Raw genomic sequence first — 115,343 nt, 5'->3', positions numbered from 1 at the left:
CAACGAACACTAGAAGCTTGACCTTGCCATACAGAGCCATTGGCCCCCTGAATGTCTAGTCCTCTCACGGTTGGTGCTTGCTGTAACACCCAAGAAACGGGTAACCCCATTAAAAGACTGACTGAAAAAAAGACGATAAAGATAACAACGTAAAGTACTGCTCGCTTCACCTTAACCTCGCTTAAACTGAAGGCGGTTCACATCAATCATGCCCGCTTGATCCGTTCGGTCGATATCTAAAAATTCGACTTCAATACCCTGTTGCTCTTTCAAGTAACGTAACCAATCCACCAGCTGATTAAACGCGAGTGGTTTGATCCACACCTGAACACTCTCATTGCGAGGTTGTACTCGAATCAACTCAACTTTATAACGACGGGCTGAAGAAGAAACCAGTTGATTCAACGGTTGGCTAGAGTAGCTCACACCGCTGCTTTTGCGCAGTGCAGTAATGCCATCCGCTTTATCTTGTACCCAAGCCAGCAACTGTTTTTCACTTTGAATACGTGATTGAGCTAGATCCGCACGTTGGCTCATTGGCTGTAGCAACCCCCAATAAATAATGCCGACAACGGCGATAGCGCCACATCCCATGACCAAACGCTGCTCACGCTGTGAGATGCTGCTCCACCAAACCTGAGCTTGAGAAATTAAGTTTTTCATCATCACCTCACAAACGCTTCAAAACAAAGCTGCCAACCACAACGTTATCGCTACGGTTCAGCTGTCCTTGCTCAACATTAAACTTCTCTGCCAATTTCACGCGAGCCTGCTCAAAAGGTTGGAAGTCTGAACTGCGAGCTTGAATTCGCACTTCGCCACGTTGACCATCATATTTAAAGCTGGTGATTTCCAAATCGCTGACCTGACCCAGTGTCGCGGGCAGTGCCGCCAACCAAGACAACATCGCCTGCTGACCGCCACCACCAGATAAGCGGCGCTCTTCATCATCCATTTGTCGTTTGAGATAACTAACGGTAGGAATTCGTCGTTTATTCGGGAACACCTGGCGGAAAATACGCTCACTCTCCTCACGATACGCTTGTGCTTGTGCTTCGTACTTGTGGACGACGAGCAACTGCTGCGCAACCATAACAACGATAAGCACGCCCGCAGCAATGGTGGCTTTTTGCCAGAGCTTCCAGTATTTACCCCAAGAAGATTTAGGCTTGAAGATCCCGGTCAGCAAATTGACTTTGCTTTCTGTAACCCCCTTCGCCAGTAACCCCATGGTCATTTCTTCTGGCTGCGGCTCCCATACTTCAGGTAACGCAGATTCAGGGACTGAGCTATAGCAATCGAGCTTCCAACCTTCATGATTTTGTAGATAAGAAGAGAGGTAAAGGTCTAACCAAGAAGCATCGACAACCGCACCCTCTGTCGCTGAGTGACGAATCAACCATTGATCACCAAGCATCGCGGCACTGCTATGCTCTCCCTGAACAGGTAACGCAAGCACATCTGGCATGATGCGTTTGATGGTGATGCCTTGGCTTGAAAAACGCTGCAATACGGTCTGAATCCAAGCGCGTTCAACAGCGCACACTTGCGCTTTATCCGCTTGTTTACCTAACACGGTAAAGTGAAGGCCATCAACGTCCTGCGCGACTTCATCTTCCACGAGGTATGGTAACATCGCGTCGAACTGACGTGTTGCGCCTGGCGGTATATCCACTTGCGTCAAGACCACATCATTACTCGCCAATAGCGCCACAACTTGGCGCTGACCTGCATAAGAGATCAACTCATCTAAGTGTTCCCATCCGGCGATTTCACCGCTGGCAATCACTTCCTGTTGATCTGTCGACCACACCACCCAAGGAATGGTACTTTGTTGTTCGCTACTCAGCCGAACGGTCAGAAACTCGCTCACTGATCCCTCCAAAACGACGGCGAACTACGGTCACCGTCTCTCTATTTGTACTTTGCAAAAGGCTTCGGATACGTACACGTGATTCATCCACCAACACTTGTGCATCCAATTCAAAAAAGGCGCTATCCACACCCAAATAGCCTTTGGCGTTTTTCTTTACATCTTCACTTAAGCCAGCCATTTCTGACTCTGCTAAAAATTCATCAATGCTATCCCACCCATCAAATGGGCGTTTTTCAATTAGCTGAATCGCATCACTACTGCTTAAGTTTGGTGAGAACATTGCCACCAAAATCGGAGCTTGCTCGACTTCAATCGTATTTACGTTTAAACGCCAATCATCACTAGGCAATGCGCAGATTAGCGGTTCCAATTTTTGGAAAATCTCACCACTCACCTGATAGACAGCCCGTAACTCGGAAGCATCTGCCATCCAGCCATTTGACGCTAAATACGCGGGTTTCATCGCTTCATATGTGCTGTCTTCGACCCCGGTTGTGGAGCGAACGGTGTCATCAGCATCAATGTATTCCCAGGTAGAGTCTGCAATGATTTCTGCCTGATACGATTCAACATCCGATTCTTCCAATAAACGCTGCAGCACATTGACTAAATAAGGTCTTGCGATTTGCTGTCCCGTCGGTTGCACACGGCTCAATACATTGAGGTTAAAGCACGCTTGTTTGTCTCTAATTCGTCCCGCCGCTTGACCATAATCTAGCGGATAGACTTGTTCTTTTATTGCCCACGGCTGACTCATATTGATCGTATCGGTGTCTTTGTAGCTTTGCTCGATACCGACTTTTGCCAACGCCTCTACCCCAAGGCTATACCAATACGCTTGCTGGTAGTTAACTTGATTGGCGCCCCGCTGAAACTGCAAAAACAAACGCTCCGACATACTGGCGGCAACTGTCGCCATAATCGCCAGTAACATCAGCACAATAATCAAAGCGACACCGCGCTGACGATTAACCATTATTGCTGCCTCCTGAACTTCCTTCTTTCTGACTCAATGTGCCATCAGGAGTCAGATAGGTGCGGGCAATCTCTCCATAATCTTTGAGAGTAAGGATCACAGAAACCGCTTTCGGTAGCGATTTTTCGTCATCCCACTCTTTTTTCCATTGTTTACCATCGTAAAAACGCATATCAAACGATTCGACCTGCGTTAGTAATGGGGTAACGATGCCTTGTTGACCCACTGGCGTGTCAGGGTAGCGCCACCATACTCGTTGTAATGTTTCTTCTTTTAAACGATAGCCAACCTTGGTGACCTCCCCTCGGGGAAACTGCTGTTGAGGGTTGTGCCATCCTAAACGAGCAAACATTAGCCCTTTAGTGTCGGAGTCGAGCAAGTAATCTGACCAAAAAATCAGTTGGCTCGCGGGCTCTTCACCATTTGTCCGCGTTTGGCGCATCGCCATTTGACGAAAGTCATTATCCATCATCACCATGGCGCGCTGAATTTCATTTAAGCGCTGAGTTCGCTCTTGTGATAGTGCATTGCTGCGCTGCACTTGCGATACCACTTGATACGCGGCGACACTTAAACTGGCAAAAATGGCAATCGAGACCAACACTTCAATAAGTGTAAAACCTTTTACCAGTTGGCGCTTACTTGCGCGTGGATTCTTATTGCGCCACATAACTTCGTACCGTCACGACTGGGCTCGCGTTTTTCTCGAGCGCGACGCTCACATCAAATGCTTTCAGCAATGGCTGCGTGGTGGCAACAGGCGTGATTTTCCAGTACCAAGTGCGCCCAGCCAGCTCTTCTGTGCCGTTCTTTACTTTAAGTTCACTGGTACTCAACATCACGTTGGCCATCTGATTATCCACAACCATGGCTGCAAACATTTTTTCTTCTAAATAACTGATCGTATTAATATGCTGGCTCACCGAGCGAATGACGCTGATGGCAGCGGTGGCGAAAATAGCCAGTGCGACCAATACTTCCAGTAGTGTCATGCCTCTCGTCCGGCGATGACTCCAATGTGGGCGAGCTTGCTTAGAATTTCGCATTCTCATCCTCTTTCACTTCTTCGCCCGGCGCTAGTAACAAGATTTGTCCACTTTCTTTGCCGATGACTCGCCAGCCGTCATTAAAGGCGTCACCATTTTGCGGAAAAAAAGACAGAGTAAATGGCGTAACTTCTGCACTGGAAAAGATAAACACTTGCGGTGGCTTAACTTTCTTTTCGTCGTCTTCTTCTTCAGCAAACATGTCTTCATCAAAAAGAGAGCCCGGTTTGAATAGGCGATCATCATTATCCCAAGCACCGCCACCTAGCTCGAGCAGTAGCGTAATGTCATCTTCCAACTTGGTTTTGCTCGGAATCTGCTTTAACTCAAGAGGCTGCCAACCTTCCGCGGTCAAACTCAGTAGAGCGTACGTCGATTTAGCGTCATCCACTCGAACGCCAAAATCTTTACCGCTTAGTACGGCTTCTTCGTTAAGCAGCTGTAAACGCTGAAAAAAGCTTTGAGCATACTGTTTGGAAAGATCTTTTTGGCTGGTCGGTAATGTCGAGATCACGGCCACTGCCGTGAGAGATAGCAAAACCAGCACCAATAGAATTTCTATCAATGTAAAACCGTTGTGTTTTCGCATTTGCTTCATTAGTGCTGGCTTAGGCTCTATTTATTGGAAATCTTGCATGTTCCAGTTGCCAATATCTGCAGCTGGACCTTCTCCACCCTCTTGGCCATCTGCGCCTAGAGTGAAGATGTCAATCGTACCGTTATCACCTGGGCTTAGGTACTGGTACTGGTTACCCCAAGGGTCATTAGGAAGACGTTTGATGTAACCGCCATCACGGTAGTTGCGAGGCTCTGGGTTAGAAGGCTTGCTAACTAATGCTTCCAGGCCTTGGTCTGTCGTTGGGTAAACGCTGTTATCCAACTTGTACATATCTAGGGCATTTTCCAGCGCTACGATGTCCGTAATCGCTTTTTGTTGGTCAGCCTTCTCTTTGTTACCCAATAGGTTTGGAACAACGAAACTTGCCAAAATACCAAGGATAACGACAACAACCATCACTTCTAAAAGTGTGAAACCGTGTTGTTTACTACGTTTAAATTTCATTTTTTTCTCCGAAAGTTAGATTCAAGCCATGCCGTAAGTAGACACGTCTTAATTCGAATTTATCCGCTCATCAAGTTATTCATTTCTAGCATTGGCATCAAGGTCGCCATCACAATGAACAACACTAATCCAGCCATTAAGGCAATTAATGCCGGAGTGAATACGCCTAACGCAATATTGACTGTAGATTCAAAGTTTTGATCTTGGTTATCGGCAGCACGCGTCAACATGCTCTCCAATTCACCACTTTGCTCACCACTGGCGATCATGTGTAGCATCATTGGTGGAAACAGACGAGTTTGATCTAACGCCTTACGCAGGCTGGCACCTTCTCGAACGTTATCTGCAGCAAGTAACACTTGCTGCTTCACATAGCGATTAGACATAACATCCACCGCGACACGCATGCCTTCTAGAATTGGAATCGCACTGGAAGTACAAATCGAAAGTGTTCGTGCGAATCGTGCGGTATTCAAACCTCGAGAGATTTTGCCCAATAGCGGTAGACTCAAGATTTTTCTATCCCAAGCTAAGCGAAAGTCTGGTTTTTGCAACGCCAGTTTGAGCCCATAGAAAAACACCACCAGCACGACGAAGATGATAAGCCCCCAATCTTGCACAAACTCACTGGCTGCCAGTAAGAACTGTGTTGACTGAGGTAACTCTTGTCCCATCTGAATGATTGGCTCAATGATTTTGGGTACCACTGTCGCTAATAAGAAAGAAACAATAACAACCGCAAACACCACTAAAACCACCGGGTAAATCATGGCTTGAAGCAGTTTGGAACGCATCTTCTGACGGTTTTCGACGTAGTCCGCCAAACGCTCTAATACCGTATCAAGATGGCCTGACTTTTCACCCGCCGCAACCATGGAGCGATAGAGCTCATCAAACACGTGAGGGTAATCAGCAAAACTGTCGGCGAGCGGATAACCCTCGGTTACTTTCGAGCGAACCGCAGCCAGCATAGAACGAATTCTCGGCTTTTCAGCCTGCTCAGAGACCGCGCGCAAACATTCTTCCAGAGGCATACCTGATTGGACTAACGTAGACAATTGACGTGTGATTAGTGCCAGCTCAGATGTTGAGATGCCGCGCTTAAAGCTGACTGAGCCTGAAGACTTAGCCGATTTAGCTTTCGTCTCAACCACTTCAATCGGGATCATCCCTTGCTCTTTGAGTCGCTGGCGCACTTGTCGGGCGTTGTCCCCTTCTATCGTGCCTTTTTTATGCTTGCCTTTTGCATCTAGCGCTTTGTACTCAAATGCCGCCATTAGGTTTCCTTCGTCACTCGCATCACTTCTTCAAGTGACGTAATACCGCGACGTACTTTGCTTAGACCATCACTGCGAATACTTGGCGTATGGGCGCGAACGGCTCTCTCAATTTCTTGCTCACCAGACTCTCGGTGAATCAATTCTTGCACTTGCTCATCGACCATAATGAGCTCGTGGATACCTGTTCGACCTCGGTAGCCTTTTTGGTTACACGCTTCGCAGCCCTTAGCACGGTGTAGCTCTAGTGGTTCATGTGCTTCCATACCAAACAGTTTCTTCTGTTCAGCATCGGCTTCATACGGTTCTTTGCAACTCGGGCAAAGCGTACGAACCAAGCGCTGTGCTAACACACCTAATAACGATGAAGAAATAAGGAATGGCTCAATGCCCATATCGCGTAGACGCGTGATCGCACCAACAGCGGTGTTGGTGTGAAGGGTCGACATTACTAAGTGACCCGTTAAGGACGCTTGCACTGCAATTTGTGCGGTTTCTAAGTCACGGATCTCACCGACCATCACCACGTCAGGGTCCTGACGCAGAATAGCACGCAAGCCACGCGCAAAAGTCATGTCGACCTTCGGGTTCACCTGAGTCTGACCGATGCCATCAATGTCAAATTCGATCGGGTCTTCAACCGTTAAGATATTGCGTTCGTTACTGTTGATCTCTTGCAAGCCAGCGTACAAAGTCGTCGACTTACCAGAACCCGTCGGGCCGGTGACCAAGATAATACCGTGAGGACGCTGAATAAGATGACGGAAATTGTCGTGCACGGAAGGCGTCATACCTAAGCTATGCAAATCGAGACGCGTCGCGTTTTTATCCAACAGACGCATAACGACTCGCTCACCATGTGACGACGGCATTGTAGAAACACGCACATCAACCGCACGACCACCAATACGCAGCGAGATACGACCATCTTGAGGTACACGCTTTTCTGCAATATCCAGCTTCGCCATGACCTTCACTCGCGACACTAACAGTGGTGCAAGCTTACGACTTGGAGTGAGCACTTCACGCAATACGCCATCGACACGGAAACGAATCGAAAGGGTTTTCTCGAAAGTTTCGATATGAATATCCGACGCCCCTTCTTTAATTGCTTCACCCAACATCGCATTGATCAACTTAATGATTGGTGCATCGTCTTCTGACTCTAGCAAGTCTTCATCATGCGGCAGCTCTTCAGCCAATGAGAAAAAGTCGTCGCTATCGGCACCGATGTCTTCCATCAATTGACGCGCTTCAGACGAGTCACGTTGATAGGCTTCGGTCAGCTTTTTATCAAAGGCTTCTTTATCGATAGGCTGCGGTACGAAGCTTTTCTTCAGCACACGACGGACTTCGACCAGAGCCGCTGGGTTGAGCGGCTCGACATAGTAAAGAATGGGCGGACGCTCAGGATGCTCTGTCTCCAGCACCAGTTTAAAGCGATTGGCAAAACTGAATGGCAGACGACGCATACTTGGCGCTGTGTCTAACATATCAACCATTAGTTATTTTCCATCTGATCAATAAACGCTTGGATCTCGGTTGGGTGCTGACGCTCCTGACCAAAGGCCGGCATGACTGGGATCTTCTCGTCAGCCATCAACTTCAATCCTTGATCCGCTTTGTAGAGCTGCTCTGCGCGAATAAAGTTGTATTTGCGCTGTGTAATGCCGTCTGCGGTCATACCATCACGAATAATCGTCGGCTTGATGAACACCATCAAGTTACGCTTTTCTGTTTGCGTGCTGGTTGATTTGAACAAATGACCAAGCACTGGGATGTCACCCAGTAGCGGTACTTTTGACTCACTTTCAAGTGCACGTTCATCAACCAAGCCACCAAGAACCAGCATCTGACCATCTTGGATCATGACTGAGGTATTTAGCTGACGCTTAGCAAAGCGAACATCAACCGCACCGTTTGCACCTAATACATTGGACACTTCTTGCTCGATATTTAACTGAACAGAGTCACCTTCGTTAATTTGTGGCACAACCTTAAGCTTGATACCAACTTCTTTACGATCAACCGTTTGGAATGGATTGTCGTTGTTTGAGCCAGCAGTAGAACCTGTGATAACAGGCACTTCTTCACCAACAATAAATGATGCTTCACCATTATCCATTACAGTGATACTTGGAGAAGATAGAATGTTTGAGTTGGAGTCGGTCGCTACCGCACTGACCAAAGCAGTCCAGTCACCCATCACGATGCTCATCGCAGCACCGTTAACACCGCTCAGTGCCGATGCAAGAGTAGAATAGTCACCAGATTCAGTAACATCATATGGCGTTCGTTCGCCATTCGCATTTGTGTAGTATTCAGTTCGAGTTTGATCTTTTGCTTCTTCTAGACCAACCATTACCTGACCAATCGGTGCACCAGAGTTACCGTACTGAATCACCGCACCGGTTTCCAGTGAGCCCCACTGAACACCTAAGTTAATGCCGTCACCTTCTGACATTTCAACGATCAGCGCCTCAATCAAGACTTGAGCACGACGAATATCAAGCTGAGCAATAACATCTTGTAGCGCATTCATGATATCTGGTGGAGCCGTTAATACTAAGGCGTTGGTCGCTGCGTGCGCAGCAATCACCACTTCACCACGCTGGGCACCTGAGGCTTTCTGGCCGACTTGCTTTTCAGCTTGTAGGTTATCGGAGACACCTTTTAATACATCCACCAAATCTTCAGCTTTCGCGTTCTTCAGGTAAACCACGCGGTTATTACCTTTGGTCGCCATTTCAACGTCAAGTTGACGAATCAATCGCTTCAGACGCGCACGTACTTTAGGATCGCCAGAAATCAAAATCGCGTTGGTGCGTTCATCAGCAACAATTTTAGGCTCAAGGAACTCAGGCGTGCTCTTCTGATTGGTGCTTTTATTCAGTGCTTCAACAATACGCACCATTTCAGCAGCAGAAGCATTGCGCAGTTCCACCAGCTCAATTTCTTTATCACCCGCTTGGTCAACACGCTTAATGATTTCTGCTAAGCGATTTACGACCGCCGCACGACCTGTGATTAAGATGATGTTCGCAGGATCGTAGTGAACTACGTTACCAGCACCAGCATTATCAATCAGTTGACGAAGTAGAGGAGACAACTCACGAACCGACACATTACGCACCGCAACAACTCGAGTGATAACGCTGTCGCCTTGCGCGCTGCCATCACCTAATACAGGGATTGCTGACGTTTTTGAGTCTTTCGCTTTGATAACCTTAAGTACACCGTTGTCCATTTCTACGACGGCGTAGCCGTATACTTCGAGTACGTTAAGGAAAAAGCTGTAGTATTGCTCTTCGTTAAGCACGTCATAGCTGCGGACATCGATTTTACCGCGCACTGAAGGGTCAACAATGATGGTCTTTTCGAGATTACGACCCACTATGTTGATGAATTCTTGAATGTCAGTGCCTTTAAAGCTGGCACTAAATTCGTTTGCTATTGCACCTGGGACGCAGAGTAAACTTCCTGCTAGTAGCCAAGCACTTTTGCTGAACCAATGTTTCACGTATGTCTCCCTGAACTTACGCCGGTTGCCTAAGTCTTACAATTGGATATAGATATCGTACTGTTGGCCGTCGCGCTCAACAGTTAAATTTAATTCTTGCGGATCGCTCATCACTTGCATCAGTTGTACTGAAGAAGACGGGTCGCTTAAATCGATCCCGTTAAGTTGCACCGCAATATCACCAGGTTCTAGACCCACATCATTAAACAGCGCGGCATCACGACCAGGTGACACTCGATAACCAACAATGCCCCCGTCTCTTTTGACGGGTGAAATGGTGATGTATTTGAAAACGCTTTGTGGATCTTTCGCAATTTCCTCTCGGATTTGCTCTAATTTTTCTCCAACGTCAGACGTTGATTCTGCTCGTTGAGATTGGGCTCTGGCTATCTGCGGCGATTCAGATAGCTTCTTATATTCTATACCCTGCATCATTAAGGTCTCGTCTCGACCTTGGTTATCAATGATGACGCGATCCACTAATACGGCTTTTAGTGTCGCACGCGTACCTTCAATTTCTTCACCTAAACCATACGTTGCTTGCTTACCGCGGTTGGCAATGACAGCAAGACTGGTATTCGCATCACTGCTTGCAACCGCGCCAACCAGTGTAAGGTTAAGGCGCGTCTTAGGGGCGTCTTTAACAACAGGTTGTTCTACAACTGCAGGCTTTTGTTCAGTGAATTTACCGAATAGGTTGGCATTCTGAAGGGCATTAAAATCTATCGCGTCGCCTTTATTGCTCGCAACAACGCTGCTCGTCGATGGACGCCATTGCGGCACTTCCGACGATTGAGGTATGGCTAACCATACAATTTTGCCAAGTATCCATCCGGTTATCGCAATAAACAGACAGGTGAGCAACAAGCTAAGTTTGGCTTGAATTGTATAATTATTGGACTTGATCTGAGCCAGTAGCGGTCTGCTTGATAATCCTGCACTTAGCTCTAAACGTTTCACTGAATGGATTCCTTTATTCTAACGTTCGTCATTTAAGCTATAACAATAGCTATCGACTTTAAATTGCTAAATTTGCAATAAAATTATTACTCAACAAAGAGCAGTGAACTATATCACAAGTTGTCTTTCATACCTTTTTCTTATGCAGTTTTTGCCAACTCCCTTGAAAAAAATACGCCTTGACTCCATCTGTAGGTGAATAATCCATCACTCATTGCCATATTCGGGCAATGATTAGATAGCGTAGTGTTCTATGAGTTCCCTAAATGAAGCCGTTAGGCTAGATAAATGGCTATGGGCCGCAAGATTTTATAAAACCCGCTCTATCGCTCGTAACATGGTCGATGGTGGTAAAGTCCACTATAATGGCCAACGAAGCAAACCGAGTAAAATCGTTGAAGTGGGCGCCGAAGTAAGACTTCGTCAAGGCAACGAAGAAAAAACGGTGATCATCGAAAAAATTTCTGATCAACGCCGAGGCGCTCCCATCGCACAGACCTTGTATCGCGAAACTAATGAAAGTATAGCGAAACGTGAGGAACACGCGACTCAACGTAAGCTTAATGCCCACAACCCAAGTCCAGAACGCCGCCCAGATAAAAAGCAGCGCAGAGACATCATTAAGTTCAAACACCAATAAAAGCCGGAATTACCAACGAGGAAAGCACTCCATGGCAAATAATGTTTTAAACCGCTACCTATTCGAAGATCTTTCAGTACGTGGCGAGTTGGTACAATTGGATGAAGCGTACCAACGTGTTATCTCCAGCAAGGAATATCCGGCAGCAATAGAGAAACTGCTGGGTGAGCTACTCGTTTCAACTACTCTTTTAACTGCCACTCTTAAGTTCGAAGGCTCAATCACCATTCAGCTACAAGGCGACGGCCCTGTATCTCTTGCCGTTATCAACGGTGACCACAAGCAACGCGTTCGTGGCGTGGCTCGCTGGGAAGGCGATATTGCCGATGATGCAAGCCTCCACGATCTCATGGGCAAAGGTTACCTCGTTATCACTATCGAACCAAAAAACGGTGAGCGTTACCAAGGTGTCGTTGGATTAGAAGGTGATACTCTAGCCGACGTACTAGAAGGCTACTTCGCAAACTCAGAGCAGCTAAAAACGCGCCTATGGATCCGCACGGGCGAGCATGAAGGTAAAGCCCACGCAGCAGGTATGTTGATTCAAGTAATCCCTGATGGCACTGGTTCACCAGATGATTTCGAGCATCTAGAGCAACTGACTGACACGGTAAAAGATGAAGAGCTATTTGGTCTAGAAGCTAACGAACTACTATACCGCCTATATAACCAAGACAAAGTGCGCCTTTACGAACCGCAACCTGTCGAATTCCATTGTGGCTGTTCTCGTGATCGTAGTGGTGCCGCTATCATCACCGTTGAGAAAGCTGAAATTTATGACATTTTGGCTGAAGTAGGATCCGTTTCTTTACATTGTGATTACTGTGGCACGACCTATACGTTCGACGAAGCGGAAGTCACCGAGCTGTATGCACAAGCTTCTGCGGACAAGAAAACCCTGCATTAATTTACATAGCTTATCAAGCACGTAATTTACCCTACAAAATGCCAGCTTAATGCTGGCATTTTTGTGATCAATCCCTCGTAATGCCTCGCTTCAAGCGTAATAAAACAACTGCTTAATTTTAAACAATTAATAATGATTTTGCCCTAGCGCAAAGGATTGCGTGCACGATAAACTATTCCCACCAATATGTGACGGGTTACCTAAAACCTTATTGAAATCATGGATAAATTTTGAGCTATCTCCCTGTTTTCTCCCCGCCCCGTTGCTAGCATGGTGAGCAGATTAAAATTAAAACATTCTTACAAAATCCCTACAAAAATCCTTATAAGGAGCACCTATGACCGTTATGGAACATACTAAGGCTGCAACACTTGATCTAACCAAGCACGGACTGCATAACGTTAAAGAGGTTATTCGCAACCCTAGCTACGAAATGTTGTTTGAGGAAGAAACGCGTGAAGACCTAACAGGTTATGAGCGTGGCGTGGTTACTGAACTAGGTGCGGTTGCCGTTGACACTGGCATCTTTACTGGTCGCTCACCAAAAGATAAATACATCGTCAAAGACGCTACGACAGAAGAGCATATGTGGTGGACGTCTGATCAAGTAAAAAATGACAACAAACCAATCACTCCAGAAGTGTGGGACGAGCTGAAAGAACTGGTCACAAACCAGCTTTCTAACAAACGCTTGTTTGTTGTTGACGGTTACTGTGGTGCAAACCCAGATACGCGTTTGAGCATTCGTGTTATCACTGAAGTCGCATGGCAAGCGCACTTCGTTAAAAACATGTTTATCCGCCCAACAGAAGAAGAATTGACAACATTTGAACCAGACTTCGTGGTAATGAATGGCGCAAAATGCACTAACCCAAAATGGGAAGAGCAAGGTCTGAACTCAGAAAACTTCACCGTATTTAACCTAACCGAGCGCATGCAACTTATCGGTGGTACTTGGTACGGCGGTGAGATGAAGAAAGGCATGTTCGCAATGATGAACTACTTCCTTCCATTAAAAGACATCGCATCAATGCACTGTAGCGCTAACATGGGCAAAGACGGCGACGTAGCGGTATTCTTTGGTCTCTCTGGTACCGGTAAAACCACACTATCAACTGACCCTAAACGTGCGCTAATTGGTGATGATGAGCACGGTTGGGATGATGACGGCGTCTTCAACTTCGAAGGTGGTTGTTACGCGAAAACCATCAAGCTATCGAAAGAAGCGGAGCCGGACATCTACAACGCGATTCGCCGTGATGCACTGCTAGAAAACGTAACGGTACGTAGCGATGGCTCTATCGACTTTGATGATGGTTCGAAAACAGAAAACACTCGTGTTTCTTACCCTATCTACCATATCGACAACATCGTTAAGCCAGTATCAAAAGGCGGTCACGCGAATAAAGTGATCTTCCTATCGGCGGACGCATTTGGTGTGCTACCTCCAGTGTCTAAATTGACACCTGAGCAAACGAAGTACCACTTCCTATCTGGCTTTACTGCAAAACTGGCAGGAACAGAGCGTGGTATTACTGAGCCAACGCCAACCTTCTCTGCATGTTTTGGCGCAGCGTTCCTAACGCTTCACCCAACTAAATACGCAGAAGTACTGGTTAAACGTATGGAAGCAGCAGGCGCTGAGGCTTACCTAGTGAATACAGGTTGGAACGGCACTGGCAAACGTATCTCGATTCAAGATACGCGCGGAATTATTGATGCGATTCTTGATGGTTCGATTGAAGATGCACCAACTAAGCACATTCCTATCTTCAATCTTGAGGTACCGACTTCACTACCAGGTGTGGATCCAAGCATTCTAGACCCTCGTGACACGTACGTTGATCCACTTCAGTGGGAAAGCAAAGCGAAAGACTTGGCTGAACGCTTTATCAATAACTTTGATAAATACACGGACAATGCGGAAGGTAAATCTCTGGTTGCCGCTGGCCCTCAGATTGATTAAGTCGAGTAACAACGACGTCGCGTAAACCACAGTGATAAGTGGGCAGCCACTTATCACTTTTACGTAGACCAAGTTACAAAAAACCGCTTCAAGCCCCTCTTTTGAGGGGCTTTTTATTGAATACCGCAGAATATTGATACAAGCTAAAGCCTATCTAGTTTTATTTAATTGCAAACGTAGGTTCTAGCAGGGATGAAAACAGCGCGTCGAGTTCTAATTCTGTTACTGGTTATCTTAGTTGCCATTCCGGCCACTATGATTGCGCTGTTAACAACATCTTACGCCGATGCAACTTGGCGTCTGCTATCAAACAGCATTTCCTTGCCCTTTCAAGCAGAAAGCGTGCGTTACGATTTTCCCTACCACCTAACTTTACAGGGTGTGAACACAAACGTAGACGACGCTTCTTATATCGAGCAAGTCGATTTATGGATGAATCCCGATGTTTATCGCGATGGTAAATGGATCGTTGATAGCTTATTGATTGATGGACTTAATTTGCAGTATGGCGCGCCAAAGCTCAAGCCTTTAGATAACGTTTTGTTCCATCAAATCGCGCTCAAAAATATTGATTACGCCGACGAGCAGTTTTCTGGTAATGGCATTGACCTTCAAATTCAATCACCACAGTGGAATGGCCAGTTAATACCATATGGCGAGGTTCAACTTGCAGCCGACCAGATCTATTGGAATGGTGAAGCCTTTAATCAGGTCTTGGTCGACATGGACTACAAACCGCAAGACAGTACGCTCTATGGCACTTCATTTAACTGGCGTAACAGTCAAATTTCAGGGCAAGGCGAGCAGTATCCACAAGGCTGGTCTTTAGTGAATGTGACCATCAATAAGTTGCAACTCAATCATATCCAGCTCCAATCACTACTTGCTAAGCCTTGGCAAGCAATACCATTCAAGATTAATCACATTAATAGCTTAGACTTACTGAACGCCGATATTGAATGGGGCGATTGGCACTGGCAAAACTTAGAGCTCTCCGTAGAAAACGCCACACTGCCACTATCTCTCTGGGAGACAACGGCTCAAGTTTCATTGCAGGCGGATAGCGTCCAATTCCAACAGCAAACCGCAATAGAGCCGCGTTTAAGTGCTGCTATAGAGCCTGGAAAAATCCAGCTCAACGATCTCAGCTTAGATTGGCAGCAAGGTCGTGTGCAGGTCTCTGGGGTGTTCACTCCAACGCAATGGCAACTCGAAGAAGCCTCCATTCAAGGCCTCAAGTGGGCAATACAACCTGAAGATAACCAAGACTGGTGGCACGCAGCCATCAGTAAGTTAGATCATGTCACAATCCAACGACTCGACATCGAGCGCAGCCAGATCATTCAGCTATCTCACGAACCTTATTGGCAGTTCTCCGGTTTAAACATCGAAGGGCAGCAGCTTGATCTTAAACAGGTCAATCAACGTTGGGGCCTTTGGCATGGCGATCTGGACGCTAGCGTTGTAAACGCCAGTTATAACCAAGTGCTCACGTCTCATGCTGCACTTGCCATGCAAAGTGAGAATGGCTTTTGGAAACTGACACGCCTTTTTGCACCACTCGAGCAAGGCTACGTAGAAGGCATCGGACAGATAAACCTAAGTACTCCGAGCCAGCCTTGGGTACTCAACCTCAATGCCGATGGCATTCCCTTATCACTCTTCCACGATTATTTACCCAACACACTGGCCATTGATGGTTTTTCCGATCTCAGCCTCGATTTACAAGGATTATCAGGTGATCGCAACATGCTGGCCTACAGCTTATCTGGTGAAGTGGAAGCCAACCTACGAGATACCCGTTTTAAATCCCAAGCGAATCATTCGCTCAAAGCCATTACCTTAAGTCCGCTGCGTTTAAGCGCGCAACGAGGGAAAGTCGCCATAGAACCAGTCACCATTTCTGGGAAAGCTATGAGTGGTAGGGTTTGGGGCGAGTTTGATATGGCCAACAACCCGCTAAATGGCATTGTTTATCAATGGAAAGAATCGTGCGGGAGCGTTGAAGGCGATCTACTCAGTGGCGAAATCCATCATAATGAATGTTTAAAAGCACCAGCACCAAAAGCACCGGCTGATGTTGAAAGCACTCCACAAACAAGTGAATCAGCCATGGAGCTGCCAACTGCGATTGATAACATCAATGTGGAGATTCAAGAGGAAGAATTTTCCGAAGAAATTGTCGAAGAAGACGAAGCATCTGTCACTGATCCCACCACAGAGGAACAAATCCTCCCACCGACAGAGCGAGAAAACGAAACAGATAAGCGCCCTACAGATCAGTAAGGCGCCCTCTCAATTAACAGCTGAGTAATTGCGAATAGTTCGGTATCAGCATATAGGTACCAACAAAATCTACGGCTGGCGTGTCGCCACTATAAATCACCACGTGAATGACGATGCGTGCTTTACGCCCTGACTCCAATCGATCTAGGTCACCACTGATCCCATCTAACGAAGTACTTGCCACGGGGTTTTGTTCGACTGGTTGACGATAACGAATCGAGCTGTCGGCCAACACAATATCACCATGCAAACCGCGCTCTTTAAGCAGCAGCCACGTCATACCCCACCCCGTCAAGGTAGCTAAAGTAAAAGCCGACCCCGCAAACATGGTGTTATGCGGATTAAGGTTTGGATTAAGTTGCGCGCAGCATTCAAACTGGTAACCCGTGTACTGGTTAATTTTTATCCCCATTTTGTCACTAATTGGGATCTGTTGCTCCCAGCGCTGCTGAAGTTCAGTGCACCATTCTGGGCGACGCAACACATTCGCCATCGGATCCAATGGTTTCACCATTTGCTGGTGACGCACAGGACCGCGCTCGTCGGTCAGTTCACCGCGACGCTCAAAGCCATTTTTCTCGTAAAAGGCGATGGCATCTTCACGGGCATTACACACCAAGCGCTTCGCCCCTTCTTGGCGTGCTAACGACTCTAGCGCGACCAGAACCAGCGAGCCCATACCTTTACTGCGGCGATTATTTTTAACCGCCATATAGCGGATTTGGCCATCATTATCCGGCGTAATGTATAAACGACCGATCGCCATAGGACGACCTCGGCCATCAACAATCATACGGTGATGGCTCATTTCATCGTATTCATCGCGTTCAGAGCCAATTGGCATACGCCATGGCTCACGAAGCAGTTGCCAGCGAAACTGATAATACTTGTTTATCTGATTATCGGTTTTGGGAGTAATGAGTTTGAACATATCAATCCTTTGAAAGCACAACACTAATAAATGTCGGGAAAATCACTCCAAGCCAATTCCATGAGCTTGGAGTTAAAGCTTAGACTATGGCACCGGTGTTACCAGACTAGACCTGCAACCAAAACGTCACCGGACCGTCATTCACTAAGGACACTTTCATATCGGCAGCGAAGCGGCCACGCTGTGTGGGTAAAACTTGTTCACACAAATCAGAAAAGTAATCATACAAGCGCTCAGCATCAGCAGGATGCGCACCGCGAGAAAAGCCAGCACGAGTGCCTTTTTTTGTATCCGCAGGTAACGTAAATTGAGAAACCACCAGCACTTTGCCTGCTACCTGTTTGACGTTTAGGTTCATCTTACCTTCATCATCTTCGAACACGCGGTAGGTCGTAACACGCTCCATCAAGCGTTTTGCTTTGGCCTCATCGTCGTCTTTCTCTACTCCTAATAAGACCAGCAGACCACGATCAATTTCCCCTACGACTTCACCATCCACACGGACGGCAGCTTCACTGACTCGTTGAATTAGCGCTATCACTACTCTCGCTTCCTTCATCTGTTAACTGAGATTCAGCGGTCGAGTGTATCATGTCTAAATCTTCACTCCAGTGCTCTCGCTCACCAAGCGCTGCTGTGACTTCCGCACCCAATAACACGATCATCCAGCATAAATACACCCAAACAAACAAGATAGGAATCGCGGCTAACGCGCCGTAAATGAGCTGATAAGATGGGAACTGCGTGATGTAGAGTGCAAAGCCCTTTTTACTTAATTCGAACAGTATCGCAGCGACTGCTGCCCCCATCGCGCCATGAGCCAGGTGCACTTTTTTATTCGGCACCAGAATATATAAGCCAAGGAAAGCGAAAAAAGACAACAACAGCGGTAACCAACGTAAAAACAGATTGAACGCACCAGATAATGTCTCGTTCTCTAAAATTTGCAGTGAGGTCACGTACGATGTCGCCGCGATACTCGCACCGACCATGATCGGCCCTAACGTGAGTACCATCCAATACATAGAGAATGAAAAGACTAAACGGCGCTTGTCTTTAACTCGCCAAATGTAGTTTAAGTTCTTATCAATGTTCGAAATCAGCATGACTGCAGCAATGAATAAAAACCCACCGCCAACCGCGCTCATTTTGCCCGTATTCGCCACAAATTCCTGCAATGCCGTATGTACAGCTTCCCCAGATGCCGGAACAAAATTCTCAATAATGTAGCCTTGCAACACCTCACCGACGTTCGCAAAAACGGGAAATTTCGACAATATTGATAACAATACCGTCAGCATTGGCACGATGGATAACAAGGTAATGTAGGCAAGATAGCCCGCGTTCACATTGACGCGATCATGCGTTAATCGCTTAAGAAGATACTTAAAAAACGCGACGCAACTTGGCAGTAGATTGATTAATCTTGCCTTGTAACTCTCTGATAACTGGTTCATAGTTCATCCCATAATAAGGGTCTGTTGACCTTTTGAGCTGATTTTTGCAGCAGTTTGTGGGTTCTTTATACAAGGCAGAGGCTTTGAATTGTAGTTAACCTACCAGAGAAGCCGATAACGCAGTAGAAAGAAACCACAAGCGCTGCCCGAAGGGTTCGTCTAGAAGCGTTTTACTCTTTGTTGAGAGGCGTTTTGCTTAGAATGACTATGCTACAACCCTCTCGCCGCGATTAAAACGCTTTTATATCGAACAAAAAACAACCACAAAAGGTCGACAGACCCTATTGTCGAGGACATAAGAATGCCTTATTTATTAGCAATTGTACTATCAATTTTCACTTTAACAGGGTGTCAATCTGCTTATTACTCAGCGATGGAGCAAGTTGGGTACCATAAACGAGATATTATGGTCGACCGCGTTGAAGATGCCAAAGAATCTCAACAAGATGCACAAGAAGAATTCACCAGTGCACTTGAAGCCTTATCTGCGATCACTAATTTTGATGGTGGTGAGCTAGAAAGTGTCTACAACAAAATCAATGACAAGTACGAAGACAGCGAAAAAGCGGCGCAAGACGTTCGTGACCGCATTGCTGCGATTGAAGACGTTTCCGGCGCACTGTTCGATGAATGGCAAGACGAACTAGAGCTGTACTCGAGCGCGAAATTGCGCCGTTCAAGCGAGCAAAAGCTACGTGAAACCAAAGCCTCGTACAAAACCATGCTTAGCGCAATGAAGCGTGCAGAGAAAAAGATGACGCCGGTACTAAATACACTGCGCGACAACACGTTGTACTTGAAACACAACCTTAACGCGAGTGCGATTGGCTCTCTACAAGGTGAATTTTATAGTCTAGAGAAAGACATTCAGTTTGCCATCAAACAGATGAACGAAGCGATTGCAGAGTCTGATAAATTCCTACAAAAGCTCAATCAAAAGTAAATGATTCAAACCTCCTCCTAGCGAGGAGGTTTTAGTCTGTGACCTCACCAACTAAACCGATGACTCTTCGAACAAAGCCTACTCGTTCTAGCACACTGCCCCATGGCACTTCTACCACTTCGTAACCCAACTCAGCATAGATATCCACTAAGGATTGATGAATCTCCAATGCTTCTTCAAAGCTGTGTGGACGCACTTCATCTTGCACGTAAATGGATGCTTCAGGTCGACAAGTAAACACCTGGCTATAGTACCCAGCACTTTCGGTTAAGAAAGCTTGGTCAACCTTACAACCGCCCACTTGTAAGTAAGCAATGATGTCTGGGATCGCGCGATCAACAAACGCAACGTCATGACAACGCGCATCACTCTTTTGCTTGCTCATCAAGTCGAGACACAATTGAGCAAACTCAGGCAGGTTCGTCCACGGCAAGATACCGTCGTTTAACTGGCTTTGCTGTTCAATCAGCGTACGAGAGCTCTCTGCAAACGTCGCATACCCTTGCCGCTCTAATGCATTCAGTAGGGTGGTTTTCCCCGCACCTGGGCCACCAGTAATCACAATTGGCTTCATGCTGATATGTTCATTCTCTAGATACAAAAAACCCTGAGCATAACTCAGGGCTTCTTCTTAATTGAATCGCTTAACGAAAATTATTTCGCGCCACGAGAAGCACGTTTACGATCGCTTTCCGTTAGGAATTTCTTACGGATACGGATGCTTTCAGGTGTTACTTCTACTAGCTCGTCGTCATCGATGAACTCAAGCGCTTGCTCTAGTGTCATGATTATTGGCGGAGTTAGAACCTGTGCGTCATCTGTACCAGATGCACGAACGTTGGTTAGCTGCTTACCTTTCAGTGCGTTTACTGTTAGGTCGTTGTCGCGGCTGTGAATACCGATAACCATGCCTTCGTAAACTTCCACACCGTGACCGATAAATAGACGACCACGCTCTTGAAGGTTGAACAGTGCGTTAGTTAGCGCTTTACCCGCAGCGTTAGCAATCAGAACACCGTTGATACGCTGACCGATGTTACCGCCTTTGTGTGGGCCGTAGTGGTCAAACGTATGGTATAGAAGACCAGAACCAGAAGTCAGTGTCATGAATTCCGTTTGGAAGCCGATCAGACCACGAGATGGCATGATGAAGTCCATACGTACACGGCCTTTACCGTCTGGAGCCATATCTTTCAGCTCACCTTTACGTAGGCCGATATTCTCCATGATACCGCCTTGGTGCTCTTCCATTACGTCGATGGTTACCGTTTCAAACGGTTCCATTAGCTGACCATCTTCTTCTTTGATGATTACTTCTGGACGAGATACGGCAAGCTCGAAGCCTTCACGACGCATGTTTTCGATCAGGATAGACAGGTGAAGCTCACCACGGCCTGATACGCGGAATTTGTCTGGATCGTCTGTTTGCTCAACGCGCAGTGCAACGTTGTGTACCAGTTCCTTCTCTAGACGCTCAAGGATGTTACGTGAAGTGACGAACTTACCTTCTTTACCAGCGAATGGAGACGTGTTTACTTGGAACGTCATGGTTACTGTTGGTTCATCAACAGACAGTGCTGGTAGTGCTTCTACTGCGTTTTGTGCACAGATAGTGTCAGAGATTTTAAGCTCGCCAAGACCAGTGATTGCAATGATATCACCCGCGTTAGCTTGCTCAACTTCGTGACGCTCTAGGCCTAGGTAGCCCATTACTGTGCCCACTTTACCGTTGCGAGTTTTGCCGTCTGCACCAACAACCGTTACTTGCTGGTTTGGCTTAACGCTACCACGAGTTACACGGCCAACGCCGATAACGCCAACGTAAGAGCTGTAATCCAACTGAGAGATTTGCATCTGTAGTGGACCATCTAGGTCAACTTCTGGCGCAGCTACTTCGCCAACGATAGTTTCGAATAGCGGTTCCATGTTCTCGCCAGTTTCGCCTTCTTCTAGAGAAGCCCAACCGTTAAGAGCAGAAGCGTAAACCACTTTAAAGTCTAACTGTTCGTCAGAAGCACCTAGGTTGTCGAATAGGTCGAACACTTGGTCCATAACCCAATCAGGACGTGCGCCCGGGCGGTCAATCTTGTTGATAACAACGATTGGTTTTAGACCATGAGCAAACGCTTTTTGTGTTACGAAACGCGTTTGAGGCATTGGACCATCAACCGCGTCAACGATAAGTAGTACAGAGTCTACCATCGACATGATACGTTCAACTTCGCCACCGAAGTCCGCGTGTCCCGGAGTATCTACGATGTTGATACGGTAATCGTTCCAGTCGATTGCTGTGTTTTTAGCAAGAATGGTAATACCGCGCTCTTTCTCGATGTCGTTCGAGTCCATGACTCGCTCTTCAGCTTCACCGCGAGACTCAAGCGTGCCTGATTGTTGTAGCAGCTTGTCAACCAACGTGGTTTTACCGTGGTCAACGTGCGCGATGATCGCGATATTTCTTAATTTATCAATCTGTGGAGTAGCCATGGATATTGATTCACTTAGATAGATGAAATGCCCCCACGCTGAGAACGGGTGCTCTCTGGCGACATTTGCTGATTAAAAAAACGGCCATAATGTACCAGATTTTAGCAAAAAGCCTAGAAATATGTGATCTACTCCCGAGCATTTCTGCGATTTTTACGCTTAATGCCCATTTTCTTCCTCAGAACGAATTGATTAAACGCAACTTTATTCCAATCGATGCATAATTCAAATTGACTCTTGCTCAAAAACTGGGCTGAATAAGCAATGCGCCTGTCACATTATGGTGCAATAATGATTTTCCGCACCACAATGGTGCGAGTAAAGATCATTTTGGTGCAATCATCTGCACCAAGCTAGCGCCAAAAAACACAATTGCTTGAAATTAATGGAATATTTTTTTTGGCACGGTTTTGGCTTTAGTTAAAACAGCATCGATTAATGAAAAGTCAAATTGATTAATCAATGCCAGGTTTCATGAATAATTCATAAATCGAGCTTTTACCGCTTATTAACACTGGAGGTTATCCAAGATGTCAGTAGAAAACGTTCTATCGCTGATCCAAGAAAACGAAGTTAAGTTTGTTGACCTACGCTTCACTGATACAAAAGGTAAAGAGCAGCACATTTCGATCCCTGCTCACCAAATCGACGCAGACTTCTTCGAAGAAGGTAAAATGTTCGATGGTTCATCAGTTGCTGGCTGGAAAGGTATCAACGAATCAGACATGGTAATGATGCCTGACGCATCTTCTGCTGTGCTTGACCCATTCACGGAAGACGCAACACTCAACATCCGTTGTGACATCTTAGAGCCGGCAACAATGCAAGGCTACGACCGTGACCCACGTTCTATCGCAAAACGCGCTGAAGACTTCATGCGCTCTACTGGCGTTGCAGATACTGTACTTATCGGTCCTGAGCCAGAATTCTTCCTATTTGACGACGTGAAATTCGCGACTGACATGTCAGGCTCTTTCTTCAAGATCGATGACGTAGAAGCAGCATGGAACACGGGTTCTGATTACGAAGAAGGTAACAAAGGTCACCGTCCAGGCGTTAAAGGTGGTTACTTCCCTGTAGCTCCAGTGGATTCATCTCAAGATATCCGTTCTGCTATGTGTCTAGTAATGGAAGAGATGGGTCTTGTTGTTGAAGCACACCACCACGAAGTGGCAACAGCGGGTCAAAACGAAATCGCAACTCGTTTCAACACGCTAACAACCAAAGCTGACGAAATCCAAATCTACAAGTACGTTGTACACAACGTTGCTCACGCGTTTGGTAAAACGGCAACATTCATGCCTAAACCACTTGTTGGTGACAACGGTAGCGGTATGCACGTTCACCAATCTCTAGCGAAAGATGGTGTAAACCTATTTGCTGGTGACAAGTACGGCGGTCTATCTGAAATGGCGCTTTACTACATTGGCGGTATCATCAAACACGCTCGTGCAATCAACGCATTTGCTAACCCATCAACAAACTCGTATAAACGTCTTGTACCAGGCTTCGAAGCGCCAGTTATGCTTGCTTACTCTGCACGTAACCGCTCTGCTTCAATCCGTATCCCAGTGGTACCAAGCCCGAAAGCACGTCGTATCGAAGTTCGCTTTGGTGACCCAGCGGCTAACCCATACCTATGCTTTGCATCAATGCTAATGGCTGGTCTTGACGGTATTAAGAACAAGATCCACCCAGGCGAAGCAATGGATAAAGACCTTTACGATCTACCAGCAGAAGAAGCAGCAGAAATCCCAACGGTTGCATACTCACTGAAAGACGCACTAGCAGAGCTAGATGCTGACCGTGAATTCCTAACAGCAGGTGGTGTATTCTCTGACGACTTCATCGACTCTTACATCGAGCTGAAATCTCAGGACGTAGAGCGCGTGAACATGACAACTCACCCAGTTGAGTTCGAACTTTACTACTCTGTGTAAGGTCGACACTGTGTAAAATGTAAACATAGCAACAAAATATTAGGCTCGCCTCGCAGGCGGGCCTTTTTTGTATTCGTCAGTCAAGATTCGACGTTTAACATGAGGGGATAATAAAAATACGCTTGGACTTTTTACCTTGTAGGTCAAAGAGCTAAGCCATTGAAACGTGAAATCATCGATCAAAAGAAGGTGGGCAATGAAAGTTCAGCTTATTCCATCGCTATGTGCTCTCAGCGGATTGTTAATCGCCTCCATCGCATCAGCGCAGGTTGCTTATACATGGGTAGATAAAAATGGCGTGGTTCATTTTAGTGATACGCCAAACCAAGGTGCAAAAGCCATCGCGCTGCCAAACCTTGAAGCCAGCGCACCCGCTCCTAAGGTAGAAAGCACGGAATCACTCGCCCCTCAGACCAAGCCATCGAAAGAGCCACAAGACAAGCCGGAAAAGAAAACCGATAAACCTCTCCCATTAAAGCTCTCGATGCTGACTCCTCAACATAACGAAACCATCCGCAGCAACCGAGGCATCATCAATATTCAACTGGAAACCAATCGCAAGCTTGGTATCGGCGAACAGTTGCAACTGCTGCTCGACGGAAAACCTTATGGTGCGCCACAAAGCCATATGATGTGGCAGTTAAACAATATTGACCGAGGCACCCACACACTGGCCGTGCACGCGAAAAGAAGCGGCAAGCTTATTGCATCTACTAGCCCTATAACGGTGCATTTACATAGAGCAAGTGTTAAGCCGACCGTAAAAGGGGCAAAATAGAATATCTGGTGAAAAAAATAGCATCACTGCGGTGCTTTTCACTTTTTCTTCTGAGATTTATTCGCCATACTTAACGTTCAATTGCACCATTATTGTGCAACGCACAATCTTAAAGCAAAACAAGGACGTAATGTGGATACCAGTCTTCCTAGTGCCATTCTCAATAACATGGTGACAGCAACGCTGATTCTTGATGATGGATTGGCTATCCGTTATGCCAATCCGGCTGCCGAGTTGCTGTTTTCTCAAAGCGCGAAACGTATTGTTGAACAATCGCTTTCTCAATTGATTCAACATGCGTCGCTGGATCTCGCGCTGCTCACTCAACCATTGCAAAGTGGCCAAAGCATCACCGACAGTGACGTCACTTTCGTAGTTGATGGCCGCCCCTTAATGCTAGAGGTGACAGTTAGCCCAATCACTTGGCAAAAGCAGTTGATGCTTCTGGTTGAGATGCGCAAAATTGATCAACAGCGCCGACTCTCTCAAGAACTGAACCAGCACGCCCAACAACAAGCGGCGAAACTGTTAGTCCGAGGGCTTGCACATGAGATCAAAAACCCGCTAGGTGGATTACGTGGTGCAGCGCAATTGCTAGAAAAAATGCTGCCAGAGCCTTCTCTCACCGAGTATACGCACATCATTATTGAGCAAGCCGACCGTTTAAGAGCGCTTGTTGATCGATTACTCGGGCCACAAAAGCCAGGTAAGAAGACACAAGAAAACTTGCATCAAATTCTGGAAAAGGTCCGCCAGTTGGTTGAATTAGAATCGCAACGTTCAATCGTGATTGAACGCGATTACGACCCGAGCTTGCCAGAAATTTTGATGGATGCGGACCAAATCGAACAGGCGATGCTTAATATCGTCAGTAATGCAGCGCAAATTCTTAGCCATCAAGAACACGGCAAAATCACCATTCGCACCAGAACGGTGCATCAAGCTAATATTCACGGCAAACGCTGTAAACTCGCTGCACGTGTCGAAATCACAGACAACGGCCCAGGCATTCCACCGGAATTACAAGACACGCTGTTCTATCCCATGGTCAGTGGCCGCGAGGGAGGAACTGGCTTAGGGCTGTCTATTTCACAAAATTTGATCGACCAGCACAATGGAAAAATAGACGTAGAAAGCTGGCCTGGTCACACAACATTTACTATTTATTTGCCGATCTGATTGCACTAATGGACTTCAAGTCGCATCAGTTTTTCGGTTTGCTGCAAGGATTACTACATGAGTAAAGGATATGTTTGGGTCGTTGATGACGACAGTTCTATTCGCTGGGTGATGGAGAAAACGCTCTCCTCTGCCAACATAAAATGCGAAACCTATGCCGATGGGGAAAGCGTTTTGATGGCGCTCGAACGCGAAGTACCAGATGTGCTGGTATCAGACATTCGCATGCCGGGCATTGATGGATTAGAGCTGCTAAAACAAGTACAGCGCGATTACCCAGACCTTCCCGTGATTATCATGACCGCCCACTCAGATTTGGATGCGGCAGTGAATGCGTACCAAAAAGGTGCCTTTGAATACTTACCAAAACCTTTTGATATCGATGAAACCTTAACTCTGGTTGAACGAGCGATTGCACACAGTCACGAAAATAAACGTGAGCAACTCTCTCCAGAAGACATTCCTGCGGAAACGCCAGAAATCATCGGTGAAGCGCCAGCCATGCAAGAAGTATTTCGAGCCATTGGTCGTCTTTCTCGCTCCTCAATTTCAGTATTGATTAACGGTGAATCGGGCACGGGTAAAGAGCTTGTTGCTCATGCGTTGCACCGCCATAGTCCTCGCGCCAACAAACCTTTTATTGCACTCAATATGGCGGCGATTCCCAAAGATCTGATTGAGTCAGAGTTGTTTGGTCATGAAAAAGGGGCATTTACCGGGGCGAACAATGTTCGTCAGGGTCGATTCGAACAAGCCAATGGCGGCACCCTATTTTTAGACGAAATCGGTGACATGCCGTTAGATATTCAAACCCGTTTGCTGCGTGTTCTGGCCGACGGACAGTTTTATCGAGTGGGCGGTCACTCCCCAATCAGCGTCGACGTAAGGATTGTCGCGGCAACACACCAGAATTTAGAAAAGCTGGTGCATGAAGGCGATTTCCGTGAAGACTTATTCCATCGCTTGAACGTGATTCGAGTGCAGATTCCGGCATTGCGTGAACGTAAGCAGGACATCGAAAAACTTACGCAGCATTTTCTTATCCGAGCGGCTGATGAGCTGGGGGTCGAAACCAAAACTCTGCATCCGTCGACCGTTGAAATTCTTAACCGCCTTGATTGGCCGGGCAACGTGCGTCAATTAGAGAATATTTGCCGTTGGTTAACCGTCATGGCCAGTGGTAGCGAGGTATTGCCAAACGACTTACCAAGCGAACTGCTCGAAGAGAAAAAATCCATTTCGGACTCTGAACATGGCAGCTGGCAAGAACAATTGGCGGATTGGGCACGTCAATCACTCGCGGCAGGAGATAAAGAACTGCTTTCTTATGCTTTACCAGAATTTGAGCGCATTTTATTAGAGGCAGCTTTGGAGCACACTAAAGGTCACAAGCAAGATGCCGCTAAAGTATTAGGCTGGGGGCGAAACACGCTTACCAGAAAATTAAAAGAATTGTACTGACAATCACTTACGTGGTGCGTTAACAACGAGAGTCGTTTGTCACTCGATATTAACAAAAATATCAGTACAATTGTGGCGCACCACCATCTATGTGATTAGGCAATGTCTACTGCTACGACTCAAATTACACTGCGTACCGCTGTTCTCATTCCATTTGTCATGATCTTCTTACTGGCGATCGGTGTCATTGTCTACGTCCAAAAACAAAGCTACGAAGAAGTGGTCACAGATATCAGCGACAAACAACTTTCCGTGTTAACCGAAAGTGTCCACGACCACCTTAATAGCTATCTGCGCAAGCCGTTTACTGCGGTTATGGCTCTCGCGCATAACGTCAGCTATCACAACCTTTATCACCCTCACGACACCTCAGATATTCAAAGCTACCTGCTGAGTGCATTCAAAAACCTTTACCAATCGATACCGCAGTTGGATGTCATCGCATTTGGTTCAGAAAGCGGTGACTTTGCCGGGTTCCGCCGCGAGCTTTCCGACGATTACACCTTAATGGTTCAAGATCGATATACCGATGGTGATCTGATTATTTATGGCACCAACCATGTGAGTAATAGCATTCGAACGGTTATCTCTCCATACGATCCTCGCACTCGCCCATGGTATACGCCCGTCGCAGAGACTCAAACCTCGATGTGGTCTGAGATTTATACGAATGCCGATGAACGCCAGGATATTACGCTGTCAGCCATGACACCGGTGTATAAACACGACCAATTTGCTGGCGTGTTGGTGACAGACATTCGCATCAACACATTTAACGAATTTCTACGTGAGTTAAAATACAACACCAAAGCTTCGGTCTACATCATGGACCCAGAGCATCGTTTAATCGCTCACTCAGGCCCGGGAAGCGTCATCTCATGGGGTACAAAGTTTTCTGATAAAGGGCAGCGTTTGTTTGCGGCTGAAAACGCAGATCCGATCATCAAAATCAGTGCGAGCCGCGTTCGGTCGTTTGATCTCAACAATACTAAGCAACCTTACACCTTTTCATTTGAGCATGACGGCCAACGTATTTTCAGCCGACTAACCCCATACCGAGATCAAAACGGTTTAACATGGTTTATTGGCACCTCTATATCTGAATCCGAGTTGCTGGGTACATTGCCGAAAAGCCAACAAAAGAGTTGGCTAGTCGGGTTTATCGTCAGCTTATTTGGTATCGCCATCAGTTGGATCATTTTCAACCGAGTCACCAGGCCGATTAACGCGACGGCTGACGCCGCCCAACACCTTGCGAATGGCGATTGGGACAGCAGTATGCCAAAACCTGGTTATGTGTATGAGACAACGGTACTTGTGCATGCCTTTAATGAGATGACGAGTAACCTCAGAGCCTCATTTAAAGCGTTGCGTGAGCAGTTGGTTTATGACTCTCTGACACGCTTATACAGTCGTCAAGGCTTGGTCGAAATCTGTGAGAACCAATCTCACCTGTGCCACGGCAGTTTATTTTTACTTGGTATCAACAAATTTAGAGATATCAACGACAGTGTGGGTCATCATAACGGTGATCAACTGCTGGTCAGCATCGCAGAAAGGCTAAAACAAGAGTTTAGTGATAACGCGTTACTGGCTCGGATTGGTGGTGATGAGTTCGCAGTGTTTCTCTCAAACGCCGATACGGAAGCCAAAGTTAAACAAACCGAGCGTCGATTACAGCAACTCTTTTCCACCCCATTTATGGTGGAAGGTGAGAATGTAGTGATGAAGATTTCACTTGGCATTGTGCAAACCCAACCAAATGAAACCATGCCGCTGTGGCTTCGCAACGCCAGCATCGCATTAAGCTACGCCAAGCAAGACTCACTGACCGGTGTCTGTCATTACAGCCCTGAACTGGCAAGCGCTTCAAAGTTCCGCACCCAAATGCTGACTAAGATTCAAACTGGCATCGAAAACCAAGAGTTTGTCCCTCATTATCAACCTATTGTGGATCTCGCTAGTGGTAATGTGTGTGGCGCAGAAGCGCTGGCGCGCTGGCACAGTGACTCAGGAATGGTGTCACCATTAGATTTTATTCCAATCGCAGAAGAAAGCGGCATGATCAAAGCCATTGGCCAACAAATTCTGTTACAAGCTTGCCGCGATACATACCAAGCCATTCAAAGTAATCAGTGGCCATCAGACTTCCAACTGCATGTGAACATCTCCGTTAATCAACTGTCCTGCCCTGATTTTGTCGATACAGTGACCAACGTATTGGATATCACAAAATTACCCGCCAGTAACCTAACACTGGAGATCACCGAGTCGCGCATTATTGATAGCGCACCAACCACACTGGAAAACATGACCAAACTGCGTGATATGGGGATTGGGATCGCGATCGATGATTTCGGTACCGGTTACTCATCACTGGGTTATCTTCACTCACTGCCATTTACTTGTTTGAAGATTGATCGCACCTTCATCAATCAACTCACGCAAGAAAACTTAGACAGTTCGGTCGTTGCTGCGGTCATCAATATCACCGCAGGCCTCAAAACCAATGTCGTCGCAGAAGGCGTAGAGGATAGCAATCAAGCACAATTACTGCGCTCTTTAGGCTGCAACCAAGTGCAAGGCTTCTATTACAGTCGTCCAATGCCACTAGAAGAGTGGCCAACACATTTGGTTAACATGAAGTAGAAAAGAGCGAGAATCGTTGATTTCCTAGTCATCCTCTACTGACAATCTACCTAACTGTTATTTATACTTAACTGCAAATCTTACCCATGTATTGTCACAGATGATGTTTGGGCCCTGTTCCAGTTCATAACTATCCGGATCGACATAATGATAACGAAGAACCTTCCTCTTACTGATTTGCACCGCCACCTTGACGGTAACATTCGTACTAAAACGATTCTTGAGCTTGGCCAAAAATTTGGTATTGCTCTGCCAGCGTACGATATTGAGTCTCTCACTCCTCACGTTCAAATTGTAGAAGCGGAACCCTCTCTTGTTGCTTTCCTTTCTAAGCTCGACTGGGGTGTTGCGGTACTGGGCGACCTAGATGCATGTCGTCGTGTGGCGTACGAAAACGTAGAAGACGCACTAAACGCTCAAATCGATTACGCTGAACTGCGTTTCTCACCATACTACATGGCAATGAAACACAAGTTACCAGTAGCGGGTGTTGTTGAAGCAGTCGTGGACGGTGTGCAAGCGGGTATGCGCGATTTTGGCGTGAAAGCCAACCTGATCGGCATCATGAGCCGCACATTTGGCACCGACGCGTGCCAACAAGAACTGGACGGCATTCTGAGCCAAAAAGATCACATCGTTGCTGTCGACTTGGCGGGTGACGAACTGGGCCAACCGGGCGATCGCTTTGTGTCTCACTTCAAACAAGTACGCGACGCTGGCCTTGGGGTAACGGTTCACGCTGGTGAAGCAGCAGGTGCAGAGAGCATGTGGCAAGCAATCAATGAGCTGGGCGCAACTCGTATCGGTCACGGCGTAAAAGCGATCCACGATCCAAAACTGATGGATTACCTAGCAGAAAACCGCATTGGTATTGAGTCTTGCCTAACATCAAACTACCAAACAAGCACGGTAGAAACGTTAGAAAACCACCCTCTCAAACAGTTCCTAGAGCATGGAGTTCTTGCGTGTCTGAACACTGACGACCCAGCGGTTGAAGGTATCGAGCTGCCATACGAATACGAAGTAGCGGCACCAGCAGCTGGTCTGAGCCAAGACCAGATTCGCCAAGCACAAATCAATGGTCTTGAGATTGCATTCCTTTCAGAAGCAGAAAAAGCGGAACTGAAAGCAAAAGTAAAAGATCGCGCTTAAATCCAGCGAAAACATAAAAAAATGCCAGCATCTGCTGGCATTTTTTTATATCTTGAATCGGCGTCTATGATTAGATAACACGAGAGAATTGTTGCTGACGCGCCTTCGCTCGCAGGTACTTATCGAAGCTCATACAAATATTACGGATCAGCAAACGACCTCGCAGCGTCACACGAATTTCATTGTCATCCACTTCCACCAGCTCATCATTGATGAAGGTCTGAAGTAGCTGCAAGTCTTCTTTAAAGTACTGATCAAACTTCACTTTAAACTCAGACTCGATCGCTTTCTTGTCTAGTTTAAAATTACAAATCAGCTGCTTGATCACTTCGCGACGTAGCAAATCATCAGAGTCCAGCGAGACCCCTTTCCACAGTGCGTGACGAAGTTCGTTGACTTGAGCGTAGTATTTCTTCAGCTCTTTCTGGTTTTGCGCGTATGCATCGCCGATCATCGAGATTGCAGAGACACCAAAGCCAACCAAATCACATTCACCTTGTGTGGTGTAGCCTTGGAAGTTGCGATGCAAAATACCTTCGCGCTGAGCAACGGCAAGTTCGTCATCAGGCAATGCAAAATGGTCCATACCGATGAACTGGTAGCCAGCACCAGTCAGTGTCGCGATGGTGTCTTGCAGAATCGCCATCTTCTCTTCTGCTTTAGGCAGATCTTCGTCTTTAATCTTACGCTGCGCTGCAAATAGCTGTGGCATGTGCGCGTAGTTAAATACGGACAGACGGCCCGGCTGCATTTCCAGTACTTGTTCTAACGTCTTGGCAAAAGAGACTTTGGTTTGCTTTGGCAAGCCGTAGATCAAATCTAGGTTTGTCGAACGAAAACCCAACTCTTTTGCGCGCGCAACCATCGCAAAGATGAACTCTTCATCTTGCTCACGGTTCACCAGTTTTTGCACTTCTTTGTTGAAGTCCTGAACACCGATGCTCAAGCGGTTAAAGCCTTCGCTACGCAGGTGATCCAACATGGTGATCTGAATTTCACGCGGGTCAACTTCGATACTGATTTCAGCATCACTGCTAAAGGTAAACTCTTGGCGCAACAGGCTCATTACGCGTGTAATTTGCTTTTCAGAAAGGAACGTTGGCGTACCACCACCAAAGTGCAATTGCGTTACCGTTCTGCCCACCAATAAGGCTGCACGTTGACGAATCTCATGCTCAAGCACATCGAGGTATTCGTCCGCTTTGTGCGAGTGGCGCGTGATGACTTTATTACAACCACAGTAGTAACAAAGCTTGTGACAGAACGGAATGTGCACATACAGCGATAATGGGCGGTCTGGGTACTGAGTGCATGCCATATCATAATCAGAAATGGTGAACGCTTCATGGAACTCCAGCGCCGTTGGGTACGACGTGTAGCGAGGACCGGAATAGTTGTACTTATCCAATACCGCTTGATCCCAGACGATTTGCTGCTTCGATTCAGTGTGTTGATTCGACATGGTGGTACTTTCCGTTAAATGCTAGGGCAACGAAAGCCGTCACCCGATATTCAGAGCCGCTATTTTGCCATACGACGATGACAAGCGTGGCAACGCCGACTGGCTTTTTAATTATAAAACTAAAGAAGTGCTAGCGTGATCACGATACCCCCAACAGTCATAAGGAAACCATTGGGGGTAACTATTAAATCATCTGAATATTGATTTGATTATTCAGTGGCTGGACGTTTTTCTGCAACACTTTGAGCTCCTCAATGATCGCATCAGTGAGGCGGCTTTCCGCTTTATGACGCGTCAAGTTCTGTTGCATACGCTCTTTCTTGGCAAGTTGTTGGCGTTCTTCACCACGCGCCATATCTTTCACGATATGGTAAAGCTCAGAAATTGCAGGGTACGTTTTATCGAAATCGACACGGTCTTCACCTTGTACATAATCCATGATGTTATACACACGAATACTGATTTCAGATAAATCGCATTGGCCTTGAATACCCGCCTGACACAAGGTATGCACATTCTCAAAAATGTTGGCGTTACGTTTATCTATCGCCAATTTTTGATGCTTTAGCTGCAATTCCTTTTGCTTTTTCAATTGAAGCAGAAGGTAACCTGCATAAGAAGCAAGTGCGATGATAATCACAACACCAGCAATAGCTAATAAGGTTACATTCATAGCTTAATTATCCTTTGTAGTCGTCGAAGTTAATGTCGTCGAAATCTGCCAGCAAGTCATCATCATTGCGCGTGCTTTTCTCAGCAGGAGCAGTGAAGTCTTCCTCTTCTTCAGGTTCCAACAAACCTAGTTGGTCCATTAGCTTCTCAATGCGGTCGAGCTTCTCATCGACGTATTTCTGTAGACCTGTGCCTAGGTTTTCACCCGCTTCAATACGGTCTAGCAACACGTTCAATTGCGCATCATTTTCTAGCATCTCTAGTTCTTGCTCTGCCGACAAACGACGCTCTTGCTTCGTCATTTTCCTCGCAGGCTCAACAACCAGAGGAATTTTCTTTTTACTGCCTAAACGCGGGTCGCGGTTTTGTGCAGCAGCTTGCTTTTTCTGCTCGTTAACTTCTGAGTTACGGTTACCCGTTTTCAAGCCTTTGCGCTTTTTAGCACGCTTGCGTAGGCGGCCTTCCACATCAGATTCTGTACGGTTACGAGTTACAACAAACTCAGGTGCGCCAGCGGCACCTGGCTTTCTAGATTTTTTACTACGGCTCATTACTGGGGTTTCCTCAGTAAAATTACATCATTACCAATAAATTCGAGTTCGAGCTTATCCCGCTCTGCTAGGAACTGGAACGTGTCACGACTAAAGAACACTACATGAGTGAGATCGTTCTTATAATGCCATGATTTGAAAGCCTCCACGTCGATGACCATTTTCGTCATCAGGCCTATCCAGCCCCCTGGCTTAACTAAATTCAACCATTGCTTCCACACCAAATCTGGGTGGTAGAGGTGCTCTATCACCTCTGTTGCTGTCATGAAGTCATACGTTTTATCTAAAACCGACGTATCAGGGTGGTAGTAGAGATCGTACAACGCCATGTTGTGCCCCGCCTCTTCCAGCATCAAGGAGAGCGTTGGGCCAGGACCACAACCAAAGTCGATACCATTTGATTGTGGAGAAATTCGCTCTGTGAGCGGGTCAGCAATACGCGACAAAAAGCGTCGGTAACCTAAATCTTCAGGGTTGTTCTCATGCAAATCATAGTGAGCTTTTTCGGTTTCCGCATCCAAACGTTGGTCTGGATTCACAAACACCAAACAGCACTGCTCACATTGAAGATATTCACGTCGCTTATCTTCAAAATAGTGGTGAGTACGCTGATTTTGGCATAAAGGACAGGTATGCATGCTGACTTCCTCAAACAGGGATGCGAAACATACCAGAAAGTGAACTCAGATTGGAGTGTTACTGAGTATTTTTTCAGCAATTTTTGTTAAAAAACTTTGTTTACAACCCATCGAAGTAAATAAGTGCAGTAATCGTAATTCAGATTGCGACTTACCAAGGGAAAAGAATATAAAAAAAGCGACAGTCAGACTGTCGCTTTCTAAGTGCCATCAAGTGGCGAAACTGTGTTGCACACATTTGGTGCACCAATGATCCCTTTGTTTTTCGAGCTTTCCCTGCCAAAAAGAGTTGTTTTTCATCTTCCTGATGAGTTTTGGCTATCCGTTTACTTCCTGTCTACTGAGCAACTTCCTGTGCCTGATCCGTTTCACTGTCTTAACCGTCAGACGAGATGACCATCCTTATCAGATAGGCTCCCTACCTATCTAAATCCCTTTCTAAATCACCAAGCATCCGAGCTACATCCTTGGAGACCTAAACCGTGGTCTAAAATCCTTACATTCACCCCCTGTGAACGACTTCTACTTTACGCCATCCCGCGATGCTCACAAGTAATGGGTTGAAAAAATAATCCGCCTATTTTCTAAAAATATCAAAATTATCATTTAATCAAAAACTTAAAAACACTAACAAGAAAAAGCCAACATCAAGTATGGCAAATGTCTCACAAACTGCCGAGCCAACTATCGCTTTCGCATCCAAACTCGACTGTGATATCTGTCACGAACAAAAATGCCCTAGTGAATTCACTAGGGCATTTTTGTACAAGTTGCTCGAACGATGTAGGGACATCTACCCAACCAGCTCAAGATGCAGGATCTTGAGCGATTTAGGTATATTAGTGCAGACCGCCAACGTATTTAGACAGCACTTCGATATCTTCGTCTGTCATTTTCTTCGCGATGTCGCGCATCATGGCATTCATATCATTACCACGGTCGCCATCACGGAATTTTTCTAGCTGAGCTTTGATGTAGTCAGCATGCTGACCAGAAATTTTAGGGAAACCTGAAAGCTCTGTACCATTGCCACGAGGACCATGACATGCAATACATGCGGTTAGGCCACGCTCGGCATCACCAGCGGTATAAAGCGTTTTGCCTTTTGCTACCACATCTTCAGGTGTTGAGTTTTCTGAAACTGGTAGCGAAGCGTAGTAAGCAGATAGGTCTGCGATATCTTCATCGCTCAGTGGCATTGCCATACCACTCATTACAGGATCGTAACGACCTTGTTTACCACCACTTGTCATGCCTAGCTTAAGTTCTTTTAACTGCTTCTCAAGATACTTAGCGTGTTGGCCTGCGAGTTTCGGGTACGTTGTTATTGCACTGTTGCCATCTGCTCCGTGACAGGCGACACAGGTTTGTGATTTTGCTTTACCAGCCTCAATATTACCTTGGGCCCATACTGAGCAACTGGCTAAAAGACTCAAAATTAGCGCTAATTTCTTCATGACATTCCATTATAATTATCAAGCTTCCAGTACCACGGAATGTGAACATACCGCGTACACTCATGGTACAATAGGCGACCTTATGCCGAGCACGGTTATTTTACACATTTTCACAAAAAAGTAATCAATCGACTACACAAAGTCGAGATGGAGTTAACAGTGAGCGTAAAAATTCATTACCAAAATACGCATTTCATCACCAGCGCACCCGATATTCGTCACCTACCGGAAGACGAAGGTGTCGAAATTGCGTTTGCAGGACGCTCAAACGCTGGTAAATCGAGTGCACTTAACCGTCTAACTAATCAAAAAAGCTTAGCCAAGACATCAAAGACACCTGGTCGTACGCAATTAATCAACCTTTTCAAAGTAGAAGAAGGTTGTCACATTGTCGATCTACCTGGATACGGTTTTGCTCAAGTACCGGTAGAGATGAAAAACAAATGGCAGAAATCTTTGGGTGAATACTTACAGAAACGCGAGTGCCTAAAAGGCTTAGTGGTTCTGATGGACATTCGTCATCCAATGAAAGATCTCGACCAGCAAATGATTTTCTGGGCCATCGACAGCCACATTCCTGTGCAAGTTTTGCTAACCAAAGCAGATAAACTAAAAAGTGGCGCACGCAAACAAACCCTGCTGAAAGTTCGTAAGCAAGTAGAAACTTTCGGTGGTGACGTTTCCGTTGATGTGTTCTCTTCCCTTAAAGGATTAGGCGTTGATCAGCTGCGCGCAAAACTGGATACCTGGTTTGCACCAGCGCTCGCACACCTGATAGAAGAAGGCGAACTGGATACCCCAGCAAGCGACGAAGAATAATTAACAATATTTGTTAAATCTTTTCGACACGGCCCTACCATTTGGTGGGGCTTTTGTTTATCTGAGCTAAATAACAGGCAATAAAAATCCCCACCTTCCTGGCAGGGATAACGGGAGAGAAAAATTGGTAATTATTGTTATGTGACGAAGCATTGCTGAACTATCGGATGATTTCAATAGCTTAAAAAGCCGACTAACTTTAGCTTTCGCTTAATTAACTCACAACCATAACCAATAAAGAAAATACAATTCAACAAGTTAGACAGAAACCTACCCACTTTCACGTCAACTTAGTTTCCTTCAAGAAAAAATCATAGTGTGATTGGCATAAATTTACAGACTGAATAGTTTGCGAGTTTTTGAAGAAAATTGGAGTGTAGACAATAGGTTAAAGGTGGGAGAAATATAAAGACAAGTCGTTACCAACCCAACACATTGAACAAAAAGAAAAATTTTCTTTCGCCCAATAAAAAACGCCCCAGTCAAAAGCTGACTGGGGCGGCTGAATCAGCCTAATCCAATAACGTGAAACAAAAGGTCTGAAAGATAGAACATCTTACCTCTGTACCCTACGAGTATTAATGTACAACAATTGGTCAGAATTGCAAAGAATTTTTGTAGTTTTTTTTCATGAAATTTTTATTAAGCAACATCAAAGTTAACTTTGCGCTAGCTTTTTTAATCGCAAAAAAAAGCCAGCGTTTGTGCGCTGGCTCATAATTAATTGGTTATTTTGGTCTAAAAGTGACTAATGAGCTTGATCCCAGTTGTCACCGTGCCCTGCTTCTGCAACCAACGGTACTTTTAGCTCTGCTGCAGATTCCATCAATTTCTGTACTTTACTTTCAATTTCGGACAATGATGACTCTTCAACTTCAAAGACCAATTCATCGTGTACTTGCATTAACAACTTCACACGGCCATTGCCTTCTTCCTGAATCCACTGATCAACCAACAGCATCGCTTTCTTAATGATGTCCGCAGCCGTACCTTGCATCGGTGCGTTGATTGCCGCACGTTCAGCGGCTTTACGACGCATCCCGTTGCGCGATTTGATTTCTGGTAAATGCAAACGTCGACCAAAAATCGTTTCAACATAGCCCTTATCTGCAGCCGTGCTGCGCGTGTCTTCCATGTACTGCATAACGCCAGGGTAACGCTCAAAGTATTTATCCATGTAGGCTTGTGCTTCGCCGCGAGGGATACCAAGCTGCTTCGCCAAACCAAATGCACTCATGCCATAGATAAGCCCGAAGTTAACGGCTTTAGCACGACGACGCTGCTCGCTCGATACTTGTTCAATATCCAGACCCATAATTTCTGCCGCAGTTGCCGCGTGAATGTCTTTACCATCACGGAAGGCATCTAATAACGCTTGGTCGCCAGAAAGGTGAGCCATGATGCGCAGTTCGATTTGCGAGTAGTCGACCGCTAAGATCTTATGCCCAGATGGTGCGACAAACGCTTGGCGAATACGACGGCCGGCTTCGTTACGAATTGGAATGTTTTGTAAGTTCGGATCGGTAGAAGATAGACGACCTGTTGCGGTTACTGCTTGATGGTAAGAAGTATGCACACGCCCTGTTGTTGGGTTGATCATCTTCGGCAGCTTGTCCGTGTACGTCGATTTAAGCTTCGCCAAACCGCGATATTCCAAAATCAATTTTGGCAGTGGGTAATCTAAGGCAAGCTCTTGTAGCACTTCTTCATTCGTCGATGGTGTACCTGATGGCGTTTTCTTCACCACCGGTAACCCCATTTTTTCAAATAGGATGGCTTGTAATTGCTTTGGCGAGTTCATGTTGAACTCTTGCTCTGCAATTTCATACGCTTTCTTTTCAAGCTCATCAAGGCGAGCGGTAATCTCGACCGACTGCGCACTCAGCTTCATTTCGTCAATAAAGACCCCGGTGCGTTCAATGCGCGAAAGAACTGGCACCAACGGCATTTCAATCTCTTCGTACACTGTCTTCAGGCTTTCATCCTGCTCGATATTCGCAAACAAGCGATTGTGCAGACGAAGGGTCACATCCGCATCTTCTGCCGCGTATGGCGATGCTTGTTCCAACTCGATTTGGTTAAACGTAAGCTGATTTTTGCCTTTACCTGCAATTTGCTCAAAAGAAATGCAACTATGCTGTAGGAAGCGCAGCGCCAAGCTGTCCATATCGTGTTTACCGCCGACACTGTTGTAAATGTACGATTCCAACATCGTGTCGTGCTTGATACCTTTTAGCTCAATATCATAACGAGCCAATACAGACGCATCATACTTTAAGTTTTGACCAACTTTTGCTTTCGCTGCATCTTCAAGAATTGGCTTAAGCTGTTCTAGAACCCAATCACGATCAAGCTGTTCAGGTGCATCTAGGTAGTCATGTGCAACAGGCACATAAGCGGCAATACCTTCATCGACAGCGAATGACAAACCAACTAGGTTCGCTAGCATGTAATCTAGGTTGTCGGTTTCCGTATCAAACGCAAACAACTCGGCCGTTTGAAGTTTGTCTAGCCACGCATTGAAGGTTTCTTCATCCAGAATCGTTTCATATTGGCTGCGGTCGATTGTCACTGCGGAAGTTTCCATCTCGGCATGAGAAGCAGAGGCTTGAGCAGAGCCAGCAAGCTCAACAGCTTCTACCGACCCAGAACCACCTTCAAGTAGTTCGTTCAACCAAGATTTAAACGTCAGTTGACCATACAGCTTCACTAGTTCGTCTTTATTTGGTTCCGCTTTCAGCAGTGATTCTGGCGTTTCTTCAAGTTCAACATCCAATTTAATGGTCGCGAGCTCGTACGACAGCATGGCATTTTCTTTGTTATCGATGAGCTTCTTCGCCATGGTTTTAGAACCACGGAAGCCAAGCGCAGCAATGTCATCGAGATTTTCATACAGCTTAGTCAGACCGCCAATACCTTGCAGTAGTGCGGTCGCGGTTTTATCACCCACGCCTGGTACACCAGGGATGTTATCTACTTTATCGCCCATCAGCGCTAGGTAGTCGATGATTAACTCAGGTGGAATGCCAAACTTTTCAACCACACCTTCACGATCCATCACGACGTTCGTCATAGTGTTGATCAAGGTAATATTATCATCCACCAACTGCGCCATGTCTTTATCACCAGTACTGATCAATACAGGCATGCCCTTTTGTGATGCTTGATGCGCCAACGTACCAATGACGTCATCCGCTTCGACACCAGGAACGCAGATCAGTGGTAAACCCATCGCGCGAATAACATTGTGCAATGGTTCAATTTGGCAACGCAGATCATCCGGCATAGGCGGACGATTAGCTTTGTATTCTGCATACATATCATCACGGAAGGTTTTTCCCTTCGCATCGAAAACCACCGCGATGCGCTCAGACGCAAACTGACGCATCATGCTGCGTAACATGTTCACGACACCGTAAACGGCATTAGTTGGAATTTCACCATTGCTCATGGTGCCCGGGTAGGCGTGAAAAGCGCGATATAGGTAAGAAGAGCCGTCGATAAGGATCAACGGATTTTCAGGAATACTTGCCATAATTGTCTGTATCCAATTCAGTACTTGAGAGATCTGCCTAGGATGCCATGACTGCTGATCCGAATCTATCTTGTTCGCTCGATCTAGGTCGCGTAAATTTTTCGATTTTATTCACGAAGATAACCTCACCCTGTGGATAACTCTGTTTATAGAAATTATCCACTGGTTATCCAATGATAGAAAACACAAAAAACACGCACGTTAAGTTATTGTTTTTAAATATTTATTTTATAAAACGGCGAGAAGAACAACGATCCTTAAATGATCATCGTGTGTGGAAAAAATACGAATAGTGACGTCAAATAGAAATCGTAGAAAAGAAAAAAGCGACCCGAATGGGGTCGCCTAGCAGAAGTGGTAAAGCAAATTCTGTAAATAGAGCAGCTTAACCAAGAAGCTATAAATTACACTGGAAGCAATGTGAGCAATGTCGTGTCAAAAAGAATTCGTGCAAGTTCTCGGAAAAATGTTTCATCACTTCTCAACTTTCAGTTAATCAACTTCTGTTAATAAGTCATTCAACGTCCTTGTGAACTCTTCCTCATTCCCTAAGACAGGTTTAATAATAATGATTCTCATTTCGTAGTCAACAGTTAAATGAGAAAAAATCTCATTTATTTTCACATCGCTTTAATGAAATGAACTCGAGATTCACGAAGATTAATTTTTTCTTCAAATTTTTCAATGATATAGCCATTTCTCAATAACAATCGAAGCATAGCAGGAAACTGATTTCGAGATTTCACTTTTAACGTGTTATAGCCTTGCTCAGCCGCCCAATCTTCTTGTGCTTCCAAAAGCAATTGTGCCACGCCTTCATTTCGAGCCTCAGGAACTACACCACCTAACCAGCTATAGAAAACACCATCCTCTAATTCGTAACCTATTTTGAAGCCGACAATCGTGCCATTTTTTTCTGCAACGAGGATTAAACTGTTTTTCTCTTCTAAACGTTGAGTCATGGAGTCTACCGTTTCTCCTTTCGAAAATTCGGTAACACGTGCCACAACTTGAAGTGCTTCTTCCAATGTGCCTTCACGAATCAGCATTGTCATTGTTCTCTTCTCCAAAATAAAAATACCCAAGCACCTTGGATTGTTACTGTTGTAATCCGCCTGAGGTTACTTGGGTATATACAGACGAACAACTCTTGTTGGTCTGGTGTTTCTCACTGAGCGATAATTACTCTTCAGTCGCTTCCGGAGTACGATTTAGGTGTTGAGCAGTTTGTGCATTCTCTTCTGCCAACCACTCAGCCACATCTTTCGCAAAGTACGTTAAGATGCCGTCAGCACCTGCACGTTTGAAGCACAGTAGTGATTCCATCACAATTTCGCGCTCTTTGAGCCAGCCATTCATGATCGCCGCTTTATGCATCGCGTACTCACCAGACACCTGATAAGCAAACGTCGGTACCTGAAGTTCGGTTTTAACTCGGCGAACTACATCTAAGTATGGCATACCAGGTTTAACCATCACCATGTCCGCACCTTCATTGATGTCTAGCGCCACTTCGTGGATCGCTTCGTCAATGTTTGCTGGGTCCATTTGGTAGTTTTTCTTGTTGCCGCCTTTTAGATTTGAAGAAGAGCCAACCGCATCACGGAATGGTCCGTAGTAGTTCGACGCGTACTTAGCCGAGTAAGCCATGATTTGTGTATGAATGTAGCCCGCATTTTCTAATGCTTCGCGGATCTTACCAATACGGCCATCCATCATGTCTGAAGGCGCGACGACGTCAGCACCCGCTTCAGCGTGAGACAAAGCCTGCTTAACCAGTACTTCCGTGGTTTCATCATTCATTACGTAGCCATCTTCATCGATGATGCCGTCTTGGCCGTGCGTCGTGAATGGGTCAAGTGCCACGTCTGTGATCACACCGATTTGAGGAATATGTTCTTTAAGCGCACGTACTGCTCGCTGAACCAAACCTTCTGGGTTGTAGGCTTCAGTAGCACATAAGCTTTTAGCGTCTTGGTTTACGACAGGGAAAAGCGCGATTGCTGGAACGCCTAGATTTGCAAGGTATTGCGCTTCTTCTAGCATTAAATCAATCGACAAACGCTCTACACCCGGCATGGACTCCACGCTCTCACGACGATCTTTACCCATTAGGATGAACATTGGGTAAATCAGATCATTAACAGAAAGTTGGTTCTCAGCCATCAAACGACGACTAAAATCGTGCTTACGTAAACGACGCATACGGCGTGCAGGGAATGGACCTTGAATTGATACAGACACCATTTTCTCCTTGTCTGGACGGTTATGATGATCAAATCATCTGGTGAACAAAATCATATCACTCTTGATGCATGTTGCGAGTGACAATCTGGAAAAAGGTAATGAAAAAAACTGAAAATGACCCAGCACTCACACTCAAGTATACTTCGAATACGAAACCAATCATGAAGCACAGAGAGTAACGATGATCGATACCCACGCGCACATCTATGCCAGCGAATTTGATAACGACCGCGATGAAGTAGTACAACGCGCCTTAGCGCAAGGCATTAATAAGATCCTGTTGCCAAACATCGATCTGGACTCTATTGAGCCCATGCTACAAACCGAAGCGGCATATCCTGACGTGTGCCACTCAATGATGGGACTCCACCCTTGCTATGTGGATAACAACGTTGAGCAAACGTTGAAAATCATCCGCGGCTGGTTTGAGAAACACAAGTTTATTGCGGTGGGCGAAATTGGTATCGACCTGTATTGGGACAAAACCTATCGCGCCGAGCAAGAGATGGCATTCGTGACTCAGCTAAACTGGGCAAAAGAGATGGATTTACCAGTCGTTATCCACACTCGTGATTCGATTGAAGAAACACTCACTTTGCTAAGACACGAGCAAGATGGTCGTCTGCGTGGTGTATTCCACTGTTTTGGAGGCAGCTTAGAAGAAGCGCAAGCAATCAATGAGCTAGGCTTCCACTTAGGCTTGGGTGGCGTATCGACCTTTAAGAATGGCGGGATGGATAAAGTAATTCCACATTTGGATATGCAGTGGGTCATTTTAGAAACCGATTGTCCATACTTAGCGCCTGTACCGCACCGTGGTAAGCGTAATGAACCAGCCTACACTTCTCTCGTTGCACAACGTGTTGCCGACTTGCGTGATGTCGATGTCGCAACTATCGATGCAATAACGACTGAAAATGCCAAAAAGCTGTTTAATATTTAATTCACGAAAATTGAAAAAAGCGACGAAATCAACGTCGCTTTTTTATTCCCTAAACTATTGAATGAATGATTCAACCTATTGAAATAATAGAACAACCCACACAAAGTTATTGATAAACATAATAATTAACTAGCAACTCTACTTACCTCTCATATCGCCACTTTACTTCGTCTGTTTTGCAAAACTGTCGACAATTAGACATATTCTTTTTCTATACTGCTTTATGCCCATTAATTAGCACAAATGTAAAACAGCATGAATATGGAAGTTGAAGTGTGTACACATGGTGCTTACTTACAACGCGTACCGCGCAGTTTTTTTCAAAAGCTGCTGGGCATCAAGGAAGTATACGTATGCACAAAGTGTGGTTACGTCATGAAAGTTAAGTAGTTAGCCCAAGAAACAAACCAACCGCAAAAAAAAGCGGCTCAATTGAGCCGCTTTTTACATCTACAGTAAACTTATTCTTCGGTTTCCGCTTCTGCCTCTTCGCCTCGACGCGTATAAAAACGCGCAAAGAATAAACCGACTTCAAACAGTAAGCACATCGGAATGGCGAGTAAGGTTTGTGAGATCATGTCTGGTGGCGTTAACACCATACCTACGACAAACGCCGCCACAATGATATAAGGCCGTTTCTGTCTTAGATCTTCTGGTGTGGTGGCCCCAGTCCAACACAACAAAATAATCGCAACAGGCACCTCGAATGCGATACCAAACGCCATAAATAGCGCCAGTACAAAATCGAGATAGCTAGAAATGTCGGTCGCAAACTCTACACCACCCAATGAGATAGCAGTAAAGAAGCCAAACACTAGTGGAAACACCACAAAATACGCAAATGCCACACCGCAATAAAACAGCAGTGAGCTGGAAAACAGCAACGGCATAATCAAACGACGCTCATGTTTGTATAAGCCAGGAGCAACAAAGGCCCAAACTTGATACAAAATAAACGGCACCGCAATAAATACCGAAGCGATTAACGTCAACTTCAGTGGCGTGAAAAAGGGTGAAGCCACATCCGTAGCAATCATGGTCGCGCCTTCAGGTAGACGCTCTACTAAAGGTGCGGAAACAAACTCGTAAATGTGGTTAGAGAAATAAATTAGTCCGACAAACACCACCAACACTGCCAAAATTGAGCGCAGTAGTCGGTTGCGAAGCTCCAACAAATGACTAATTAAAGGTTGTGTCTGCTCGACGGTAGACATTGCAAACCTCTTATTAAAAACCAGATCAAAAAGGAGCTACCAATCACTAGTAGCTCCTCCTAATGAGACTATTCGGCTTTCTTATCTGCCGCTGTAACCTTGCTCTCTTCCGCTTTCTCTACCTTTTCTGCTACTGGCTCTGTTTTTACAGGCTCAGCCTCTGAATCGGTGTTCTTTGCGTAAGGACGATTTACAGATTGCGCTGCCTTCTTCAATTCTTCGACTGAAGATTTCAACTCAGGGGACAAATCATCCATCCCCATTTGCTCTGCTTTGCGCAAGTTTTCTTGCAGCTCTTGGACTTTCAGCTCGTGTGACAATTCGTCTTTGACGCTATTTGCCATACTCTTAGCGGCACCGATAAAGCGAGACACGCTGCGAATAGCATGAGGCAAACGCTCCGGCCCAAGAACGACCAGACCAACAACAGATATTAATACCAGTTCCCAAAAACCGATATCAAACACGTTTTACGCCTGCTCTTTGTCTTTTTTCGTTTCAGGAGCAGCTTCTTTTTTCTGCTGCTCTTCTAGACTTTTTGGTTCGAAGTCTGCGTCTTTGTCATTTTTCGCAGGTTCATCTTCGCTCATCGCTTTTTTGAAGCCCTTAACGGCACCACCCAGATCGCCACCGATACCGCGTAGTTTCTTAGTTCCGAATAGCAATACAACAATTACAGCAATGATTAGAAGTTGCCAAACACTGATACCACCCATTCTCTTTACCTCGGGTCTTTAAATAAACAAAAAATATTTCAAGAGTTTAACGTCTATTGACGATAAGCTCGCCAACTAAGCAGCCAAAATGTGACACCTGCGATACCGCTGGCCAACGAAAGCTGCTCAAAAGCATTGTTCACCAATATTGCCGAGCATACGACTAAAGTGGCGCCAACGCCAAATAAAAACTTTCCTGTCGCCTGCTGGCGCTTGCTCTGACGATACCCTTGGTAAAGCTGATCCATGCGTTGGTTCATCGCTTTACCTTGTTTCAGGCTATCGTAAAGCAGCTCTGGCAGTTCCGGTAGCTTCTCCGCCCAAAATGGCGCGCGATCTTTAATCGCATTCACCAAAGCTTGCGGCCCAACTTGATTCATCATCCATTCTTCAAGGAATGGTTTTGCGGTCTCCCACAAATCAAGCTGAGGGTACAGCTGCCTACCAAGCCCTTCCACGTACAGCAGCGTTTTTTGCAGCAATACAAGCTGTGGCTGAACCTCCATGTTGAATCGACGTGCTGTGTTGAACAAATTCAACAGCACATGACCAAAGGAGATTTCGCACAGCGGCTTAGCAAAAATAGGCTCACACACAATACGAATCGCGAACTCAAACTCATCGACATTGGTATCGGCAGGCACCCATCCTGAGTCCACATGTAACTCCGCCACTCGGCGGTAGTCTCGATTGAAAAACGCCAGAAAGTTTTCCGCCAGATAACGCTTGTCTTCACTATTAAGTGTACCAACGATTCCGCAATCTAGCCCGATCCACATTGGGTTCTCTGGGTGTTCTGGTTTGACGAACACGTTCCCCGGATGCATATCGGCATGGAAGAAGCTGTCTCGGAACACCTGAGTGAAGAACACACTCACGCCGCGCTCCGCGAGCAATTTCATATTGGTGCCATTTGCTTTCAAGCCTTCAATATCAGAGACTTGAATGCCATATATTCGCTCAGAAACCATGACAGTTTCATTACTGAAGTCAGGAAAAACTTCAGGAACATACAATTCTTCGCTGCCTTCAAAGTTGCGGCGCAACTGAATGGCATTCGCCGCTTCACGTCGTAAGTCGAGTTCATCAAGCAATGTTTTCTCGTACTCACGTACAACTTCAACTGGTTTCAAACGACGTGCTTCAGGCATCGCTCCGGCGACTATACGCGCCATTCGGTGCATCAGTTTTAGATCTGAATCAATGACCGGGCGAATATCTGGGCGGATAACCTTTAATACCACTTCTTGGTTAGAGTCTTTTAAACGCGCAGTATGCACCTGAGCAATCGATGCTGACGCCAGTGGTTTGATATCAAACTCGGTAAACCAGTTTTCTAACGGACCACCTAATGCTTGCTCCATCTGCTTTTTTGCTAGCTCACCATCAAATGGCGCGACTTGGTCTTGAAGCAAAGCTAGGGGATCAGCAATATGCGGAGGAAATAAGTCACGGCGCGTTGACATCATCTGACCGAACTTAATCCAAACTGGCCCCAGCTCTTGCAACGCTAAACGCAGGCGCTCACCGAGTGGTTTTTCTGGATGCTTGTTCTTAATCCAGAACAGGCTTTTGCGCAGTAATAACGGAGCTTTGGTCAGTTGGTGATCGGGAAGCAGCTCATCTAAGCCGTATTCCAGTTGTACTTTGGCGATGTGGTATAAGCGCTTTAGTTCTGCTGGCGTCATGGTTTCTCCAATGCCGGCTTATTTGCATCCAGCTTATTCAGCAAAGCAGTCAAGCGTGCTTCAACGCGAGAAGCCTGGCTGCGAACCTCATCAACCTGGTCGCAAAAATACGCCACTTCTAGAGGAGCAGGTGCCAACTTCCACTCTTCAGTCACTACTTGCGCAAGATGACGCTGGTGTTTCTCTGCTTGAGATGCGAGGAAGTTGCCTATGTTTTTTGAACCTTGCACAAAGGTATGTGCGGCGACATCGCCAGTTACGCGAGACAACCACTCTTCAACATCTGGCTTGCAATCCACCATCAACTGAGAGAATTTCTGCGCCAATTGAATATCGCCTTCAAGCTCAAGTTTATCTTGTTTAATAAGGCGAGTGATGTTGGCCTGGTCACGCAGCTCTGGCAACACGCTCAAGTTGAGCGATAAGTAGCAGTTTGGCTGTCCTTCGTAATGACCGAGCACATCAATTTGCTGACTAAAAACGAACGTCAGTGTTTTATTGATCTCTTTCAGGTGAACTTGAATAACTTGACCTTTTAGACGCGCTAAACGACGGCCCAATGCAGGGTCGTCTTTGATCAGAGTATTCAGTGGCGTTTCAATCACAGCGGTGATAAGTGGTTCAAATGGCATGCCGTTAACCCTTAGAATTTATAACCGCGATGCAAAGCCACAATACCACCAGTTAAGTTGTAGTATTTGGTGTTTTCAAAACCTGCGTCTTGCATCATGCCTTCCAGCGTTTCTTGGTCTGGATGCATACGGATTGACTCCGCTAGGTAGCGGTAACTCTCTGAGTCATTCGCAACTAGCTCACCGATTCTCGGCAACAAGTGGAATGAATATGCGTCGTATACTTTCGATAACGGCTCTAGCACTGGTTTTGAAAATTCCAACACCAATAGACGGCCGCCTGGCTTCAGTACGCGGAACATTGAACGAAGCGCTTTGTCTTTGTCAGTCACATTACGCAAACAAAAACTGATGGTGATGGCATCAAAATAATCATCTGGGAACGGCAGTTCTTCTGCGTTGGCTTGAACGTAATGCACGTTACCCACAATTCCGTTATCGCGCAGTTTATCGCGACCAACATTAAGCATTGAGTTATTGATATCGGCAAGGATGACATGGCCTTCATCACCAACAATACGCGAGAATTTCGCCGTTAAATCACCCGTACCACCACCTAGGTCAAGAATACGTTGGCCAGGGCGAGCGCCACTACAATCGATAGTGAAGCGCTTCCAAAGGCGGTGAATACCACCAGACATCAGGTCATTCATGATGTCGTATTTTGTTGCCACGGAGTGGAATACTTCGGCAACCTTAGTCACTTTTTCGTCTTTTGCCACTGTAGAGAAACCAAAGTGAGTGGTTTCATTCTCTAACGCTGTATTGGATTGCAAACTTGTGTCCGTCATTCTAATTCCTCTTAGGCAGCGCTTTCTCTCTGCGGGGCGTTTGCTGACAAATAAAATCGCCCACTGCACTGCGGGCGATTAGTTTACTTTATCCTCAGCCGGATGTCTTTCTACTAACGGGTCATTTTCTGAAAATGAATCACTCTGCGCTAACTGTGCGAGGTCAGAAGAAATTGGTCGTTTGATTTCAACCCCAAGGTGCTTAAAGCTTTCGGCTTGACGAATCACATTCCCGCGCCCTGTGGCAAGCTTGTTCATTGCGCCTTGATAGCTTTGATTCGCCTTATCCAGCGCACCGCCGAGCCCTTCCATGTCGTCCACAAACAATCGTAATTTGTCGTAGAGTTTTGTCGCGCGCTGCGCAATCATTTTGGCGTTTTCATTCTGGCGTTCATTGCGCCATAGATTATCAATGGTGCGCAGTGCCACCAGCAACGTTGTTGGGCTCACCAAAATGATGTTTTGCTCCATCGCTTCTTTGATCAAACTTGGATCGGCTTGAATCGCGACTTGGAACGCAGGCTCAACCGGAATAAACATCAGCACATAGTCCAAACTCTGAATACCTTTGAGTTTGTGGTAGTCCTTCATACTTAAACCCTTAATGTGAGTACGCAGTGCGGCTAAGTGCGCACTCAAAGCCTGGTCTCGCTCGGCATCAGTTTCGGCGTTGAAATAGCGTTCATAGGCGACTAGCGCCATTTTGGAATCCACAACCACTTGTTTGTTTTGTGGGAGATGAACAATCACATCAGGTTGGTAGCGCTTGCCTGCTTCATTTTGCAAATTCACCTGAGTCTGATATTCGTGCCCTTCACGCAGTCCCGACTCGGCAAGCACCCTCGCGAGCACCACTTCACCCCAATTACCTTGCTGCTTGTTGTCCCCTTTCAACGCTTGGGTCAAGTTAACCGCTTCGCGCGTCATTTGCTCATTCAAACGTTGCAGGTTTTTGAGCTCATGCACTAAGGTATGGCGCTCTTTAGCTTCTTGGCTAAAGCTGTCATTAACGTGCTTTTTGAATCCTTCTAGCTGCTCTCGGAGCGGTGACAACAAACCTTCCAAACTCTGACGGTTTTGCAAGTCGACCTTCGCGGTTTTTTCTTCAAACAGTTGGTTGGCCAAGTGCTCAAATTGCTGTTTCAGGCGCGCTTCCGCTTGCTCTAGAATTTGCAGTTTTTCGGCATTGGCTTGGTTGATTTGCTCATGACGTGCTTGCTGCTCACGCAGTTGCGTTTCTAGACGTGATTTGTGCTCACGCATCTGACCAAGCTCATCAAAGTATTGCTGGCGCTCTTGCTTTACAGCCTCGAAGTAACGCAGTTTTTCCATTGCGGCCATCAGCTTTCCGTGTGTTTGGCGTACTTCAAACGCGGCTTTATCGCGCTCATCATCTAATTCATCCAACTCTTGCTGGGCATTGGCAAGGCTTTGTTTAACCTGTTCAAGCTGCTGTTGGTGAAGCTGCTTTTCTGAAACAAGTTGTTGTTCGAGAAGCTGAGTTTGGGTGATAAAACGCTGTTTCACCCACCAACCGACGGCGACACCACTAAGCGTGGCAGCGCAAAGAGAAGAGAGAATGAGAGATTGGTACTCAAGAATCCATTGCATAATAGCGAGTTAGCCTGTGTTTTGTATCTATAACAATGGTATTTAGACACTGGATAAATGTCCAGTTTGTTGGATGAAAAATCCTCGCATACACTAGGCCTTCCTATAATATTCTTTCTTCCGCTCAAATGAACCAGACCGAGCGGCACATCATCACGCAGAGGCATCATGAACGAGCGTCGCGCCCTAGGATTTGGGCTCTCAGCAGTATTACTTTGGTCTACCGTTGCAACCGCATTTAAACTCACGTTGGCAGAATTTACGCCAATCCAAATGCTGTGCATTGCCAGTATCGTCTCTGCGATTGCGCTGACGATAATCTGTGGTGTGCAAGGCAAGTTGGGCCAGTTAAGTGCCACCTTCCTCTCAAATCCTTGGTATTACCTACTGCTTGGGTTGATTAACCCCTTGGCGTATTACGTCATTCTCTTTAAAGCGTATGACTTGCTGCCTGCATCCCAAGCCCAAGCGATCAACTACAGCTGGGCCATTACCTTGACGCTAATGGCTGCTGTTTTCTTAGGGCAGAAGATCCGTGCTAAAGATTGGCTCGCTTGCGGTTTTAGCTATGTAGGCGTGATTGTGATTGCCACACAAGGCAATGTTCTCGGCATGCAATTCGAGAGCCCGTTGGGCGTGGGACTGGCGCTGCTATCGACACTGTTGTGGGCTGGTTACTGGATTTTAAACACCAAAAATAAGGCCGACCCTGTGGTTGGTGTATTACTTGGTTTTTTGGTCGCTATTCCATTTGCCATTGGTTTAAGTATTTATGAAGGTGCGAGCTGGCAGGCAATCTCAATTAAAGGCTGGGCAGCGGTGACGTATGTCGGGCTATTTGAAATGGGGATTACTTTCGTCCTATGGCTAAGCGCCCTCAAATCGACGCAAAACACAGCCCGCATCAGTAATCTGATCTTTGCTTCGCCATTCATCTCACTGATGCTATTGGCAACCATCATTGGTGAAGAAATTCATCCATCAACCTTGATTGGTTTAATACTGATCATCAGTGGATTAGTGGTCCAACAAGTATCGTGGGGTAAAAAAAACAAAGCCATGAGCACTTCTCAATGATGAACAAAAAACCTCAATAAACGATGCAATGAGTTGGATAAAAAAGAGATATAGCTAACAGTTTAATGATAGAAAGCGCCTTACGCTGCTGGGAATTACCTAAGCGTTGGATACGATACCAACACGGCCCAATAGCTTAAGCTAGATTCTAATACCACTATCTTTGGGCGCTTCAGGACACGTTATTAATTATGTTTCGCTTCGCTATTCCTTCGCCTTTGATGGCAGACTGGCAACAGGCTCTGCAACAATGCTGTGATGCTACTCAAGCTCAGGGACAACTTTATACTCTGAGCGATACCCAGCAGTGGCTATCAACTGAGGTGTCCACCTCGGTTCAAAATCATTGCGCTATCGTCGAAGTGGTAGTGCAAGTTGCCGCTCAATTTACACCGACAGACTTGACGATAAGCCACATATCCTTTGGACAGCAAACCTTGAGCATAGGTCCGATTTGGCTACCAAATGGCGATCTGTTTGCCGTATTAGCGCTGACTCACCCTGACGATCAAATCACAGTAGTCTCTGCTTGGCTGAGTGCATTAGTGGGACGAATGAGCTTTGATGTCAGCTCACACTACCAGCAAGAACGAACACGCCATCAAACTGCAGCGACCACACCATTACCGACGCTGCAAGAGTTTATCGACTGTCTTGAAGACCATATTTGGATAAAAGGCATGGATGGTCTTTATTCGATGACCAATCGAAGCGTAGAAAATGCGTGGCAAAAGACCAACAGTGAGATCATCGGCAAAGATGATTTCGCACTATTTAGCCACGAGCGAGCAGAGAAGTTCATTGAGGCCGATAACTTGGTCGTGGCGACAGGCACGCTGAACATCGTCGAAGAATGCCGCCAAATTGATGAAAACAATAACCCAACTTGGCTAGAAACCATTAAGTCTCCTGTCCGTGATAATGACGGAAACTTAATTGGCATTCTGGGCATGACGCGCAACATCACACGCCGGAAAATGGTCGAAACACAACTCTCATTGGCGTCCAAAATTTTTAATAACTCACAAGAAGGCATGGTCATTACTGATCGCAATGCCAACATCATTGATGTAAACACAGCCTTTACTCAAATCACCGGCTATCGCTCTGAAGAGGTGATTGGAAAGAACCCCAGAATTCTGCGCTCAGGTCATCATGACCAAGGCTTCTATAAACAGTTGTGGCATCAACTCGAAACCAAAGGTCAATGGAAAGGCGAGTTCATCAACCGAAAGAAAGATGGCAGCATTTACCCGCAGTTAGCGACCATTAGTGCCGTAATGGACGATAAAAATCATCTCATTAACTACATCTGTGTATTTGAAGATATTTCCGTGCGTAAAGCGCACGAAGAAAAACTGCAGCGCATGGCCTTTTATGATCCGTTAACGAATCTGCCTAATCGCACCCATTTACTTAGCTTGCTTGAGCAACACATTGAAACCGGGCACAAGAACCAACAGACGTTTGCCACCCTATTTCTAGATATCGACCATTTCAAACACATCAACGATAGCATGGGTCACTTTTGTGGTGATCAGTTGCTGTCTAAGTTGGCTATCCGTCTGCAAGATATTCTTCACTTAAATGCGCATGTGGCTCGCATTGGCGGCGATGAGTTCGTGATCATTTTGCCGGACGTCCACAGTGATGTGGCTTTGCTGGAAACCGTCGGCGATATTCTCAGCGTTTTCCAACAACCGTTCGACTTGGCAAATCACGACTCACTGCGCGTCTCGACCAGTATTGGCATAGCCTTATACCCAAGAGACGGCCAAGACAGCGAAACCTTACTCAAAAACGCAGATACAGCAATGTACTTAGCGAAGAAAAATGGGCGCAACGGCTACGCATTTTACTCACCAGATTTAACCGATAAATCGGTATCCCATGTGCGCATTCAATCTGCTTTGCATCAAGCGATAGAAAAACAGCAACTTCGATTAGAGTTCCAGCCACAATATAACTTGGAGCAACATGCGATTGTTGGCGTTGAAACCTTATTACGCTGGCAGCACCCCGAATTTGGCCTTGTACCACCAGCCGACTTTATTCCAATTGCAGAAAAAACGGGGCTTATCCAAAGCATTGGCGAGTGGGTCTTGCTACACGCTTGTCAGCAAGGAAATGCTTGGCTGAAACAAGGCATTGAGTTTGGCAGAATTGCGGTTAATGTGTCGGCATTACAGCTTCAGCAGTCGAATTTCATTCAGAGATTGAGCGATATCCTCAATCAAACCGGTTTTCCTGCTCAACGGCTGGATTTGGAGATAACCGAGAGCTTTTTACTGATCGACCCTCAACAAGCCATTGCGTCGTTAAATCAACTAAGAGGGTTAGGCATCGAGATTTCTCTGGATGATTTCGGCACAGGCTATTCGTCTTTGTCTTATTTGAAAGGTTTACCCATCAATAAGCTGAAAATTGATCGTTCGTTTGTCAGTGATGTACCCAGCAATAGCGATAGCAATGCGATTGTGAATGCGATTATCGCCATGGGCAAAACACTGTCATTGAAAGTCGTAGCGGAAGGAATAGAAACTCAGGAGCAAGCCGATTACTTGTTCGAAAAAGGCTGTGTTTACGGTCAAGGGTATCTTTTTAGCCGACCAGTAAGTGCGGAAAAACTTTTTCGTTGAGCCAGCTTGTCGCCCAAGTCATTCTCGTGGAGCCATATCCTCGGGGATGGTTTGGCTTGGTTGACTTTGAGTTGATTGACACAGCTCCAGACGCTCAACCAAAATATTAATGCAGACCAATAGCGGTACACCGATTAAGAGCCCCATACCGCCCCAAAGCCAACCCCAGAACACGAGCCAAACGAAGATCACTAACGGATTTAAGTTGAACCTTTTCCCTAATAACGTTGGCGTGACAAACTGGCTTTCAATCAAGTTGATCAACAAATAGATAGACACCACAGTGAGCATAAAACTGACCGACTCCAACTGCAGATAAGCCACAAAACCGAAACTCACCATGGAGATGACTGGGCCGAGATACGGCGCAAAATTCATCACGCCAGCAAACGCGCCCCACAAGAACGGATCCTCAAGGCCTAAAACAAAAAACACCGCCCCAACACTCAACCCAAGTCCCGCATTCACTAACGTGATAGTGCCAATGTATCGAGATAGGTCTTTCTGTAGTGCTTTGACCAGTTCAATCGCTTGGCGCTGCTTGGCAAACCCATGCAAGTACGACACTGACTTTCGAAATAAGCTGCGTCCATGATTGAGCATAAAATACACCATAAACAGCACGATCATCGCTTGTGTCAAAATGGTCGGCGTCGTGGTCGCGAGTGTCTTCACCAAAGAAAATACGGTGTTGTTCCCGACTTCATCCATACCCATATCGCTGGCAATATTCAGCGGCGTATTAAGGTGATCCGCCGAGGCTTGAGTCACTTCACTCACTTCTTGCGACACATTTTTCACGATACTGGGTAGTTCAGACCACCACTGCTTGGCAGGCTCCGACATGGCAGCAAGGCCAATAATTGAAGCACCAACCAAGAATGACAGAGTCACCACGACGGTAATCGCGCGCGGTAAACCTTTGTCTTCAAGATAGTTAATGAAAGGACTGCATAACAGAGAAATAAAGGTACTAAGCACAATAGGTAACAAGATTGGCTTAGCAAAATACAGCCCAGGAACGAGCAATAAGACAAGAAGGGTTGCACCAATCGCGGTGTTGGCAGGGATGTTCAATTTCGCTGTCATAAAAAGGCTCAAGGTCGGTAGGAATCATTATCGGCGAAAGCCGTTATTGGGGTTGCTCGACTTCTGTTTCTGTCGCGGTCTCTTCTGTCGAAGCAGTAGTGCCTGCTTGTGGTTCAGCATTTCGCTCTTGTTCTACGCCCGACTGGTTAGAAGACGCGGCCCTAACTGGCTTGGCAAGCGAATCCGTCAGTTCGGAGACACTACTCGCCAATAGCCCCATGGAAGAGATAGAGGAAGTCAGTCGAGACAATCGACCCGCTTTGGCAGCGGTAACGGCAACGACAGCACTAATACCTAGCGTCGTCCAAGGATTTTCTTTCACAAACTTCTTAGTGGTAAACGTGAACATTTCCATCGACAAGCAGCATTGCTCTAAAGATGCCTTACCTTCCATCCGCTTGATTCGCATGGCTCGATTGAGCTTTTGTAGCGAGCGCATCCCACCCCTCCTGCAACTGTTCTGTCGTATTTTTGAATCCAAGGAAACCAACTAAACGCTTCTGCCACCAAGCTAAAGACAGTAATGCCAAACCTAAGGACGCAATAAATACGCCCACGGCAACATACACGTTAGCGGTCAGCTGATAAGCCACCACACCAGAGGCAAGGCACAAACTGAACACGAACAATACCGACAATAAGGTAAAAACAATGGTGCACAGCAAAATCTGTCGCGCTGCGGACGCATTAATTTTCACCTCCAAGAGGAACAAATCCAACGTTGAACCCGACCACGCTTTCAGCGATTGAGTCAATTGGTCAAGTTGTGAAAGAATACTGCTCAATCCATTGATGGTTTGTTGGATATCCTGCTCTTGTGCCCCACTTGGGGCTCGACCGCTGTCTGCTGCGGCCGAGCCTGGTTGCTGGTTGGTGACTTGTCCGGAGTTATTCATTGGAACCCTCGCCTTCTGTTATGTGGCTTAATTCGTTGGACCGTGATTATTTGATCAGCTTCGAAACCGCCCAACCCGCAAGGAAGGCACAACCAATGCTCAGCAATGGACGCTCCTTGATAACGTTCTCTGCCGACTTGGTCGCCTGCTGAACGTGTTCCGCGCCCACATCAAATTTCTCTTTAGCTTGGTCTTTCATTGCGCCGACGGCTTCCGTCGTGGCTTGCTCCGCTAAGTGATATGCTTCTTCTAACTGCTCTTGAGGTTTTACTGTGCTTTCTTTTGTTGTAGCCATAACTAGCCTCCGTTGATGAGTTGAGTAGTAAATCAAGTGAAACAACTTTTGAACTCACTTACTCACAACAAAGCCATATCCGTGCCAAAACTATAAGCAGCTGTTTTTATTTGATTTTTATTTTGTTTCACGACAAACCCTTATCTGTACGTGTAATTCTTTCCAGACTTCCCCAACATTCTTGTAATTTTTTCTTAGCACCACGTCTGCAACCCTCCAATTCTTGCGCAATAAACTCATAACCAATTGATTAATAGAAAAATAACATTCATTGGCATACAACCTGCAACTAAAGATGAAACATCTGTGTTTGTTCCCCATACGTACAAACACTCCCATCACCAACCAAATCAGGAGTGAGATATGAAAAATGAAAATATCGCCTCAATCATTGAGCTTATCGAGAGCGGAAATGACATTTACAACAAGGCCATTGAGAACATTGACAACACTTCTTTGAATAATGTGTTGGTAGAACTGCTTAGAGTACGTGAGCGAGCGGTGCTTGAGCTTACTCCCTACACATTGGCAAATAACCAGGAAGACTCTGCCGACGACACTCCGGTTTCCTACACCATTAAAGCGCGTGAGGTATACAGCGATGTGATGAAGGAGGTGTCTTCTGACAAAGAGTCCATGTATTTGGAACAGCTCGAAGGTGTTGAAAGCAAGGTGCTCAAAGAGATCGAAAACCTAATTACTAGCCACCCAGAGCAAGCGGATAATTCGGTTCTACTGAAAGTTCGCAGTGATATCAAAAGCTGTAAAGAAAAGCTCAGCAGCATCAGCCTTATCAGCTGATCCATAGTGGTCGCCTTTGCAATCAAGCGCTGGCAGAGAAAATGGCCAACTCGTTTTGGCCATTTCTGATAAGACCACAGGCACCTCAATACAACCAAAACTAGAAAACACTAAACCGAGTAATCAACACGGTAGTCATAAATAAAGAGGTCAGTATGACATTGGATAATAATCGAGTAAGGGAGCTACTCGTAAAAATGACACACCATCGCCAAACGTGTTTGCCTCTCGTTAATCCGCAATCGCATATGACACTCGCAAGAGCGGCGTATCGATTCGTTAAAATAGAAAAAGTGATGATCAAAAAGATGGCGAAGTTGTTCTTCGACCAAGATGGTGAACAATTCATTGCGGAAAATGCCACCGAATACGGCGTTGCCGAACTAGGTAATTACAAAGAAATGCATTTCATGAACAAGTTGTTGTTAGATGATTTAAAAGCGCTACTCAGAGCCATTGACGACACAAACTTAACGGCGCTTGTTTCTTACTGGTTAGCTGCTTTACAAGTCGAAAACGATGAAATTGAAAAGCACTTACCCCAGGGTGAGTAGTCATACTCACCCCCTTCTTCCTTTCACTTCGAGAACGATAAATAGACGCTCTCTCAGATACAAAAAATGCCGATATAAAAAAGCCGCTGCACCTACGCAGCGACCTTATTGGTTCCTTCAAAACTACGACTAAACCGGTAAACAAAGGCACGCTATAAAGCACTAGGCAAATGGTGCATTATCCACTGCTTATCTGTTTTAAAGCTAAGCCGATTTACTTCTCCCGCTTGGGACAAATACGTTCAACGATTTTGGACGAAGCTTGATCGCTAATTGCTCATCAGAATAAAGCTCACCATCAATCACATACTCAATCGGTTTGTTCGCAGAAATAGTGACATTCTGAGCCGTCGCGTATTGAAAATGAGTCGATTCCTCCTGCGCACCTACGCTGGTTAATGTCAGATCAGACAATGCGATGAGGCGTCCACCTAAAGATTCGGTGTTATCTAAATACGTGATATGCAGCTTGCCATCGTCAGGCTGCGGAGCACCACCACCTTGCGCGAGCAACGTACTAAAAGGAGCGATGTTCGCAACGACAAAGCTATGAACTTCTAGCGTTTGTGATCCATTTTCGCGGTTTCCATCTTCAAATGGCGCATCCATCGCAACAGTCAACGTCTGCGTCTCTTCCGCCACCACCGCGTTAAAAAAGCCCGTTAAGTAGGCCAATTGTCCAAAGGTGTTTTTCTCTTCTCGCTGCGCATGTTCGATCATTTTCTGCTCTAGGCCAATACCTAGGACTAACAATATAAGCCTCTGATTACACTCCGCCGTATCAATACGTTGGCAGTGACCTGCTAGCAATGCTTCACACGCTTTTTCGACTGGTGAGAATTTTGCGCCAACGCCATAGAGCACATGACATAACGCATTGGCGGTTCCGAGCGGAACAATACCGAGTTTGATATCAGTACCTACCAGCTGGCTCGCCACTTCCGTCACTGTGCCATCGCCACCCGCTACGATAATTTGCTTAGCACCACTTTCTTTTGCCTGTTGTGTTAGCTGCTCGGCGCTGAGATTTGTGGTGGTTTGATGAATACTCAAGCGATATTTTTTGGTTAGTTCACGAATCAAGTGCTGTTCGTTTTCCTCCCATTTGCCGCCACCTGCAACAGGGTTAACTACCATCCAAGTGGACTGATCCAGACCCAGTACGCCTTTTTCACTTATCGCTCGTAACGTTTTGATCTGCAATTTATTCAATCTCGCGGTACTGCGCACGTCATTGATTTTTTTCATCACAGATTCAACCGTCAGCGACGGATCTTTGCTCAGTAGATACGCCGCAACAACAAACACCGAGCGACCACGCCCTAACGCACAATGCACAACCACAGCTCGCGAGCACGAGATTTGCGTATCAATCCAGTTAATCGCATGGCGAAGGCGCTCTAGCGTTGGGGCTTTGTGGTCAAGTACCGGAATCGAAAGGTAGTGAAACTGCTTGTCGGTCATCGCACTTTCAAGCCCAGCAAATTCTGCGGTGACATCGACAATACAAGAGATGTCATTGGATTCGAGAAAATCTAAGTCACTCTGAAATAGCCGACGGGAGAGGTATAAATTATCGCTGACTTTTTGTATCGGAGGCACGGTATCGCGCCGTCTTTCCCAGGCATTATACGCTCTAGCACCCAGCAAAAAGGGGATGAATGCCCAGCGGATCCATCTGACAATCTTGCCGTCTTGGTTTTTTCTAAAAATGGAGGGAATGTCGAAAACGTAGGCTACGCTGACTAATGCTAAAGAAAGAGATACCCACAAGAACAACAGGCTAACCATGATTTGGGGAATATAAATAGCGGCCAATAAACTGATCAGAGCGCCAAGAATATAATATTTGATGATAAACATTCGCTCTCCTTGCCTTCAGCGAGTGCGCTTTTTTAGTGAAAGTGAGAATAAGCTGGTTTTAGGTTAGGCTAATTAGCTTGGTAAACGCTTTGATTGGGCCCCTTCCCGTACCGAAATGGCACGAAAAGGACCAATACTCCACCTAACTAGCCATTTCTTCGACGTAGCTATCCGCTAGTTTCATTTTCTGCTGATCGGTCATCACCTTACCAGCCAATTGGAAAAAGCGCTGCTCTTCTTCTTCGAGGTGGTGCAATACTTTGTGACGCAAAGTTTTCATGAGGTTGAGCCATGCTGGCGAGCTCATGTCGGTTGCATCAAGCTGTGGCTGTGCAATCACTTTATCAATCTCGTGGTGCTCTGCGATGCCATGACGAGTAAGATCGATGGTTTTATCGCTCTCGATTAAAGGCGCGTAGAAAAAGCGCTCTTCTGCGGCGGCGTGCTGTTCGAGTTCATCCTTCAGATTGTGGTAAAACTCTTCACGTGCAGGGGAATCTCCAGACGTTTCCATCAGAGCATCGAGTAAAAGGCGTTGCTTTTCATGACTCTCTTTTAGTACATCAAATATGTTTTTCATCTTTGACTCCTTATCTGATTGTAAACAATTGAGATAAAAGGAAGGGCGGTGATTGACCGCCCTTCTCTTACATTGCTGTGAACAAAAAGCTGACCTGACTCGACTAACAATCTTGGTCTTCTGCGTTCAAGTTCTCTTTAATATTTTCACACTCATCTTCAATCGCGTTTTGAGTTTCTTCGGCGGCTTCATCTATCTTCTTGCCTGCCTGTTCCATTGGCCCTTCTTCACTACAAGCAGCCAGTGCGAACACCAAACCAAATACTGCGGCGATACGGTAAATTAATGACGTAAGTCGCATGAAATCTCCTATCTATTTACGTTTTTTCTTCCTAGCAGAACAATCACTATTGATACAATTAATGACAATAGGAATAGGTAAAATATCACTTGCGCGATAGAGGCTGCCGCCCCTGCAATACCAGTAAAACCTAGTAGTGCAGAAACCAGTGCCAAAGCCAGAAAAATAAACATCCAACGAACCATAGTGTTACCTCCTAATAAAATTGGGTTAGGTCACTCGGCTCGTTATTATTGAACCACTTCTAGCTTATCAATCACCTTATTTACATCATTGGTATTATTTGCAATTGAAAGTGCAAGATCATGCTCCGCATCTGAATTAACCTTACCTGCCAACGTTACCGTTTTACGTTCCGTCGTTACATCAATGTCCGTACCACTTACATTGGTATCCATCAGTAGGCGAGTTTTAACTATAGTCGTGATTTTAGAGTCGGTCAGTGTGGCTAATGCCTCTGAATCGGTTTCTTTCTTACCTTCATTCACCACTGACAATTCGTTGTTTACTTTTTTCACACCATCAAGACCTGTTACAAGCTCTTCGGCAAGCGATTTTTCAAGGTCATTGTTTACCGAACCAGAAAGGGTAACTACCTGATTTTCAACATCGGTGTTGATATCAAAAGAGTTAAGGTTACTGTTTAGCAGCAGCGTCGTTTCAGCTTTACCATCTAGCCAAGCGTCCATGGATTCTTTTTCCCATTTATCACTCGCTAAGACTGCTGTAGATGAAGTAGCAAGAACTGACGTAAGTACAATTTTAGCTGCGATGTTATTCATGGTAATTCTCCTTTATTGACGTTGTATTTCCATAGGAGCAAACCATGTGCCAAGTTTGTAACTTGTTATTTTTAAAGGAATAATAAAAACAAGAGATAAAAATAAGACGAACAAGAAAATATAAGCATGAATTATTTACACAGAAGAAATGTAATTTTTAATCGTTAATAATTTCGCAATCAATTACATAATACGCCAATAAAAGATGAGACATTATTTCTTCGACTTCACTTAATCGCAGAATTATTATTTAAAATGTGAGGCACCCGAATAAAGAAGCAATATTTATCAGAATTATTACTGATATATACCAAGAGAGGATCAACAAAATTAAAATAGCCTACAGACCCTTAAATCTCTGCTGACAATATTTTGTCTTGTGTACTTAGAATAATCCACGTACATTGTTTCTGTCATAGTAAAGAGGACATTTCTATGTCGTTGCCAAGCCTGTTTCTACGAATACAAGACCCGACACTTAAAGATGCTATCGCCTCTTGCCAGGAACTGAACAAATTTCGTCTGCATAATACCGATGCCGAAGATGGTTGGATTGAAGATTTCCTACAACTCAAACCGGAAGTTGCGATTGTTGAAGTCGCCCACTTTACTAGCGCAGATTACCAGCGCCTTTCTAATATCGAAGACATCTACGATATGGACTTGATCATCATTAGCTCTGGTGCTCCAAACGAAAATTTGGATAAGCTAATGAACTTAGGTGCAATTTTTCACTACAGAAAACCCGTAGATATTGCCATTTTGACGGACACCCTAAGCGAAGTCAGCCAGTACTATCAGCAAAAACAAGATCAAGGACGTAAAGTGTCCACTAGCGATCTCGACCAATTTGGCCTTTTGGTGGGTTCCTCATCGCCAATGCATCAGCTCTATCGCATGATCCGACGCGTCGCAAAAACAGAAGCCAACGTCCTCATTGTCGGTGAAAGCGGCTCGGGTAAAGAGTTAGTGGCACAGACCATTCATTTAGCCAGTGATCGCAAGCAACAACCCTTTATCGCGATTAACTGTGGTGCGATTAGCCCAGAATTGGTCGATAGTGAACTGTTTGGCCATGAAAAAGGTGCCTTTACCGGAGCGAATAAAACTCACCAAGGTGTATTTAAACAGGCAGAAGGCGGCACGCTGTTTTTAGATGAAATCACCGAGATGCCTATCGAGCATCAAGTGAAGCTATTGCGTGTGTTGGAAACCGGAGAGTATCGCCCAGTGGGCAGTAATACGGTGCATATCGCCAACACTCGCATCATTGCCGCCACCAACCGTGATCCTAAAGTCGCCATTGAAGAGCAGTTCCTGCGTGAAGATCTGTTTTTCCGCTTATCGCACTTTCCATTAACGATACCGCCGCTGCGAGAGCGAGGCGGTGACATCGTCGGTCTGGCTAAGCACTTTATCGCGCACCGCAACGCAAATGAGGCTAAAACCAAAACCATTCTTGATTCTGCCATCCAAAAAATCGCCGTGCACGATTGGCCAGGTAATGTCCGTGAGCTCAAACACACGATCGAGCGCGCGTTTATTTTGGCTGATGACACCATCCGAGATGAACACCTGATCTTCGATACGCCACCATTGGAAACAGGCACCAGCATCGAAGACCTTGTTCCAGCGGGCGTTTCGCTAGAAGAGCTAGAAAAAGCCGCCATTCTCAATACCCTTGAAGAGAATCAAGGCAATAAAACGGAATCAGCGCAGGAATTAGGCATTAGCGTGAAAACGCTCTACAACAAACTCGAAAAGTATCAAGACGAGTAACTCGCTATAGGAATACAAAAAGAGCACGGAATACGATTCAGTGCTCTTTTTTTATCTTATCTTTTATGCGGATGTGTAGCGTTTGATTACACCCACTGACCCGCGACAAAGCCGCTCGACCAGCACCACTGAAAATTGTAGCCCCCTAACCAGCCAGTCACATCCATCACTTCGCCAATGAAGTACAGCCCTTTGATGTCTTTGCATTCCATGGTTTTCGAAGACAAGTGATCGGTATCCACACCGCCTAGTGTCACTTCCGCGGTTCGGTAGCCTTCAGTGCCATTAGGGGCGATATCCCAATGTTCTAAGCGCGCCACAATCGCCGCAAGCTCCTTTTGATTGAACTGCTTTAGCGGTTTATCGACCAGTTCTTTACGTTCAATCAAGACTTCAACCAAGCGCTTTGGTAGCACTTTAGCGAGCGTATTTTTGAGCGACTGATTCGGGTGCTTTTCACGGCTGCGTTCTAATAACTCGGCAACATCATCGTTTGGCACCAGATTAATCGACACCTTTTGCCCCGCTCGCCAGAATGATGAAATCTGTAAAACGGCTGGGCCAGATAAACCACGATGTGTGAACAACAGGGCTTCTTTGAACATGGTGCCATCTTCAGCTGTAATTTCCGCAGGTACCGCGATACCAGATAACTCAGCAAAGTCTTCTTTGTCTTCTTTATGCAACGTAAATGGCACCAGCCCTGCCGTAGTTGGGATAACTCGAAGACCAAATTGTTCCGCGACTTTATAACCAAATGGTGTCGCCCCCAGTTTTGGCATCGACAAGCCACCTGTTGCGATAACTAAAGACTCACACTCAACTGGCTCGGTACCCGCGTGCAAACGAAAACCTTCATCGATTTTCTCAATTGAGTGAACATCGCATTGGTAACGCTGCTCGATATTCGGCATGTCACATTCAGCCAGCAGCATCTTCACGATGTCTTTCGCAGTAAACGCATCGACACAAAACAGCTGACCGTGATCGCGCTCTTCAAATTCAATACCATGCTTACACACCATCGAGATAAAATCCCAGTTAGTGTATTGAGAAAGCGCCGACTTAACGAAATGCGGGTTTTGGCATAGGTAGTTGCTGGCTGAGACGTCGTAGTTAGTGAAATTACAACGGCCACCGCCTGAGATAAGGATTTTACGTCCTGGCTTTTTAGCATGATCGAGCACCAAAACACGGCGGCCTCGCTTGCCGGCTTCTGCAGCACACATCAAACCCGCTGCGCCTGCGCCAATTACAACAACATCAAATTTCTTACTCATCGGTAGCTCTTAGACTGATTGGTATCGAATCGAAATAAAAAAGGATGTGCACATTGCACATCCTTGCTTTCTAGGCGCGACATTCTACCGACAAATCTCGAAGGGGAAAAGCGCTTAAACGGTAAGCGCTATGCATGCCCGTACAATCCTAGGAGATTAACTCGCTAGATTATTGATTCTTTAAAGAATGAAGGCCGCGAGTAGGGTAACACCGAGCAAAGCGGTCGATAAAACAAATAGCTCACGCACCCTTTCGCACTTACCAGTAAAAATCTCATCGTGGTGATGGTGATATTCTTTACTTTTGATGTAGTGGAACAAACGCACCTGTTTGGTGACATTTCCATGGGTGGTAAAAAAGCCATTGCCATCAACTTGCTGATATAACAACGGATGCGCTTCACGCATGATGTAAATTAGAGAACGAAGAGCGGTGAGATACCGGATCATGTTGACTCCAGTTACCACCATTAGCGCAAATAAGATTGTGTCTCCACTGATCATCTTTTCCTCCCTACATCTTCAACAATGCTCAAGAGAAAAAGACGATCAATGCTTCGTCTTTACCCGCTACTTATAGCGTCAAAAAACGCATTTACGCAGCTGGAGCATCCATGATTGAAGATGAACCTTCTTTCGCCATTTGTGCTAGATCTTTGTCGATGAAGAACAATGCTTTACCATCTTCACCTACCAATTCGATCTTATCTAAAATCCCTTTAAACAACTTCTCTTCTTCGTGCTGTTCAGACACGTACCACTGTAGGAAGTTAAACGTTGAGTAGTCTTGGCTAGTAAATGCAACATGCGCCAATTTATTGATTTTTTCCGTGATCATTTGCTCATGTTCGAAGGTCTCGCGGAAAACATCACCTAAGCTAGCAAAATCATGCTTTGGTGCATCAATAGCGCCCAAAATTGGCATTGAGCCAGTTTCACTTACGTAGGTGAATAGGCGTTGCATGTGCTCCATTTCTTCTACGGCGTGAGCACGTAAAAATTCAGCCGCACCTTCAAAACCTTTGTCTTCACACCAAGCACTCATTTGTAAGTATAGATTGGATGAGAAAAATTCTAGGTTAATTTGCTCATTCAATTGTTCGACCATAGTTTGAGACAGCATGTTAACTCCTATTAATGTGCATGCAATATACCCAAGTAACCTCGAGATAAACGACGCCGCGAGATTGACTTACTCTACATCAGAGGCAAGGTTTTACTTGAACTATAGTCAGTAACGGAGCGCTGAACTCCGCATCTCAAAGTCACTTGGGTATAACGCCACTATAACATGATTACTGAGACAAGACTTTGTACCTACGACACTGATATGAGATCACTTCAGCAAATTTTTTTGGGGGTTAGTGCTAATCTAAAACTATGACCTTACAAGGAGATAGCAATATGAGTTACAAACACATACTTGTGGCAGTCGACCTGTCAGACGACAGTAAAGTGTTGATTAAAAAAGCCGTATCACTGGCTAAACCTCTGGATGCGAAAGTCTCTTTTATTCACATCGACGTGAACTACGCAGAGCTCTACACCGGGCTTATCGACATCAATATGGCAGAAGCGCAACATCAAGCAATGGAAGCGTCGCGCACACAATTGGCGAATTTCGCAGAATATGCGCAATACCCAATAGCCCATACGTTGGTCGGTAGTGGCGATTTGAGTAATGAGCTGTGCGATACCATTCAAGATTACAGTATCGACTTGGTGGTTTGTGGTCATCACCAAGATTTCTGGAGCAAGATTCTGTCTTCGACTCGACAACTGATTAACTGCTCTCCAGTCGATATGCTGGTCGTACCGCTAAAAGACTGATTGGCGCGACGTTAAAACTTGGTTAGACTGCGGGCACATTTGTTGTTGATAAAGATTCTCATCCATGGCTTATCTATCCGCAGTTACCCTACTTTGGGCATTCTCATTTAGCCTGATCGGCGTTTACCTCGCTGGTCAGGTTGATTCTTGGTTCTCGGTGTTCATGCGCGTGGCACTGGCGAGTCTGGTTTTCATTCCCTTTTTAAAATTCCGCGGCGTTAGCAAATCCTTAATCGCGAAACTGATGACGGTCGGTGGCTTTCAGCTCGGTCTGATGTACTGCTTCTACTACCAATCTTTTTTGCTCCTTTCCGTGCCAGAAGTATTGCTGTTCACCGTATTCACACCCATTTACGTCACGCTGATCTATGACTTCTTGAAAGGTCGCTTTTCACCTTGGTATTTGGTTACCGCGGCGATTGCTGTATTTGGCGCAGCCTGGATTAAGTTTGCAGGCATTAATGAAGACTTCCTGCTGGGCTTTTTGGTCGTACAAGGAGCAAACCTCTGTTTTGCCATTGGTCAGGTAGGCTACAAATACATCATGGAAAGTGAGCCGGTTGATTTGCCACAACACACCGTGTTTGGTTACTTCTACTTAGGTGCGCTTTGTGTAGCAACCGTGGCTTTCGCTCTGATGGGCAACCTCGACAAACTACCCACCACCGCAACGCAATGGGGCATTCTGACGTACCTTGGTTTAATTGCTTCCGGTTTTGGTTACTTCGCGTGGAACAAAGGCGCAACCATGGTGAACGCAGGAGCACTTGCAGTAATGAACAACGCATTAGTTCCGGCGGGTTTGATTGTGAACATTGTGATTTGGAACCGCGATGTTGACGTCATGCGACTCGCCATTGGCGGTGCGATCATCATGCTATCGCTATGGATTAACGAAACCTGGGTGAAAAAGCGCGTCGAAATGAGCTACGCCAAGAAGTAAAGCGACCGCTCCCAACACACATACCGACAATAAAAAACGCTCTCCAACTGGAGAGCGTTTTTTTGGATTAGATTAATGCACTTTCATTTGCGAACTTGCGCTCATCAACGCCTTGGGCGACGTTGGCAACAACACTTCTAGCTTGGCATTGCGCGCTTCAAGCTTGCGCTGACGCTCAAGTAACTTTTGTTGTTTTTTCGCTACTTTTAACAACTTCTTCTGCTGCTTATAATGCTTTTTCAGTGCTTTTTTCGCTTTCTTAAGCGATTTTTTATCCGCTAAATCAAACCATACTGGTGCGTCGGTTCTTACTGGCTCCAGGGATTTTTCGGCTTGCTTTTTCTCTTTCACGCGCTCAACAACACGCTTCACAATCGCTGCTTTTTCGTTGCTTTGTTTTGTTGTCATAGGAATCGGTTGTACTGGCAGCGCTTCAGCCAATAAGCCACATGATTGTTGCTCGTTCAATGGCTTGTCTTGGCATTTTTGCGGCGGAATAGCGGCTGGCTTACACAGGGTATCTTTGGCCGCTGAAGAGCGTGCGCAAGAGCGACAAACAAACTTTGGTGCGACAACTAAACGATGGATGTCGCCAAGCTCCGCCGCGATCTGTTTACGACTCATTTTACATAAGCGTTTAGCCATTCTACTACTCCAGCTTCCCAATTATCGACCGCATCACAACAAGTGAAATAATAATAATTCTTAGTTAGATATACAGTCAGGGAGGAGAATTAGCAAGAGAAAACTATCAGTAACGGTTCAGAAAGAGAGGCTTGATCACAGCACGATACACCGTACTGTGACAAGAAAAGTTGAGCGGTCAGGAAGTTATGCCATTGAGGCTTTAACATAGACATCAAAGCGATTTTTTTTGGTTTCAATCGCCATAGTCGGCTTTTGCTCGTTCAGCCAGTTTGCATAGTCTGGGCGCTTCACCACCACGCGTTTTGTGGCTAACGCCATGGCAGGATCTAGCAAACCATCGGCGTCCAAATCGGCGCCAACCAACGATTGGAAAACGCGCATCTCTTTTTTTACGAGCGCCGATTTCTTCTTGTTTTCTGGGTGCGGATACATAGGGTCGAGATACACCACATCTGGCTGAACAAAGTCTTCATCTTGTGCCAGCTGTTCCAATGCATCATGACTGGAGGCATGGATCAGCGACATACGCTCTGATACCCAAGTTCCAATTTCAGGGTCTTGTTTCGCACGCGCTAAGCCGTCATCCAGCAACGCTGCGACTACCGGGTGTCGCTCCACCATCTGTACCTTACAGCCGAGCGAAGCCAAAACGAATGCGTCACGTCCCAGCCCCGCCGTGCCGTCTAGAACGGTTGGCGTTGCCCCTTTGTTCAAACCTGCGGCTTTTGCGATGGCTTGGCCCTTACCACCACCAAATTTTCGGCGATGTCCCACTGCGCCACCAATTAAATCGACAAAAATAGCGCCCAACTTTGGCTCATCCACTTTACGCAGCTCTAAACGCTCGGTGGTCAGCACCAAAGCAAAATCGCTCTCGTCAGTGTGAGAAAGCTGCCAGCGCGCAGCCAGTTCATCCAGATGAGGTTGTTGAGACGGGTCTTCACAGATCAATTGCAGTTGCAAAAGGAGGCTCCAATAAAAAATCGCGGTAACTGGCGCTGAGTGTATACCTAAGTTACCTCTCAATGCTAGGTTGAGCTTGATATGACAGACTACTCAGCCGTCAGTCGCTCAACTAACTCAGAAAGCGGTTGAGGATGCCCAATACCGTAGCCTTGGCCATAATCCACACCAAGATCGATCAAATGCTGCATGACTTGTTCGTTTTCGACAAACTCCGCCACCGTCACTTTGCCTAGCTGTTTTGCCAGATCATTGATCGAGCGAACCATCACACGGTCCATTTCATTTACGTTGATATCTCGCACGAAAAGACCATCAATTTTCACGATATCAACGGGAAGTTTCTTTAAGTAACCAAATGAAGACAAGCCCGAACCAAAGTCATCCAATGCAATCATGCAACCCAGCGCTTTGAGCTTGGTGAAGAGCTCAATGGCTTGCTCAAGATTACTCATCGCTGCTGTCTCGGTGATTTCTAGACAGATTTTTTCACACGGCATGGACGAACGTTCCAATCGCTCCAATAAGAAATCGATAAACTCTTGATTCCCCATAGATTGACCTGAAAGGTTTATCGAACAACGACCGAGTTTTTCAACCACCTCTGGGCGTTGCTCAAACCATTCTAGCGTTTGAGTAATGACCTGTTTATCAATCCAATGCGCAATGTTGTAGCGCTCGGAAGCCGGAATAAACAGTGCAGGAGAAACATAATCACCATATCCATTGCGAATGCGCACTAAAATCTCAAAATACATCTGAGCATCGTGCTGTTGTAAGCTTTTGATCGGTTGAGCAAACAGCTCTAAACGCTGATTCGACAATGCCTCATGCACCAAATTGACGCTCTGCATTTCCATCTGGCGACGTTGTAGCTCTTCGTTATCTAAGCTGAACAGATTGTAGCGGTTACGGCCTTGCTCCTTGGCGGCATGACACGCAGAGTCTGCTTGAGCGTGCACCATTTGCGGCGTCTCTGCCGTATGGTCGATGATACGAATACCAATAGAACAACTGATGAACAAGCGTGTATCTTCCCAAATAAAGAGATGTTCACTCAACGTCGAGATGATCAGTTTGGCGATATTAATGGCGCCGTATTCGTCGCAATCTTTGAGTAGTACCGCAAACTCATCGCCTCCCATTCGAGCCAAGATGGAATTGTATGGCAGCACTTCCTCTAACATGCTGGCGCAAAATTGAATCGCCGCGTCACCCGCATCATGCCCAACCGTATCATTGAGGACTTTTAGCTGATCTAAGTCGAGGTACAGCATGGCGTGGACGCGACGATGGCTGTCCACCTCACGCAGTGCGGTCTTGAGCTCTAGTTCAAAGTGGTTTCGGTTATAAGTCCCTGTCAGTAAGTCATAGCGCGCTTGATATTCCAATTTCTCGGAAAGCTGTTTGGTTTCTGTAATATCTTCACCCACAATCAACAGCTGATCAGATTCACTCAGTGGACGAATGTTCTCACGTACCCAAACACGATGACCATTTGCATGGCGATACTCGACTTCACGTCGCCAGACCCCATGCACCTGTTGATTGGGTTGCAATAGCACTTGGCGAGGAAACAGTACCTTGTCATCAAAATAAAACTCCCTCAGGCGGTGTCCGAGCATGTCCATCGGTTTGTAGCCAAGGAGTAGCTGAGCAAATCGATTCACTTCTTGAATGCGGTTATTGCTGTCGAGTGTCACCATCATGACAGGCTGTTGCTCATAATAGTTACGCAGGGTTGATTCGCGTTGATAGAGCTTATCTTCCATCAACTTACGACTAGTGATATCGCGCGCTTCAAACAAGTATTGCTTTTGATTTCCTACTTGCTGAGAAAAAGGCTTGAGTGAAATTTCCAACACCAATGTACCGTGCTCTTTACTCCAAATTTCAGCCTCAAACGTCGACACTTGATGGTGAGGCACGTGGAAATACGCCTCAAGCAACGCTTGTGCTTTCTCACTCCAATTGGGATGAAACCAAAGTGGTCGGTCTAAACGCAGCCCTTGGTGATACAGCAAAGATTGCAGGTGATCGTTGCCCGATTTAAGTACACCGTTGGCATCCAAAATGCCCATATACTGCATGCTCTGATCAAAAATCGATTCTAAGATGGCTTGGCTTTCTCGCGCGGCACTCTCGCTGCGACGCATCCGCTGTAAATAGTAACCCATCAACAAAATGACCACCGACATCACCACAAACAGGCTACCAAACAAGCGAATTTCTTTGGCAAAACGCTCAGAAAACTTCATCGGTTTATTAAAAAATACCGCAGAGACCTCTTGCTCAGCACCCAGCCCCCAGCGCACTACAGCTTGATAATCGAGCTTGATTTCAGAATCACTTTTCTTCACGGCTGGCAAAGCTTGGTCAGGGTTATCCAACACAAACTCAAGTATCTCTGCGCTCTCAATGCCATGCCGATAACCACTTTGGATCACGCCACCAACCGCACCGTGCCCTAAGCCAATGTCGTGCACCATAAACAGCGGCGCATTTGAGGCTCTGTTGACGCCAATCCAGTCACGTTCACTGCCAACCACACCCTGTTTATCTCGGTAATAGGTCCAAAACAGGACGACTTTATCTTTATTCAGCTTCGCTACTTGTTGCTTTAAGTCAATGATACTATCGGGAATAACTTGCACGATTTTGTCGCGATATTGCGGATGTTCATGTACAAAATCGTCGATTTGATAGCGTAATACCTCCCCCGTTACGGAATGGTCACTGACAATAAGAATTTGGGTGTAATCAGGGTGTAGGCGCTCTATGAGAGCTAAATTTGCCTCCAAATCGACATCTTCTGTTACTCCTGTTGCATTCAGAGATTGGTGCAAAGAAGGATGATAATTGTTGATGCCGTTAAATATAACCGGGGTGTCTTTGATGATTGGCGCCAAACGCAGCATCAGTTCAAGCGCGTTGTTGTCGCTCACTAAAATGGCATCGAATCGTTCTGTGCTTAATTTCGTACGATATAAGGATTCAAGCTGAGCGAAAAACTGCTCACTCTGGTTACGTTTCGAGTCTAAATAAAGCACGCGCATATCCAGCGATCGATCACCCAATTGCTGCTCGATACCTCGCTGTATGGAATCCGTCCAGAAAAAACCTTGATGATAGGAGTGCACGACCAAAACTTTCGGATCTGAGGCCGCGGCAAACGCGCTCCAACATAGCGCGACAATAACCAGAAAACGCTGCACATTATCTCCATAGCTCGGAGTTAACCCGCAGTTACTCCTGCCAAACCTTGTGAATCCTATCCGCTATGAGTATAAAAGGGAGGTAAAACTCTATCCCTAACGGAAATAATAGTATGAATGCGAGCCTGCCGAAACTCGACGACCTTGACCGCGCAATATTAAAAACACTGATGGCTGACGCCAGAACGCCCTACGCAGAAATGGCAAAGCAGTTCGATGTCAGCCCTGCCACTATCCATGTGCGTATTGAGAAGATGAAATCGGCTGACATCATCGAAGGAACGGAGGTGATCGTAAATACCAAAAAGCTCGGCTACGATGTGTGCTGCTTCATTGGTATTAACCTAAACGCAGCTCGCGATTACCATTCCGCGCTAGAAAAACTCAACGCGCTCGACGAGGTCGTTGAAGCTTACTACACCACGGGCGCGTATAACATATTCGTCAAATTGATGTGCAAATCGATTGAAGAACTGCAATTTGTGCTGATTGATAAGCTGCAAGCCATTGATGAGGTTCAGTCTACGGAGACATTGATATCGCTGCAGAACCCAATTAACCGCAGTGTGAATCCGTGAATTTTTTATAAAAAATGGACAAAAAAAGGCCAACCGAATGGTTGGCCCTAGTATTTTTTAAAAGACAGCGTGCGCTTACGCTGCAATACCAGAATGGCGCAATAGCGCATCAATTTGTGGTTCACGACCACGGAAGCGCTTAAACAGCTCCATTGGCTCTTCACTGCCACCCATTTCTAAGATGTTGTTCAGGAAGCTTTGACCCGTTTCTTTGTTGAAGATACCTTCTTCTTCAAAGCGAGAATACGCGTCTGACGACAGCACTTCCGCCCACAGATAGCTGTAGTAACCCGCGCTGTAACCTCCAGCGAAGATGTGACCAAAGCTGTGCGAGAAGCGCGCCCACTCAACGGCTGGAACCACCGCGACTTTCTCTTTCACTTTCGCCAGCGTTTCTAAAACGCGTGCACCCACTTCTGGGTCGTATTCGGTGTGCAGAGTAAAGTCGAACAAACCGAATTCTAGCTGACGCAAAATGCCCATCGCCGACTGGAAGTTCTTCGCCGCGAGCATCTTATCTAGCATCGCTTTCGGTAGCGGCTCACCTGTCTCATAATGACCAGAAATGAACGCCAGAGCATCCTCTTCCCAACACCAGTTTTCCAGGAACTGACTTGGCAATTCAACCGCATCCCAAGGTACGCCATTAATGCCTGATACCGCGCCAGTTTCTACTTGCGTCAGCATGTGGTGGATGCCGTGACCAAATTCATGGAAAAGTGTCACAACTTCATCGTGCGTAAACAGTGCTGGCTTGTCGCCCACTGGACGGTTGAAGTTACACGTTAGGTAAGCCACCGGCGTTTGCAGTTCGCCAGAGAGCGTAATACGACGACCACGACAGTCATCCATCCACGCGCCGCCACGTTTGTGCTCACGTGCGTAGAGATCTAAGTAGAAACTGCCACGCAGTGCGCCTTCAGCGTCAAAGATATCGAAGAAACGCACAGATTCGTGCCAAGTGTCCACGCCTTCGCGCTCAGTAACTGTCATGCCAAACACGCGGTTTAGCACTTCAAACAGACCACTGACAACCTTAGACTCAGGGAAGTACGGGCGCAGTTCTTCATCCGAGATTTGGAACAAGTGCTGCTTTTGTTTCTCGCTGTAGTAAGCAATATCCCACACATTCAATTCTTCAACGCCAAACTCACTTTTCGCAAACTGACGCAACTCTTCGACTTCACGTTCACCTTGCGGTTTCGCACGTGTCGCTAGGTCATTCAAGAAGCCCAACACTTGATCTGGCGTTTCGGCCATTTTCGTTGCTAACGATTTCTCGCTGTAAGTATTGAAACCCAACATGCGTGAAATTTCGTGACGCAGTCTCAGTTGCTCAGTAATGATTTCTGAGTTGTCCCACTTACCAGCATTTGGACCGCGATCAGAGGCGCGTGTTACATACGCTTCGTACACTTCTTTACGCAACTCTTGGTTGTCGCAGTACGTCATGACAGGTAGGTAAGATGGGATATCCAGCGTAATGAGGTAACCATCTAGCTCTTTTGCTTCTGCCGCGGCTTTCGCTGCTGCCAGCGCCGATTCTGGCATCCCAGCAAGGTCTTTCTCATCCGTGATGTGCTTGGTCCAACCCATAGTGGCATCCAGTACATTGTTAGAGAATTTAGAGCTGAGCTCAGACATGCGCTTGCTGATTTCGCCGTAACGGTGCTGCTCATCGGATGGCAAACCAATACCCGATAACTCAAAGTCTCGTAGCGCATCGGTGATGGTTTTTTGTTGAGCGCGAGTCAGCGTTGCGAATGCATCACTGGCTTTAATTGCTTTGTACGCTTCGTACAGGCCTTTGTGCTGACCAACCCAAGTGCCGTATTCCGACAAAATTGGCAAACAACTTTCGTACGCTTCACGCAGATCTTCGCTGTTCACCACGGAGTTCATGTGACCCACTGGCGACCAAATGCGGCTTAAGCGGTCATCCGCTTCTTCAATTGGCGCAATCACACTGTCCCAAGTTGGGTGAGCATTATCTTTTAGAACTTCATCGATTTTCGCTCGGCAGTCAGCAATCGCTTGTTCAACGGCTGGCTTGATGTGTTCTGGTTTAATTTGAGAAAACGGAGGTAAGTCCGTAAACGTCAGAAGAGGATTAGACATGAATAATTCCTTTTGTGTTTTGACTCTGTGATTGCCTGTCTATTTTGTGTAGATAGGCCAACTCAATGTACAGACGAGCCAGCAACATGGATTGGGGGAGCTCCGTTCCCTTTCTCTATGCTGCGATGACCATATAGTCAACGAGCGCTACTCTGTCCTTGAGTCTTGTTATACCTAAATGAGATTTCACACTCTTTGAGCACGAGAAACTCACCTAGTTCAATTCGATTACCAATAGTAAGTGTGGGTGACTTAAAGAAATTTCAATAGCGTCCCCTTATCAGAGGAACAGATTTGATTGGAAGTTCTACATCTTTAAGTTACTTGAGTATAATACCGCCATAGAGTGAAAATCACAGACCACACTCAGCCAAAGAGTGTTTCGAGAGTTTAATTTGTTAAGTTACCGCCACAGCTTCCACGCTGGCAACCATGCCGACGTGGTCAAACACATCGTTCAAAGCCTCATTCTTGATGCGCTGAAACAAAAAGATAAGCCATTCGTTTATCACGATACCCACTCGGGTGTGGGCCGTTACGATCTGACTCACGAATGGTCTGAAAAAACGGGCGAATACAAACAAGGCATCGCACGTATTTGGGATAACCCAAACATTCCTGAAGACATCAAAAGCTACATCGATGCCATCAAAGTGCTCAACAACGGCGAGAAGCTGCGTTACTACCCAGGCTCACCACGTGTGGCGCGCGCGCAAATCCGCCCACAAGATCGCATGGTGCTGACCGAGTTGCACCCAGCCGATCACCCATTGTTAGAGCAAGAATTCCATCGCGATCGCCAAGTGAGCATCTTCAAAGAGGACGGGTTCCAGCGTCTAAAAGCAAGCTTACCGCCACAAGAGCGTCGTGGTTTGGTGCTGATTGACCCACCATACGAACTCGCGAAAGAGTACCGCGATGTGGTGCGCGCGATTCATCAGAGCCATAAGCGTTGGGCAACCGGTATCTACGCGATTTGGTACCCAGTGGTAAACCGTCACGACATCGAAGATATGATCGAAGGCTTGGAAGCACTCGGTATTCGTAAAATTCTGCAAATCGAGTTAGGTGTCGCACCCGATACCAACGAGCGCGGCATGACGGCATCCGGCATGATTGTGATTAACCCGCCGTGGAAACTGGAAAGCCAGATGAAAGAGATTCTGCCATTCCTGCAAGACGCGATCGCACCAGCCACTGGCCACTGGAAAGTGGACTGGATTGTTCCAGAGTAAGCACTTCTGCACCGAAACCTCTCAGCGCAACGACATTCTCGTTGCGCTTTTTTATGCTCTCAAACCCGCAGTCTGATCGCGCTTATTCTTCTTTTTATACCTCTCATCGCTATTTGTCATAAGCAATGTCACTTTTTCCCATTTAGGAATTCGTTACATTCGATTTATGATAGTGGGATAACGGTGGCATTGAGTTCAGGCAAGGTCATCCCAATCTATCTATGTACCAGATAAAATTTATAAGCTCTTGGAGAAAGTAATGGCGACTCATTTTGACTATATCTGTATCGGTGGCGGCAGTGGCGGCATCGCATCTGCAAACCGTGCGGCGATGTACGGCGCGAAAGTTGCGCTAATCGAAGCTCAAGATCTCGGTGGTACCTGTGTCAACGTAGGTTGTGTACCGAAGAAAGTGATGTGGCACGGCGCACAAATCGCAGAAGCAATGAACCTGTACGCAGAAGATTACGGTTTTGATGTCGACGTGAAAGGTTTCGACTGGAGCAAACTGGTTGAGAGCCGTCAGGCGTACATTGGTCGTATTCACCAATCTTACGATCGCGTTCTTGGCAACAACAAAGTAAACGTAATTAAAGGCTTTGCTAAGTTTGTTGACGAGAAAACCGTAGAAGTAAACGGTGAACATTATACTGCGGATCACATTCTGATCGCGGTTGGTGGTCGTCCTACTATTCCAAACATTCCAGGCGCTGAATACGGCATCGATTCAAACGGCTTCTTCGACCTAGCAGAGCAACCAAAACGCGTTGCGGTTGTGGGCGCAGGCTACATCGCAGTTGAAATTGCTGGCGTACTGCACGCGCTAGGTACAGAAACGCACCTGTTCGTACGTAAAGAGTCACCACTACGTAGCTTCGATCCAATGATCATCGATACGTTGGTTGAAGTGATGGACGCAGAAGGCCCAACACTGCACACCCATTCTGTACCAAAAGAAGTGGTAAAAGAAGCCGATGGTAGCCTAACTCTGCACCTAGAAAACGGTGAGAGCCAAAACGTTGACCAACTGATTTGGGCAATCGGTCGTCACCCAGCAACTGATGCAATCAACCTAGCGTCAACTGGCGTTGCAACGAACGAAAAAGGCTACATTAAGGTAGACGAATACCAAGAAACCAACGTGAAAGGCATCTACTGTGTGGGTGACATCATGGAAGGCGGTATCGAGCTAACGCCAGTAGCAGTGAAAGCGGGTCGTCAACTTTCTGAGCGTTTGTTCAACAATAAACCAAACGCGAAGATGGACTACGATTTGGTACCAACTGTGGTATTTAGCCACCCACCAATCGGCACTATCGGTCTTACAACGCAAGAAGCGGAAGAGAAGTACGGCAAAGACAATATCAAAGTCTACACATCTGGCTTTACTGCGATGTACACCGCTGTTACTAAGCACCGTCAACCATGTAAGATGAAGCTTGTATGTGCGGGCGAAGAAGAAACGGTTGTTGGCCTACACGGCATAGGTTTCACGGTAGATGAAATGATCCAAGGCTTCGGCGTAGCAATGAAGATGGGCGCAACCAAAGCAGACTTCGACTCTGTTGTGGCTATCCACCCAACGGGCTCAGAAGAGTTCGTAACGATGCGTTAATTGCGCGCTAATCGCATTGCTGATTTCAGCGAATCATTTGAAAAGGTCACCTTAGGGGTGACCTTTTTTGTTAGCCCATGCTTAACTCGCATTCTCCAATAACGTGCGAATAAACTCGGCTTTAATAGCACTCTCCTGCTTACCGTCATGAATCAGACACAAGTCTGCACGCAGTGACTCTTTCAGCTTGATAAAACGAATCCCATGCCAATGATGCTGAGAAAACGTCGACGGCACCAACGTCACGGTATTGCTGTTTGCTACATACGCCATCAAGGTGCTTGGCTCCACCACTTGTTTGCCAATATGGGGTGAAAAGCCTTCTTGCAGACAGGCATTGATGATGAAGTTTGCCGAGGCAGAATTCGCCAAACTCATAAACGCAAACTCACACGTCTTTAAATCTTGGAGTCGCAGCAAAGATTTGCTGGCTAACTCATGTTGCTCCGACACCGCCACCACAAACACATCTTTGCCCAAAGATACCGACTGATACGGATAAATGTTGAGTGCATCGGCAAAACGCACAATGCCCACATCGATTTTCTTCTCGCTCAGGTGCTTCTTTTGCGTCTCTGGGTTGAGGTCAAAAATGTCGGCGTGATAAGTGTCATGCTCAGCATGGAAGCGCTGTAACAGACGATCAAATCCGCCCCAAAATGCGCTACTTACCACACCAACTCGCAAAATGTTTCTCTGGTTCAAGCCCACTTGCTGCACTTGATTGAGCGAGACATCCAAGGTCTGAAAAATCAGTTGGCATTTGGACTCCAACAATCGCCCGGCCTCCGTCAGCATGACGTTTCTTGAATCACGCTCAAACAGTTTGACGTTAAGCACCTCTTCCAACTCTTTGATGCGATTGCTCAACGGCGAATTGGTGATATTGAGATTCTCGGCCGCCTTAGTGAAATGCTTGGTTTGTGCGACCTCGTAAAAGTAACGCAGCATCTTCAGCGTCACGCGCTCAAATGGTTCTGACTTCATGCATTGAGTCCTAGCGAATTTCATCATCCTCTTTTTAAGGATGATAGTAGCGAATAAAGCAAAGATAACCAGCGCAGAAAGTCACACAATGGAATCAACACACAACCAGAAGGTGACTAACATGAATCAGGATCCAGTAATCGGCGCGCTACAAACCATTCGCGAACGCAAACCAAACTTCCAACCTAAAGCAGCGTTTATTTTAGGCTCTGGCTTAGGCGTATTGGCAGACGAACTACAAGACAAAGTGGTCATTCCATACGAAGAGCTCGAAGGGTTTCCGGTTAGCACCGTGCAAGGCCACTCTGGTGAGTTGGTGCTTGGTACCATGGGCGGCGTAGACGTAGTGTGCATGAAAGGTCGCGGTCACTACTACGAACACGGCTCAATGAAGGTCATGACAACGCCCGTGCGCACCTTTAAAAAGCTGGGCTGTGAGTTTTTGCTCGTCACCAACGCAGCAGGCTCACTTCGCCCTGAACGCATCGACGTCGGTTCTCTGGTGGTATTTCATGACCACATCAATACCATGCCTGAATCGCCAATGATCGGTCCGAATGATGAAGAGTACGGCCCGAGGTTCTTCAGCCTCGCCAATGCGTACGACAAAGACCTGCGCGCAGAAGCGTTTGAAGTCGGCAAAGCCAATGGTATTCACCTGAATGAAGGTGTGTTTGTCTCTTACACAGGCCCCAACTTTGAGACCGCAGCCGAAATCCGCATGATGCAAATCATCGGTGGTGATGTGGTGGGCATGTCGGTCGTGCCAGAAGTGATTTCTGCGGCGCATTGCGGCTTACCCGTATTGGCAGTATGTGCGATCACCAACATGGCAGAAGGCTTGGGAGATGTAGAATTGTCTCACGCCCAAACATTGAAGTGCGCGAAGCTAGCCGAAGCAGATTTCATTCGCTTTATTAAGCGCTTTATGAAGCATCACTTCTAAAGCTGTTTCATTCCAAAAAGCAAAAGGGTCATCAAGTAACTTGATGACCCTTTTTCGTATCACTTTTTCTAACGTTCGGGGGTATTTCGGAGCCGTTTGTGCGTTTTACTTAACTGCGCGAACCAATTCAGCAATACCTTCCCAATCGCCGTTGTCCATCATTGCGGTTGGCACCATCCACGTACCGCCACAAGCTACAACCGATTTCAGCGCTAGGTAATCTTCCACGTTGGATGGGCTCACGCCACCTGTTGGCATGAATTCCACTGGGTAAACCGCCGTGAGTGCTTTCAGCATGTTTACGCCGCCTGATGGCTCAGCAGGGAAGAACTTCAACGTACGCAGACCCATTTCCATCGCTTGCTCAACCAAGCTTGGGTTGTTTACACCCGGTACGATAGTCACGTTGCGTTGCTGACAGTATTTCACTGTGGTTGGGTTGAAGCCTGGGCTAACGATAAAGTCCACGCCCGCTTCGATTGCGATATCCACTTGTTCTGTGGTCAGAACGGTGCCCGCGCCAATCAACAGCTCTGGGTACGCTTCACGCATGATGCGAATCGACTCCGCCGCCGCTTCGGTGCGGAATGTCACTTCCGCACATGGTAAACCGTTTTCTACCAACACTTTTGCCAGTGGCAGAGCGTGTGCTACGTCGTTGATTGCGATAACTGGGACGATTTTGATTTCTCTTAATCGTTGTTCAAGTGTTGTCATGGGGAACCTCTAAAGAATAAAGCTTAATGTTGCGACGATAATAAACGCGATACCGCCAAGTAACGTTTCCATTACCGTCCAAGTTTTTAATGTGGTTTTCTCATCCATCTCAAGCAGACGAGAGACCAACCAGAAACCAGAGTCATTGAAGTGAGACAGTACCGTTGCACCACCCGCAATCGCGATTACGATAAAGCAAAGGTCTAGTTCACTCAAACCTGTTGATGCAGCCACAACTGGCGCGATAAGAGCTGCCGTAGTGGTTAGCGCTACAGTTGCCGAGCCTTGAGCAACACGCAGACAGGTTGAAATCACAAACGCCGCCACAATCACAGGCATACCTGTGTCTGTAAGAACGTCAGCCAGTGCATCACCGATGCCGCTTGAGCGCAGTACGCCGCCAAACATGCCACCAGCACCCGTTACTAGGATAACGCCACAGATTGGAGCCAATGACTCACCACACAATTTTTCTAGTTTTGCCATGCCGTAGTCTTTGGCAAACACAGCCAGACAGACAATCAACGTAATCAGCAACGCGACTGGGGTTTTACCTAGCATACGTAGGAACTCAACCAGTGCCGTTTTGCCATCAATCAAACCTGCAACCGCCAGTGTGTTCAATACCGTATCCAAACAGATTAGCAGGACTGGCAGCACAAGGATGGTCATAACCGTGCCAAATTTTGGTGCGTTGCGCTCATCCACCATTGCTTCGCCATTAAAGAAGGCTTTAGATAGTGGGATATCGAATTTTTTGCCCGCGTACAAACCAAATAGGTAAGCGCCAAGGTACCAAGTTGGAATAGCAACCAGAATACCCACCACCAATAGCAGACCGATGTTTGCGCCAAGGAATTCTGCCGCTGCAACCGGACCTGGATGTGGTGGAACAAACGCGTGCATAACCGCAAAAGCACCGGCTGCAGGCAACGCGTATTTAATTGGCGAGCCACCAAAACGAGCCGCCACACTTAGGATGATTGGCATCATCACTACAAGGCCTGCATCGAAGAAGATTGGGAAGCCAAACAGTAATGAAGCGACGCCCAAAGCAAATGGTGCGCGCTCTTTACCAAAGCGACCAATCAAAGTGTCTGCCAGCACTTTCGCACCGCCAGTCACTTCAAGAATTTTACCGATCATCGCACCAAGACCAACCAGTAATGCCACGGAAGCCAGTGTGCCGCCGAAGCCACCCATCATGGTCGATACGACTTTCTCAGAAGGAACGCCAGTGGCGATTGCCGTACCTAAACTCACCATAGTAAGGGAAGCAAAAGCATGGACTTTCAGTTTAATGATCAGAACGAGTAACGCTGCAATGGCAAGGACTGCAATCGTCAGTAGGAACGTAGGATCTGGGGCTTGGGTTAATTGCTCCATAGGTTCACCTTTAAGAATTATTGTTTGTGTTATGGTTCACATTTATTTCAGTTACCGGTAACATGTTACCGATAACATGAATAAGATAAACCCATATTTTAAAGTGAATTCAAAAATTGAGATCACGCGCAAATTTGGTTATGAGGATAAGTTATGGCTGGTAGTAGTGTCATCGTTATGGGCGTTTGTGCTAGTGGTAAAAGCACAATTGGTGAGCATCTAGCGAAAAAGCTAGGGCGTAAATTCATTGATGGTGATGATCTTCATCCACGAGCGAACATTCAGAAAATGGCATCGGGCCAGCCTCTGAACGATGATGATCGCAAGCCATGGCTAGAACGCATTCGTGATGCGGCGTACAGCCTAGAAAGCAAAAACGAACACGGCATTATTGTCTGTTCAGCACTGAAAAAGATTTACCGCGATCAGATCCGCGAAGGCAACGACAACGTGACCTTCCTGTTCCTTGATGGCGATATGGAGTTGATCCTTAATCGCATGCGTATGCGCAAAGGCCACTTCATGAAAGAAAACATGGTGAAGAGCCAATTCGAGACGCTAGAGCGCCCAGACAACGAGCCTCAAACTCTGATCGTCAGTATCGACGGAGACATCAGCGACGTGGTGGAACGCTCTGCCACTGAGCTAATCAAAATGCAAGCGATCGAGGTAGCGTAATGACTCACTCTGTTGTTCTTGAGGTCACACAACGTTTGACCGAGCGCAGCCGTGAAGCGCGCGCTGCGTTTCTTGCTCGCACCGAAGTGCAAGCCGAAGCTGGCAAAGGCCGTGTTGGTTTATCTTGTGGTAACTTAGCCCATGCAGTCGCCGCTTCTTGCTCTTCTGAAAAGAAAAATATTCTCGATTTTACTCATGCCAATGTCGCGCTGATCAGCGCCTACAACGACATGTTGAGCGCCCACCAGCCGTACCAAGACTACCCAGCGCAAATCAAACAAGTGCTGGCGGACTACGGCCATACAGCGCAAGTCGCAGGTTGTGTGCCAGCGATGTGCGATGGGGTGACTCAAGGTCAAGCCGGCATGGATATGTCGCTGTTTTCGCGTGACTTAATTGCGCAATCAACGGCGTTGTCTTTGAGCCACAATGTCTTTGATGCCACATTACTGCTTGGCATCTGTGACAAAATCGCCCCGGGGCAACTGATGGGCGCGCTGTCTTACGCGCACCTGCCGACTGCGTTTGTACCAGCGGGTCTGATGGCAACAGGCATCAGCAACGAAGAGAAAGTCGACGTGCGCCAAAAATACGCAGCGGGAGAAGTCGGCAAAGACGCTCTGCTGGATATGGAGTGTCGCGCTTACCACTCTGCGGGTACATGCACGTTTTACGGCACCGCCAACACCAACCAGTTGGTGTTCGAAGCCATGGGCTTGATGCTGCCAGGTTCGGCATTCATTCATCCCCATACCCAACTGCGTAAAGCGTTAACCGATCACGCGGCTCTGAAAATCGCCTCAATGACGGCGGGTTCTGCACACTTCCGTCCGCTGGCCGAGGTGGTCACAGAAAAGAGCTTGGTCAACGGCATCATCGCTCTACTTGCATCTGGCGGCAGCACCAATCACACCATTCATATGATCGCCGTGGCGCGTGCTGCTGGCATCTTGCTCACGTGGCAAGACATCAGCGATCTGTCGGATGTGGTTCCTTTGTTAGCTCGCGTTTACCCGAACGGCCCAGCCGATATGAACGCGTTCCAAGACGCGGGTGGCGTGCCTGCGTTATTGCACCGCTTGAACCAATCCGAGCTTTTGCATCGCGATGTGAAACCCGTGTTTGGTGAATTTGAAAACCAAATGACGCTGCCGTGCCTTGTCGATGGACAACTGACTTGGACACCGTGCCAAGGCAGCCAAGACGGTGACGTGATCGCCAAACCGGACGCCACTTTCCAAAATACTGGCGGCACTCGCGTATTGACTGGCAACTTGGGCAAAGCCGTGGTGAAAGTGTCTGCGGTGAAAGAAGAGCAACGCGTGATTGTTGCACCTGCGATCGTATTCCAATGCCAACACGAAGTGGAAGCCGCGTACAAACGTGGTGAGCTGAACAAAGATTGCATCGTTGTAGTCACACACAACGGCCCAGCAGCAAACGGCATGCCTGAACTGCACAAGCTGATGCCAATTTTAGGTAACGTGCAAAAAGCGGGCTTTAAAGTGGCGTTGGTTACTGACGGTCGCTTATCTGGCGCGTCAGGTAAAATTCCGTCTGCGATTCATGTTTCTCCAGAAGCCATTCGTGGTGGCGCGATTGGTTTGGTGCGCAACGGCGATTTGATTCGTCTGGATTGCCAAACGGGCGAACTGAACAACTTAAGCGATACCACTGGTCGCGAGTTGATTCATTTCGACACCGAATCTACCCAACAAACCTGGGGACGAGGCTTGTTTAGCGTGATCCGCCAAAACGTCTCTAGCGCAGAAGAAGGCGCAAGCTTCATTGTTTAAGCCAGAAAAACAAAAAGAGCGGAGTTTGATACTCCGCTCTTTGTATTTGTCTTCGTTGTTTTTGTTTGGCTTGATTAAGCGGTTTTCATCACCACGACCGCAGCAATCACCACAAAGATACCAAACCAGCCGATTGGCTTGAGTTTCTGCTTAAACAGCAAGGCACCACCCACTGCGGTACCCAAGATACCAATCGCGCCCCAAGAGGCATAAGCAATGGCTAAGTCGATCTCTTTCACCGCTTGCGCCAACAGCGTGAACGCAGCCAGTACCAACACAATCGCGGTAATGCCCCAGCCTTTGTATTTAAAGCCGTGAGAACGTGTGAGCGCCATATTGGCCACGATGTCGACCAAGGCAGCCATCACGACAAATCCAAATGACATCGTAAAAAATTGACTCATGATTCACACCTTACACTTGTAGAAAATGAACGTTCTTTTGCCGATTTATCGGCGTTTTTCTTGGTGTTAGATTGACCGTGTGACTCACCTAAAGTCACACAAACGATGCCGATGACAGCTAACATCAAACCAAGCAGCTCTTGGGTATTTAAGTCAGAATCAAACAACACGATTGAAACGACCGTGATCAATGAGATACCCAACCCTTCCCAAACAGCGTATGCCACGCCGATAGAAATCTTTTTCGCTGCAATCGAGAGGAAGTAGTACGACACCGCAATCAATACGTACATCACGATGTAGCCCAACCATCCATGACCTTGTCCGATAAAAGACATGGTGCTGGTGCCTGCTACTTCGGCAACGATGGCGAGCAATAAAAATAGACGTGCAACTAGCATGATGAATCCTCCATCAGAAATTAAAAAACTGCATAACGGAGAATGGTGAATGTCACGCATCTGTATCGACATTCAAAAAGTTAAAAAGATAAAAATGAGCCACTTCTCCTGACTATTTGAGATAAGGTTAGCGCTGAGCAGGAAAAAGAGACAGGTAATTGAGATATTCATTTTTGAATATCTTTAGGATCGAGTTGTCTATGTAATCACACATTTTCTTCATGGTTATCTTATGCAGAGAATCTCGGTGACGCGAGACAATAATCCGTCATCACTGTGCGAAAATTAATGGCGTCTTCAGGGTTTGGCGTACCACTTTATGTAAGTGTCGGTGCAAAGGATGGTTGCGATTGGTTTGTAAGAAACCGCCAGAGACGACAAACTGGCTAAACTCACGGTTGACCAAAGGCATCGCGTAAGAGTCCAGCTCCGGCATCAATACTGCTGAGCTTTGACTGGCATACATAATCGCGTCGGTTTCTTGCAACATTTGGCACGCCACACGCAAATTATAGGATTTCAGTAACACCACAGGCTCATAGCCCATACGACGATATTCGGACTCCACGGTACAAAGTGGTTTATACGAGGCGGGCGCAGGCAGAGACACCAGAGGCAGTTTGGAGACCGTGTCCCAATCATTGCTGACTTTCGACAAAGTCGGGTGGTTTTTACGTGCCAAAATCACCCGTTTTTCAACAAACAACGGACGCATATAAATGTCTTTCGACAGCTCGGTCTCTTGGTCTAGAATGCAGTAATCGTGCTCACCCTCTAACATTTCATCGTGCGAGTAACTGTTCCAACTGGAAAAGGCAAAGTGCGCTTTGGGAAAGGCTCGATGGCAGCCAGTTAGCAATCGCTGCCCTTGCTCATCCATCAAATAAGGGTCGGTCACAATCGCGATCTGCCCTTGGTATTGCAGTGGGTCGAACACTTCAAACTCTTGCACCACTTTTTCCAGTGGTGCAATCATGTTGTCGAACTCGGCGGCGAGGCGTATCGCCATCGGTGACGGCTCAACCCCATGCGCTTTACGCACAAACAGCGGGTCATCAAACACTTGCTTGAGCTTCATCACGCCGCGGCTGGCGCTCGGTTGAGAAATGCCCAACTGCATCGCGGCCAGCTTGATGCTGCGGTTTTCCACCACGGCCTTTAATAAACGCATTAAGTTGAGATCCAATGCATCCAGCTGATGTGCCATACCCTAACCTGCCAATACCATTGATGAGCGAATACAGAGAGCGGTTAACTGCGAGTTAAACACTCTCTCCGGAGGTAATTTGATACCCCATATCAACCACTTTTTCTTCTTGCGCTTCACCTTTCAGACGCGCGATCAAAAGCTCTGCGCTCTTTTCTCCGATTTTGAAACGCGGTGTATCGACGCTAGTCAGTTTCGGGCTGATGGTTTGACCAATATCCAGCGCGTTATAGCCCACAACTGCCAGCTGCTGCGGAACTTGAATGCCACGTTGTTGCGCGCTCAGCATGGTCCCTATCGCGATGTCGTCGTTGGTACAGAATACGCCATCAAGCGTTGGGTGAGTTTCTAGCGCGCGTTCAAGCAAATCATGCGCTAAAGAGAAGCTAGAGTGATCACCCGTTAATACGTGCTTAGGCTCTAGCCCTGCTTCCGTCATCGCGCGATCATAACCTTGCATACGCAGCTTGGTTCGCGTATCCAAACGCGCCCCAAAATAAACGATTGTACGCTTACCTGAATCTAGCATCTGCTTAACCGCCGTGTACGAGGCATCTTCATGATCTAGCCCAACCGCCATATCAATCGGCTTTGGTGGTAGTTCCATGGTTTCCACTACAGGGATCCCTGCATTTTTTATCATTTGCAATGTACGCGGCGTGTGATGGCTTTCAGTTAGAATAAGTCCATCGACCTGATAAGAGAGTAATGACGCGATCTTGCGTTCTTCTTCAAGCTCATCGTAGCTAAAATGCGCTAAAAGCGTCTCATAGCCATTGGCTTTGGTCACCATCTCGATGCCCTGAACAAAGGAAGCAAAAATTTGGTTGGACAATGAGGGCAGTAAAATACCAATGGCTTTACTGGACGACTTTGACAACATAGCGGGGGCGCGGTTTTCGATGTATCCCATCTCTTCAATCGCAGTCGCAATCTTGGCCCGAGTCTTTTCTGCCACCGATTCAGGGTTACGCATATAACGTGAAACCGTCATCTTCGTGACGCCAACTTGGTCTGCGACATCCTGCAATGTCGTGCGAGTTTTCTTATTCTGTTGAGCCATAAATATGTGATTTATCAGTAATGTTACAAGTAACATTATGACGAATAGACTCTCTGTCGACAAGCTCAGTGAAAATAATTCGCAAAATCATGACGTTATTATTCTATTAGCCACCAAATTGCGTTTCATACATTGTGAGTCAAAGCCGAATAAATAAATGACATTTATATCAAAGTTCTTATAAAATGCCGTACCTAAAAGAATAAGACATTAGGCACAGTGCAGTTAGGCTCTAGCGAAACCCAGATTTACTATCACTTGCTTGATCTGGACGACTCCCAAAAGCAGCAATACCTCCAAGCATTGCAACAAAGTCAACCTGAGCTGTATCAACAACTCGTTCCTCTTTTAGCCCACGAGACACCAGAAGAACAACTAACGCAGTTACTTTACTTTGGTGCTCACCAGGCTACGAACCGAGACGTCGATCTAAGCGGAGAAGTCATCAGTAAGTATCGCCTAACTCATGAGTTGGGTCGCGGTGGCATGGGTGTCGTTTACGCCGCCCTACGTGCAGATGAAACGTTCGAACAAGATCTGGCCATCAAGTTTATTCAAAGCAATTTGAGTAATGTGCTGGGACAACGTGCACTCTTCGATGAGGCACAACTGCTCGCGCGCCTAAACCATCCATACATAGCGAAAGTGTTTGATGGCGGCCTTCATCAAGATTCAGTTTACATCGTGATGGAGCGGGTATTTGGTCAAACCTTAGATGAATACCTGTCAGAAAATAAGCTGGAAAAGACAGAAAAACTGCTGCTGTTTAAGCAGATTTGTCAGGCGATGGAGCACGCCCACCAGCATCATGTTTTGCATGCCGATCTAAAACCAGAAAATATACTGATTGATCGTAGCAAACGACCCAAACTGCTCGACTTCAACTTGACTCAAAAAGCGCACTCCACCCGAGAGGGAGCACCCTCGGCACTGATTGCGTTTAGCCAAAATTTTGCCAGCCCTGAGCAGCAGGCAGGACAAGTACTGACAGAGCAAAGCGATGTTTATTCATTGGGCAAAATCCTCGCGTTGATGTTTCCGTCACCAGCGGTTTGGTCTGATGTGTATTGGGTGATAAGACGGGCGACGCGTCCAGCCACCCAAGTGCGATACCCAGATGTGCGAGCGCTACGCATTGATATCGAGCGAATTATCGAATGTCGCCCTATCGAGCAGAAAAAACACTGGCCTTTGTATAGTGCCTTTCGCTTGGTGCAACGGCGCCCTCTTGCTTCTGCATTGTCAGGCATCATCGTGCTATCAGGTGTGCTATTTGGCAGCGCCATGATGCAAAAGAATATCCAACTGCAACAAGAGAAGAAGATTGCAGAAGATATGATGTACGAAATGACTCGCCTTATCTTCCACGCGAAGGGGCAGAATGTCGAACACCTCTCAGTGAGCTCCATGATGGAGTTAACACGAAGGCGGATACTCTCTAATCCAGATATCCCCAAACACATAAAACAAAAAATGTTGTTGGCGATGATGACACCGGTGCCAAAGAAGCACCTAACTACTCCAATGAGTTGTCAGCCAAATTGTGCGTCTGAGGACAGCACCAACTAATGAGGCTTAAAACAAGATGTATACACGTTCAGTGGTATTTTGGCTGTCTGCACTGACGGCTACCTCCACGTTAGCAGCAGACACTTCTGCTGCTACTTCACACCCGCCCACTTCAACCTTGAGGCAAGGCTACTTTATCGATGCGCCAGTGACTGGCTTGTATTACAAAACCAGTTCCAATATCACTGGCGTTACCCAACAAGGGGCATTTCACTACCAACCTGGTGATGTGATTAGCTTCTTCCTTGGCAACGATGATAAAGGTTATCTGCTGACAACCTTATCGAGCCAAGAAGTGCTTACACCGACGATGGCAACAACCAAACCCAGTCGTAGCATCAATATGACGCGCCTGCTGCTCTCTCTCGACAGCACGCCTGAGAATCGTAAGGAAATTGTCTTAGCCAACCGCGTGTTGTCTGATGCTCGCTTTCAAAACCAGCTCAAGGGCCTTGACCTCAATTATCTGGATGACGCCAAACGTCACCTCAATCTCGACTGGGTATCTGTCGATGAGGCAATCGAGCACCTAAACGAAAGCCAGCAGTACATTGAAAAAAACTTTGCCTCAGATGAGATCATCTTTGAACCTCGCGGCATGACGTTCAAAAACATCGTGATCAAAAAGAAAGATTGGCAAGGCCGCGCTTGTGCTTACGATTTACGTTATCAACATCATCCTAAATATCGCCCTCCGTTTGGTGAAACTCGATTCACCATCACCAAAGATTCATTGATTGAGCATCCAAGCATTGGCGATCATTTTCAAGGTTGCTTCCTCTCGATGAAGCGCCCTATCACGGAAGACATTGTCGAGCCGATAAGCAAATTTGCGGATTGGTTTAATATCGTCGGTTGCTCAATCACTGGATGCACCCGCAACGATTTGAATGGCTTCTCTCTTGAAGACTTTGATGATGAAGGCGACTGGAAATACCGCTCCGTTGCACTCAACTTTGATCCCAGTACTGAGCTACTGATGGAAAAAGTACAAGGCCTTGGGCGTAAAAAAAACATCCACCACCACAATCGTACAGAAATGCTGTGGTTTACCTACCCCAACACGAACGAACACGACATCGACTACCTCGGGGTATGGCAGCAGACCCAATACCACCAGCAGTCCATGACACAATCGTGCCTATTGATGCGCCACCAACAAGTCATGCGACTGCCGCACAATGCAGACACCTGTCCAACCGACGCAAGCCTATACACCCAAGATGTCACCCAAGAGTATGCGGACATGTGGTGGGTCAACAATGACGAACCCAAAGCCGAGCTTGCGCAAATGAATGTCATGGTACGTTGGTCAACGACCCCTGCCGAAATCAATTACACCACTTGGGAATATCTGCCCGCTGGCGCAACTTGGGAACAAGGCATTTTATATCGCTATCAACAAGATGTTCTCCGCAACCGAGACGGCTCTGATCGCATTGAAACCCATACCATTTCTGAATTTGTCAAAGTGAGCGAGGATGTATAACCATGGCAACAGCAGTAGCACTGACACAAATCATTCAACAATGGCAATCTGGTGATAAACAAGCTGAGAGTGAGCTTTACCAATTTGCGTATTTGCAGTTACGTAAGATCGCCCAACACGAGCGTGAACGAAACGCGGAAAAGTACGGCACCGACAACAAAGTATTGGCCGATAGCGTCAACAGCACCACGGCATTAATTCATGATGCTTACCTGAAGATGTCCAACTGCGACATGAGTGAAATTGAAACAAAACGTGATTTCTTTTTGATGGCCGCCAAAGTGATGCGTCAAATCTTGATCGATAACGCACGCTCGCACCAAGCACAAAAGCGTCAACACATCACATTGATGAGAGATGAAGAAGATCGCTTCGAACAATTGATCATCATGGATAAAGCGCTGGATAACTTCAGTAGCCGTTACCCACGCCAATCAAGTGCACTCAAACTCAAGTATTTAATGGGAATGAAAAACCAAGAAATCAGTGAACTGCTCGAGTGCAGCGCAAGCTTAATAGAGAAAGACCTAAAATTCTCTCGCAGCTGGTTGCAATCACGAATGGCGCACGCGTAATGAGATGCAAAAAGTTTTGGATAATCGGCGCAATCTGCGTTGGTTTGCTCGGCGTATACTGCATGTCAGACGAATCCAGCTTGGCATCAGCGGCGGACTCATCAGACAGCACGAGCCAATCAACCACGCGAACACATCGTCAATATGAGCGCACATCTTTAGTTGAAGTAAAGCAAGCGTTGACAGGTTCTGCGTTGGAGAACGCCCACACAAAAGACGATGATGACGCCTTCAATTCTGCCATTTTAGGACAACCAGGGCCAATTACGAACCCATTTCATACTACAGAAGACGGCTCTTTTTACGACTCGTCATTGGGTTATGAAGACAGCCGCTCAAAAGAGGACCCATCAGAGAACAATAAACCCATCATCAACCTCACGGTGGAACAACAGCTACAAACCATTATTTATGCTTGGGAGCTCAACCAAAACTCTCCGATTAGCTATTCGCTCAATCTTAACCAACTGTTTGAAGACCCGGATGGTGATCTCCTCACCACTCGGATTTGGCTCGAAAACGCCAATGGATTAAGGGTGCTAAACCAAGGACAAATGATGGTGCTAGGTGCACCAGAGAACATTAAAACCACCACATACCTGGCGGTAGCGGCGCGTGATGATTACCACGGCGACAGCGACCATGCGTGGGTCACAACACGTTTTGAGTTGCCTGTTGTCACTCCAGGTCACAATGACACGGAACACCCGTTAATTGGCGACACTGTCTATCGCTTGGAGACGACGCAAAACCTTGGCGGTACCGCGTACGCGTATGAAGTGGTGTATTGCGAAGCGTTTCAGTTTGAGGATGACGAGGTACGTTATGCCGCCTCAAACAACAAACACCAGTGTCCTGAAAAGGGAGACTTAAAAAAGGTGGGTGAGTACAAAATCAGTGATGACTCGTTGATTGTTTATGTCCACGGCGTACGCCAAATTTGGACCACCAAAAAGGTATACGCATCTCAGGTTCATAAAGAGACTCAGAACTATTTCACCACCGTATTTGATGGCAAACAATTCGAAAGCTACACCATGCAAAAAAACAAGCAATCGATGGAAAAACGCATCAATGTCCACACTGGTGAGTACGAATATCAAGGAACGTTGTTTGACTACCTCTTTCCCATTTCAGGAGGAGGTTATATAAACGGGACTGCTAGCAACTACATATTTGATAGAAGTGTTCAGGGTAACGAACCTGTGCACAAACTGGACTCTGATCTCAATATGAAATCAAACCAACATGACCTATTTTGTCATGATTATTTATTTTACTGGTACAGCTCTATCGTAGCGGGGCGAGGAGAGTTTGCCGATATTATCTCTAGCTCAATGGATTTTGACGGCATAAATCCAATACATTGTGCTGAATGGCCAGATGATTACTGGCAACGAACATTTATGTTTTACAACCTTGAATACACAGATTACGACATATTCATTCCAGGCGAAGTCTACAGTTATGTGCTTAAACCTCACCCTCAATTTGCTGATCGCGTTGAGGAATTTAAGATCAACATGATTTATCACGCCCCAGTCCTTATTAACACCCAATAAACCTTTCTTTACAGGTGGTTATTTTGACAAAACAATCATCCCAAAAACAAAACTGGAACCGTGATCAAATTATCCATTTTCCATCATAGACAAAAAATAGAAATAAATTTTACGGGTTTTGTGCGGTTTTTCGTGTCTTGAACCTAGGCTCAATAGTCATTAAAAAGACACCACTCTCTTCAATCTCACTAGTGAGATTGAAAGACAAAAACAATAAAAAAGCGACTTTCTCATTCGGAAACGAAACAAGGACAAATGAATAATGAATAAGGTGAGTTTATTAGCAGCGTCAGTGGCTATCGCTCTTACTGGCTGTGGCGGTTCAGATGGTGGTTCAAACAGTGCTAACAACGGTGTTGTGATCACAGGCTTTGACGGCTACTTCAAACATGCAGTTGTTTTTGAAGATACGAACAACAACGGCCAATGGGACACTCAAGAAACATTCCTTGGTCTGACCGATGAGAAAGGTCAGCTTAAATTGGATGCAAAACCAGAAAGCACTCTAGCGCTGCAGACCATTACACCAAACGGTGCAAAGCAGAAACAGCTTATCGCTTTGGATGCTAAAGAGTACGCTGGCAAATACACGGTTGATATGGATCATCCAGGCCAAGCCATGGCCCACGAAATCGTGTTCCGTGCACCAACATCGTCAAACGTGATTTCACCTATCACGGACCTTGTTGCGATTGAAATGGCAAAAGATCCATCCATTAGTGAAGAAGACGCAAAAGCCAAGGTAAACCAAGCGCTAGGAGGCTCAGAAGAAGCACCAATTGATCTGTACAGTGATTTTGTTGAAGGTGCGACAAAAAACGCCGAACTACATAAAACCGCTCAGATTCTGACCGACTCAAAAGCGCAAAACCCAGCTAACTACGAGAAAAAGGCCACTGAATTTGCTCAAGCGGCAAACCAAGAAGTCGATCGTCTTATCGCATCCGGCGAAAACATCAATGATGCAAGCCTACGCCCAATCATCACTGACGCGACCCCAAATAGCGACAACTTAGCACCTGAAACGGCAATCAATAACAAGCTAACCGTAAACGAAACCATCGAAGAAGCAGCTGAAGATAAGCTTGGTCAGTTACCAAAAATCGTACAAGGCGCAGGCTTTGATGGCGTTGAATTAAACATCGAAGGTCTTTTCACAGACAAAGACCAAAACCTTGTGACAACCAAACTGACGCACAACTTAGCAGGCACAGGCATTGAAGTTGCACAAACTGGCAACCTGATTGTTCTATATCCGACTGCTATCGTAGAAAAAGCTGGTGATTTTGAGATCGTCCTAACGGCGCAAGACATTGATTCTTCAGGTAAGGTTTTGGGTACGGTAAGCACCGTATTTAAGTTCGAAATCGAATCAGCAAACTTACCACCAATGGTTGTAGAAACAGAACAAGCGCATCTACAGTCCATCGTTGATGGTTGGTACCTACAACAAGGTGAAGTATTTGAACAAACGCTCGATATTTCTAGCTTGTTCCAAGATAAAGACGGTCATATCACCGACTACTCAGCGGACTATGTGGACATTGAAGGTCTAACAGTATCTGAGGATGACAATGCGATTGTCACCATTAAAGGCACACCGACAAAAGCGAGCGAAGCTGGTGCAGCACTTGCGATTAGCGCAACAGATGGCCATACCGCGGTACAGATTGCGCTCAGCATGCCAACGGTTATCGAAGGCGTCACGCCACCACCAGTAGTGCCGACTTTGGGCTTCACTCACGAGCACTTCAACGGTCAAGAGTGGAAAATGGGTAGCTTTGCGCAAAAAGACGGTGAAATTGGCTATGCCATGTTGATGCAAGACTCTGAAGGCCTACTATTCTGCTGGGGCTCAAACCATGATGAGATGAATCAAGAGTACAAAGCGAGCATCAGCGACTTCCTAGAAAACACATGGGAACACGATGCCTACGCTATTCTTTCCGATCTGGACCAACAAACTGGTTACGCGGAATACCACAATAAAGACTGTGAAGACGTCGAGCTGAAAGACGGCAAGCTATACAACAGCTACGGCGAAGAGTATGAAATGCTGTACCAGCACACAACCGAGCATAACGGCACTCAGATGATCGTTAAAATCTCAGATGATGAGCTGTTCTGGATGGATTCAAGCAATACACCATTCGCAGAATCACTTTCGGTTGCAGAACACATCAAACACGGCACGGTAGAGCATGACTTGATGGTAGAAAGTAAAGGCTCGGGCGACGACAAAGTCCTGAAATACTCGTCAGGTACGTACGAGTACAACGCTGATACTTACAACTACACGTCGTTCATGCCAACAGGATTCCAAACTCCAGGTAATTGGGAAATCCAGAGTGATGAAGGCCGTGAGCTGCTGATTCTAAAAGAAACAGGCTCAGAGTCAGATTACAAAACTCGTCATCGTTACATCAACCGTGATTTTGGTGACTTCTACATCGGTATTCGTTGGAGTAAAGAGCAAAACGGTCATGAATCCGCGCCGGAATATGGTCTGTACTCTCACAACAAAGAAGCCATGACGAGCATCGCGAGTTCGCTCCCGATTTTGGAGCCTGGCGATGATGACTAAAGCAACCATCGTTAACCCTTGCTGTGATAGCGTGCATTTGCGTAGAAGACGCAGAACGCTTTGGGAACGCTTGGTCGGCATCAAAGAAGTGTATATCTGCTCTAACTGTCACAAAGAAACGCCACTCAAATAGCGATAATATTTGAGACCGCAAAAAAGCCCCGAACTCGGGGCTTTCTTCTATCTTTTTGACCGCAATATTTGAGTCGTTATTTCACGCACACTACGTTCAATAATGAGGTTCCGGTGAGCTGGTTTGGCTCACGATCTGCGAACAAACCTTTCTTATCTTTGCCCCAATACGGCAGTTGCAGTGGCCATTGATTTTTTTCCATCACACCAGACGCCCTCAACACTTTGAATTCTGCAGGGCTGGCTAAGCTCATACCCAGTTGCTGACATACTTTTTGCGAGTTTTCGTAGTTGAGACGATTCCACGGCTTGCCGTATTCCATGTAAAACTGATTGTGGTGGTCGAGTAAATATGGCACCACGTACATTTTGCCTTGTAAGGAGGTTCTCAACCGAACTTCAATGTCATCATTCCCGCTCACAACTGGCTTCGCTTTGGTCTTAGCAACAGGCTTGGAAGAAGAATTATCACGTGTATTTTTTACCTTGGTCTTTGACTTCTCTGCCGGCGCTGTAAAGGCGTCGGTATCAGCTCGCACGGCAGGAACTGGCGCGGGTTTCGGGGTCACCGTCGGTGTTGGCTTAACCGAAGATGCGGCTGATTTCGACGGCACAGCGGGTTTAGATGGTGTCGTAGACTGTTTATTCTCTTTTCCAACCACGCGGATGAAAGCCTCTTTGTAATTCGACAAGGTTTTGACTTCCCGCAAATCTCCCCTCGCATCAGACAGATCTTTGTAAGGCCCAATCAAACAGCGATAACCTTGGGACTCCGGCTTCATCCACACGTCGGTCGTAATCTTGCTGTAAAGCGGCTTTGCTTTCGCGAGTGACATTGGCTTTGGTAGTAATCCGCATTGAATCCAGTAGAGGTAGTTGCCTCCTTGCGGCACTTTCTTTCCCCATACTCCGTTACCAATTGGGCACGTTTTCTCAAGCATCGGCAGTTCTTTCTCGCTGGCTTGAGTAGCTTGGCAAAGGAACTCCTCTGCCGATACTGGGCTAGAAAACTGAGCGCATACCAGCAGCAAGCCGAAAGCTAGGCTTGCTCGGAAGATACGAGATGGGTGTTGTGCCTTCTTCATTTCCATACACTTCACTCTAAATTAGTGGGTAAGGTCATTATGGCGGCAAAGCGCCAAAAAAATGTGAACAAAGAATAACTAGCAAAAAAAGAGCCGGAATTTGCATCCGGCTCTCAGTTTAGGAAGGAATTAAGCGAATTTACAACGCTTGGCGGGAAAATTCTTAACCTTTGTACAGTTTCGGGTTGAATACATCTCGTAACCAGTCACCCAATAAGTTGATAACCAGAACCAGTGTAACCAACACGATGCCTGGGAAGGCAGTAATCCACCACGCACCTGAGAAGATGTAGTTAAAGCCGATGCTGATCAGCGCACCTAGTGACGGCTGATCAACAGGAAGACCCAAACCTAGGAATGACAGTGCCGCTTCCGACATAATCGCATTCGCTACCTGTACCGTCGAGATAACCAAGATTGGTGATAGACAGTTTGGCAGGATGTGACGGAACATAATGCGTGGCGCTTTAAAGCCCATCACTCGTGCCGCTTCTACGTATTCCTTCTTCTTCTCAGCCAGTACTGAAGCACGAATGGTACGTGCGTATTGTGGCCATTCAGCCACACCGATGATCACCACCAGCATCACCACCGCATATTGGCTGTAAAAATCGCTGCCAAAGCTGGCTTTGAAAATGGCCGATACGATGATCGCCACCATCATGGTTGAGAACGATAGTTGAACATCCGCAAAGCGCATCAAGAAGCTATCGATACGACCACCGAAGTAACCCGCCGACAAACCAATGATGATACCCAAAATCAACTGAAGACCGACGGCTAAAAAGCCGATCGTCAAAGACAAACGAGAACCGTAAAGAATGGTCGATAAAATATCACGGCCTTGCTCATCAGTACCAAGAACAAAACGCTCATCGCCCTCTTCCATCCAAGACGGTGGTAGCTCTGAATCCATGATATCAATAGACGTCAGATCATACGGGTCAGTCGGAGCTAGAATTGGCGCAGCTAATGCCAACACTAAGAACATCATAAAGACCGTAAAACTTGCCATCGCCACTTTGTCGCGCTTGAAGTAATACAAGAAGTCCGACTCTTTAAAACGCTGCCATGCTGATGGAGCGGCTTCAGGAGCTGGTGTTACATTTGATTGGCTCATGATTAAGCTCCTTTTCCAGTTAAGTTCACAGTTGGGTTGATGATGCCGTACAGCAAATCAACGATGGTATTGGTTACCACGAAAATCAGACCAACAAAGATAACGTAAGCTGTAATCAACGGTGTATCGACACGGTTGATTGCCTCTAGGAAAAGAAAGCCTGTACCCGGCCACTGGAATACGGTTTCGGTTAGGATGGTGTAAGCCACCATGGTACCAATCTGCACGCCACCTACCGTCAGTACTGGCAGCATGGTGTTCTTAAGTGCATGTTGGTAGTAAATTTTTTGTAAGTTCAAACCTTTTGCTTTGGCGAACTTAATGTATTCCGAGCTCAGTACTTCCAGCATTTCTGAACGTACCAGACGGATGAACAACGGCAGCATGATAGACGCTAGCGCAATACAAGGTAGGATGAGGTGCTTGATACCATCAATGGTAAAGAAGCCAGATTCCCAACCGAGCACATTAGCGGTCTCGCCCCGCCCATAGGAAGGCAACCAACCGAGTTCTATTGAAAAGACATACATCAGCATGATTGCGGTTAAGAACACCGGAATCGAGATACCGACACTGCTCATCGCCATCACAAATTTGGTAAAAACACTCTTAGGATGAATCGCAGAGTACACCCCAAGCGGAATAGAGAAAACAATGATGATAAGCGTCGCGCCAAACACGAGCTCTAATGTAGCCACCAGCTTGTCGAGAATCACCTCAACCGCAGGTCGCTTGAAAAAATATGAGGTACCCAAATCACCTTGCAGTGCATTACCCACAAAGCGCGTGTACTTTGTGATAAAGGGATCGTTCAGGCCCAAGTCGTCGCGTAGCGCTTGACGCTCCGATTCCGAAACCGACTGACCTACAAGCTCACGCAGCGGATCACCCAGGTTGTCCTGAATGGCAAACGCCACCAAACTGATCACAAACATCACTATCAGTGCCTGAAACAGGCGCTTGACCAGAAACGAAAACATTCCTTGCCCCTTAACTATCCATAGATCTCTAAATTAGAGAGAAAATTCAGTCTAAGTAACCAACTCAATCCGACTGAAACAAAATTGAGTCGAGTGCTTTAAGTTGAGGAGGGAAATCCATCCCTCCTCAAAGTCGACTAACCGTGATTATTCAACCACTAGGTCACCGAAGTAAGGCATTACCATTGGGTTAACGATATCTGCCGCTTTCACGTTAGACTTCGCGCCCCATGCTTCACTTTGCCAGTGTAGCGGTACGAATGCTGCGTCGTTGTATAGTGTCGCTTCTACGCCCTTCAGCATTTCTGCACGTTTCGCAGGGTCCGTCTCTACGTTCGCAGCTTCAACCACTTTGTCCATTTCTGGGTTTGAGTAGTAACCACAGTTGTACTGACCACGACCGGTTTCTTCGTTACGAGTCATGGTTAGGAACTCGTTGAAGTTCGCTGAGTCTTCTGTATCTGAGTGCCAACCGATCATCAGCATGTCTGCCGCACACTTGTCGAACTCAGGCCAGTACTGCGCTTTTGGCATGGTCTTCAGATCAACCTTGATACCGATCTTAGACAACATTGCTGCAGCCGCTTGTGCTACTTTCGCATCGTTCACGTAACGGTTGTTTGGTGCGATCATAGTTAGCGTCAGGCCATTTTCGTAACCCGCTTCTTTCATCAGCTCTTTCGCTTTCTTCAGATCGTAGCGAGGAACCAGTTTGTCATCGTGACCAACGTAACCTGCAGGGCTTTGCTGACCAGCTGCCGTTGCGAAGCCTTTCATGATTTTCTTCACGATGCCTTCGTTATTGATTGCGTGAACAATCGCTTGGCGAACGCGAACGTCTTTCAGTGCTTCGTTGCTGTTTTGGTTTAGTTGGAACGTGATGATACGAGTACCAGGTAGCGTTACTAGGTCGATGCCGTCTGCGTCTTTCACACGTTTGTGATCGTTTGGTGCTACCGGGTGAATCATGTCAACGCCGCCAGAAAGTAGCGCAGCTACACGAGTCGCGTCTTCTTTGATTGGAACAAGCGTTAGCTTATCAACGTTACCTTTCGACTCTTTGTCCCAGTAATCTTTAAAGCGTTCAAATTCCACTTTTACGCCCTGTTCACGTGAAGTCACAATGAATGGACCCGTGCCAGAAACGTTAGTCGATGCGAATGAATTACCGTGCTTCACTAGCTCAGACTTGTCTTTGCCGTCTGCTGTTTTACCCGTGTAGAACTTGCTGTCCATAGGGAAAATGTACGTTGCAGTTTGCAACACTAGTGGGTAAGGACCTTTGGTTACAAGATCGAACGTGTTGTCGTCCACTTTGACGATTTTCTCGTACGGGTCGAAAATGTTTTTAAAATCAGGAGAACTTTGTAGACGCTCAAACGTCCATACAACGTCGTCAGCCGTTAGGGTATTACCAGAGTGGAATTTCACACCTTCACGCAATTTAAAACGAACGGTAGTGTCGTTAATGCGCTCCCAGCTCTCTGCTAGACGAGGTTCGAAATCCATTTTTTGAGTAAAGCGAACCAACGGATCAAATACCATGTGTGACATTTGCAGTGTGCCACCTGATAGCTGCTCATGTGGGTCAAGCGATACTGGGTCAGCTGCGTAGCCAACTTTGATATCTGCTGCCAGTGCATTAAAGCTTAGGCCCGCCGCCATTAGCGCCACTGCTAATTTGCTTTTCATGGTTTTCATTTGCATAACTCCTTCATGCGGGGATACGGATCCCTTGTTGTTGTGTTTGCGTCTTTGTTATGACTAAAGGTTAGCCAAGCGAGGTGCTTGGTTTATGCCGTTTCGATCTCTTCTCGCAAGCCAGTAAACTCCGGCATCAGAGAAATCAATTTTTTGCTGTATTCGTGTTGAGGTGCCGTGAATAACTGTTCTGTTGGTGCCACTTCTAACAGTGTGCCCATTTGCATCACACCTACTCGGTCACACATCTGACGAATAACAGGTAAATCGTGGCTGATAAACAACATAGTCAAGTTCAGCTCACTTTGCAGATCTTTCAGCAAGTTTAGAATTTGTGCCTGTACCGATACGTCCAGTGCCGATGTCGGTTCATCACAAATCAAAAGTCGAGGACGAGTCGCCAACGCACGCGCAATAGAAATACGCTGACGCTGACCACCGGAGAATTCATGAGGGTACTTAAGCCCTGCCATACGACCCAAACCAACATGATCGAGAAGGTCATTCACGATTTGGCGAGTTTCCGACTCGTTTTTCGTCAGTTTATGAAAACGGATTGGCTCAGCAATAATATCGAATACCTTCATACGAGGGTTCATTGAGGTATACGGGTTTTGGAACACCATCTGCATTTGACGACGCATTGGGCGGCGTTCTTTCTCAGAGGTTAAAGCTGTCAGGTCAATACCCTCAAACTTCACCTGACCAGAGTTAGGTTGATATAAACCAGCAATAACTCGCGCAATGGTTGATTTACCAGAGCCAGACTCACCCACTAAACCAAAGGTTTCGCCTTCATGCACTTCAAAGCTCACATTATTGGATGCCTGCACGTATTCGCGACGGCTTTCAAATAAAGAGTCTTTGGTGACAAAACGTAGATTAACGTTCTTCACGTCTAAGAGCGGGCCTGTGTACTCGCGCTCATCCTGGCTTTGTCCTAGCCAGTGATTCTTGATGTCGAGTGGCTCCATTTCTGCCGCTTCTTCGATGTAGCTGACCAAAGGGAAGCGATCGAGCTTTCTGTCTGAACGTGGAACGGCTGAAATTAGGCTGCGAGTATAGGAGTGATCAGGGTCGCCCAACACTTTGGCTGTTGGCCCAAACTCCACCAAGTCACCACGATACATTACCGCGACGCGGTCAGTGACGTTGGAGACCACACCCATATCGTGAGTAACCAGCATACAGCCGACATTATTCTTGATACACAATTCTCGGATCAAGTTGAGGATTTGGTCTTGGATTGATACGTCCAGTGCAGTGGTTGGCTCATCGGCGATGATCAGATCTGGCTCACCAGCCAAAGCAATCGCAATGACGACACGCTGACGCATACCACCAGAGAATTGGTGTGGGTATTGTTTTAAGCGGTTTTCTGGCTGCGGGATGCCAACTTGCTGCATTAGAGAAAGCGCACGCTGATACGCCTCTTCATCAGAGACTTTCATGTTGGCGTGGATCGTCTCTTTCAGTTGCTGCTCAACCGTAAAAAGTGGGTTAAGTGAGGTCATTGGATCTTGGAAAATAAAACCAATCTTCGATCCGCGAACCTTACGCATCGCTTCTGGTGATAAACCAGAAATTTTTTCTCCATCCAAGAAAACATCGCCGCTAGCAACGCGACCTGGAGGGCTAAGCAAATCAATAACGGCGTTACCAACGGTGGATTTACCCGCACCTGATTCGCCAACAACACCCACGATTTCACCACGTTCAATATGAAAAGAAAGTGACTTCACGGCAGCGTGAACGCCGTGTCGGGATGGGTATTCAATACGAAGGTTTTTCACTTCTAATAGTGACATTTCAGACCTCTACTGCCTTGTCTGTGGTATCGAATCGCGCCAAAGGCACCATTCATCACCTGAATGAATCCGTTCAAATTCAGAATAATACTCTGAAATCTTAATGCGGAAACAATTTGGCAAAAATCACACAAAAAAGCAACAATTAAAGTATATTCCGCCGAGAAAACATTAAATAAACGCACAATGAGCGAATAAAAATGCATTAACAAGTATTTAACCATTTTCATATCACACTATTTTTGTGCGCCATGCACCAATAAAACTAGAAAAATGCTCTAAAAATAAGCATGGGCCAACCAGAACCATTAACCATACTATTCATGTGCGATTATTAACATTTAACAAACAATATCGTATGCGAAAAGCAATTTTTCAACATAAAAAACTATTAATAAAATAGTCGGCAAATATAAAAAGCCAAACTTAGAAAGAGAAAGGATAGGCTAAAACGTGAACACAACAGCAAAACCACACAAATCCTCTGTCGACGACGATTATGCGCCGCTTAAGCGGTTTGTTGACTAAACAAAAGAAAGTGCGGTTACCATCACTCTCCCATTGTAGGTGAAACACGTCGGTTTTAACCCTTTACGGCACAATTGAGAGTGGGATAATAGATAATCAATGTTAGAGCCAAGCTGTAAATGAAAGGAGCCCCTGTGCTTAAAGCGATTTTTTTTGATATGGACGAGACTTTATGTGCGACGTCACAAGCCGATAAAGTTGCAGGACAAAAGTTTACGACTTGGATTCATAAGACCTACCCGCAAGTTACCGAACCACAAGCTTTTTTACAGCGCTACTTACAGGGTGTGTACAAGAAGCTGAATGCGGAATTCCCTCACCTTGTGGCTCTGCTACCTGATGAAAACGCGTTCCGTTGTGGCCTGATCCAAAACATATTGGCGGAGCACGGAGTCAGCATTAATGCCGAAGAGGCTCAACAAGCTCAAGACTACTTTGACTCTGCACGTATGGGCGCGTTCACTTTCTTCCCTGGTGTAAAAGAAATGCTCAGCGACCTTCGTCAGCATTATAAACTCGTCGTGATCACTAACGGCCCGATTTTTTCTCAACACCCTAAACTCAGCGCGACACAGATGAGCGACTGGGTGGACCATATTATTGTGGGGGGAGAAGAGCCTGAAGAGAAGCCCGCTGCGAGCATTTTCCAAAAAGCGCTCGACTTGGTCGAAGTAAAACCAGAAGAAGCCCTACACATTGGCGACTCTTTACCAGCAGATATAGCAGGCGCTAACAATATGGGCATTTTGAGTGTGTGGGTAAATGCGACAGGCGCAAGTAACTCAACAAATATAACGCCAAATTTTGAAATCCAAGAAACGGTAGAGCTGAGAGAAATCCTTAAAACACTCGCCCAATAAAAGTAGTGGATTAGAAAAACACAAAACCCCAGACGTCGTTCTGGGGTTTATTTTGTCAGCTCGAAAAGCATTTGGATCATAGGTGGTCAAAAGCCCCTAGAGCTGTACACTTTTGGTGAAATTGAAATCGAATGCAGATTCTTTCTAAGAGGATAGATGCAAAAAAGCCCCAGTCTTTCGACTGGGGCTCTAAATAGCGGTCGGTGAAGAGCCGAATTCTAACTTCAGGCGAACCCCTTGGGTTCAAATCCATTGATACGTTGCCGACTAATACAGTCCAAGCGAGATCATAAACTCTAAAACGACGAAAGCCTGCTAAAAAGCAGGCTTTCTAATAGTGGTCGGTGAAGAGGGATTCGAACCCCCGACCCTCTGGTCCCAAACCAGATGCGCTACCAAACTGCGCTATTCACCGAGCATATATTCTTTAAATAAAGAATGGGGTGGCTAACGAGACTTGAACTCGCGACAACCGGAATCACAATCCGGGGCTCTACCAACTGAGCTATAGCCACCATCAAATTGTCATGTTTACCGCTATCTCAGCCATAAACTAAATAGTGGTCGGTGAAGAGGGATTCGAACCCCCGACCCTCTGGTCCCAAACCAGATGCGCTACCAAACTGCGCTATTCACCGACGATGTTTTATCTTGATTTAATCAAGATTGGGAGCAATGCTACCGCATTCAATCTAAAAAAGAAAGAATGGGGTGGCTAACGAGACTTGAACTCGCGACAACCGGAATCACAATCCGGGGCTCTACCAACTGAGCTATAGCCACCACTGATTTTTACCGATGTATCCTCCGAGGCAATGGTACGCCCGAAAGGATTCGAACCTTCGACCTTTGGCTCCGGAGGCCAACGCTCTATCCAACTGAGCTACGGGCGCATGCCCTATCGGCGGAGTGGAATAATACGGATATCACACTATGCCGTCTAGTACTTTTTTTACTTTTTTTATCGTTTGGTCTCTTTTTCGACAGTTATCTTCCTTTAAACTGAATTTTTGATGTGATTCACGCCCTGTCATGGATAACTTGTTGTTTATTGCAACAAGTTATCGGGATATAATCACCCATTATTTACATTGATTTAACAGCTGCAACCAAGTTGTCTAATCATTCTATGCCATTCAGTGGAATTTAGTGATTTCTCTGCTCGGCATTAATACTCTAACTATATAAATAGGTAAGTCACTTACCTCGGGAATGTGAAGTGGGTTTAATGGATATGTCTCGACAAATGATTAGCGTTTTGTTCGCTGCCTTAACGTTTTCTACGGCAGCTTTAGCTTCTGACATCAGCCAAACTGAATACGATGCGATCGCAGAACGCATCCAACCTGTCGGTGATGTTTATCTAGCGGGTTCTGAGCCAGTGAAAGAAGAACCAACCGGTCCACGTGATGGCGCCACAGTTTATGGTACTTTTTGTATTGCTTGTCACGCATCTGGTGTAAACGGCGCACCTAAAACGGGTAATGCCGATGACTGGGCACCGCGTATTGCACAAGGCAAAGAGACGTTAGTGAAGCACGCGTTAGAAGGCTTCAATGCGATGCCTGCCAAAGGAACCTGTATGGACTGTTCTGACGATGAAATCATCGCAGCAATCGACCACATGATTGAAGGTCTATAAGTAAAGACATCAACGAAAAAGGCTTGCCAACTGGCAAGCCTTTTTGTTTTTAGTCAGTGAACACAAGGTTACTCTACTTCTTAAACATTGCTCGAATATTGGCAATGTGTGCCTGACCTTTCGCCATACGCTCTTCTGCTGATACTGGCTTTTTATTGGCTTCCCATTCAACGTCATCAAATGGCAGCTCATCCAAAAAGCGGCTTTGAGTCGGTTTGATCAACTCGCCGAACTGTCGACGCTCTTTGCACATAGTGAAAGTCAGTTCACGCTGCGCACGGGTAATGCCAACATACATCAGACGACGCTCTTCTTCGACGTTGTCTTCATCAATACTGGTTTGGTGCGGTAAAATACCTTCTTCAGACCCAATTAAGTATACATATGGGAACTCAAGGCCTTTTGATGCGTGCAGCGTCATCAGTTGTACTGCATCGCTGTCTTCATCTTCTTCGCCACGTTCCATCATGTCACGCAAGGTCAAACGTTGAACGACTTCTTTTAACGTTTTCTCTTCTTGATCGTAGTTGTCACCTTCTAGGTCCGCCACTATCCACGAGTAAAGATCAGAAACGTTCTTCATTCGCATTTCAGCGGCTTTCGGGCTCGCTGAAGTTTCGTATAGCCAATCTTCGTAATGGATATCGCGAACCAAGGAGCGAACCGCTTCGACGGTATCACCACGCTCAGCTTGGTCAGCAATCGCCACTAACCATTGGGTGAAACGACGTAAATTTTCCAGGCCGCGTCCCGTTAAGTGCTGTTCGAGCCCCATTTCAAAACTCGACTCAAACAGGCTCTTCCCACGCATATTGGCATAACTGCCTAGCTTTTCTAACGTTACTGGGCCAATTTCACGTCGTGGTGTATTCACAATACGTAAGAATGCATTGTCGTCATCTGGATTAACCAAAACACGCAAATACGCCATGATGTCTTTAATTTCTGCTCGTGCAAAAAACGAGGTGCCGCCAGAAATTTTATACGGCACACGGTTTTGCATCAGAGACTTTTCAATTAAGCGCGATTGGTGGTTACCACGGTACAAAATTGCGTAATCACGATAGTCGGTTCGATTCAAAAATTTGTGTGCAATCAACTCCCCCGTGACACGCTCAGCCTCATGCTCTTCATTTTTAGCCAACAACACTTTGAGTTTTTCACCGTCAGGAATTTCTGAAAATAAGGACTTCTCATAGACGTGAGGGTTGTTGGCTATCAAAATGTTGGCCGCACGCAGGATTCGACTCGTAGAGCGGTAGTTTTGCTCCAACTTAATCAATCGCAAATTCGGGTAATCTTCACCCAGCAAGACTAGGTTCTGAGGCTTCGCACCACGCCATGAATAAATGGACTGGTCATCATCTCCTACGACCGTCAATCGCCCACGTTCACCGACGATTAATTTCACCAATTCATATTGACTCGTGTTGGTATCTTGGTACTCATCGACCAACAGATAGCGGATACGGTTCTGCCAACGTTGACGAACGTCTTCATGATTGCGCAAGAGTAAGACGGGCATCAAAATTAGGTCATCAAAATCGAGCGCGTTATAGGCTTTCATTTGCTTTTGGTACATATCAAAGCAGAACGCAAACAATTGCTGCTGCTCACCTTGCGCACGCGCTTTGGCTTGCTCTGGCGTCAACATGTCGTTTTTCCAATTGGAAATACAACTCAGAAGCTGACGTAGCAGGTCTTTATCACCATCAAGCTGCTTTTCGGTAAGTTCCTTGAGTAGCGCCAGTTGGTCTTGGTCATCAAACAGTGAAAAGCCCGCTTTCAATCCTAAATGCTTGTATTCGCGTTTGATGATGTTTAATCCCAAGGTGTGGAACGTTGATACCATCAAACCTTTAGACTCAGCTTTCCCCAACGTTTGGCCGACACGTTCTTTCATTTCACGCGCCGCTTTGTTGGTAAACGTCACCGCTGCAATATTACGCGCTTTGTAGCCACATTGCTGAACCAGATAAGCGATTTTATTGGTAATAACACGAGTTTTGCCCGAGCCAGCACCAGCTAGCACTAGGCATGGACCAGACACGTATTTCACGGCTTCATCTTGACTAGGGTTCAGCTTCATAGAAATTCTCTGCGGGTGATAAATGTGGCGCCTATGATAAAGGGGTGGCCTCGTGAAAGCTACGCTGATTTCTTGTAATTTTCATACCAACAAGCGCAACATTCTGTTGCATAAAAGGCGGGTTTTTGAGCTATAATGAATGAACGTTCATTCACTAGTGGTGGGATTATGAAGGATAACCCTGCTGTAGATAAGCGAGAACAAATCTTAGTCGCTGCAGAGCAACTCATTGCTGAATCGGGCTTTCAAGGGCTTTCCATGCAAAAGCTCGCCAATGAAGCAGGTGTCGCAGCAGGAACGATTTATCGTTATTTCTCAGATAAAGAACATCTTTTGGAGGAGTTACGCCTTAACGTTGCAAAGCGCGTCGCTACGGCTGTGCAACTGGGCGTGAGTGAAGAGATGCCTTTAAAACAGCGATATCGAACCATGTGGCTCAATATTTGGAATCTAGCGAGCTCGAATTTAAATGCGCTCAGCAATCGAGTTCAATATGAGTCTCTACCCTGTTCAAATAGTAGCAAAGCTCGGGAACTTGAAAGACAAATGTTTGCCCAAGTAGATCTTCTTTTTAATCAGGGGAAAGAAGAGGGCGTATTCAAGCCTCTCGATAACGAAGTGCTTTCTGGGTTGAGTTTTGAGGCAAGTGTTGCACTTGCTAGGAAACACGCTTTGGGATTTTATCAACTGGATAAGGCGGCATTAGAAGCTGCTATTGAAGCCAGTTGGGATGCAATTATTAAACACTAACTTGGAGTTCTTAATAGAATGAAAAAGTGGACTTTCTTTATGTTACTTATCGCCGTTCTCTTGTTCGGCAGCGTGATAGGTTTCAATTTATTTAAGCAACAAAAGATTGCTGAATACATGGCAAACCGTCCTGAACCTGAGTTCCCAGTAACCGTGACGGAAGTACAAGCGGTTGATTGGGTACCAGTGATCGAGGCTATCGGTTTTATCGAACCAAACCAAGGTGTGACGGTCGCAAACGAAACCAGTGGTGTTATCGACAAAATCGCATTTGATTCCGGCACTCAAGTCAAAGCAGGTCAGCCATTAGTACTGCTTGACTCTGACGTTGAGAAAGCGAATTTAAAGAGCTCGCAAGCCAAGTTGCCAGCAGCAGAAGCGAAATACAAACGCTACCAAGGGCTATTTAAAAAAGGCTCTATTTCTAAAGAAGCGTATGACGAAGCAGAAGCGAACTACTTCTCCTTAAAAGCGGACATTGAAAGCTTGAAAGCGACCATCGACCGACGCGAGATCAAAGCGCCATTTGATGGTGTAGTAGGTATTCGTAACGTGTATCTAGGTCAGTACCTACAAGCGGGTACCGATATTGTTCGCCTGGAAGACACCAGCGTGATGCGCTTACGCTTTACCGTGCCGCAAACCGATATTTCACGTATCAATATCGACCAAGAAGTGGATATCTTCGTGGATGCCTACCCAGATCAGCCTTTCAAAGGTTCAATTTCTGCAATTGAGCCTGCGGTTAACGTACAAAGTGGTTTGATTCAGGTTCAAGCAGATATCCCTAACAGTGATGGCAAACTGCGTAGTGGTATGTTCGCACGTGCAAACATCATTCTGCCTAAATTAGAAAATCAGGTCACTCTGCCTCAAACTGCGATCACGTTTACGCTATACGGCGACAATGTTTACATCGTAACGGAAGAAGATGGCGAGAAACGCGTTAAGCAGCATGTGGTAAAAGTTGGCGAACGCTCTAAAGATATCGCACACATTCTAGAAGGCGTGAAGCCAGGTGATGTAGTGGTGACATCGGGCCAAGTCCGTTTAAGTAACCACGCAAAAGTAAGCATTGTCGAAAGCGATGCAACTACCCCACCTGCTGAAACACCAATGCTTTAAGTTGGAGGCATCATGCGCTTTACAGATGTTTTTATAAAACGTCCAGTTTTAGCGGTATCGATCAGTTTTTTGATTGCATTGCTTGGTTTGCAAGCCGTGTTCAAAATGCAAGTTCGTGAATACCCTGAAATGACGAATACAGTGGTCACCGTGACCACCAGTTACTACGGTGCAAGTGCCAACTTGATCCAGGGCTTTATTACTCAGCCATTGGAGCAAGCGGTGGCGCAAGCCGATAATATTGATTATATGACCTCGCAATCGGTGTTAGGTAAATCAACCATTACCGTCAACATGAAGTTGAATACCGACCCGAACGCAGCATTGGCTGACATCTTAGCGAAAACTAACTCGGTACGTTCCCAGCTTCCAAAAGAAGCTGAAGACCCGACTGTAACGATGTCGACTGGTTCAACTACCGCGGTATTGTATATTGGTTTTACCAGTGACGAGTTGTCTTCCAGCCAGATCACCGACTACCTTGAGCGTGTAATCAACCCACAGCTATTCACTGTAAATGGTGTATCAAAAGTCGACCTTTACGGTGGTATGAAATACGCGCTGCGCGTATGGCTAGATCCAGCAAAAATGGGCGCATTAAAGCTGACTGCAACGGATGTGATGAGCGTTCTTAACGCCAACAACTACCAATCTGCGACGGGTCAAGCGACGGGTGAGTTCGTGCTTTATAACGGCAGCGCGGATACTCAGGTATCAAACGTCGCTGAGCTTGAAGCGTTGGTCGTAAAAACGGGTGAAGGGGACGTTATTCGCTTAGGTGATATCGCGAAGGTAACACTTGAGAAGAGTCACGACGTTTACCGTGCAAGTGCAAACGGCCAAGAAGCAGTTGTTGCTGCAATCAACGCCGCGCCAAGTGCCAACCCAATCAACATCGCTGCTGATGTGCTTGAATTATTACCTCAACTTGAGCGCAACTTACCAAGTAACATCAAAATGAACGTGATGTACGACTCTACCATTGCGATCAACGAGTCAATTCACGAAGTAGTGAAAACGATTCTTGAAGCGGCAATTATCGTACTTGTAGTGATCACACTGTTCCTAGGTTCGTTCCGTGCGGTCATCATTCCTATCGTCACTATTCCACTCTCTTTGATTGGTGTGGCGATGGTTATGCAGGCAATGGGCTTCTCTTGGAACTTAATGACACTACTAGCGATGGTACTTGCCATCGGTCTGGTGGTGGATGACGCGATCGTGGTACTAGAAAACGTGGATCGTCATATCAAAGAAGGCGAGTCACCATTCCGTGCAGCAATCATTGGTACGCGTGAAATTGCAGTGCCAGTTATTGCGATGACATTAACGCTAGGTGCGGTATACGCACCAATCGCGTTGATGGGCGGTATTACAGGCTCGTTGTTCAAAGAGTTCGCTTTAACGCTAGCAGGTTCGGTATTTGTGTCCGGTATCATCGCTTTAACGCTATCACCTATGATGTGTTCAAAGATGCTGAAGGCGAATGAAAAACCGAGCAAGTTTGAGCAAAAAGTTCATCATATCCTTGATGGCATGACTAATCGCTATGAGAAAATGCTTACAGCAGTCATGGCTCACCGTCCTGTTGTAATTGCATTTGCGATAATTGTATTTGCGAGCTTACCGATTCTATTTAAGTTTATTCCTAGTGAGCTGGCGCCGTCCGAAGATAAAGGTGTAGTTGTTCTGATGGGTACCGCACCATCAAACGCGAACTTGGACTACATCCAAAACACCATGGATGACGTGAATAAGATTCTCTCTGATCAGCCAGAAGTAGAATACGCTCAGGTATTTAACGGTGTGCCGAACTCAAACCAAGCGTTTGGTCTAGCAACATTGAAGCCATGGAGTGAACGAGAAGCAAGTCAATCTGAAATCACAAAACGTGTGGGAGGCCTAGTTTCAAGTGTCCCAGGTATGTCTGTCACTGCGTTCCAAATGCCAGAACTGCCTGGTGCGGGCTCAGGCCTACCTGTCCAGTTTGTAATTACGACACCAAATAGCTTCGAAAGCTTGTTTACTATCGCTAGCGATATCCTGACCGATGTTGCAAGTAGTCCAATGTTTGTCTATTCCGATCTAGACCTGAACTACGATTCAGCAACCATGAAGATTAAGATCGATAAAGACAAAGCGGGTGCCTACGGTGTGACCATGCAAGATATTGGTATCACTCTCAGCACCATGATGGCTGATGGTTACGTTAACCGTATCGACCTTAACGGCCGCTCATATGAAGTGATTCCTCAAGTTGAACGTAAATGGCGTCTAAACCCAGAGTCGATGAAGAACTACTATGTGCGTTCTGTTGATGGTAAAGCCGTCCCACTAAGCAGCTTGATTACGATTGATGTGATAGCAGAGCCTCGCTCTTTGCCACACTTCAACCAGCTAAACTCCGCGACGGTAGGTGCGGTGCCATCGCCTAACGTTGCTATGGGTGATGCAATTAACTGGTTTGAAGACATCGCACAAACCAAACTGCCTGCAGGCTATAACCACGATTACATGGGCGAATCTCGTCAGTTTGTAACGGAAGGTAGTGCCTTGTATGCAACCTTTGGTCTTGCACTTGCGATCATCTTCCTCGTTCTGGCGATTCAATTTGAATCACTCCGCGACCCTATTGTCATCATGGTATCTGTACCGCTAGCAATATGTGGTGCTTTGATCGCGTTGGCGTGGGGTACTGCCTCAATGAACATCTACTCGCAGGTTGGTTTGATCACGCTGGTCGGCCTGATCACCAAGCACGGTATCTTGATCTGTGAAGTAGCCAAAGAAGAGCAGTTACATAATAAACTGTCTCGTATTGATGCTGTGATGGAGGCTGCGAAAGTACGTCTTCGCCCTATCCTAATGACAACCGCAGCAATGATCGCAGGTCTGATCCCGCTGATGTACGCTACCGGTGCAGGTGCCGCGCAACGTTTCAGTATCGGTATCGTCATCGTTGCTGGTCTAGCAATTGGTACATTGTTCACACTATTCGTACTACCTGTGATTTACAGCTACCTAGCAGAAAAACACAAACCACTGCCAGTATTTGTTGAAGACAAAGACTTGGAGAAGTTGGCACGAGTTGATGAAGCGAAAGCAGCCCACCGTGAATTAGCGGATAACAGATAAGCTTTTAAGGCATTCAAAAAGGTCACTTCGGTGACCTTTTTTATTGCCGCTCTCTTTTTTGCCATCTAAATGGCGACTTTCACGTATCATTTACTTAAAATGAGGACAAATCAAAAGGAGTTTTAGCCACTATGTTTGACCCAAAGAAATTAGAGCAAATTGCTAAACAGATTCACGACTCAATGCCTCAACCTGTAAAAGAGTTGGGCTCTGATGTTGATCAGAAAGTTCGTCAAGTAATCCAAGGCCAACTAAACAAGCTAGATGTTGTAAGTCGTGAAGAGTTTGATGTTCAAACTCAAGTTTTACTACGTACACGTCAAAAGCTAACAGAAATGGAACAGAAATTGGCGGAGCTTGAAGAGAAGCTTGCAGAAAAATAAGTGTTAAAACGCTCCTCACAAAGGAGCGTTTTTCTTATCGGCGCGCAGATAAATCGGCTAAAAACAAAAAGGCTTGGTCAACGGCGACCAAGCCTTTTGATTAGATGTTGTGTTTTTGTATTTATCGACTCCAGTCTGGCCAGAGTTCATTTAATATTTTCTCTACTTTGAAGCAAAGAAAATTAGCCACCAACCGCGATGCGCTTCATATCTGTCATATAACCACGTAGTTCTTCACCGATATATTCTACAGGGTGGTTGCGGATTGTTTCATTCACAGCGATAAGAGTCGCGTTATCCACTTGGTTAGACGTTTCACCTAGACCTTTACCAATGACGTCTGTACTAACAGAAGGCATGAATTTTTCACGCAGTAGCGGCGTTGCTACATTAGCAAATAGGTAGTTACCATATTCAGCCGTATCAGAGATAACCACGTTCATCTCGTATAAACGCTTACGTGCGATAGTGTTTGCGATAAGTGGCAGCTCGTGTAGAGACTCGTAGTAAGCAGACTCATCGATGATGCCAGATGCCGTCATTGCTTCGAATGCTAGCTCAACACCCGCACGAACCATAGCAACCATCAGGATACCGTTATCGAAGTACTCTTGCTCAGAGATTTCTACGTCAGTTTCTGGGTAGTTTTCGAAAGCGGTTTCACCCGTTTCTGCACGCCAGCCTAGTAGGTTCGCATCGTCGTTTGCCCAGTCAGCCATCATCGTGCTAGAGAAGTGACCTGTGATGATGTCATCCATGTGCTTGTTGTATAGCGGACGCATCAGCTCTTTTAGCTCTTCAGAAAGCTCAAATGCTTTCACTTTCGCAGGGTTAGTTAGGCGATCCATCATATGAGTGATACCACCAAACTTCAGAGCTTCCGTGATCGTTTCCCAGCCGTATTGAAGAAGCTTGCCTGCGTAGCCAGGTTCGATACCGTCAGCAATCATCTTCTCGTAACATACGATAGAACCAGCCTGCAACATGCCACAAAGAATAGTTTGCTCACCCATTAGGTCAGATTTCACCTCAGCAACAAAAGAAGACTCTAGACAGCCTGCACGGTGACCACCTGTTGCTGCAGCCCAAGCTTTCGCGATATCCCAACCTTCACCTTTTGGGTCGTTCTCTGGGTGAACAGCGATAAGAGTTGGAACACCGAAACCACGCTTGTATTCTTCACGAACTTCCGTACCCGGACATTTAGGTGCAACCATTACTACCGTTAGGTCTTTACGGATTTGCATGCCTTCTTCAACAACGTTGAAACCGTGAGAGTAACCCAGTGCTGCGCCTTCTTTCATTAGCGGCATTACCGTCTCAACAACGTTTGTGTGCTGCTTATCAGGAGTAAGGTTTACTACTAAGTCAGCTTGTGGAATTAGCGTTTCGTAGCTACCTACCTCAAAACCGTTGTCTTTTGCGTTTTTGAATGACTGGCGTTGCTCATCAATCGCTGCTTGGCGAAGCGCATAAGCAACGTCTAGACCAGAGTCACGCATATTCAGACCTTGGTTAAGACCTTGAGCACCACAACCTACGATGACCACTTTCTTGCCTTTTAAGTAATCCGCTTCTGAAGCAAATTCGCTACGGTCCATAAAGCGACAACGACCTAATTGGTCCAACTGCTCGCGCAAGTTTAAGGTATTGAAATAATTAGCCATCTGGGTGCTCCTTTGAGATTCTTCCATTGAGGTCGGTAATTGCCTTACCGAATAACTTCATACTAAAACAGACATTAAATTGCTTAAAGTGATATATTCACAATTAGTTATTGCAATTTGTGCAACATGGAAATGAAGATTTAATGAATATCAAAAGCCTGCAACTTTTTATTCATCTGTGTGAGAGTAAAAGTTTCGCTAAGACCGCAGCAGCGATGCATGTGAGTCCTTCAGCCTTGAGCAGACAAATACAAAAGCTAGAGGAAGAAACTAGCCAACAATTATTTTTGCGGGACAATCGCAGCGTTGATTTAACGAGCCAAGGCAAAAAACTGGTTCCTGTCGCCTTAAAAATTCTTGGCGAATGGCAGCAGTACCAAAGTCACCTAAAGGGAGCAGAGGACGAATTGAAAGGAGAAATCCGTCTATTTTGTTCGGTTACTGCAAGCTACAGCCACCTGCCAGAGTTAATCTCTGATTTTCGTCTTCAGCATCCTTTTATCGAATTTAAGCTATCAACCGGCGATCCAGCTCAAGCGATCGACAAAATTTTAGCAGATGAAGCCGATATTGCCATCTCAGCCAAATCTGAGCAGATGCCAAGCAAAATCGCATTTGAAACGATCAGTGAAATACCGCTTTCTGTCATCGCTCCTGTCGGCGTGAGTTCATTTGCGGAAGAGCTACAAAAAGAAAGACCAAACTGGTCAGTCATTCCATTCATTCTCCCAGAAGCAGGGACAGCAAGAGATAGAGCCAATACTTGGCTCAAACGAATGAAAATAAAGCCGAATATCTACGCGCAAACGTCAGGGCATGAAGCCATCGTAAGTATGGTTGCACTAGGATGCGGTGTAGGTATAGCACCTGATGTCGTGATCAGCAATAGTCCGGTGAGAGAGAAGATAAATCGCTTAAAAGTGTTACCAATTAAGCCGTTTGAACTTGGTGTCTGCTGTACCAAAAATCAGTTAGAGAATCCATTAGTGAAGGCTTTTTGGAAAGTGGCAGAGAGTAAATACATTACACCATAACGATAGATGTTTTGAGTTCTGAGTGCTTAGGTAATTTTCAAAACCCAGAAACGCAAAAAAGCCCACTCTTTCGAGTGGGCTTTTTCAAATTTAAAGCCTGGCGATGTCCTACTCTCACATAGGGAAGCCCCACACTACCATCGGCGCTATTTCGTTTCACTTCTGAGTTCGGCATGGAAGTCAGGTGGGTCCAAAACGCTATGGTCGCCAAGCAAATTCTTTAATCTGGAAAGCTGTTTTTGTTCTTACACATTCAATGTTCTTTCATTGAGTCCATCAAAACCCCTTGGGTGTTGTATGGTTAAGCCTCACGGGCAATTAGTACAGGTTAGCTCAACGCCTCACAACGCTTACACACCCTGCCTATCAACGTCGTAGTCTACGACAACCCT

General features: G+C 46.3%; 101 protein-coding genes, 5 tRNA genes and 2 rRNA genes (1 of these 108 running past the window's edge). 39 read left to right on the top strand and 69 right to left on the bottom strand.

Annotated elements, in window-relative coordinates; translation table 11 throughout:
* The 12 genes in view from CBX98_RS04760 to gspC are tightly spaced (at most 59 nt apart) and all read right to left on the bottom strand, a layout consistent with a single transcriptional unit that may run on beyond the window.
* On the bottom strand, nucleotides 1-170 hold the 5' portion of the coding sequence (locus CBX98_RS04760; RefSeq protein ID WP_104971139.1) for a type II secretion system protein N. It extends 592 nt beyond the left edge of the window; 170 of the gene's 762 nt are visible here — the first part of the coding sequence; its start codon is at nucleotides 168-170; the stop codon falls past the left edge of the window.
* A gap of 1 nt (nucleotide 171) precedes the next feature.
* Entirely contained in the window at nucleotides 172-663 is a 492-nt protein-coding gene (locus CBX98_RS04755) for a type II secretion system protein M (protein WP_172605924.1), read from the bottom strand.
* 7 nt (nucleotides 664-670) lie between these two features.
* On the bottom strand, nucleotides 671-1,873 hold the full coding sequence (gene gspL / locus CBX98_RS04750) for a type II secretion system protein GspL (protein ID WP_172605923.1): 1,203 nt from the start codon (nucleotides 1,871-1,873) through the stop codon (nucleotides 671-673).
* Nucleotides 1,842-2,852 (bottom strand): type II secretion system minor pseudopilin GspK, encoded by a 1,011-nt coding sequence (gene gspK / locus CBX98_RS04745; RefSeq protein ID WP_048624612.1) that lies wholly within the window; start codon nucleotides 2,850-2,852, stop codon nucleotides 1,842-1,844. Before gspK ends, gspL begins: the two co-directional genes overlap by 32 nt.
* Nucleotides 2,845-3,522 (bottom strand): type II secretion system minor pseudopilin GspJ, encoded by a 678-nt coding sequence (gspJ, locus tag CBX98_RS04740; protein WP_047009392.1) that lies wholly within the window; start codon nucleotides 3,520-3,522, stop codon nucleotides 2,845-2,847. The genes gspK and gspJ overlap by 8 nt, the downstream gene beginning before the upstream one ends.
* Entirely contained in the window at nucleotides 3,509-3,898 is a 390-nt protein-coding gene (gene gspI, locus CBX98_RS04735; protein WP_162860657.1) for a type II secretion system minor pseudopilin GspI, read from the bottom strand. Before gspI ends, gspJ begins: the two co-directional genes overlap by 14 nt.
* Nucleotides 3,885-4,496, bottom strand: a complete 612-nt coding sequence (locus CBX98_RS04730) for a GspH/FimT family pseudopilin (RefSeq protein WP_172605922.1) — start codon at nucleotides 4,494-4,496, stop codon at nucleotides 3,885-3,887. Before CBX98_RS04730 ends, gspI begins: the two co-directional genes overlap by 14 nt.
* Before the next feature lie 21 nt (nucleotides 4,497-4,517).
* On the bottom strand, nucleotides 4,518-4,961 hold the full coding sequence (gene gspG, locus CBX98_RS04725; RefSeq protein WP_005394985.1) for a type II secretion system major pseudopilin GspG: 444 nt from the start codon (nucleotides 4,959-4,961) through the stop codon (nucleotides 4,518-4,520).
* A gap of 59 nt (nucleotides 4,962-5,020) precedes the next feature.
* Nucleotides 5,021-6,238: a type II secretion system inner membrane protein GspF gene (gspF, locus tag CBX98_RS04720; protein WP_005394987.1), complete on the bottom strand. Its 1,218-nt coding sequence runs from the start codon at nucleotides 6,236-6,238 to the stop codon at nucleotides 5,021-5,023.
* Nucleotides 6,238-7,740: a type II secretion system ATPase GspE gene (gene gspE / locus CBX98_RS04715; protein WP_005394994.1), complete on the bottom strand. Its 1,503-nt coding sequence runs from the start codon at nucleotides 7,738-7,740 to the stop codon at nucleotides 6,238-6,240. Before gspE ends, gspF begins: the two co-directional genes overlap by 1 nt.
* Nucleotides 7,740-9,758 (bottom strand): type II secretion system secretin GspD, encoded by a 2,019-nt coding sequence (gspD, locus tag CBX98_RS04710; protein ID WP_005394995.1) that lies wholly within the window; start codon nucleotides 9,756-9,758, stop codon nucleotides 7,740-7,742. The genes gspE and gspD overlap by 1 nt, the downstream gene beginning before the upstream one ends.
* Before the next feature lie 36 nt (nucleotides 9,759-9,794).
* Nucleotides 9,795-10,718: a type II secretion system protein GspC gene (gene gspC, locus CBX98_RS04705; protein WP_048624610.1), complete on the bottom strand. Its 924-nt coding sequence runs from the start codon at nucleotides 10,716-10,718 to the stop codon at nucleotides 9,795-9,797.
* A 253-nt stretch (nucleotides 10,719-10,971) separates the two neighbouring features.
* Between gspC and hslR the strand changes: the two genes are divergently transcribed.
* The 4 genes from hslR (at nucleotide 10,972) to CBX98_RS04685 (ending at nucleotide 16,517) form a co-directional block, all read left to right on the top strand.
* Nucleotides 10,972-11,358: a ribosome-associated heat shock protein Hsp15 gene (gene hslR, locus CBX98_RS04700; protein WP_031780440.1), complete on the top strand. Its 387-nt coding sequence runs from the start codon at nucleotides 10,972-10,974 to the stop codon at nucleotides 11,356-11,358.
* A gap of 31 nt (nucleotides 11,359-11,389) precedes the next feature.
* Complete coding sequence (gene hslO, locus CBX98_RS04695; RefSeq protein ID WP_046874147.1) at nucleotides 11,390-12,265, top strand: Hsp33 family molecular chaperone HslO; 876 nt, start codon at nucleotides 11,390-11,392, stop codon at nucleotides 12,263-12,265.
* Nucleotides 12,266-12,602: 337 nt separating this feature from the next.
* The gene (gene pckA, locus CBX98_RS04690) at nucleotides 12,603-14,231 is read left to right on the top strand and encodes a phosphoenolpyruvate carboxykinase (ATP) (protein ID WP_047009389.1); all 1,629 of its coding nucleotides are present in this window, start codon (nucleotides 12,603-12,605) and stop codon (nucleotides 14,229-14,231) included.
* A 192-nt stretch (nucleotides 14,232-14,423) separates the two neighbouring features.
* Entirely contained in the window at nucleotides 14,424-16,517 is a 2,094-nt protein-coding gene (locus tag CBX98_RS04685) for an AsmA family protein (RefSeq protein WP_109168676.1), read from the top strand.
* A gap of 13 nt (nucleotides 16,518-16,530) precedes the next feature.
* On the opposite strand, the gene CBX98_RS04680 is transcribed toward CBX98_RS04685, so the two are convergent.
* The 3 genes from CBX98_RS04680 to CBX98_RS04670 all read right to left on the bottom strand — a co-directional run bounded on the left by CBX98_RS04680 (nucleotide 16,531) and on the right by CBX98_RS04670 (nucleotide 18,905).
* Nucleotides 16,531-17,448 (bottom strand): bifunctional GNAT family N-acetyltransferase/hotdog fold thioesterase, encoded by a 918-nt coding sequence (locus tag CBX98_RS04680; protein ID WP_005395003.1) that lies wholly within the window; start codon nucleotides 17,446-17,448, stop codon nucleotides 16,531-16,533.
* Nucleotides 17,449-17,554: 106 nt separating this feature from the next.
* The gene (gene dtd, locus CBX98_RS04675; protein WP_048624608.1) at nucleotides 17,555-17,989 is read right to left on the bottom strand and encodes a D-aminoacyl-tRNA deacylase; all 435 of its coding nucleotides are present in this window, start codon (nucleotides 17,987-17,989) and stop codon (nucleotides 17,555-17,557) included.
* A complete protein-coding gene (locus CBX98_RS04670; protein WP_005379281.1) occupies nucleotides 17,961-18,905 on the bottom strand; it encodes a virulence factor BrkB family protein in 945 nt (314 codons plus the stop codon). The genes dtd and CBX98_RS04670 overlap by 29 nt, the downstream gene beginning before the upstream one ends.
* Nucleotides 18,906-19,206: 301 nt before the next feature.
* Here CBX98_RS04670 and CBX98_RS04660 point away from each other — a divergent pair, with 301 nt between their 5' ends.
* Nucleotides 19,207-19,848, top strand: coding sequence for a DUF2959 domain-containing protein (locus tag CBX98_RS04660; RefSeq protein ID WP_109168675.1), 642 nt, complete (start codon nucleotides 19,207-19,209; stop codon nucleotides 19,846-19,848).
* A gap of 31 nt (nucleotides 19,849-19,879) precedes the next feature.
* On the opposite strand, the gene CBX98_RS04655 is transcribed toward CBX98_RS04660, so the two are convergent.
* Entirely contained in the window at nucleotides 19,880-20,422 is a 543-nt protein-coding gene (locus CBX98_RS04655; protein ID WP_109168674.1) for an AAA family ATPase, read from the bottom strand.
* 80 nt (nucleotides 20,423-20,502) lie between these two features.
* Nucleotides 20,503-22,332, bottom strand: a complete 1,830-nt coding sequence (typA, locus tag CBX98_RS04650) for a translational GTPase TypA (protein WP_046874152.1) — start codon at nucleotides 22,330-22,332, stop codon at nucleotides 20,503-20,505.
* A 530-nt stretch (nucleotides 22,333-22,862) separates the two neighbouring features.
* Between typA and glnA the strand changes: the two genes are divergently transcribed.
* From glnA to add, 6 genes are all read left to right on the top strand, one after another.
* On the top strand, nucleotides 22,863-24,272 hold the full coding sequence (gene glnA / locus CBX98_RS04645; RefSeq protein ID WP_005395023.1) for a glutamate--ammonia ligase: 1,410 nt from the start codon (nucleotides 22,863-22,865) through the stop codon (nucleotides 24,270-24,272).
* A gap of 196 nt (nucleotides 24,273-24,468) precedes the next feature.
* Nucleotides 24,469-25,050 (top strand): DUF4124 domain-containing protein, encoded by a 582-nt coding sequence (locus CBX98_RS04640; protein ID WP_047009386.1) that lies wholly within the window; start codon nucleotides 24,469-24,471, stop codon nucleotides 25,048-25,050.
* A 132-nt stretch (nucleotides 25,051-25,182) separates the two neighbouring features.
* Nucleotides 25,183-26,229 carry a nitrogen regulation protein NR(II) gene (gene glnL, locus CBX98_RS04635; RefSeq protein ID WP_005395035.1) on the top strand — a complete coding sequence of 349 codons (1,047 nt, stop codon included), beginning with the start codon at nucleotides 25,183-25,185 and terminating at the stop codon, nucleotides 26,227-26,229.
* Nucleotides 26,230-26,286: 57 nt separating this feature from the next.
* Entirely contained in the window at nucleotides 26,287-27,690 is a 1,404-nt protein-coding gene (glnG, locus tag CBX98_RS04630; protein ID WP_005395036.1) for a nitrogen regulation protein NR(I), read from the top strand.
* 102 nt (nucleotides 27,691-27,792) lie between these two features.
* Nucleotides 27,793-30,339, top strand: coding sequence for an EAL domain-containing protein (locus CBX98_RS04625; RefSeq protein ID WP_005395037.1), 2,547 nt, complete (start codon nucleotides 27,793-27,795; stop codon nucleotides 30,337-30,339).
* 147 nt (nucleotides 30,340-30,486) lie between these two features.
* Nucleotides 30,487-31,491: an adenosine deaminase gene (add, locus tag CBX98_RS04620; protein WP_005395038.1), complete on the top strand. Its 1,005-nt coding sequence runs from the start codon at nucleotides 30,487-30,489 to the stop codon at nucleotides 31,489-31,491.
* Nucleotides 31,492-31,561: 70 nt separating this feature from the next.
* Here the strand turns inward: add and hemN are convergent, their stop codons facing one another.
* From hemN to CBX98_RS04590, 5 genes are all read right to left on the bottom strand, one after another.
* A complete protein-coding gene (gene hemN, locus CBX98_RS04615; protein WP_109168673.1) occupies nucleotides 31,562-32,953 on the bottom strand; it encodes an oxygen-independent coproporphyrinogen III oxidase in 1,392 nt (463 codons plus the stop codon).
* 184 nt (nucleotides 32,954-33,137) lie between these two features.
* Entirely contained in the window at nucleotides 33,138-33,626 is a 489-nt protein-coding gene (locus CBX98_RS04610) for a DUF2489 domain-containing protein (protein ID WP_005379254.1), read from the bottom strand.
* 7 nt (nucleotides 33,627-33,633) lie between these two features.
* Nucleotides 33,634-34,176 (bottom strand): Der GTPase-activating protein YihI, encoded by a 543-nt coding sequence (gene yihI / locus CBX98_RS04605; RefSeq protein ID WP_109168672.1) that lies wholly within the window; start codon nucleotides 34,174-34,176, stop codon nucleotides 33,634-33,636.
* Complete coding sequence (locus CBX98_RS04600) at nucleotides 34,176-34,814, bottom strand: class I SAM-dependent methyltransferase (RefSeq protein WP_172605921.1); 639 nt, start codon at nucleotides 34,812-34,814, stop codon at nucleotides 34,176-34,178. The genes yihI and CBX98_RS04600 overlap by 1 nt, the downstream gene beginning before the upstream one ends.
* A gap of 839 nt (nucleotides 34,815-35,653) precedes the next feature.
* Entirely contained in the window at nucleotides 35,654-36,271 is a 618-nt protein-coding gene (locus tag CBX98_RS04590) for a c-type cytochrome (protein ID WP_005379248.1), read from the bottom strand.
* 159 nt (nucleotides 36,272-36,430) lie between these two features.
* Between CBX98_RS04590 and yihA the strand changes: the two genes are divergently transcribed.
* Nucleotides 36,431-37,090: a ribosome biogenesis GTP-binding protein YihA/YsxC gene (gene yihA / locus CBX98_RS04585; protein ID WP_005394452.1), complete on the top strand. Its 660-nt coding sequence runs from the start codon at nucleotides 36,431-36,433 to the stop codon at nucleotides 37,088-37,090.
* Nucleotides 37,091-37,838: 748 nt separating this feature from the next.
* Here yihA and polA read toward each other — a convergent pair.
* The 3 genes from polA to hemB form a co-directional block, all read right to left on the bottom strand.
* Nucleotides 37,839-40,625 carry a DNA polymerase I gene (gene polA, locus CBX98_RS04580; RefSeq protein ID WP_006741776.1) on the bottom strand — a complete coding sequence of 929 codons (2,787 nt, stop codon included), beginning with the start codon at nucleotides 40,623-40,625 and terminating at the stop codon, nucleotides 37,839-37,841.
* A 620-nt stretch (nucleotides 40,626-41,245) separates the two neighbouring features.
* Nucleotides 41,246-41,680, bottom strand: a complete 435-nt coding sequence (locus CBX98_RS04570) for a GNAT family N-acetyltransferase (protein ID WP_012841227.1) — start codon at nucleotides 41,678-41,680, stop codon at nucleotides 41,246-41,248.
* 127 nt (nucleotides 41,681-41,807) lie between these two features.
* On the bottom strand, nucleotides 41,808-42,869 hold the full coding sequence (gene hemB, locus CBX98_RS04565; RefSeq protein ID WP_031777176.1) for a porphobilinogen synthase: 1,062 nt from the start codon (nucleotides 42,867-42,869) through the stop codon (nucleotides 41,808-41,810).
* Nucleotides 42,870-43,053: 184 nt separating this feature from the next.
* Here hemB and CBX98_RS04555 point away from each other — a divergent pair, with 184 nt between their 5' ends.
* Nucleotides 43,054-43,815 carry a TatD family hydrolase gene (locus CBX98_RS04555; protein ID WP_109168670.1) on the top strand — a complete coding sequence of 254 codons (762 nt, stop codon included), beginning with the start codon at nucleotides 43,054-43,056 and terminating at the stop codon, nucleotides 43,813-43,815.
* Nucleotides 43,816-44,276: 461 nt separating this feature from the next.
* Here the strand turns inward: CBX98_RS04555 and tatC are convergent, their stop codons facing one another.
* The 7 genes from tatC to rmuC form a co-directional block, all read right to left on the bottom strand.
* Nucleotides 44,277-45,029, bottom strand: coding sequence for a twin-arginine translocase subunit TatC (gene tatC, locus CBX98_RS04545; RefSeq protein WP_005394442.1), 753 nt, complete (start codon nucleotides 45,027-45,029; stop codon nucleotides 44,277-44,279).
* Nucleotides 45,030-45,097: 68 nt separating this feature from the next.
* Nucleotides 45,098-45,496, bottom strand: a complete 399-nt coding sequence (tatB, locus tag CBX98_RS04540; RefSeq protein WP_048624600.1) for a Sec-independent protein translocase protein TatB — start codon at nucleotides 45,494-45,496, stop codon at nucleotides 45,098-45,100.
* 3 nt (nucleotides 45,497-45,499) lie between these two features.
* Nucleotides 45,500-45,745: a Sec-independent protein translocase subunit TatA gene (gene tatA, locus CBX98_RS04535; protein WP_005382958.1), complete on the bottom strand. Its 246-nt coding sequence runs from the start codon at nucleotides 45,743-45,745 to the stop codon at nucleotides 45,500-45,502.
* Nucleotides 45,746-45,798: 53 nt separating this feature from the next.
* Nucleotides 45,799-47,433, bottom strand: coding sequence for a ubiquinone biosynthesis regulatory protein kinase UbiB (ubiB, locus tag CBX98_RS04530; RefSeq protein ID WP_104974618.1), 1,635 nt, complete (start codon nucleotides 47,431-47,433; stop codon nucleotides 45,799-45,801).
* Nucleotides 47,430-48,065, bottom strand: a complete 636-nt coding sequence (locus tag CBX98_RS04525) for an SCP2 domain-containing protein (protein WP_109168669.1) — start codon at nucleotides 48,063-48,065, stop codon at nucleotides 47,430-47,432. Before CBX98_RS04525 ends, ubiB begins: the two co-directional genes overlap by 4 nt.
* An 11-nt stretch (nucleotides 48,066-48,076) precedes the next feature.
* The gene (ubiE, locus tag CBX98_RS04520; protein ID WP_005394436.1) at nucleotides 48,077-48,856 is read right to left on the bottom strand and encodes a bifunctional demethylmenaquinone methyltransferase/2-methoxy-6-polyprenyl-1,4-benzoquinol methylase UbiE; all 780 of its coding nucleotides are present in this window, start codon (nucleotides 48,854-48,856) and stop codon (nucleotides 48,077-48,079) included.
* Between the two features lie 78 nt (nucleotides 48,857-48,934).
* The gene (rmuC, locus tag CBX98_RS04515) at nucleotides 48,935-50,467 is read right to left on the bottom strand and encodes a DNA recombination protein RmuC (protein WP_109168668.1); all 1,533 of its coding nucleotides are present in this window, start codon (nucleotides 50,465-50,467) and stop codon (nucleotides 48,935-48,937) included.
* Nucleotides 50,468-50,635: 168 nt separating this feature from the next.
* Between rmuC and CBX98_RS04510 the strand changes: the two genes are divergently transcribed.
* Nucleotides 50,636-51,544: a DMT family transporter gene (locus tag CBX98_RS04510; RefSeq protein ID WP_109168667.1), complete on the top strand. Its 909-nt coding sequence runs from the start codon at nucleotides 50,636-50,638 to the stop codon at nucleotides 51,542-51,544.
* Between the two features lie 191 nt (nucleotides 51,545-51,735).
* Nucleotides 51,736-54,183 (top strand): bifunctional diguanylate cyclase/phosphodiesterase, encoded by a 2,448-nt coding sequence (locus tag CBX98_RS04505; protein ID WP_109168666.1) that lies wholly within the window; start codon nucleotides 51,736-51,738, stop codon nucleotides 54,181-54,183.
* Nucleotides 54,184-54,201: 18 nt separating this feature from the next.
* Here the strand turns inward: CBX98_RS04505 and CBX98_RS04500 are convergent, their stop codons facing one another.
* The 4 genes from CBX98_RS04500 to CBX98_RS04485 are packed head-to-tail and all read right to left on the bottom strand — an operon-like array spanning nucleotide 54,202 to nucleotide 56,463.
* Entirely contained in the window at nucleotides 54,202-55,272 is a 1,071-nt protein-coding gene (locus CBX98_RS04500; protein ID WP_109168665.1) for an AI-2E family transporter, read from the bottom strand.
* Nucleotides 55,273-55,315: 43 nt separating this feature from the next.
* On the bottom strand, nucleotides 55,316-55,711 hold the full coding sequence (locus CBX98_RS04495) for a hypothetical protein (RefSeq protein WP_242446574.1): 396 nt from the start codon (nucleotides 55,709-55,711) through the stop codon (nucleotides 55,316-55,318).
* Nucleotides 55,656-56,168 (bottom strand): hypothetical protein, encoded by a 513-nt coding sequence (locus CBX98_RS04490; protein ID WP_104970021.1) that lies wholly within the window; start codon nucleotides 56,166-56,168, stop codon nucleotides 55,656-55,658. Before CBX98_RS04490 ends, CBX98_RS04495 begins: the two co-directional genes overlap by 56 nt.
* A 46-nt stretch (nucleotides 56,169-56,214) precedes the next feature.
* Nucleotides 56,215-56,463: a hypothetical protein gene (locus CBX98_RS04485; protein ID WP_005394426.1), complete on the bottom strand. Its 249-nt coding sequence runs from the start codon at nucleotides 56,461-56,463 to the stop codon at nucleotides 56,215-56,217.
* A gap of 363 nt (nucleotides 56,464-56,826) precedes the next feature.
* On the opposite strand from CBX98_RS04485, the gene CBX98_RS04480 reads away from it, so the two are divergent.
* Complete coding sequence (locus CBX98_RS04480) at nucleotides 56,827-57,264, top strand: DUF2383 domain-containing protein (protein WP_005394423.1); 438 nt, start codon at nucleotides 56,827-56,829, stop codon at nucleotides 57,262-57,264.
* A 155-nt stretch (nucleotides 57,265-57,419) separates the two neighbouring features.
* Nucleotides 57,420-57,818 carry a hypothetical protein gene (locus CBX98_RS04475; protein ID WP_005379193.1) on the top strand — a complete coding sequence of 133 codons (399 nt, stop codon included), beginning with the start codon at nucleotides 57,420-57,422 and terminating at the stop codon, nucleotides 57,816-57,818.
* Nucleotides 57,819-58,022: 204 nt separating this feature from the next.
* On the opposite strand, the gene CBX98_RS04470 is transcribed toward CBX98_RS04475, so the two are convergent.
* The 5 genes from CBX98_RS04470 to CBX98_RS04450 form a co-directional block, all read right to left on the bottom strand.
* The gene (locus CBX98_RS04470) at nucleotides 58,023-59,681 is read right to left on the bottom strand and encodes a diacylglycerol kinase family protein (protein ID WP_109168663.1); all 1,659 of its coding nucleotides are present in this window, start codon (nucleotides 59,679-59,681) and stop codon (nucleotides 58,023-58,025) included.
* 142 nt (nucleotides 59,682-59,823) lie between these two features.
* Nucleotides 59,824-60,261: a hemerythrin domain-containing protein gene (locus CBX98_RS04465; RefSeq protein ID WP_109168662.1), complete on the bottom strand. Its 438-nt coding sequence runs from the start codon at nucleotides 60,259-60,261 to the stop codon at nucleotides 59,824-59,826.
* Nucleotides 60,262-60,364: 103 nt separating this feature from the next.
* Nucleotides 60,365-60,562: a hypothetical protein gene (locus tag CBX98_RS04460; protein ID WP_048624594.1), complete on the bottom strand. Its 198-nt coding sequence runs from the start codon at nucleotides 60,560-60,562 to the stop codon at nucleotides 60,365-60,367.
* A gap of 8 nt (nucleotides 60,563-60,570) precedes the next feature.
* Entirely contained in the window at nucleotides 60,571-60,747 is a 177-nt protein-coding gene (locus CBX98_RS04455) for a DUF1328 family protein (RefSeq protein ID WP_012841233.1), read from the bottom strand.
* 45 nt (nucleotides 60,748-60,792) lie between these two features.
* On the bottom strand, nucleotides 60,793-61,344 hold the full coding sequence (locus tag CBX98_RS04450) for a BON domain-containing protein (protein ID WP_012841234.1): 552 nt from the start codon (nucleotides 61,342-61,344) through the stop codon (nucleotides 60,793-60,795).
* A 435-nt stretch (nucleotides 61,345-61,779) separates the two neighbouring features.
* On the opposite strand from CBX98_RS04450, the gene CBX98_RS04445 reads away from it, so the two are divergent.
* Nucleotides 61,780-63,123 (top strand): sigma-54 dependent transcriptional regulator, encoded by a 1,344-nt coding sequence (locus CBX98_RS04445; RefSeq protein ID WP_109168661.1) that lies wholly within the window; start codon nucleotides 61,780-61,782, stop codon nucleotides 63,121-63,123.
* An 86-nt stretch (nucleotides 63,124-63,209) separates the two neighbouring features.
* On the opposite strand, the gene CBX98_RS04440 is transcribed toward CBX98_RS04445, so the two are convergent.
* From CBX98_RS04440 to ftnA, 3 genes are all read right to left on the bottom strand, one after another.
* Nucleotides 63,210-64,403, bottom strand: coding sequence for an NAD(P)/FAD-dependent oxidoreductase (locus tag CBX98_RS04440; protein ID WP_047009370.1), 1,194 nt, complete (start codon nucleotides 64,401-64,403; stop codon nucleotides 63,210-63,212).
* 180 nt (nucleotides 64,404-64,583) lie between these two features.
* On the bottom strand, nucleotides 64,584-64,907 hold the full coding sequence (uspB, locus tag CBX98_RS04435; protein ID WP_005394407.1) for a universal stress protein UspB: 324 nt from the start codon (nucleotides 64,905-64,907) through the stop codon (nucleotides 64,584-64,586).
* A 91-nt stretch (nucleotides 64,908-64,998) separates the two neighbouring features.
* Complete coding sequence (gene ftnA, locus CBX98_RS04430) at nucleotides 64,999-65,526, bottom strand: non-heme ferritin (protein ID WP_005379167.1); 528 nt, start codon at nucleotides 65,524-65,526, stop codon at nucleotides 64,999-65,001.
* 281 nt (nucleotides 65,527-65,807) lie between these two features.
* Between ftnA and uspA the strand changes: the two genes are divergently transcribed.
* Complete coding sequence (uspA, locus tag CBX98_RS04425; protein WP_005379165.1) at nucleotides 65,808-66,233, top strand: universal stress protein UspA; 426 nt, start codon at nucleotides 65,808-65,810, stop codon at nucleotides 66,231-66,233.
* Nucleotides 66,234-66,297: 64 nt separating this feature from the next.
* Nucleotides 66,298-67,176, top strand: a complete 879-nt coding sequence (locus CBX98_RS04420; RefSeq protein WP_006741764.1) for a carboxylate/amino acid/amine transporter — start codon at nucleotides 66,298-66,300, stop codon at nucleotides 67,174-67,176.
* Nucleotides 67,177-67,248: 72 nt separating this feature from the next.
* On the opposite strand, the gene CBX98_RS04415 is transcribed toward CBX98_RS04420, so the two are convergent.
* The 3 genes from CBX98_RS04415 to CBX98_RS04405 form a co-directional block, all read right to left on the bottom strand.
* Nucleotides 67,249-67,821 (bottom strand): hypothetical protein, encoded by a 573-nt coding sequence (locus CBX98_RS04415; RefSeq protein ID WP_109168660.1) that lies wholly within the window; start codon nucleotides 67,819-67,821, stop codon nucleotides 67,249-67,251.
* A 186-nt stretch (nucleotides 67,822-68,007) separates the two neighbouring features.
* Nucleotides 68,008-68,787, bottom strand: a complete 780-nt coding sequence (locus CBX98_RS04410) for a class I SAM-dependent methyltransferase (RefSeq protein ID WP_005394395.1) — start codon at nucleotides 68,785-68,787, stop codon at nucleotides 68,008-68,010.
* An 89-nt stretch (nucleotides 68,788-68,876) separates the two neighbouring features.
* Nucleotides 68,877-72,002: an EAL domain-containing protein gene (locus CBX98_RS04405; RefSeq protein WP_109168659.1), complete on the bottom strand. Its 3,126-nt coding sequence runs from the start codon at nucleotides 72,000-72,002 to the stop codon at nucleotides 68,877-68,879.
* Between the two features lie 113 nt (nucleotides 72,003-72,115).
* Here CBX98_RS04405 and asnC point away from each other — a divergent pair, with 113 nt between their 5' ends.
* A complete protein-coding gene (gene asnC / locus CBX98_RS04400; protein WP_005394393.1) occupies nucleotides 72,116-72,580 on the top strand; it encodes a transcriptional regulator AsnC in 465 nt (154 codons plus the stop codon).
* Between the two features lie 75 nt (nucleotides 72,581-72,655).
* Here the strand turns inward: asnC and prlC are convergent, their stop codons facing one another.
* Nucleotides 72,656-74,698 (bottom strand): oligopeptidase A, encoded by a 2,043-nt coding sequence (gene prlC, locus CBX98_RS04395; protein WP_006741761.1) that lies wholly within the window; start codon nucleotides 74,696-74,698, stop codon nucleotides 72,656-72,658.
* Between the two features lie 395 nt (nucleotides 74,699-75,093).
* Here prlC and CBX98_RS04390 point away from each other — a divergent pair, with 395 nt between their 5' ends.
* Nucleotides 75,094-75,933 (top strand): 23S rRNA (adenine(2030)-N(6))-methyltransferase RlmJ, encoded by an 840-nt coding sequence (locus CBX98_RS04390; protein WP_005394390.1) that lies wholly within the window; start codon nucleotides 75,094-75,096, stop codon nucleotides 75,931-75,933.
* Nucleotides 75,934-76,192: 259 nt separating this feature from the next.
* On the top strand, nucleotides 76,193-77,548 hold the full coding sequence (gene gorA / locus CBX98_RS04385) for a glutathione-disulfide reductase (protein ID WP_031818769.1): 1,356 nt from the start codon (nucleotides 76,193-76,195) through the stop codon (nucleotides 77,546-77,548).
* A gap of 81 nt (nucleotides 77,549-77,629) precedes the next feature.
* Here the strand turns inward: gorA and CBX98_RS04380 are convergent, their stop codons facing one another.
* Nucleotides 77,630-78,535, bottom strand: a complete 906-nt coding sequence (locus CBX98_RS04380) for a LysR family transcriptional regulator (RefSeq protein WP_005379156.1) — start codon at nucleotides 78,533-78,535, stop codon at nucleotides 77,630-77,632.
* Between the two features lie 121 nt (nucleotides 78,536-78,656).
* Here CBX98_RS04380 and xapA point away from each other — a divergent pair, with 121 nt between their 5' ends.
* Nucleotides 78,657-79,481, top strand: coding sequence for a xanthosine phosphorylase (gene xapA / locus CBX98_RS04375; RefSeq protein ID WP_015296049.1), 825 nt, complete (start codon nucleotides 78,657-78,659; stop codon nucleotides 79,479-79,481).
* A 105-nt stretch (nucleotides 79,482-79,586) separates the two neighbouring features.
* Here xapA and CBX98_RS04370 read toward each other — a convergent pair whose 3' ends face one another.
* Nucleotides 79,587-80,198 carry a bifunctional 4-hydroxy-2-oxoglutarate aldolase/2-dehydro-3-deoxy-phosphogluconate aldolase gene (locus CBX98_RS04370; RefSeq protein ID WP_005430025.1) on the bottom strand — a complete coding sequence of 204 codons (612 nt, stop codon included), beginning with the start codon at nucleotides 80,196-80,198 and terminating at the stop codon, nucleotides 79,587-79,589.
* Nucleotides 80,199-80,207: 9 nt separating this feature from the next.
* Nucleotides 80,208-81,584: a GntP family permease gene (locus CBX98_RS04365; protein ID WP_109168658.1), complete on the bottom strand. Its 1,377-nt coding sequence runs from the start codon at nucleotides 81,582-81,584 to the stop codon at nucleotides 80,208-80,210.
* Between the two features lie 153 nt (nucleotides 81,585-81,737).
* On the opposite strand from CBX98_RS04365, the gene CBX98_RS04360 reads away from it, so the two are divergent.
* On the top strand, nucleotides 81,738-82,262 hold the full coding sequence (locus CBX98_RS04360; RefSeq protein ID WP_005394381.1) for a gluconokinase: 525 nt from the start codon (nucleotides 81,738-81,740) through the stop codon (nucleotides 82,260-82,262).
* Complete coding sequence (edd, locus tag CBX98_RS04355; protein WP_109168657.1) at nucleotides 82,262-84,058, top strand: phosphogluconate dehydratase; 1,797 nt, start codon at nucleotides 82,262-82,264, stop codon at nucleotides 84,056-84,058. The genes CBX98_RS04360 and edd overlap by 1 nt, the downstream gene beginning before the upstream one ends.
* Nucleotides 84,059-84,132: 74 nt before the next feature.
* On the opposite strand, the gene CBX98_RS04350 is transcribed toward edd, so the two are convergent.
* The 4 genes from CBX98_RS04350 to CBX98_RS04335 form a co-directional block, all read right to left on the bottom strand.
* Nucleotides 84,133-84,462 carry an SMR family transporter gene (locus tag CBX98_RS04350; RefSeq protein ID WP_053807555.1) on the bottom strand — a complete coding sequence of 110 codons (330 nt, stop codon included), beginning with the start codon at nucleotides 84,460-84,462 and terminating at the stop codon, nucleotides 84,133-84,135.
* Entirely contained in the window at nucleotides 84,459-84,863 is a 405-nt protein-coding gene (locus CBX98_RS04345) for an SMR family transporter (protein ID WP_109168656.1), read from the bottom strand. The genes CBX98_RS04350 and CBX98_RS04345 overlap by 4 nt, the downstream gene beginning before the upstream one ends.
* 271 nt (nucleotides 84,864-85,134) lie before the next feature.
* Complete coding sequence (locus CBX98_RS04340) at nucleotides 85,135-86,070, bottom strand: LysR family transcriptional regulator (protein WP_048624586.1); 936 nt, start codon at nucleotides 86,068-86,070, stop codon at nucleotides 85,135-85,137.
* 55 nt (nucleotides 86,071-86,125) lie between these two features.
* Entirely contained in the window at nucleotides 86,126-87,133 is a 1,008-nt protein-coding gene (locus CBX98_RS04335) for a LacI family DNA-binding transcriptional regulator (protein WP_005394370.1), read from the bottom strand.
* Between the two features lie 219 nt (nucleotides 87,134-87,352).
* On the opposite strand from CBX98_RS04335, the gene CBX98_RS04330 reads away from it, so the two are divergent.
* The 6 genes from CBX98_RS04330 to CBX98_RS26265 all read left to right on the top strand — a co-directional run bounded on the left by CBX98_RS04330 (nucleotide 87,353) and on the right by CBX98_RS26265 (nucleotide 95,045).
* Nucleotides 87,353-88,702: a serine/threonine-protein kinase gene (locus CBX98_RS04330; protein ID WP_109168655.1), complete on the top strand. Its 1,350-nt coding sequence runs from the start codon at nucleotides 87,353-87,355 to the stop codon at nucleotides 88,700-88,702.
* A gap of 16 nt (nucleotides 88,703-88,718) precedes the next feature.
* On the top strand, nucleotides 88,719-90,191 hold the full coding sequence (locus tag CBX98_RS04325; RefSeq protein ID WP_109168654.1) for a chromosome partitioning protein ParA: 1,473 nt from the start codon (nucleotides 88,719-88,721) through the stop codon (nucleotides 90,189-90,191).
* A 2-nt stretch (nucleotides 90,192-90,193) separates the two neighbouring features.
* On the top strand, nucleotides 90,194-90,766 hold the full coding sequence (locus CBX98_RS04320) for a sigma-70 family RNA polymerase sigma factor (RefSeq protein WP_005394366.1): 573 nt from the start codon (nucleotides 90,194-90,196) through the stop codon (nucleotides 90,764-90,766).
* Nucleotides 90,766-92,328, top strand: a complete 1,563-nt coding sequence (locus tag CBX98_RS04315; protein ID WP_109168653.1) for a hypothetical protein — start codon at nucleotides 90,766-90,768, stop codon at nucleotides 92,326-92,328. The genes CBX98_RS04320 and CBX98_RS04315 overlap by 1 nt, the downstream gene beginning before the upstream one ends.
* Before the next feature lie 262 nt (nucleotides 92,329-92,590).
* Nucleotides 92,591-94,912 carry an acid phosphatase gene (locus CBX98_RS04310; RefSeq protein WP_109168652.1) on the top strand — a complete coding sequence of 774 codons (2,322 nt, stop codon included), beginning with the start codon at nucleotides 92,591-92,593 and terminating at the stop codon, nucleotides 94,910-94,912.
* Complete coding sequence (locus CBX98_RS26265; protein ID WP_012841245.1) at nucleotides 94,902-95,045, top strand: hypothetical protein; 144 nt, start codon at nucleotides 94,902-94,904, stop codon at nucleotides 95,043-95,045. The genes CBX98_RS04310 and CBX98_RS26265 overlap by 11 nt, the downstream gene beginning before the upstream one ends.
* A gap of 76 nt (nucleotides 95,046-95,121) precedes the next feature.
* Here the strand turns inward: CBX98_RS26265 and CBX98_RS04305 are convergent, their stop codons facing one another.
* The 5 genes from CBX98_RS04305 to CBX98_RS04280 all read right to left on the bottom strand — a co-directional run bounded on the left by CBX98_RS04305 (nucleotide 95,122) and on the right by CBX98_RS04280 (nucleotide 101,738).
* Nucleotides 95,122-96,135, bottom strand: coding sequence for an SPOR domain-containing protein (locus CBX98_RS04305; protein WP_109168810.1), 1,014 nt, complete (start codon nucleotides 96,133-96,135; stop codon nucleotides 95,122-95,124).
* A 157-nt stretch (nucleotides 96,136-96,292) separates the two neighbouring features.
* On the bottom strand, nucleotides 96,293-97,249 hold the full coding sequence (locus tag CBX98_RS04295) for an ABC transporter permease (RefSeq protein ID WP_005394358.1): 957 nt from the start codon (nucleotides 97,247-97,249) through the stop codon (nucleotides 96,293-96,295).
* 2 nt (nucleotides 97,250-97,251) lie between these two features.
* Nucleotides 97,252-98,229, bottom strand: a complete 978-nt coding sequence (locus CBX98_RS04290; RefSeq protein ID WP_005379110.1) for an ABC transporter permease — start codon at nucleotides 98,227-98,229, stop codon at nucleotides 97,252-97,254.
* A 147-nt stretch (nucleotides 98,230-98,376) separates the two neighbouring features.
* A complete protein-coding gene (locus tag CBX98_RS04285) occupies nucleotides 98,377-99,930 on the bottom strand; it encodes an ABC transporter substrate-binding protein (RefSeq protein WP_109168651.1) in 1,554 nt (517 codons plus the stop codon).
* A 92-nt stretch (nucleotides 99,931-100,022) separates the two neighbouring features.
* Nucleotides 100,023-101,738: an ABC transporter ATP-binding protein gene (locus CBX98_RS04280; protein WP_005379108.1), complete on the bottom strand. Its 1,716-nt coding sequence runs from the start codon at nucleotides 101,736-101,738 to the stop codon at nucleotides 100,023-100,025.
* Between the two features lie 662 nt (nucleotides 101,739-102,400).
* On the opposite strand from CBX98_RS04280, the gene CBX98_RS04270 reads away from it, so the two are divergent.
* A complete protein-coding gene (locus tag CBX98_RS04270; RefSeq protein ID WP_109168650.1) occupies nucleotides 102,401-103,126 on the top strand; it encodes an HAD family hydrolase in 726 nt (241 codons plus the stop codon).
* 338 nt (nucleotides 103,127-103,464) lie between these two features.
* On the opposite strand, the gene CBX98_RS04265 is transcribed toward CBX98_RS04270, so the two are convergent.
* The 5 genes from CBX98_RS04265 to CBX98_RS04245 form a co-directional block, all read right to left on the bottom strand.
* Nucleotides 103,465-103,541, bottom strand: a tRNA-Pro gene (locus tag CBX98_RS04265).
* A gap of 24 nt (nucleotides 103,542-103,565) precedes the next feature.
* A tRNA-His gene (locus tag CBX98_RS04260) sits at nucleotides 103,566-103,641 on the bottom strand.
* Nucleotides 103,642-103,687: 46 nt separating this feature from the next.
* A tRNA-Pro gene (locus CBX98_RS04255) sits at nucleotides 103,688-103,764 on the bottom strand.
* Between the two features lie 69 nt (nucleotides 103,765-103,833).
* Nucleotides 103,834-103,909 (bottom strand) — tRNA-His (locus CBX98_RS04250).
* A gap of 33 nt (nucleotides 103,910-103,942) precedes the next feature.
* Nucleotides 103,943-104,019, bottom strand: a tRNA-Arg gene (locus tag CBX98_RS04245).
* 335 nt (nucleotides 104,020-104,354) lie between these two features.
* On the opposite strand from CBX98_RS04245, the gene CBX98_RS04240 reads away from it, so the two are divergent.
* Nucleotides 104,355-104,768: a cytochrome c5 family protein gene (locus CBX98_RS04240; protein ID WP_012841248.1), complete on the top strand. Its 414-nt coding sequence runs from the start codon at nucleotides 104,355-104,357 to the stop codon at nucleotides 104,766-104,768.
* A gap of 73 nt (nucleotides 104,769-104,841) precedes the next feature.
* On the opposite strand, the gene rep is transcribed toward CBX98_RS04240, so the two are convergent.
* Complete coding sequence (gene rep / locus CBX98_RS04235; protein WP_109168649.1) at nucleotides 104,842-106,857, bottom strand: DNA helicase Rep; 2,016 nt, start codon at nucleotides 106,855-106,857, stop codon at nucleotides 104,842-104,844.
* Nucleotides 106,858-107,025: 168 nt separating this feature from the next.
* Between rep and CBX98_RS04230 the strand changes: the two genes are divergently transcribed.
* The 4 genes from CBX98_RS04230 to CBX98_RS04215 all read left to right on the top strand — a co-directional run bounded on the left by CBX98_RS04230 (nucleotide 107,026) and on the right by CBX98_RS04215 (nucleotide 112,250).
* Nucleotides 107,026-107,607: a TetR/AcrR family transcriptional regulator gene (locus CBX98_RS04230; RefSeq protein ID WP_005398171.1), complete on the top strand. Its 582-nt coding sequence runs from the start codon at nucleotides 107,026-107,028 to the stop codon at nucleotides 107,605-107,607.
* Between the two features lie 18 nt (nucleotides 107,608-107,625).
* On the top strand, nucleotides 107,626-108,732 hold the full coding sequence (gene vmeC, locus CBX98_RS04225) for a multidrug efflux RND transporter periplasmic adaptor subunit VmeC (RefSeq protein ID WP_005398173.1): 1,107 nt from the start codon (nucleotides 107,626-107,628) through the stop codon (nucleotides 108,730-108,732).
* A gap of 12 nt (nucleotides 108,733-108,744) precedes the next feature.
* The gene (gene vmeD, locus CBX98_RS04220; protein WP_048624578.1) at nucleotides 108,745-111,867 is read left to right on the top strand and encodes a multidrug efflux RND transporter permease subunit VmeD; all 3,123 of its coding nucleotides are present in this window, start codon (nucleotides 108,745-108,747) and stop codon (nucleotides 111,865-111,867) included.
* Nucleotides 111,868-111,998: 131 nt separating this feature from the next.
* A complete protein-coding gene (locus tag CBX98_RS04215) occupies nucleotides 111,999-112,250 on the top strand; it encodes an accessory factor UbiK family protein (RefSeq protein ID WP_005398178.1) in 252 nt (83 codons plus the stop codon).
* 182 nt (nucleotides 112,251-112,432) lie between these two features.
* Here CBX98_RS04215 and ilvC read toward each other — a convergent pair whose 3' ends face one another.
* The gene (gene ilvC / locus CBX98_RS04210; protein WP_109168648.1) at nucleotides 112,433-113,917 is read right to left on the bottom strand and encodes a ketol-acid reductoisomerase; all 1,485 of its coding nucleotides are present in this window, start codon (nucleotides 113,915-113,917) and stop codon (nucleotides 112,433-112,435) included.
* 143 nt (nucleotides 113,918-114,060) lie between these two features.
* Between ilvC and ilvY the strand changes: the two genes are divergently transcribed.
* Entirely contained in the window at nucleotides 114,061-114,951 is an 891-nt protein-coding gene (ilvY, locus tag CBX98_RS04205; protein ID WP_109168647.1) for an HTH-type transcriptional activator IlvY, read from the top strand.
* Between the two features lie 95 nt (nucleotides 114,952-115,046).
* On the opposite strand, the gene rrf is transcribed toward ilvY, so the two are convergent.
* Nucleotides 115,047-115,163 (bottom strand): 5S ribosomal RNA (gene rrf, locus CBX98_RS04200).
* A gap of 85 nt (nucleotides 115,164-115,248) precedes the next feature.
* Nucleotides 115,249-115,343 (bottom strand): 23S ribosomal RNA (locus tag CBX98_RS04195); the annotation flags it as partial.

This window comes from Vibrio sp. T9, from assembly GCF_003123985.1.
In the GTDB taxonomy this organism is placed as follows: Bacteria; Pseudomonadota; Gammaproteobacteria; order Enterobacterales; family Vibrionaceae; genus Vibrio; species Vibrio diabolicus.
The sequence above is the reverse complement of the archived record's forward strand: the minus strand, read 5'-3'. Positions and strand labels throughout refer to the sequence as shown.

Excerpts from the sequence above, each read along its gene's own strand:
- CBX98_RS04755 (WP_172605924.1), bottom strand. The coding sequence starts at position 663 with ATGAAAAACTTAATTTCTCAAGCTCAGGTTTGGTGGAGCAGCATCTCA.
- gspK (WP_048624612.1), bottom strand. The coding sequence starts at position 2,852 with ATGGTTAATCGTCAGCGCGGTGTCGCTTTGATTATTGTGCTGATGTTA.
- gspJ (WP_047009392.1), bottom strand. The coding sequence starts at position 3,522 with ATGTGGCGCAATAAGAATCCACGCGCAAGTAAGCGCCAACTGGTAAAA.
- gspI (WP_162860657.1), bottom strand. The coding sequence starts at position 3,898 with ATGCGAAATTCTAAGCAAGCTCGCCCACATTGGAGTCATCGCCGGACG.
- CBX98_RS04730 (WP_172605922.1), bottom strand. The coding sequence starts at position 4,496 with ATGAAGCAAATGCGAAAACACAACGGTTTTACATTGATAGAAATTCTA.
- gspG (WP_005394985.1), bottom strand. The coding sequence starts at position 4,961 with ATGAAATTTAAACGTAGTAAACAACACGGTTTCACACTTTTAGAAGTG.
- gspF (WP_005394987.1), bottom strand. The coding sequence starts at position 6,238 with ATGGCGGCATTTGAGTACAAAGCGCTAGATGCAAAAGGCAAGCATAAA.
- gspE (WP_005394994.1), bottom strand. The coding sequence starts at position 7,740 with ATGGTTGATATGTTAGACACAGCGCCAAGTATGCGTCGTCTGCCATTC.
- hslR (WP_031780440.1), top strand. The coding sequence starts at position 10,972 with ATGAGTTCCCTAAATGAAGCCGTTAGGCTAGATAAATGGCTATGGGCC.
- hslO (WP_046874147.1), top strand. The coding sequence starts at position 11,390 with ATGGCAAATAATGTTTTAAACCGCTACCTATTCGAAGATCTTTCAGTA.
- pckA (WP_047009389.1), top strand. The coding sequence starts at position 12,603 with ATGACCGTTATGGAACATACTAAGGCTGCAACACTTGATCTAACCAAG.
- CBX98_RS04685 (WP_109168676.1), top strand. The coding sequence starts at position 14,424 with ATGAAAACAGCGCGTCGAGTTCTAATTCTGTTACTGGTTATCTTAGTT.
- CBX98_RS04680 (WP_005395003.1), bottom strand. The coding sequence starts at position 17,448 with ATGTTCAAACTCATTACTCCCAAAACCGATAATCAGATAAACAAGTAT.
- CBX98_RS04670 (WP_005379281.1), bottom strand. The coding sequence starts at position 18,905 with ATGAACCAGTTATCAGAGAGTTACAAGGCAAGATTAATCAATCTACTG.
- CBX98_RS04660 (WP_109168675.1), top strand. The coding sequence starts at position 19,207 with ATGCCTTATTTATTAGCAATTGTACTATCAATTTTCACTTTAACAGGG.
- CBX98_RS04655 (WP_109168674.1), bottom strand. The coding sequence starts at position 20,422 with ATGAAGCCAATTGTGATTACTGGTGGCCCAGGTGCGGGGAAAACCACC.
- typA (WP_046874152.1), bottom strand. The coding sequence starts at position 22,332 with ATGGCTACTCCACAGATTGATAAATTAAGAAATATCGCGATCATCGCG.
- glnA (WP_005395023.1), top strand. The coding sequence starts at position 22,863 with ATGTCAGTAGAAAACGTTCTATCGCTGATCCAAGAAAACGAAGTTAAG.
- CBX98_RS04640 (WP_047009386.1), top strand. The coding sequence starts at position 24,469 with ATGAAAGTTCAGCTTATTCCATCGCTATGTGCTCTCAGCGGATTGTTA.
- glnG (WP_005395036.1), top strand. The coding sequence starts at position 26,287 with ATGAGTAAAGGATATGTTTGGGTCGTTGATGACGACAGTTCTATTCGC.
- CBX98_RS04625 (WP_005395037.1), top strand. The coding sequence starts at position 27,793 with ATGTCTACTGCTACGACTCAAATTACACTGCGTACCGCTGTTCTCATT.
- add (WP_005395038.1), top strand. The coding sequence starts at position 30,487 with ATGATAACGAAGAACCTTCCTCTTACTGATTTGCACCGCCACCTTGAC.
- hemN (WP_109168673.1), bottom strand. The coding sequence starts at position 32,953 with ATGTCGAATCAACACACTGAATCGAAGCAGCAAATCGTCTGGGATCAA.
- CBX98_RS04610 (WP_005379254.1), bottom strand. The coding sequence starts at position 33,626 with ATGAATGTAACCTTATTAGCTATTGCTGGTGTTGTGATTATCATCGCA.
- yihI (WP_109168672.1), bottom strand. The coding sequence starts at position 34,176 with ATGAGCCGTAGTAAAAAATCTAGAAAGCCAGGTGCCGCTGGCGCACCT.
- CBX98_RS04600 (WP_172605921.1), bottom strand. The coding sequence starts at position 34,814 with ATGCATACCTGTCCTTTATGCCAAAATCAGCGTACTCACCACTATTTT.
- CBX98_RS04590 (WP_005379248.1), bottom strand. The coding sequence starts at position 36,271 with ATGAAGAAATTAGCGCTAATTTTGAGTCTTTTAGCCAGTTGCTCAGTA.
- polA (WP_006741776.1), bottom strand. The coding sequence starts at position 40,625 with ATGGCAAGTATTCCTGAAAATCCGTTGATCCTTATCGACGGCTCTTCT.
- CBX98_RS04570 (WP_012841227.1), bottom strand. The coding sequence starts at position 41,680 with ATGACAATGCTGATTCGTGAAGGCACATTGGAAGAAGCACTTCAAGTT.
- CBX98_RS04555 (WP_109168670.1), top strand. The coding sequence starts at position 43,054 with ATGATCGATACCCACGCGCACATCTATGCCAGCGAATTTGATAACGAC.
- tatC (WP_005394442.1), bottom strand. The coding sequence starts at position 45,029 with ATGTCTACCGTCGAGCAGACACAACCTTTAATTAGTCATTTGTTGGAG.
- tatA (WP_005382958.1), bottom strand. The coding sequence starts at position 45,745 with ATGGGTGGTATCAGTGTTTGGCAACTTCTAATCATTGCTGTAATTGTT.
- ubiB (WP_104974618.1), bottom strand. The coding sequence starts at position 47,433 with ATGACGCCAGCAGAACTAAAGCGCTTATACCACATCGCCAAAGTACAA.
- CBX98_RS04525 (WP_109168669.1), bottom strand. The coding sequence starts at position 48,065 with ATGCCATTTGAACCACTTATCACCGCTGTGATTGAAACGCCACTGAAT.
- ubiE (WP_005394436.1), bottom strand. The coding sequence starts at position 48,856 with ATGACGGACACAAGTTTGCAATCCAATACAGCGTTAGAGAATGAAACC.
- rmuC (WP_109168668.1), bottom strand. The coding sequence starts at position 50,467 with ATGCAATGGATTCTTGAGTACCAATCTCTCATTCTCTCTTCTCTTTGC.
- CBX98_RS04510 (WP_109168667.1), top strand. The coding sequence starts at position 50,636 with ATGAACGAGCGTCGCGCCCTAGGATTTGGGCTCTCAGCAGTATTACTT.
- CBX98_RS04505 (WP_109168666.1), top strand. The coding sequence starts at position 51,736 with ATGTTTCGCTTCGCTATTCCTTCGCCTTTGATGGCAGACTGGCAACAG.
- CBX98_RS04500 (WP_109168665.1), bottom strand. The coding sequence starts at position 55,272 with ATGACAGCGAAATTGAACATCCCTGCCAACACCGCGATTGGTGCAACC.
- CBX98_RS04495 (WP_242446574.1), bottom strand. The coding sequence starts at position 55,711 with ATGCGCTCGCTACAAAAGCTCAATCGAGCCATGCGAATCAAGCGGATG.
- CBX98_RS04490 (WP_104970021.1), bottom strand. The coding sequence starts at position 56,168 with ATGAATAACTCCGGACAAGTCACCAACCAGCAACCAGGCTCGGCCGCA.
- CBX98_RS04485 (WP_005394426.1), bottom strand. The coding sequence starts at position 56,463 with ATGGCTACAACAAAAGAAAGCACAGTAAAACCTCAAGAGCAGTTAGAA.
- CBX98_RS04480 (WP_005394423.1), top strand. The coding sequence starts at position 56,827 with ATGAAAAATGAAAATATCGCCTCAATCATTGAGCTTATCGAGAGCGGA.
- CBX98_RS04475 (WP_005379193.1), top strand. The coding sequence starts at position 57,420 with ATGACATTGGATAATAATCGAGTAAGGGAGCTACTCGTAAAAATGACA.
- CBX98_RS04470 (WP_109168663.1), bottom strand. The coding sequence starts at position 59,681 with ATGTTTATCATCAAATATTATATTCTTGGCGCTCTGATCAGTTTATTG.
- CBX98_RS04465 (WP_109168662.1), bottom strand. The coding sequence starts at position 60,261 with ATGAAAAACATATTTGATGTACTAAAAGAGAGTCATGAAAAGCAACGC.
- CBX98_RS04460 (WP_048624594.1), bottom strand. The coding sequence starts at position 60,562 with ATGCGACTTACGTCATTAATTTACCGTATCGCCGCAGTATTTGGTTTG.
- CBX98_RS04455 (WP_012841233.1), bottom strand. The coding sequence starts at position 60,747 with ATGGTTCGTTGGATGTTTATTTTTCTGGCTTTGGCACTGGTTTCTGCA.
- CBX98_RS04450 (WP_012841234.1), bottom strand. The coding sequence starts at position 61,344 with ATGAATAACATCGCAGCTAAAATTGTACTTACGTCAGTTCTTGCTACT.
- CBX98_RS04445 (WP_109168661.1), top strand. The coding sequence starts at position 61,780 with ATGTCGTTGCCAAGCCTGTTTCTACGAATACAAGACCCGACACTTAAA.
- CBX98_RS04440 (WP_047009370.1), bottom strand. The coding sequence starts at position 64,403 with ATGAGTAAGAAATTTGATGTTGTTGTAATTGGCGCAGGCGCAGCGGGT.
- uspB (WP_005394407.1), bottom strand. The coding sequence starts at position 64,907 with ATGATCAGTGGAGACACAATCTTATTTGCGCTAATGGTGGTAACTGGA.
- ftnA (WP_005379167.1), bottom strand. The coding sequence starts at position 65,526 with ATGCTGTCTCAAACTATGGTCGAACAATTGAATGAGCAAATTAACCTA.
- uspA (WP_005379165.1), top strand. The coding sequence starts at position 65,808 with ATGAGTTACAAACACATACTTGTGGCAGTCGACCTGTCAGACGACAGT.
- CBX98_RS04420 (WP_006741764.1), top strand. The coding sequence starts at position 66,298 with ATGGCTTATCTATCCGCAGTTACCCTACTTTGGGCATTCTCATTTAGC.
- CBX98_RS04415 (WP_109168660.1), bottom strand. The coding sequence starts at position 67,821 with ATGGCTAAACGCTTATGTAAAATGAGTCGTAAACAGATCGCGGCGGAG.
- asnC (WP_005394393.1), top strand. The coding sequence starts at position 72,116 with ATGAATGCGAGCCTGCCGAAACTCGACGACCTTGACCGCGCAATATTA.
- prlC (WP_006741761.1), bottom strand. The coding sequence starts at position 74,698 with ATGTCTAATCCTCTTCTGACGTTTACGGACTTACCTCCGTTTTCTCAA.
- gorA (WP_031818769.1), top strand. The coding sequence starts at position 76,193 with ATGGCGACTCATTTTGACTATATCTGTATCGGTGGCGGCAGTGGCGGC.
- CBX98_RS04380 (WP_005379156.1), bottom strand. The coding sequence starts at position 78,535 with ATGAAGTCAGAACCATTTGAGCGCGTGACGCTGAAGATGCTGCGTTAC.
- xapA (WP_015296049.1), top strand. The coding sequence starts at position 78,657 with ATGAATCAGGATCCAGTAATCGGCGCGCTACAAACCATTCGCGAACGC.
- CBX98_RS04370 (WP_005430025.1), bottom strand. The coding sequence starts at position 80,198 with ATGACAACACTTGAACAACGATTAAGAGAAATCAAAATCGTCCCAGTT.
- CBX98_RS04365 (WP_109168658.1), bottom strand. The coding sequence starts at position 81,584 with ATGGAGCAATTAACCCAAGCCCCAGATCCTACGTTCCTACTGACGATT.
- CBX98_RS04360 (WP_005394381.1), top strand. The coding sequence starts at position 81,738 with ATGGCTGGTAGTAGTGTCATCGTTATGGGCGTTTGTGCTAGTGGTAAA.
- edd (WP_109168657.1), top strand. The coding sequence starts at position 82,262 with ATGACTCACTCTGTTGTTCTTGAGGTCACACAACGTTTGACCGAGCGC.
- CBX98_RS04350 (WP_053807555.1), bottom strand. The coding sequence starts at position 84,462 with ATGAGTCAATTTTTTACGATGTCATTTGGATTTGTCGTGATGGCTGCC.
- CBX98_RS04345 (WP_109168656.1), bottom strand. The coding sequence starts at position 84,863 with ATGCTAGTTGCACGTCTATTTTTATTGCTCGCCATCGTTGCCGAAGTA.
- CBX98_RS04340 (WP_048624586.1), bottom strand. The coding sequence starts at position 86,070 with ATGGCACATCAGCTGGATGCATTGGATCTCAACTTAATGCGTTTATTA.
- CBX98_RS04335 (WP_005394370.1), bottom strand. The coding sequence starts at position 87,133 with ATGGCTCAACAGAATAAGAAAACTCGCACGACATTGCAGGATGTCGCA.
- CBX98_RS04325 (WP_109168654.1), top strand. The coding sequence starts at position 88,719 with ATGTATACACGTTCAGTGGTATTTTGGCTGTCTGCACTGACGGCTACC.
- CBX98_RS04320 (WP_005394366.1), top strand. The coding sequence starts at position 90,194 with ATGGCAACAGCAGTAGCACTGACACAAATCATTCAACAATGGCAATCT.
- CBX98_RS04315 (WP_109168653.1), top strand. The coding sequence starts at position 90,766 with ATGAGATGCAAAAAGTTTTGGATAATCGGCGCAATCTGCGTTGGTTTG.
- CBX98_RS04310 (WP_109168652.1), top strand. The coding sequence starts at position 92,591 with ATGAATAAGGTGAGTTTATTAGCAGCGTCAGTGGCTATCGCTCTTACT.
- CBX98_RS26265 (WP_012841245.1), top strand. The coding sequence starts at position 94,902 with ATGATGACTAAAGCAACCATCGTTAACCCTTGCTGTGATAGCGTGCAT.
- CBX98_RS04305 (WP_109168810.1), bottom strand. The coding sequence starts at position 96,135 with ATGGAAATGAAGAAGGCACAACACCCATCTCGTATCTTCCGAGCAAGC.
- CBX98_RS04295 (WP_005394358.1), bottom strand. The coding sequence starts at position 97,249 with ATGAGCCAATCAAATGTAACACCAGCTCCTGAAGCCGCTCCATCAGCA.
- CBX98_RS04290 (WP_005379110.1), bottom strand. The coding sequence starts at position 98,229 with ATGTTTTCGTTTCTGGTCAAGCGCCTGTTTCAGGCACTGATAGTGATG.
- CBX98_RS04285 (WP_109168651.1), bottom strand. The coding sequence starts at position 99,930 with ATGAAAACCATGAAAAGCAAATTAGCAGTGGCGCTAATGGCGGCGGGC.
- CBX98_RS04280 (WP_005379108.1), bottom strand. The coding sequence starts at position 101,738 with ATGTCACTATTAGAAGTGAAAAACCTTCGTATTGAATACCCATCCCGA.
- CBX98_RS04240 (WP_012841248.1), top strand. The coding sequence starts at position 104,355 with ATGGATATGTCTCGACAAATGATTAGCGTTTTGTTCGCTGCCTTAACG.
- rep (WP_109168649.1), bottom strand. The coding sequence starts at position 106,857 with ATGAAGCTGAACCCTAGTCAAGATGAAGCCGTGAAATACGTGTCTGGT.
- CBX98_RS04230 (WP_005398171.1), top strand. The coding sequence starts at position 107,026 with ATGAAGGATAACCCTGCTGTAGATAAGCGAGAACAAATCTTAGTCGCT.
- vmeC (WP_005398173.1), top strand. The coding sequence starts at position 107,626 with ATGAAAAAGTGGACTTTCTTTATGTTACTTATCGCCGTTCTCTTGTTC.
- vmeD (WP_048624578.1), top strand. The coding sequence starts at position 108,745 with ATGCGCTTTACAGATGTTTTTATAAAACGTCCAGTTTTAGCGGTATCG.
- CBX98_RS04215 (WP_005398178.1), top strand. The coding sequence starts at position 111,999 with ATGTTTGACCCAAAGAAATTAGAGCAAATTGCTAAACAGATTCACGAC.
- ilvC (WP_109168648.1), bottom strand. The coding sequence starts at position 113,917 with ATGGCTAATTATTTCAATACCTTAAACTTGCGCGAGCAGTTGGACCAA.
- ilvY (WP_109168647.1), top strand. The coding sequence starts at position 114,061 with ATGAATATCAAAAGCCTGCAACTTTTTATTCATCTGTGTGAGAGTAAA.